This window comes from Klebsiella sp. GG_Kp146, from assembly GCF_040061975.1.
Lineage (GTDB): Bacteria > Pseudomonadota > Gammaproteobacteria > Enterobacterales > Enterobacteriaceae > Klebsiella > Klebsiella quasipneumoniae.
The window spans coordinates 111,175-222,762 of record NZ_JBEAHA010000014.1; the positions used below are offsets into that span (position 1 = coordinate 111,175).

Sequence of the window (111,588 nt, forward strand, 5' to 3'; positions counted from 1 at the left end):
AAGCCTATTCTTAATTATTGTCTTAAGGCGAATTTAATCTTCCTTATGCTGATAGATTAAACATGATGCATTCCACGGCGCGCGCGCTTTAATTATCACGCCCACCGATGACGACGCGACGCGATGCGCCACACCGCTGGCCGCGCGGCTTAGCGGACGACATCTCCCCGCAGGCAGGGCGCCCCCGGCGAAGAATTCGGTTTTTTCTGCTAGTAACGCGGATGATTAGCGTGAAAATGATATACATGATGAATATATTAAAAGGGCCGCAAGATTTAAGTTTACATTTAGTAACATTTGTGCCGCAATTATGTTTTTTTGTCAGCACGCAGTTTTTTACTTGCCGGAAGGAATTTCGCCGGATTAGTATTGTCGAACTTGCTGTACGTACCGCCTAATGATGATAAATGGACTCTGTTTTCCTTAAGCGTTACCACATAATTAATGTTTACAGGAAAAATCATGGCCTGCGTATTTCATAAACAACTTTTACACCCGCGCAACTGGCTGACCTGGTTCGGGCTCGGCATTCTCTGGTTGATCGTGCAACTGCCTTATCCGCTGCTGCATTTTATCGGCACCAGCGCGGGTCGTCTTTCCCGACGCTTTCTCAAACGCCGCGAACATATCGCCCGGCGCAATATTGAGCTCTGCTTCCCGGAGATGTCGCCGGCGGCGCGCGAGACCCTGATCGATCAAAACTTTATGTCGCTGGGAATGGGGCTTATCGAAACCGGCATGGCCTGGTTCTGGAGCGACGAGCGGGTTAAAAAATGGTTTGATGTCGAGGGCTTTGCCAACCTTAATCATGCGCTTAGCGGCGGGAAAGGGGTGATGGTCGTCGGCGTACACTTTATGTCGCTGGAGCTGGGCGGGCGCGCCATGGGGCTGTGTCGTCCAATGATGGCCACCTATCGTCCGCACAACAGTCCGCTGATGGAGTGGGTGCAAACCCGCGGTCGCCTGCGCTCGAACAAAGCGATGATCGATCGCAACAACCTGACCGGCCTGGTACATGCCTTAAAATCAGGCGAAGCGGTATGGTTTGCTCCGGACCAGGATTACGGCCCCAAGGGCAGCGTGTTTGCGCCGTTTTTCTCCGTCCCGCAGGCGGCTACCACCAACGGCACCTATGTGCTTTCCCGTTTATCGGGGGCGAAAATGCTGAGCATCAGCATGGTGCGCAAGCTGGATCGCCAGGGCTACAGCCTGCACATTAGCGAAGTGATGAATGACTATCCGGGTGAGGATAAGCAGATTGCCGCCGGCTATATCAACAAGGTGATTGAGCGCGAGATCCTGCGCGCCCCCGAGCAGTATCTGTGGGTGCATCGCCGTTTTAAAACCCGCCCGCTGGGTGAACCCTCCGTCTATTAACCTTCCCGCACAGGCTGCGCTTTCAAAATCACGACAGTTGGGGTAACGTGAGCCGGATCATGTTTTAGTCGTGCGCGAAGGAGTGCAGAGTGTTCGCTGAGTTTGGTGTTCTGAATTATTTGACCTACCTGGTCGGGGCGGTGTTTATCATCCTCGTCCCTGGCCCTAATACGTTTTTTGTGCTGAAGACGGGCATTGCCCACGGCGTAAAGAAAGGCTATCTGGCGGCGGCGGGCGTCTTTATTGGTGACGCGGTGCTGATGTTTCTGGCCTTTGCCGGCGTGGCAACGTTGATTAAGACCACGCCGGTGCTGTTTAACGTCGTCCGTTACCTCGGGGCGATTTACCTGCTGTGGCTGGGGGGCAAAATGCTCTATGCGGTGCTGACCCAGCGTGACGGCCAGGCCGACGCCAGCGCAGAGCCGGCGAGCGCAATCCTTAAGCGCTCCCTGACCCTGAGTCTGACCAACCCGAAAGCGATTCTGTTTTATGTGTCGTTTTTCGTGCAGTTTATCGACGTCAACGCCAAAGCACCCGGGGTGGCGTTCTTTATTCTGGCGCTGACCCTCGAGGTGATAAGCTTCTGCTATATGAGCTTTTTGATCCTCTCCGGCTCGTTTGTCACCCGCTACGTCAAAACCCGCAAGAAGCTGGCCAAACTTGGCAACAGCCTGATTGGCCTGGTTTTCGTTGGATTCGCCGCGCGCCTGGCTACCCTGCAGTCCTGATCCCCACGGGCCGGTTACCCACAGACCGGCCCGCCGCCTCTTATTCTGCTCTGTAACAAAAACCCTTCATTTTTTATTGCATTGGTGTTACATATACAGCCGTTTATCGCTCAGCAAAAAGGAAGCCCGGATGATTCTGCAAAAACTCCTCAGCAATAAAAACTGCAAAAAATACTGTCTGTCGCTCGCGGCGGTGTTTGCTATCGCGCTGGCGGTGGTGGGACGGGCGACCTTTGGCGGCGTGGTGAGCGAGTACAATATGCCGTACTCGGAGTGGACGACGTCCATGTTCTTCCTGCAGGGGGCGATGGTGACGGTTTACAGCATCGTCTTTACCGCGCTCTTCGCTATTCCGCTCGGCTTTATTTTCCTCGGCGACGAGCGTCAGGATTAAGCGTCAATGGGCGAACCAAAGTTCGCCCTGTTTTATCGGCTCATCAACAGCGTGAAGCATTAATCATCGTCATGATAGTGATGATGGTGGTGATGGCGATGGTGGTGATAGCCATCGTCAACAATGCATCCCGATAACAGCGTGCACAGCGCAATAATCAACGGTAACACGATCGGTTTTTTCATCCTTACTTCTCCCGCTATTTTTCTTTCCCCGGGGCCGAGAATGCCGCGGCGGATAACGTGAGTGTAAAGCGTTAACTTATTGATGGGATAGGACAACTCCGCAATATCGCCGCGGCGATCACCACCAGCCGAACTGGGCGCCGGCCACCGCCACGATGGCGACAACCAGCATAATAATGGTGCTTTTTTTCATTATGCTCCGCCCGGCGCCGCATAGCCGCCGACAAAAAACCAGCCGAGAAAGACGACGGCGATGATAAAGATCGCCACCGGGAAAAGAATACCCAATTTCATGATAGTGTCCCTGTACCCACGAATGATGCCCAGCATGATACTGGATATCGCGTGACTTTAGTCAATATGAATAAAATTCTCCTGCCGGCGAGACTTCTTATCCTGATACATCGCCTCATCGGCAGCGCGTAAGGCCGCTTCAACATCGATACTCTGCGGATCGCAGATGACCACCCCGAAGCTGGCGCCCTCATAGTTGATACGCTGTTCGCCGAGGAAGTAGACGCCGCACAGGGCCTGGCGCAGGGTGGTGACATACGCCTGCTGCGCCGCGGGCGGCTGGGCGCTACCGACGATCAAAAACTCATCGCCGCCAAGGCGGCCAACGATATCTTCCCGGCGCGCGACGGCGGTGAGTCGTTCGCCGACCTGCACCAGAAAGCTGTCGCCGCACGGATGGCCGAACCGATCGTTAATGGCTTTGAAACCGTCGAGATCGATAAAAATGAGCGCGACCTGTTGCTGCTGAGCGCGGGCGGAGGCAAAGCGTAGCGCCAGCTGCTTAAACAGCGCGCGGCGATTAGGGAGCTGGGTGAGCTCATCGGTCGACGAGTGCAGCTCCAGCGCGACGTTTGCCGCCTGCAGCTGTTGCACCAGGGTGTCTTTTTCCACGTAGTGGGAAATGAGCTTCGCGAACAGGCCCATGACCTGTTCACCTTCAAGATTATAAGGCTGTTGTTGCCGGCTGGTGGCGCAGAGGGTGCCGAACAGAGAGCCGTCGGCCAGGCGCACAGGAATGCTTAAAAAGGTGGCGATCCCCAGCTCCTGGGCGGCGATGCAGGAGTGCCAGCGACGGGCGACGTCATTGCTAAACGTACACTGATCCTCAAGGGCGCGTTTGCACAGAGATTCATCCCAGGGGACGGAAAATCCTTCCGGGATCTGCATTTCGCTGCTGTTGTGGGCGAACATGATCTGCTGCCGCTGGGCGTTGATATCGATGCGGGTAAGGTAGGTGGACTCCATTCGCGTCACCGCCTCCAGCATCTCCAGCAGCTGGCGCACCAGGGTTTCCAGGGACTGTTCCGTAGCGAGGGTTTGCGACACCCGCGCAAGAATAAAATCTGACATGAATAATACAGCTCCAGCACGCCAAACGTCACCCCAGCATATTGGGCTGCAAACGGACATCAGCGTCGAGTAAACAGTGATATTTTTAAATTTATCACATCTGTCTGGGGAATACTTGTCGACACGGCGGGAAAAAAAGCCCCATCGGGGGCGTTAGCCACCCCAGATACTGCGGCTTTCAACGGTGCAATGCGGGGTTGCGCGGCACGCAAGACCATTGAAAGCCATATTTACCTACCTAAGTGTGGACATAATGTGGACATTTTACGCATCAGCACCACCTCTCAGCGGGTTAAGTGAGATTGCGTCCTGGAGGTATTCGGGCGCAAAGTGAGCGTAGGCCATAGTTTGCTCAATTCGCGCATGTCCTAGGATCCTCTGTAATGTAATGATGCTTCCCCCATTAATCATAAAGTGCGTCGCGAAACTGTGGCGTAGTGCATGCGTTGCCTGGCCGGTCGGAAGATCAGGTTTTACCTCCCTAAGTATCTGCCTGAAGTCAGAATACGACGCCTTACCAAATAACAACCCTCGCTTACCATCTGCTATGAGTTTTGCCACTTCCGCTGATACTGGAACAGTCCGCTGCTTGTTACTCTTGGTTTTAACGAACGTCACACGGTTCTGTATGATGTTTTCTGCCTTGAGTCGAGCCGCTTCACCCCAACGAGCACCTGTACTTAAACAGAGAACAGCTATCTTCTTGTTGTCGCCATCCAGTCTAAAGAGCAAGTGTTTGATTTCGTCTTGTGTCAGATAGCCTGTTTCGGGGACTTCTTCTTTCAACTTCTTCCGGCCTCTGATCGGATGTTCACCCGAGAACAACTCGGCCTCGATAAGTGCTGTGAACATGCCACTGATGCTGTTGAGGTCACGGTTAATAGTAGAAGCTTTAATGCCCTGACTTCTTCGCGCCGCGTAATACTGACTAATCAGCGCTTTCGTAATCTGAAAAGCACAAGGATCGTCGGTAATCCTGCAAAAAATATCTAACTTGTTGCGGTTTATCCGACCGTGCTCCTCATGCTTTCCTTTCAAATTCCACCAAAGCTGTATCAGTTCAGACAGATGCCGCTTATCCGTCGGTTTTGATAACCATTCTTTGGTGTGGTGGTTGAACTGGGTATGCTTCTCGAAAGCTACCGCTTCACTTTTCTTAGCAAACTTCCTGCGGATACGCTTTCCATTGCGACCAGCAGGCCTGATGTCCACTTCATATCGACCATCATCGAGTTTCTTAATAGTCATAAGAAAACCCTCCGATGGGTGCGTTTGCCTTTCGGCCTCAACGCGTTGCAATTATGTGATGAATACTTTTCGACCAATAATAGACATTTGAAATGTATGTAGGACTGGTTGATTGTTAACCAGTCTTTTGGTCTGAGTGCTGCGAGGTTGTTAAGTCTTGCCCAAAGTGTGCGAGGGCCGGTGCGATTTGACCGGCTTCAGGCGAAACCTGATCGGTCATAAACCACAGCGTGTATTTAGTAAATTGAGGTATTTGCAGAATCTTCATCATTACGTCGGTTGGTGGGGTTGAGCGTCCGCTTTCGTAATAACTTAAAGTCCCATAAGGAATTCCTGTTAGATCAGCGAGTTGCTGTCTACTTAGATACTCAGATTTTCTTATTAAGACGATTTTCTCGTTTAACGCGTTTGACATGGTGTTTAGATCTCAATAGTATTGTGTTTAGATGTAAACTGTTTAGTGTTTAGTATTGAACACTAAAGCCAACTATAAGCCATTAAGAGCAATCCATGAACCGAATAACGAGGAAATGTTAATGGTAAAGCAAATCACAAGCACGACCGATGCGGTTCCTTATCAGGAATTTGCCAGACTCATCGGGAAAACGCCGGCTGCGGTAAGAGGAATGATCGAGAAAGGGAAGCTTCCTGTAATCGAGATGACCGATCCCCAGTCTACTTCTGGTCGTGCCGGCGAATACTGGGTTTACCTTCCAGCTTGGAACAACGGCATGAAACTGGCCTACGAAAGTCGCCCAAAGGAGATCAGGGAAGGGTGGTTGATGTGGCTTGGTCTCGGTGAGCCAGGTCGATAGCCGTTTTCAGGAGAGGAAACATGAAGAACGGTAGCCGCGGATCAGTATCACAGCTCAATAGCAAAACCAGCCTCTACTGTGGTTTTACTATTCTGAAACTCCCACGCAAAAAACCGTACAGCCGCCAGCGCTATCAAATTACGCACACAGGCCATTATTACGGCATCGACTTTGCTTTATCAGAAGCATGTCGAACGATTGACAGAATCATGAGTAAAAAGCACTTCATTGCTTTTTAATCTCTGGGGGCGAAAATGAAACTCGAATATGCAGAAAAAATTAACTCGCTTTTACAATGCTTCCATTTCAATAAAGAGTTTCTGGAATGGAATCATGATTACTCTCTCCAGCTTTTACGCCACGGCGTATCCCACCTCTATCATTTCGCGATGCTTCAAGGCGAGAATGATGAATGCACTCTTGAAGTACTCCGCAACATCATTATTTCCGTCACTGATGGTGATATCCCTAAACCATACGACCTGCTATCTCTGGACGCTGAGCAACTGAAGAAGGCTATGAAGTTTGTTCAGCCGCAGGAGGTAACCGTAGAGGTTACACCGGAGATCCTGGAACACCTGAAACTGGGAGCTAGAGCCTCCTGGCGGCTGGAGCCCCCTCGCTTTAACTGATCATCGGAGTACGCCATGTTCACCGAAGAAAAAACATCCTTTGAACAGGAAATGCTGATTCGAGAAGCAGTGGAAAGTGCCGAGCAGGGGTTCACTGTACATCTAAAAAATGGTGCTCGTATCACCATTAGTTCAAAAAGCCCGTCTAAAGATTTAATAATTTACGGGCTCGAAAAAGCAATTCGCGGTAATCACGATCGCGCGCGAATGACCTTTATTGATTTCATGTATTACTGGCATGAAAGGATATTCAAGCAGATTAAAAGAAAATCGCGCTAAAACAATTGATTAACCCGCTTCAAAAATAACGGCATTTACTTTGCCGGGGATACGTTTTGCCTTTTTCAGGAGGTTGCATGTCGGTTACGTCAATAAAGCCGGAAGGCGGAATAAGCGATCCAGAGTTTATGGGAATCAGCACCAATGCGCGCAAAGGCGAGCGCGCCCACTTACTCGGATTGCTGCGCATCCGTATGGGCCTGCTGAAAGAGCAAGGCCTTACCCCCGAAGAGATTTATTCAGCACTTGAGCAGTGGATAGCCAACCACGAAACAATCACCAGCGAGGGCAGTAGACCATGAATCACGTAATGATCGATTTGATTAACGTTAGTAAGAAACCGTCATCACCTCTGTGTGCCATTGAAGCTGTGTTTTTTGAACCCTCAACAGGGCAGATCGGAAAGGTTTTTTATTCTTCGATAGACATTCGTAAATCTGAAAGCTTGAAGGGCCGTATCAGCATTAGTACGGCATTCGATTGGATGAAAAAAGACTCTCACTGGCGCGCCGAAGTAATGAGCGCAACCGAAGCTGAAGAAGATGCACTTTGCAGCCTTGCTGCTTTCATCGCCGACAATACCTGTCCCCGGAACGCGGCGTTATTCGTATGGTTCAAAGATGCCCCGGAAAAACTGGTTTCACTTCGTTATGCCGTGGATCGCTTAGAGGTGTCAGGCATTTTCCCTGAAGGCACAAAATACCGCTGCATTCGTTCACTTCTCGACCTTGCTGCTGCCACAGACTATGCACCTCATGCGAGAAGCGCCCTGGCACGTTACACGCTCACTGACGCGCGATATCAAGCGGAGCAAGTCTGCGAAATCTGGCAGCGCTTGACCTCTCCACACATTGGATCGCTATGAGGGCCGCCATGCATTCGCATCTGTCTGTTGTTTGTAACGCGCCGTTGCCGGTTTGTAAGAGGGCGCTTGCCGCCCTGAATTGCTTTGCTCGTGGACAGCGTAATTACACCCGCGTCAAGCCACACGCCTATCTCGTGATCCGCATTGGCCTCCGTTGGCGTTTGCTCAGCAAAAACGGTGGTAAGCAGTGGCGACTGATGACCCATGAAACCTATAACCAGGAATGCCGCAAATGATTAAGTCACCTCTTAAGTGGGCTGGCGGTAAAACCCGCGTGTTGCCGGAGCTGCTGAAGCACTTACCTAAAGCCGATTGCTTGATTGAGCCCTTTGTAGGTAGTGGCACAGTCTTTATGAATACGGAATACCGCCGCTATGTGCTTTGTGACAGCAATCGCGCATTGATCAATTTCTTCCGCGCGCTCAGGGAAGACCCTGAAAGATTGATACTGATCGCCAAAAATGTATTCAGAAATGGCAATAACGAAGATAGCTATTACGAAGAGCGCAAGTTGTTCAACCACCAGTCGTGGGATGACGAGTGTGCAGATGATTACGTTGTACGGTGGGCGGCATCATTTTTATACCTGAACCGCCACTGCTTTAACGGGCTTTATCGCACCAACAGGGATGGCGGTTTCAATGTTCCATTTGGCAGCTATAAGGCGCCTTATTTCCCAGAAGACGAAATGCGCTTGTTTGCCGAAAAGGCGCGGGATACTCACGCGCTCTTTCTTTGTAATGATTTTCGTACTTCCATTCCGTACGTCGCCAGGAATCGCCTGGACTCCGTGATTTACTGCGATCCACCGTACATCCCGACTAGCAAAACAGCCAATTTTACCGCTTACGGCAAGCCATTTACCCTGGATGATCACCGCGCTTTGGTTACGGCGTTGCTGGACGTTAATCGCCAGCATGGAACGCGATCGGCCATCTCGAATAGCGACACACTAGAAACACGCCAGATCTACTCCGCTTTCAATCTCCACGCCTTCAGAGTTCGACGTTCCGTTAGCGCCAAAACCCGCGATATGGCCGGTGAAGTGATTGGCGTTCTTCGCGTGTGTGGTGGTTGCGGTCGTTCTGGTGGTGGAGGTTGCCCGGACTGTGGGGCGGTGATGGGTGATGCGACATATGCCGAAATGTTTGGCGCACCGGCTTGTTAAAGCGTTGGCTTTGCAAAATAAGATTCGAAGGTGAGTTATGCCTGACTCCACATCCCTGGCATGGAGCTGGAATGCCAGAAAGCAGCCAGTAAACCCTTATGCTGTTGATGTGCCTGCACGGAAACCATCTGCGCTGGCCGTCTGGATTGCTCTTTATGAGCAGGATAAAAGCGATCAACGCGAGCAGGCTGAAGCAATGAGTCGTGCAGCAGAAGAGTACCTCTTTTCTGTGGCACATTGCGATCCCTGGCACTATGACGAATTGAATGATGCGCTGATTGAGAAAGCTAAGCGACATGCAGAACTCCATCGTGTTGATCCTCTTACCCTGATTCGTGATAACGTCGCCAGCTTTCCTGGTTTCCTGCGCAAGCCGCTGGAAACAAGGATTAAGTATTTGGAAAAATCAGAGGATCCGCGCCATTTGCCCACCTATCTGAATGAGGTCATTACTCCCTCATTAGTGAGGATTGACAAGGTCCGTGCTAACCAGGCGTCGCTGTCATTCCAGGCCATGGCTGGTAGGGATAGCCTTGATCAACTCCTTCGACTTGCTGAACTGAATCAGCGGGAGGTTAAGCGGCTTTCAACGCTGGTCGCAGCGCACATTGATATGATTTTTATCCAGCTTTGCGGTGAGATGCTGACCGATGAATTAGCTTCTCCCATCGTAATACTGGAGCTCTATCGTCGTGTGGCGGCCGAAGTGTCACGCCTCGATGTTATCCCGCCGGGTTATGAGGCGCTCCGCAGCAAACATAATCGCCGCAACCCGATTAACTACGAGCTGATACCGGGCGCGCTTGCCCGTATGCGTTGTGCTGACTGGTGGCAACGTAAGCTGTGGCAACTCCGCAACGAATGGCGGGAAGAGTTGCTCCGGGCAGCGTGCCTTGTTCATCGGCACGCATCACCTTATGTCAGCCATGACATTCTGTTGCAGAAGCGGGAACAACGCCGTAAGGCGATGGATTTTTTCCGCAACCATGATCTGATTAACGAAGATGGCGACACGCTCAGCATGGAGGATGTGGTGCTTGCAAGTGCCAGCAATCCAGCGCACCGTCGTAATGAGATGATGGCCTGTGTCAAAGGCCTGGAATTGATAGCTGAAATGCGTGGCGACTGCGCCATGTTCTATACCATCACCTGTCCTTCTAAGTACCACGCCACACTGATGAACGGGAAGCCAAACCCTACATGGGATCATTCGACAGTTAGGAAAAGCAGCGACTATCTGGTTGATACGTTTGCGGCATTCCGTAAGGCAATGCACAAAAAGGAGCTGCGCTGGTACGGCGTCCGCGTAGCCGAACCACATCACGATGGCACTGTGCACTGGCATTTATTGTGTTTTATGCGCAAAAAACATCGACGTGCAATCACAGAGCTGCTGCGTCGTTTCGCTATCCGAGAAGATCGCGCCGAACTTGGCAATAACACTGGCGCTCGTTTCAAGTCAAAGCTGATAGACCCGCGAAAGGGGACTCCGGCCAGTTATATTGCAAAGTACGTTAGTAAAAACATCGATGGGCGTGGGCTGGGTGACACCGTCAGCAAGGAGACGGGTAAATCACTACGTGATAGTGCCGAGCACGTCACTGCGTGGGCATCGTTGCACCGTGTTCAACAATTTCGTTTTTTTGGGATTCCAGGCCGCCAGGCGTACCGCGAGTTACGATTGTTCGCATCGCAGGCAACTCGTGCAATGAAAACCAGCAAACCGGGTGCTCCGGTACTTATGGATCCAAAACTGGACGCTGTGCTTGCTGCTGCTGATGTTGGCTGTTTTGCCACTTACATTATGAAGCAGGGCGGTGTACTTGTTCCCCGCAAAAATTACCTCATTCATACCGCCTACGAGCCGACAGTCGAACCAGGAACCTATGGCGATCACGGGATTCGTATTTATGGCATTTGGTCGCCAATCACCGGTAAAGAAAACAAAATATGCACGCATGTCCATACCTGGAAGATGGTGAAGAAGGCTTCCGCTAACCCAGGCGCTGAAAGCGCCGCCCAGGGCGACCCCGTCGCCCCTTGGACTCGTGGCAATAACTATCCCCAGCCCCCCAAAAAGGGAGGCAAAAGAGTATTGAATAATCCTCAACGATTGGAGTCGCAGGATCTAGAAGAAGAATCGGGACAGCTGGATATAAATAAATTATCGCTTAAAGAAAGAAAAGCCATTACTAGGCGTCTTCATGAAGCATGTAGAGCCAAGGGAATGCCATTGAGTCACTCAAAGCGGTTTGATAAATGACCTATGACGTGTTGATTAAGCGACCTTTACCTCCTTGGGAGATTAAGTTCAGATGAAACTGATGCTGAACATTTTTTGTACGCCGGAGGTCACTTTCTCAATCTCTACTGAGCTGTTATGACGGAAATTACGAACTACTTTCTATAACAGGTGAAAAAACATCGTTTCCATGCAACGTATTGAAATTCTTTGTTTTTTATTTGTTCTAAAAAGCTAATTAAAATTCTGGATTTTTGACCCTATTCATTGAAATTAATAGTTTCTCGAAAATGAGTAATTACACGATTTACATAATGCCATCAGTTTGATAACTTAATCTTGCACATAGGGGCAGATTTGTAGGTTGTGGTATCGCAGCCTGTGATCTAAATGTGAGAGGGACTCGCCTTCTGACATCCTTGTTTCATCGTTTCGTATAACTCTATGCTTTGCGTAAGAGTGCCCCTATGTGTAATTCTATCACAGCAGGGAATGTAAATATGGTTGCTCCAACTACTATTGAGCGGTTAAGGCTTATCACCACCCGGCAAGAATTAGCTGCTTTATTAAATTTAAAAGCTCATTTCTTAACCAACATCCTGTATAGAAATGGAGTTAACACACAATACAGCCAGTTTCGAATACCAAAAAAAGATGGAAGCTTTAGGCTAATATCATCTCCTTCATCTAAACTCAAAGATATTCAAAAGCGTTTAGCAGAACTTCTTTACGAATGTCAGGCGAATATACATTTTGAAAGGAAAATAAATCCTGTATTATCACATGGTTTTGAAAAAAATAAAACCATTGTTACAAATGCAACCAGACATCGAAATAAAAGGATATTGTTGAATATTGATTTGGAAAATTTTTTCGAGTCAATAAACTTTGGCCGAGTTCGTGGTTTTTTTATTGCGAACAATGATTTTAAATTATCACCATTAATTGCCACAACTATAGCGCAAATTGCATGTTTTAATAACAGCCTTCCACAAGGAAGCCCTTGCTCTCCAATAATCAGCAATTTGATATGCACTATTCTTGATATAAGATTAAGCAAGTTAGCTCAGAAAAATGGATGTCAATATTCTCGATATGCTGATGATATTACCTTTTCCACAAATAAAAAAGAGTTTCCCCAAGAACTGGTAATTGATAATGATGTTGTGAATGTCGGGGCTGTGTTACTTAAAGAAATTGAACGTGCAGGTTTTAGAATAAATCATAGAAAAACAAGGTTGCTTTATTCAACTTCCCGGCAAGAAGTTACTGGGCTAACTGTTAATAAAAAAGTTAATGTCGACAATAGATATTACAAAAAAGTAAGAGCTATGGCTCATACCTTATACAAGGATCAATCATTTGCTATTATAAAGGAAAATGCAAAACCGCAAAAAGGGACTTTAAACCAATTAGAAGGCATGATGTCCTTTATCGATAGCATAGATAAGTACAACAATAAATTAAAACTAGCTAACAAACAACCTCAAAAGTATCAATCTTTTAATTATGGTTTGAACTATGAAGGAAAACTTAATCGTAGAGAAAAAACACTGAGTAAGTTTTTATATTATAAATATTTTCATGGATTACATGTGCCTACCATACTTGTCGAAGGTAAAACAGATAGAGTCTATCTTAAATGTGCTTTAAGATCACTTTTTTTAACTTATCCTACATTAGTGAAAAAAAACAATGCTACAGGCAATATAAATTATTCGCTTAATTTTTTTAGGGAAAGTACAAGAACAAGTTATTTTCTCGATATATCAGGGGGGGCGGCTGAATTTGAGAAATTTATCACTCGTTATCCAGAACAATATAAGCGATTTAATCATACCCCTTTGTATCCAGTCATTATGATTTTGGATAACGACAGTGGAACTAGAACCATTGTTCGAAAAATAGCTAAATCCTTAGGTGTAACTGAGGACTCTATTAAAAAAAATAGCTTCACCCATATTATACATAATTTATATATTGTACTGACGCCGCTCCTTCCTGGAGATAGGGACTCATGTATGGAGGATCTTTTTGATAGTTCTGTATTAAGTACTGTTATTGATGGTCGGTCATTTGATAAGTCTAATAATTATAATAAAAGCACGCACTATGGAAAAAATGACTTCTCATTGAAGGTTATTAAAGTTAATGAAAAAAATATTAATTTTTCAGGTTTCTTACCAGTACTAAATGCTGTGCGAGATTGTTTAGTGCATTATAATAACATCTCTAAATGAAAGTAATACGCTAGCAGACTAATGCTAGCGTATGTATTGATAAATTTAAAATCACACGCAGGCATCTTAAAGCTAAACGTAACTTATTAGCTTTTAAAGAACAGCCATTCTATTACTCTGAAGTTAAGTACCTGGGAGTTCTGTCAATAACTGTACGGTGAGCGCAGAAATGAAAGAAAAAACATCGTCAGAAAGGACAGAACTTCCGCGGAATATCGAAGATTTAAGACGATATTCACGCGAGCAAAGGCAGGAGATCACCGACAGGTTGAGGAAAGCGCCCCGCGAAAGTTCAGATCAAGCATTTGCGTGCGCCGTTCGAGTGTTGCGCACGTCGATTTATGACAGCTCCGCGTTATCCTGGGGGCCAAAGGTCGCCGCTTGTAAAGACATGAGTATGACACAGGAAGAAGCAGATCAGCGCTGGCGTGAGCAGCTTCAGCTTGAAGCGAAACAGCGGGCTGAAAACTATGCCGCCGCAGTTGCTGAATATCAGAATAAAACGGTCAAGGTGGTATTGCGGCACGTACAGCAGAAAAAAGCGACAAATAAAGAAGGCATCACTGAAGAAGGCCTTGCCAGCATTGGTGCGCAGTTGTGTAGCTGCCGGTTCTTTGTTAGTGAATGCGTAGTGCGATCAATCGCTAGCGGTGCCCGCCTTCGTCATAGTGATGGTATGCTTGCTGTGGAAAATGGCATATTGAGAGAGGTGACCGTGTGGCGTGCAGGCGATAAAGACAAACCAACTAGTGAGTACGTAGCTGTATGGGGATTACTCAGTCATTGGCAGAATACGATAAAACGTAAAGGATGAGAGGGTAATTTAAGTGCATTTATCCATGTGTTATTGTTGACGTTTATTGGCAACCTTCTTAAAGTAATGTGATGAGAGATCAGTATTTCTATTTGCGTCTGGGGATATGGCATAATGGAAGTGAATAGTAAGAAAAAAATCACCTTTGCATGGTGGAACACAAGCCTTTCCCCACATTCAAAGGAAAATAAAGCTAGTGAGGAACACAAGGCTTATGTGTGCCTAACTTTAATCAAGTTGATTAATCAGCGATCTGTAGATGTAATTTGTTTATGTGAAGTGTCGCAGGGAGATATTGATTTCTTGACAAGTTTTTTTCCTGCTTCTGACTATTCCTTGTATGATGGAACCGTTCAGCAAGGTAAAAAGAAATTTGATCTTTGCATTATATATAAAACAAATGTATTGAAGTTTATAAGCTCAAATGTCATTAGTAAAAATCAAGTGTCAAAAACTTTATATGCCGGACAGGAAGTTAACTTTCTAATAAGTGATACCCTAGAGCCATTAACTTTATACTTGGTTCATTGGTCTAGTAGGCTTTATGAACATGCAGACTCTCCCCAAAAAATCCTGTTAGGATCATTATTGCGGGATGCTATTATGTCAAGTATTGAAGTTCGTGAGGTTAGTAATGTCATAGTACTAGGGGACTTCAATGATGAGCCATTCAATGAATGTTTGACCGATGCATTATTTGCATCAAGGGATATAAATCTTGTTAAGAAAACACCAGGTCTTCTATATAATCCATTTTGGAGACATATGATACATAGCTACCTACACCCTAATGCTTTGGATTACCAGGGATGTGGTACTTATTATTATAAAGGAGATCAGTCTAATAAATGGAAAACGGTTGATCAAATACTATTTTCATCCAGTTTTGTTAATGGAGGTGGCTGGTATTTAAATGAATCAATGACACAAGTTTTTTATGATGAAGAGTTTATTAGGTTTATTTATAGTTCTAAGTCAAAATTTGATCACTTACCAATTATTTCTATGATTGAAAGGGGGTAACATGAAAGATTATAAAGAATCAATACTATCAGGTATTGCAGCCGCTAAACAAGCAGCTATTAATAAAATGGAAATATCTTCAGTATTGGAAGCTTTAAGTAATCAAGTTCAGGAGATTAGCCAGAGTAAGGCAAGTTTTGGCATTGGGGATTTTCAAAAGGAACCTATCAATCTTATTGAACGAGCCACTATGTCAGTAGCTGAAATGATGATGGCCTCCCAAGGTAAGAAGGCAACCTATGAAGCATTGGCTATATTTAATCATAAAGGAAGAAACGGCATTGAAGTCGCTCAATGGGAAAAAGGTGCAAATGGATACCCATGCATAATTAAATATAACGGAAGTAAGTTTGTGTGCTCGAATAAATCTGAACTCGAGAATTCCCTTGCTGAGCTTATTAAGGAGATAAAAGTTGGCGAAGCGATTTTAGAACAGATGAAAATACATGATGAACAGTTAGATGAAGGTGAAGAGCCAGCATGAAACTATATTAGTCGGCTTAGGGTGTTATTGTGTGGCTGTTAGGTTTTCGGTTAAAGTTAAATCTAGTGATTTATGGCTGTATGGATTTTAAACGATGATTTGAAAATAAATAATATAATGAATCATCTTTAAATAGCAACAGCCAAATATAAACCTCACAGTATTTTCTGCGAGGTTTATAGCTTTATCTTCCAATATGAAAGTTTTCTATAATCTGATTCATATCAGCAAAAACATCTCTTTTCTTAGTTCCAAACCTGAACAGTTCAATGTCAGAGTATATTTTATTTACTCTTGCCTCCTCCAGTTCCTTATCTGAGGCGTAATGATAGTTCAGTAGGTGAATTATAGGGTATAAATTAAATGAGAATTTCTCGGCGTCTATATTTTTGGGGTTTAATGTCTTTAAGATATCCTCTTTAGACTTTCTTTTATGTGTGATATCAAGTAGTAAGTCAGGGTTTACAACTTTCAGAAATGCAATGAAGGCAATGAGAGAATGATAGGTGCTACTGCTGAAATTATTCAATGCCTCTTTGTTGTCAATGGCGCATAATAATGTATAGCATCTTTCTGCTTCTCTTAATGAATATTCATTTATGTCGATTAGAAATGACAGTGTATTTATGATTTCTCCATTGCGTGATAGAAATTTAATATTTTTGTCAAGATTTAATATGTGAGTCATTGTCGTTGAAGATAAGTATCCGGAGCCGACATCTCCAGATAGTGAGTTTATTTTTGGGAGGTTGAACCAATAGTTAACAAATTTGTTGAGATATGTTCTTGAATCGATGTTGCCATATCGTTGTACTATGCTTTTTTCAAACTGTTCTCTATTGACGGATAATACAAATACAAAACCTTCAACTGAGAATAGATGTTTTATTTTTTCAAGTAAATCCAATGAATAATCAGGTCGAGCTCTGTCGAGTTCATCTATAATAAATACTGTTTTCATATTGTTTTCATTGTAAATAGATTCTAATGTTTTTTTAAAGTTAATTATATCTGTTTTTTCTTTTTTACCTGATATTATTTTATCTTCAATATACTTCTCAATGGGATCATTGACTGCATTTGAAATGGCTTCCTTCGCAGGCTCAAGGATACTTCCATTTAACAATCCTCCAGTAAAAGAATTGATGGCATAATTCACTCCGCCCTTTAATAAGCTCGCGCCAACTTTTTTACCCGTTTCAACTAGAGAGTTTTGTATATTCTCAAGTTTGCTTTTTTTCTCATTCAGACTCTGATAAATCTCAGCTGTTAACGAAACGAAAGGGTCTGTGTGATAATCATTTTCAAATGCATCATAGTAAATCACATTAACATTATAATCATCGCAGTTTTTTATTTCAGAAGTCATCATTTTAAGGAATGATGTTTTTCCATTACCCCATTTATCATCTAGAGCTAAAACTAACCCCCTTTCAGGGGAGTTATTGATAAAATTCATAATTAAATCAAAAAGAGGCTTTCTTTTGAATATATCAGACTCCGGATGGAAACCATTTTCAAATTGTTCTTTAGTTTCTGCGTAATACATCTGACCCCCTAAGAGTTATTGGTTTTTTAAGGTGAAGATATTGTAAGTGTGCACAATTTTGCGCAATTTTGCACAATTTTATTAATGTACTTTTTCCCTTTAGAGCTAGATTTGCGAGTCCAATAGTTGACTTTATACATGCACGAAAAATGAGAGGATTGCTGCGCGCAGGTGACGGGGGGCAAGCCCCCGCAAATGGGTCAGGGCAGGGAAGGCGGCAGAATACGCAATTTCACGGTTTCTGCGTCACGGTGAGCGGTCGTTTTGGTTGGAGGCATGCCTTGTGCAGGGAAAAAGCAGCGACGCGCAGAGGGGCGCTGATGCGGGATTTTTTTCAGTAGAAAAGATGAGGCCAGCGAAAACACTGGCCTGTTATAAATGGCTGATATTGTTTAAAGAAACTGAATTTTCTGGCGGTTATTTCTCAGGGGTAAGCAACGCGTAAGGGTTAAAGCGGATCACTTCTTCTCCGATCCACTCGTTCACCACCTTCAGCGCCTCCATTACGGGCGTCAGCTCGTTGATAGCGTAGACCCGGGCGGCTTTCTCGATATCCCCAAATGATCCGTTTCCCTCTGGCATGGCGCCCATCAGCTGCGGCGGGATACGGTGCGCTGCGAGTATGTCGTCCCGGGTGGCGTTCTTAATGTTGATAAACTCATCTTTCGCCGTGATCTGCTGGAAGGGGAGGATTTGCACGCCGTCTTTGCCGCCGCCTGGCGCATGCAGCAGCAGGTTTTTAAATGCGCCTTTCCCACGCGCACCGGTCAACGTCTCTTTGACTGCCTTCATGCTTTTATCATCAACCTGTCCAGCGCCAATATAGACAATACATCCAGCATGCGATCCGTTGTCGTAGTACAACTTACGGAACATGTCAGCGGAGTGGGCCAGGCTGGCGGCCAGCAGTGCTGCCATATATTCCGGCATACCGTAGACCTCCTGATTAATATCAGGGTTCAGAACGTGACAAACCGTTCCTGATTTGAACGTGTGCTCTTCTTTCCAGCGCCGGATAAACCAGTACTGATCGAGATCTGTGCTCCCACGCCGGGTGTACTTCGCCAGAGAGTGTTTGAAGGGTAGCGGGCCGCCCAGGCGATTACGCGGCAATTCGAGATAGGCATTGCCAAACGTGAACCAGTCCAGCGCAAACGCGGAAAAGGTCTGGCGATTGAGCAGCTTGTGCGGGATAAAGCAGCCGGTGAGCACATTTCGTTTGAAATACAACGCCGACTCATGCCAGGCGCTCTGACGTGGAGCTTTAGCCAGCCCGTAAAAATCCACTGGCGTCTCATAGTATCGCCCGTTGTCCAGGCAATAGAGATTGTCCAGCAAATCGGCCATATCACGCACGGGATAAGGGCCATCAAAGCTGAACGCTGTCAACGCGGGATCGGCCTTCAGTGACTCCGCAATGTCAGAACCGGCTGTGCTGGCTATCGGCTTTTTACCGTATTTCTTTTTCACAGTTACCATCCCATTGCGAAACCACCGCCGCCACTTTCCTGGCCCAACGGTTCATTGATAATCGAAAGCATGGTTGCCCACGCCATATCGCCATGGCTTACGCCGCGCGATCGGTCAGTTTCGTAAGTGATGAAACCGCCGGGCGTAACAACTTTGCGAACAGCGTTGAAGGCTCTGACCAGACCCTGCTCGCTGCGGTCATATTCCCAGCGGCCGGCGCGTATAACCTGCAACATTTTGAGGACTAGGGCGCGCTTGGAAGAGAGGCTCATCTGGTAGCAAATAGCCGCCGGGAACCAGTTTTTAACAATCTGCCAGACCGCCTCCCCGACGCCTTGCCCGTCAATGGCGATGTGAGTGACGTTGTAGCGCTCGGCTGCCTCTTTGATGACCGCCGCCTGCTGCTCAAACTCAAGTCCTCGCAGTTGCTTCAATTCAACCGTGCGAAACCGGCCGCCGGCCACAAGGGGAGGGACCGTCACGGATAGAGCACCGGCATCACCATTGCCGCTGCCGCCGTTGGCGTCGTAGCCCAGCCACACCTCACGTTGCCCCATAGGGCGACTGGCGAACGGTTTCCAGTCGGGCCAATCGTCATACCCGTCAGCGCCGCACCCCAGTAACTGGCTAAGATTGAACGCGCTTTCGCCGTCTTTGACGAACTCGCACATGTACAGGTTTTCAAATTCATCAGGGCTGTTTTCGTCCCGGATTTCATCAATGTCGGTGTAGTCCCAGCCATTGTTGATAGCGTCCTGAATAGTGACGATCTGCCGCCACGTTTTGTCCGGGTAAAGCACGCCGCTACGCGTTTTCTTCCAGGACACATCGAAATCAACGCGCTGCGCTTTAGGCCGTTTCGCATTCCACCGATCGCCGGTCCAGAACTGATAGGCTTCATGGCTTTCGCTGGATGGCGTGGAGAAGTACGTACGCGTTAAGCCTTTGAGCGTTGCCATAGCGCCGGCAACCTTACGCAGATTGATAAAGTTACCGGTCCAGAAAAACTCATCAAATCGCAGGTGCCCCGTGTAGGACTGCGCGGTCGCAGCTGATGTCCCGAGAAAATGCAGCTCCGCGCCGTTTGACAGCGTGATTTGCTCGCCGCCTTTAAGTTCGACGTCCACCTCTTCAGCCGCTTTGCGGATGAAGTTGCGGAACTGTAGCGCTTGCTTTCGTGATGCTGACAGAAAGATTTGGTTGCGCTGGTAGTCGTGCTTAACGTCCGTTCTCAGTGCGCCCAGCAACGCCTCGCGTGCAAAGTACCAGGTAGCGCCAATCTGCCGCGATTTGAGGATCATCCGGTTACGCTGATCGCGCTGTTCGTACCAGCCGCGCTGGTGCCATGCGAGAGAGTCGAGAATTTTTAAGCGCAACGCCTCGATCTGCTCCTCGGAGAAGTGATTTTTCTTCTTGCGTCGACTGGTTTTTTTAGCGCCTGTGGTAGTGGAGGCCTGCCCGGTATCCAGCTTTTTCAACTGCCGGGTTAACAGATCAATCTCTTTGAAATCGCCACTGGTTTTATTGTCTTTCGCGCTCAGCTGGCAGAGACGGGTATCAATGGATTGCGTCACCCGTTTGATGGGCGTTGTGTCATCCCATGCGTCGCGCTTTTTCCACGAATAAACCGTGTTTGAGTTGATGCCCATGAGTCGCGAAATTTCGGCGGGCGGGTAACCCTGCCAGTAGAGCTGTTTTGCCCTTAATCGAATAAACGCATCCTGAATCATCACTTCCCCCTTTTGAGCAGGGAGATTACCTGCGCGCGATCCCCGCGGCTCGGGCTTTCAGGTCTGGCCGTTCTCCGACAACAAAACCGCGTGGCGCCGGGCTTTCAGGCTCTGCGATGATGCAGCGACTGACATAAATCAACAGGATAAAACGACATGGCCAGCACGACTAAACCCGCCCGCAAAAAGTTTCGCGTTGCGGTTTCCGGCGCCACCGTTGACGGGCGCGAGATCCAGCCGCAGCACCTCCGCGATGCGGCGGCGAGCTACAACCCGGCCGTTTACGGCGCCCGCGTGAACGTGGAGCACTATCTCTCCATGCTTCCTGACAGCAATTTTGGCGCCATGGGTGATGTTGTTGCTTTAAGCGCGGAGGATATCACCGAAGGGCCGCTGGCCGGTCGTACGGCGCTCTATGCCGAGATCGACGCTTCGGCACGAATGAAGCAGCTCACCGATGAAGGAAAAAAAATCTATTCCAGTATTGAGCTGCATCCGCAGTTTGCCCTTAACGGTAAGGCGTATGTGGTCGGCCTGGCGATGACGGACACCCCGGCAAGTCTGGGGACTGAGCGCCTTAAATTTGCCGCGCAGCAGCGCGCGCAGGTGATGGCCTTCAATAACCAGCAGATCGAGGCGCCGCTGTTCTCTGATGCGCTTGAAGCTGAAGTGATCGAACTGGCCGCTCATCGCAGCGAGGAGGGCGTCAACTGGTTCAACCGCGTGATGGGCATCCTTGGTAAAGGCCAGAAAACCGACGATCAGCGGTTCAGTCAGTTGCATCAGGTTGTTGAAGCCGTTGCTCAATCTCAGGCAGACCAGATTGACCGGTTCAGTGTCCTGGAACAGGACCGCCAACAGGATAAAGCCACCATTCAGCAACTGACCAGCGAACTTAACGAGCTGCGCGGTCAGCTTCAGCTCCAGCCCGCAGAAAATTACAGCGCACGACCGGCGGCAACTGGCAACAGCAGCGCGCAGCTTGCAGACTTCTAAGAGGTAACTATGGAAAACCAGACCCGCGAACTATTTGATAAGTACATTGTGCGCCAGGCACATCTGAACGGTGTCTCACCCTCAGCCGTTGCCAATCGTTTCAGCGTCGATCCGACTATCCAGCAAAAACTGGAACAGGCCGCCATGGAGTCGGATGACTTCATGAAGCTGGTTAACCACTTTGGGGTTAAAGAGCAGGAAGGGCAGAAAGTAAAAATTGGCAGTAAGGGACCGATGGCGAGCACCAATAACAGCTCGGACGGCACCAACCGCCGTAACCCTGCACCGAACCATAACAAAGAGCCGCAGAACTACCACTGCCGCAAAACCAACTATGACTATGCGCTTTCGTATGCGGAGCTGGACGCGTGGGCCGGTCACCCTGAATTTCAGTCATTAATCAGTAATGCGATGGCCCGTCAGCTGGGGCTGGATCGCCAGATGATTGGCTTTAATGGCACGCATTACTCTGAAAACTCCGACCGCACGACCTATCCGTTATTGCAGGATTGCGGCGTTGGCTGGCTGCAAAAGATCCGCAATGAGGCGCCGCAGCGCATTATGCCAGGTATCACGCTGACTTCCCGTGATGAGAATAACGCGGTAATTGCGTCAGGCACCTACGGCAATATTGATGCCGCCGTGCTCGATGCACGCCACAGCCTTATGGATCCCTGGTTCCGCCGCGCTCCCGGTCTGGTGACTGTGCTCTCGTCCGATCTGCTGCTGAAAGTGAACCTGCCGAAAGTGAACGCGCTCAGCCAGACCAATCCGAATACCGAACTACTGGCCGCGCAGCTCATTGTCAGCCAGGAAAAGATCGGCGGCCTGCCGACGGTCTTTGTCCCGGGCATTCCTGAAGATGTCGTGCTCATCACCAACCTGAAAAACCTCTCTGTGTACTACCAGAAAGGCTCCCTGCGTCGCTCTATCCGGGAAGAGCCGCAATACAACCGCGTGGCGACTTACCAGTCCAGCAATGATGACTATGTCATTGAAGAGTACGGCATGATTGCCATGATCGACGGCGTGACATTCGCCTGATAATCCCCATCACATGGCGGGCAGCAAGCCCGCCCAGGAGAATGAACCCATGCTGACACCGGCACAAAGACACTTTCAGAAGGTCATGGCAGAGAGGCGGGGCATCAGTGATGAGCGTGACGCGGAGACGCGCACCGCGCATGAGCAGATCCTCTTTCGCCTGCATATGCATAAATCTTCGCTAAGCCAAATCCAGTCCCGCCAGGCGAAGGCCGCTGTAAAGGCCAGCATCCTTCCTGAGTTTCAGGGATGGATTGACGGCACGATCGAGGGCGACAGCGGGCGCGCGGATCCGGTCATCACCACGCTGATGGTGTGGGCGGTGGACTGCTCCGACTATGCGCTGGCGCTGCGTATCGGGCGCTATGTCGTTAAGCATGGCCTGAGCATGCCGGATGACAACTATCGCCGCCCGGCACCCACGGTACTGGCCGAGGAAATCTGCAATCCCATTCTGAACCTCGCCACCACGGACGCCGGAGCCGATTTGTCAGGCTATATCCCCATGCTGGACGAGCTGGCCGAAATTGTGGCTGACAGTGATATGCCGGATGAGGTCCGCGCGAAGCTGTGCAAGGTGAGGGCGTTTTGCCGTCGCGACACGGAAGACGCGGAAACCAAAGGCGAAGCGCTGAAACTCTTCCGGGAAGCCATGAGCCTGAACCCGGGTGCCGGTGTGAAACGGGAGATCGCTTCTCTGGTCAGCGCTTTGAAAAAGGCGCCGCAGACCAGCGCGGCAAGTGGTGATGCGGAAGATGAGACTTCATCCAGCGATACAGCAGCAACCGAAACACCCGCAACAGAAAAAGCAACACGAACGCGCAAGCAGACGAAAACGGCGGCCGGCACTCAAAAAGCCACCCGCAAAACGGCGGCAAAAAAGACAACGAAAACCGCCACAAAGTAAACGCCTGAGCGTAATGAACTGGCCCCGCGCCACAGGCGGCGCGCCCGGCGATCTGCCCGTAATGCGGTCTTTTTACCGGACGCCCACCGCCTGACCTACCGGAGAAACGACGATGAGTTTTATCGCACAGCGCCCCGTCAGACCTGCTGAAAGTGATGTGACAGACGTGGACGACGGCGGCGCACAGATTGCCATCGGCACTTTCTGGCCGACGGTAAAACTCCACGATCTGCGCCTGGCTGCCCGCATCGCCGGTGACATTACAACATCCCGATTAATGCATATGGCAACGGAGGCCGCGCTGCATGTCGCGGATCAATTGAAGGACTGGCGCAAGCAAAGGGAAGCGGAAGGTGCGGAATCTCTGGCCTCTGTGCTGCTGACTTCTGTCGGTGAACCTGTCGAGCAGATTAACGGCGAAAGCGCAAAAGTTTACCGCTTCCGGCGTGCGGTCTACTCCTTCACGCGCGCCAGTGTTCTGGAGGGTTACAGGGATGTTGGCACCACGCCAAAAGGTGACAAAGACGCCGAAGCCCTGGACAGGCAAATAGATGATCTCTGGCGGGACGGACGCTGGAGTATCGCTGACATTCGGGAAGAAGCCCGTATCTATGCGGAGCTGTTCTGATGAAAGTCAGGGCGTTGCAAAACGACACGGTTGATCAGCTCTGCTGGCGTCATTACGGCAAAACCGCAGGTGTCACGGAGAAGGTGCTCGAAGCCAATCCGGGACTGAGCAACCAGATATTTTTGAATGCCGGGCAGGAGATCGAAATGCCCGTGATAACCAGCGAGGTGGAACGGGTAACCGTCCAGTTATGGGAATGACTCTGGATCGTATTAACGAATATTTTGCGTTTGCAACATCCGCCCTGGTGACCGGCGTGGGCGTGATGACCGTCAGCGAAAAGCTGGCGCTGGCTGGACTTCTTCTGGGGATTGTTTCCGCCGTCCGGCTGGCGATTCACCGCCGCCGCATTGAGCAGGCCAGCCAGCGCCGTAACGATTTGATCGAGCTGATTCTCCGCCAGGCGGAAACTCGCAATCTGTCGGACCGCGAGCGGCAGTTGCTGGAGCAACTGCACGGAGACAAACCTGCATGAAGAACATCATCAAAAAATGTTCGATTGCGGTGATTGTGGCTCTGGGCATTTCGCTGGCGCCCGGGAGCGTCAGAACGTCGAAAGAAGGGCAGCAGAAAATTGCAGGTTGGGAAGACTGCCGCAGCACGCCTTATTACTGCACGGCGGGTGCTCTGACCATTGGTATCGGCTCCACGGGCGGCGTGGAAAACCGCGAATACAGCAACCAGGAAATAGCGCGACGCTGGATCAATGATCTGCAACGGGCAGAAAACTGTATTAATAACAATTTTCACGGCGCCGACATGCCTCAGCTCACCTTTGAGGCCATGACTGATGCCGCCCTGAATCTGGGCTGCACCGGGCTGATGTGGTTCACCGATAAAAACGGACGCAAGCAGAGGACCACGATCTGGAAGCATGCCCAGGCCAGACAATGGCCGCAGATGTGCAACAGGCTGACTGATTTCGTCAATGTGGGCGGTAAGCGCTCCGCCGGCCTGGTTAACCGGCGCAATGATTTTAAAGCCTGGTGCCTGCTGGGCCTGAGTACGCCGTCATGAGGGCGGGCAGTGTGATTGTGATGCTTGTCCTTCTGGCTGCTGTCTGGTGGCAGACCGACCAGCTGAGCGAGGCCAGGACCCGCAACAAGTTGCTGACCGAAACGGCGACCGGTTACGACCAGGTTATTCAGGAAGTGAAGGCGACCGCCATACAAACCCATAAGTTACTGGCAGAGGTAAAAGTCCGTGAGCAACAGCGTAATGCAGAAGGGGAGCGACGACGTGAAGCAATGCAGACCGCGTTCAATGGTGACACGTGCGCTGTTACTCCTGTGCCTGACGCTGTTAGCCGCAGCCTGCAAAAACGCACCGCCCGCGCCGATCATTCAACTGGTCCGTGAACCCGTCCCGGAGAGCCTGACCGAAGAGACGCCACGCCCGGCGCTGGATAAGCCAGTGACTTGGGGCGCGGTGGCGATATTCAGCGACAGGCTGATGGATGCGCTTGATGCCTGCAATGCTGACAAAGCGGCGATCCGCCAGTGGGACAGTCTGCGCCAGAACACCCGAAAGGAGCCATAAATGCTGAAGATAAACACACTCCGCGCCGCCATAGAGAAAGCAAATACCTGGTGCCGGGCGAACCCGGAAGCCTGGACGGTGTTTGTTGAAGAGGGTGGCATTGAAACTACCGGTGAAACGCCGTCGTTCATGTATCGCTATTCTCTGGTGCTGTTCGTCATGAACTACGCAGGGAGCATTGACGACTTCACTCTGCCGCTGATGGCCTGGCTCTGGTTTAATCAGCCCGATCTGCTGCTGAACCCCGATAAAAACCAGCAGATTAAATTCACCACACTGATTAACAACGATGACACCGCCGATCTGATGTTTGAGTTGCCGGTGCGTCAGCGGGTACTGGTACAACTGGATGAAAACGGTGTGCCGTATGCCGAGCATTTGCCAGAGCCGCGCCCGCGCGTGCTGGCACCCCACGCCGCAGGCTGGGGGCTGGTATTTGAAGGCATGCTTCAGGAGGCCGGAACGTGAGCGATCGCATGTTCAGAGAGCTGGATCAGGTCTTTCAGGACATTCTCGACGGCGTCAGCCCGGCGGGACGCACCCGTACCGCGCGCAAAATTGGCCTGGCAGTGCGCCGTAGTCAGCAGCGTCGCATCGCGTCACAGAAAAACCCGGACGGCAGCGGCTATGCCGTGCGCCGCCGTAAGGTTTACCGCACCCAGCAGGGGATCAAGTTCTTCTGGAATAACGAGGTGCGGGCGCTGAAAAACTGGCGCGGCGGGCGCGGTAAATATGGCCGGACAATCACGGGTTTTGACGAGAAGCGCCGGGATATCCGCACCTTCTACCGGGCCGATATCGAGCGGTATCTGGAAATCAAAACGCAATCAGCTACGCATTCAGAGACAAAAAAAGCACCGATGTTTACCCGCCTGCGCACCCTGCGTTTTATGAAGCTCAGGCCGGACGCGGGCGGCGTCACCGTAGGATTTGACGGCATCGCTGCGCGCATTGCCCGTATTCACCAGTACGGCCTCAAAGACGAGGTTGGTCCGGGCGCTTACGCGCAGTACCCGGCGCGTGAACTACTGGGCATAACTCCGGCAGACCTGAGCGCTACGGAAAACGCCGTTATCAGCAGTCTGGGCGGTGCGTCATGAATGCTGAGCTGATGCGCCTGCTGGAAAACATTCTGCGCCTGGGCGTCGTGGAACAAATCAGCGCCGACAAGAAAGCGGTGCGCGTTCGCTCCGGCAGGTTGCTGACCACCTGGATCCGCTGGAACGTCACCCGCGCAGGGGCATTCAGCATCTGGCTGCCGCCCTCGATAGGGGAGCAAGTCTGGATCGGTTGTCCGGGCGGCAACCCTGAAAACGCGTTTGTGATTGGCTCTGCATACAGCGCAGATAATCCGCCAACGGGCAGCAACCTGCTGGAAATCAGCATCACCGCACCGGATGGCGCGCGCCTGCATTACGACGCCGCCGATGCTGGAGCACTGTCCGTGACCGGTATTAAAACCGCGCATATCAAGGCAGAGACCCGCGTCACGCTGGACACACCGGAGGTGGAATGCACAAACCACCTCAAAACACGCACTTTCGAACTGACCCACGGCGGCACGATGGCCGGTGATGTGACTCACAGCAACGGTGCGTTAACGTCCAACGGTGTCCAGGTTGACAGCCACGGTCATGGCAGGGTTCAGACCGGCGGAAGCTGGACGGAGGGCACGCGATGACAGCCAGTTACACCGGGATGAACCCGGAAGGCACCGGCGCGCTGACCGATCACGATCAGCTCTGGCAGTCCGTGACAAAAATCCTCACCACGCCAACAGGCTCGCGTGTGATGCGCCGGGAGTTTGGCAGCGCGATCCCTGATTTGCTCGATGCGCCGCAGAACGCCGTCACCCGCATGCAGCTGATGGGCGCCGCCGCTATCGCGCTGGCGCAGTGGGAGCCGCGGATCAGCCTGACCACCGTCAACGTGGTGTTTTCAGAAACAGGCGAAGTGACCGCCGAGCTGAGCGGGACCATCACGGAAACCATGACAGAAACCAGCAACACCATCAGGTTAAGGAGCTAGTGTGCAAACGTCCGTCGATTTATCTCAGATCCCGCAGCCTGATATCGTCGAGGTGCCCGATTTTGAAACGGTGCTGGCTGATATCCGGGCGCTTATCGTGGCGGCCATGCCTGCGGAACTTCAGGCTTCTGTGTCTGCTGCGCTGTTGCTGGAATCTGAACCGATGGCGGCACTGGCTCAGGCCTTCACCTATCGCGAGATCCATCTGCTGCAACGCATCAATGAAGCCGTGCGCGCAGTGCTGCTTTCCAGCGCCTTGGGGGCGGATCTCGATCAGGTCTCGGGTAATTTTGACACTGAACGTCTGCTGATTACTGAAGCCACCGACGAGGCGGACGCCGTATACGAAAGCGACGAAGAGCTGCGCGCCCGCACGCTGCTCTCATGGGCGCGCCTGAGCACGGCGGGCGCCCGTAATGCCTATCACTATTTTGCGCGAGGCGCAGATGCGGATGTGCTCGACGTGCGCGCCTATGGTCCTGAAACTCATAATCAGGAAGGCCGCGTTTTCCTCTACGTGCTGTCACGCACCGGGGATGGATCCGCCCAGCAGGCGCTGCTCGATAAAGTCCTAGCGGCGGTAAACCCGGAAGACGTGCGCCCGATTACGGATTATGTGGCTGATTACGTCCGTTCCGCTGTGATAGTGAATTATCAGGTGGTTGCTGACATTTACGTCCCTTACGGCGTGGACACCGCCACGGTGCTGGAAAAAGCCACCGCAGCACTGAACGAATACACCGCCTCAGTGCATCTTATCAACGCCACCGCTGCACGGTCGGGCATAGACGGGGCTTTGCATCAGGACGGCGTTGTCACCGTCGATTTGCATTCACCGGCCGCCGACGTCGTTGCGACGATGGGCGAAGCGCCTCATTGCACCTCTGTGAAAATCAATCTTGTGGTGATGGACTATGACCGCTAATTATCCCGCCAGCATTCTGCCACCCAACGCAACCGCCGTGGAGCGGGCCATCGACAGGGCCAGCGCCGCCGCACTGGAGAGGTTGCCGGTATATCTGATCCGTTGGGTGAAGGATCCTGACAGCTGCCCGCTGGCGCTTCTGCCGTGGTTGGCGTGGGAATACCAGGTTGATACCTGGAATATTAACTGGTCAGAACAAAAGAAACGCGATGCGATTAAGCGCGCCCACTATATCCACCGCCATCGCGGGACGGTCGCCGCCGTCCGTCATGCCCTGGTGGACAGTCCTTTTGGGACGGATATTGTTGAATGGTTCAATCAGAATCCGAAAGGGGATCCGTATACCTTTCGCCTGAACGTTTATCAGAACGATTTGCCGGTGACGGAATACGACCAGCAGGATCTGAAACTGGCGGTGCTGCGCGCCAGGAACCTGCGCAGCTGGTTTTCCGTTCATGTATTTGGCCGACTTCAGGGAACCTCATATGCGGCCGGTTACATGTACGCCACGGAGAAAATCACGCCACGCTTTGTCCCGTTGCAGGTGATTTTATCCCGCTACGAGCTGAATCTGGCCCCTGGTGACGCGGAAACGGTCACGGTGACAATTCTCCCCGAATACGCGGAAGATAAAACCTTTACGGTAACTACATCGGATCAAACAATCGCGACCGCCCGGATAGTAAACGGCGATATTCTGGTTACGGGCATGAAGCGAGGTACCTGTTCGGTCACCGTTACGACGACTAATGGCGTCAGTGCGGTGATAAGCATAAAAGTGGTCGCGGTAATGAAGTTCATTACCCGCATCGACAGTGCAACCAGGCCAATATTCTTTGCTCATATGGACGAGGGTTTCACGGTTGACTATGGCGACGGCATTGACAGCCGGGATTACCGTTTCGATCCCGCCAGTGAAGCTTCAGGTTGGGTTATTCCTACACGTGAATTAGTACAGGGAAAGGAATACACCATCACGGTTAAGAACACGGAAACTGCCTGTCTGCGCAGCCGTTTATCTAACTATTCTTCGAAACTGAACCCTGTTGTGGAATTGATTAGTGTTACAGGGGAAAGAGGTCATCTTTCAGGGTTCGCTTTGGATACCACCGGATTAATGGCTATTCGTCCCGGAGCATTTGACGATTTGCCAAACGTGAATAACTGCAAAAATATTTTTACCAACTGCTCGTCGCTTACAGGTATTCCGGCATCGTTGTTTTCTCGCATGAAGATAGAGGATTTTTCAGACGCATTCAGAGGGTGTACATCGCTTACTGAGGTTCCATCGGGGCTATTTGCAAACCAGCCCGATGTGATCGACTTCTCATCGGTATTTGCAGGCTGCACCGGCCTGATCAGTATCGGCAATAATCTGTTCCACAGCTGTGTATCTGCGGTGAATTTCAGTTACGCGTTTGATGGTTGCTCAATGCTTGCAAATATCGGCACGGGAATATTTACAGGATGCGGTTCAGCAGGGACATTCTCTTATAGCTTCAGGGCGTGTAAAAATCTTCTTGTCTTGCCTGCTGATATGTTTGCGGATGTTCCGGGCGGCGCATTCACCGGCGTATTCCAGAATTGCACGGCACTGACGGCAATTCCCGCCAACCTGTTTAAAACATGTTCTGAAGCGAATCATTTTGGCGGTGCATTCACTGGCTGTTCGCAGCTTCTTTCTGTTCCTGCCGGTCTGTTTGCTGGTCTGTCGAAAGTGACCTATTTCGGCACGGTCTTTTCTGATTGCAGTTCGCTGAAAACGGTCGGCGCGGGTTTATTTGCCGGGTGCAGCCAGGCGCAGACATTCGCCTCTGCATTTTACAGCTGCCGCTCTCTTGAAACTGTAGCGAAAGATATTTTCAGCGGCTGCGTAGAGGTGACGACCTTTGCCAGTACGTTTTATGGGTGCAGTAGCCTGACGGCGCTCCCGTCTTTTACTGACTGCGCGAAAGTCACCACTTTCTCATACGCTTTTGCTAACTGTGGATCGCTCACGAAAATTGATGCTGATGCTTTTGCTGAGAAAGCGCTGGTAACGACATTCACATACGCTTTTGTAAACTGTACTTCGCTGGTATCTGTGGGGGACGGCGCATTTCGGGGATGTAGCGCGTTAACCAGCCTGGGCTATACGTTTTCAGGTTGCCGCTCTCTGGTTTCTCTCGCGGGAGATATGTTTGCCGGTTGCGCCAAAGTGACAGCCGTCGATTTCTTGTTCGAAAAGTGCTCCGCGCTGGCTGGACTGCCAAAACAACTATTCAGCGACATGGTGTCCCTGAAAGGCATGGGATCGACATTCCGGGATTGCACTGCACTGATCGCGCTACCATCCGGCCTGCTTGATGGTTGCATCAATCTCACTTCGTTAACGCTGACATTCTCGGGTTGTACCTCACTGGCGGTATTGCCCGGCGATTTGCTGAAAAACAACATTCTGCTGTCCGGTGCCGGATCGACGTTCTACGGTTGCACCTCACTGGTAAATATTCCGCCGACGCTGTTCGCGTCCTGCTCGCTTATTACCTCGTTTGGCGCCACGTTCCAGAATACCGGCGTGGAGGAAATACCGGAAAACCTGTTCAGCGGCAACCCGCTGGTGACCTCTTACGGCCAGACTTTCAGGGGCTGTAAAAACCTGCGCTCAGTGCCAGCCGGTCTTTTTGCCGCCAGCATAAGTGCCACGGTATTCACGAATGTCTTTTCGGAATGTAGTGCGCTGGAAGTCGTCGGGGCGGGATTACTCAACACCACGGCGGTAACGACGGTGGGTTATCTGTTTGACGGCTGCGCGTCATTACGCAGCGACGTTAACACGATATTTAATCTTGCGAGTTACCCGCAGATTGTCACCACTACGGCAATATTCAGAAGCTGCGCATTACTGGCCGGCAAAGGCCTGGTATTTATGGGCAAGGTGCCGAACGTCACCGCGCACTATTACGCGTTTTATGCCTGTGCAGGTCTGGACGATTACGACGATTTACCCGGCAACTGGATAACGAATAAATTATGAAAACATTTAATCAATTAAAAAGCCTGATCGACTTTTGCCAGACAGATGCGTTTTTCCTTGAGCACCTGAACCGGCTTCAGAGCGCTGGCGTGATTTATCTTGATGAAGGCGATATCGATGCTGACCGCAAGACCGTGAGTGATGATTTTTATGATCGCCTTGCCAGTGTGTACGGCATTGAGCCAGAAACAAAAAATGAGGAGGCATAATGGCCACGGGACTGACACTAACAACGGCGGGCGCCGCCGAAATCGAGGCCGCGTATCAGGCGGGGGAGGTTGTGCATATTACCTCCGCGCTGATCGGCGATGGTGGCGGCGTGACATTGCCGACTGATCCCGATGAGCTGGCGGCGGTCACGGCGCTTTTTGGTCAGTTTGGCCGTGAAACCTTTGATTCTGATTCAAGCTATGAAGGGTTTATCAGCGGTCAGATCGTTATCAACTGCCAGGATTATCCGGGTAAAACGCTCAGAGAAGCGGGGCTGGTCAGTGCTAAGGGTACACTCATTGCTTACGGCACATACCCGGCGACATACCTCCCGGCGCAATCGGATTCCATTATCAAAGAGATCATTCTGACGCTGGTGTTGACGCTGACGCACAGCTCAAACGTGCAGCTTGTTATCGATCCGGCGCTTGCCACACTCACGCAGGAAACGGGCGATAAACGTTATCTGCAGCGAGCACAAAATCTTGCTGATTTAAACGATACCGGAGAGGCCCGGGATAATCTGGAGCTGGGAAACTCAGCCACGCGGAACGTGGGCACCACGGCGGAAACGGTGGCTGCGGGGGATGACTTACGCATCACCGGCGCACTTCAGAAAGAAAATAATCTTTCCGATCTGAGCGATACATCCGAAGCCCTGAAGGCGCTGGGACTCAACAGCGACGGAGCGGCCTATAGGGCTATTGTTAACGCCATTTTTTATGTCGGAATCGTTGTCGCAGGTGAGAAAAGCCCAGCGGAGCGCTTCCCATGGCAGAAATGGGCTGATTTAAGCGAAACCTTTGCTGACAGGGTGGTGCGGATTGGTTCGCAGTTTGGTGCGACCGGCGGCAGTAACAAGGTGAAGCTTGAAGCTGATAATTTGCCTCCGCACTGGCACCGCTCTGGCGACCGCTCGCCGGGGGCTACGTGGGATCCTACCACAACGCATGGCACAGATAATCAAAAAAGTGGGCCGCTGGCGCTTACTGAGGGAACCTATATTGATGCGTTAGGCCAGGAGGAGTCCGCAAACAAAGAGATAGATGTGACTAACGAATATGTCTCGCTGTGCATGTGGAAACGCACGATATAGAAAAATTATCTATGTTTAAAATGTCAAATTTAAGAGGGAATTTTAGAATCTAACTATGTCGATTTTGTTAAAAGGTGTAGATAGTATTTAAATGCAATACTCGGAGGTTGAATATTGCATTTAAAGTGAAGGGTTTATTTTAGGATGCAATTAACTTTATTTGATTAGAATGGATGGAACTACAGGTAGTCCACACCATTCGGCTAATTTATTATACCGGCTTGCTAAATCGGAAAATATTTCCCATCCTTTATCAGCTTTTTCGATTGCTTGGTTGAGATTGCTTCCAGCTTCAGTTACTTTATCGATTAATCTTCTGAACTTGCTCATGGCTGGAGATCTTCGTACAGATTCTTGATCGTTATTAGTCTCGATTGTTATTAATGATCCTTCAAGCTCTTTTAGCACAAAATATGCTTCATTGGATTCTGGTATTTCTTCGATCAACTCATTGACACTCCCTAATGCTTCGGCAACGATTTGATTAATGCTGATATTATTTGAGACAGTAACTGTAGGTTTAAAATCAACCATTACATTGTTCTTTTGCGATATGCTTTTTCCAATGAGAGAGAAAAGTTGTTCGATCCTATGATTCTGAATGCCAATCATGTCTTGTTGAGATTCTATACGGAATTTAGCTATGCGGAGTTCATTTCTTAATTCAAGGACTAGTTTGTCGTTTTTAGAGAATTTTTCAGGCGGTTCAGCTCCTGTAATGATTAATTCATATTCATGTAATGCTTTCTCAATTACTTCGGATTTTCCATCTGATGTTTCAATTATTAATCTTACATTTAGTCCTTTTTGCTCAATTTTTACGGAAGCATTTTCATCAGGATATTGTTCTCTAAGATACGTGCCGAAATAGTTAAGGATATCTAAACCTGCTTGATGGTATTCTGGGGGGAATTCAATACATCTATCAATAACTGGTTTATCATCCTTGACATAAGAGTCGTGTAATAGTTCAATTATTTCCGGTCCATTTTTAGGCTTCTTATTAGAATATCCGATTATTAAAAATGGGTGTGGGTGGCTCAGTGGTGTTAACATTTCGAGTTGAGCTAAATTGGTTTCAAAAGTTTCCCTGCGTAACCACATAATATCTGCCTGTCTTGAAAATTCACGAATAGGGATTATCATTACTGGGATTTCAATAAGGCCATATTTTATTGCGACAGTACTTTGCTGGAAAAGCCATCTACTGAAAGTGTCGAAGACCCCAAAAGGATTTGTAACACTAACACCATTTTTTATTGGGCCGAGTCTGTTAATGTTTATTCGTGTTCCTTCTGGAGAGTAAACAACATTAGATGATAATTGCCAGTCTTTTGCATACATTATTCCATCCCATACTTCCCTTGGGGTTATCCTATCTGGCATATTTGGTGATGGAGTATTTTTAGGGAATAGATCATTTAGCCCGGTTAGAATTTCGTTTAATTCTGGGGTGTATTTTTCATTTATTCTTTCCCAAGCATTTTTATAGCTCATTACTTTGGCTATATACATGTTTATAATCCTCTCTTGCGTGTGTTTTGATTATCTAGTGTCGCTTTATTAAGCTAACATTTAATTGTTTAGCGATAAAAATTGTTTTAGTTTAATATGTTTTCTACTTGCCTGTCTAGTAAGGATGGTTGATTGTACAAATTTTTGGTAGGTAAAGGCACTGGGCTTGTAATAATCCAATATGCTGTATGTGATGTGGTTCTAGTCATCAGTGCAATGAAATTAGAACTAACTGAATTTACACTCTAAAAGCAAGTGTTATCTAACAAGGTTTAAGATTTAAAACCACTAATATTAACTTGAACTGCATTCAATGCAGCTTCTGTTCTATTCTTTAGCGTTGCCATGAGTTTACTTACAGAGACGCTTTGCAGCTGCTCACGGATATCTTCATCAACTCTCTGTAATGAAAGCGTAAACTCAATCTTTTTCGCTTTTCCATAGCGATCGAACTCCTGATGCGTTTCCTGCAACCCCGTGATGACGTACATCCCATAAATGGACCCGACACCGTCGATCAGCGGCCAGGCTAGCCCGGCGTAGGCCATCGTCGAGACGGCACCCAGCGACAGGTTGCCGCCGGTAATTTCAGGGTACAGCAACCCACCCAGCGTCAGTTGGTTCTCGCCTGCACCAACGTACTGCCATTTTGCACTACGGCCCACACGATCATTTTTAACGTGCCGCCAGTTACGGGACAGCTGCAATTGCTGATAGGGCAGTGTCCTGAGTTCAAATACAAAGAGCCCGAATACCATCATCATAGCTATAACTCCTGTTAATCATGGTCCCGGAACGAACCCCGGGCAGCGCGTTGCTGTTTGTCAATTTCTGCGCGTATCGCTTCGCCAACAAGTCGCGCCAGTTCGCGCGGATTGCTGTTCTGAATGCCGTGCAGATGGATGTGAATATCACCGGAAAAACTATTACCTTGAGCCGCAGCCGCCGTGTGGGTGCTTTGATTTCGGCGTACCGGTTGCCATGCCTGCGTCTGTTTTATCAATGGTTCGCCAGCGGCAATAACCGGGCGAGCGCTGACAGACTGGCGGACAAGCTTCGACTCCTGCCATTCACCACGCACCGCAAAGGCTGGAGGGAGATTTTTAAATACAATGTCACCCGGCCCGATACGTTTGCGCTTTTCCTCATCTAAAAGGCCTTTGGTGTTATCCGCGATTTGGCCCAGCCGCCGCTCTGTTCCAGAGTTGCCCCCGAGCACATTGGGCGGCGGGGCGCTGCCTTTGCTTGCAGGCTTTTCAGATGACCATTGCCACTCCCTTTTAACCATGCGCCCGGATTTTTCATCCCATTCCCACATAACCGGAATAGCCCTGAGTCTGGCCGCTTCCAGCCTGGCTCTTTCAATGCCATCGGGGATGAGATCGAGCTTCTCCAGTAACCAGCCGACGCCTTCCATTAACTTCTGAAGCGGCCAAAGCAGAACGCTAAGTGCGGTCCCCAGGACTTCGCCAAAAGTCTGCCCGGCGCTGGCGCATTTGTTTAGCGCTTCACGACTCTCCTCAACGGGGGTTAATACTTTTTTAAACCAGTCCCAGACGTTTTTGACGCTATCCCCAATGGCACCGAAAACGGGCGCCAGCCGGGAAAATGCGTTATGAACTGGTGGCAGTCTCTGGATTACGCCTGTAAAAAAACCGCTAAAGTAGGCCTTAATTGGTCCCCAGTATTTCCAGATCAGTACCCCAGCCGCTACAAACGCAGCACCCACTAAGCCGATTGGGCTCAAGAGCATTGATAATCCGCCGCCCAGTGCCGTAATACCGCCTTTTACAATGCCGAAGAGAGCCGGGATCCCGGTTAGCCGCAGTGCCAGCCCGCCAATGCTTTTTGACAGGGCGCTGATAGCCGTCCCCGGAGAGGCAAAGGCGCCAAGTAACGCACCGCGCAGGGGTACCATCATTCTGGTTAATACGCCGATGCGTCCGGCCAGGCCGCTGAGTAAAGCACCCCATCCGCTAATTTTTGCCAGTGAGCTGCTGCCCACAGCACTCAACATGCGGAACGCTGATACCGTACCTCCGATTCCGCTCCCGCCGGACAGAAGCGCAAACCCCAGTCTGAGCTTCGCCAGCGGACCTATCAGCAGGCCAGCAGCTAATGACAGACCGCCAACTACTGCGGTCAGTGCCAGTACAGTCCCGCCGGCGAGTAACAACGTTTGTGAAAGTCTGGGGTTTTCTTCTACCCAGCTTTGAACAGTGCCAATAACCCGGCTAAGCCCCTGTGTCAGTCTGCGTAATGGGCCGTCTACTGTCTCAGCCACAGAAATGCGGAACGCCTCCCACGCGCTGTCAAGCTCCTTCAAATCACCGCCAAGGTTGTCTTTCTTCTTGTTAGCGACAGCGAACGCCTCCTGATTTTTATGCGCTTCAGCGATTTGTTCATAGAGTGACTGGAGGTAGCCATCACCTGCGCCGTTGACCAAAGACTGGAGGCTCGTAAAACCCTCTTCTCCGGCGATATCTTTGAAAAATGAAACCTGATCCACCTCGCCAAAGCGGGAAACGCGTTTTTGTAGATCGAGAAGAATATCGAACGGACGTCGCATTTTTCCGCTCGCGTCGGCAGTTTCCACTCCCAGCTCTTTGAGTGCCTTTTTGGCTGCCGTAGTAGGGGAGGCCAGGCGGGAGAGTGAGCGACGCATTGCCGTACCGGCCTCACTACCGCGAATACCCACGCGCGCCAGCGTGCCGGTCATGGCTGCGGCTTCTTCCAGGCTAATCCCAAGTCCCGCTGCTACCGGCCCGACAACTTTCATTGTCTCGCCTAGGCTGCTTAGCGTGGTGTTGGTACGGGTAAATGTACCTGTCAGCACATCGCTGACTCGGTCCATTTCTCCGGCGTCGAGGGCGAACTGTGAAAGAATATTTGAGCCGATGTCTGCCGTTTCACCCAGTTCCATACTGCCTGCCAGCGCCATATTGAGCACGCCGGGCAGTGCGGCACGGATAGCATCTGGGGTAAAGCCCGCCATTGCCAGAAAGGCCTGGCCGCTGGCGGCGTCACGTGTGGTAAAGGCGGTTTCAGCACCGAGTTTTTTTGCCTGAGTACGCAGGGCGGCCAGCTGCGAATCGCTTTTATCGAGCCGCGTCAACGCCTGGACGTTTGACATTTCCTCATCAAAACCAACCGCAGGCGACAGGAAGCGTCCGGCGCCGTACCCGGCAGCGGTTGCTGTACCTAATGCTATGGCACCGCCAGAGCGCAACTTCCCGGCTATCTGCTGCGCACCCTCGTAACGTTTACGAGCTTGAGTGACCGCAGCAAGTTGCCGTTTTTCCCGTTCAAGGGATTGGTTGTATTGTTCTGTGCGGCGTATCGCGTTACCGATGGTGGCACTACTACCGGAAAGCATGACGCCATGCTGGCGCAGGGCTGATGCACTCTCACGAAGGCGGGCCACTTCAGTCACACGTTTTGCGGTCAACCGATCAAGCCGCTCACCCAGTCGCGACATCAGTATTTGCTGTTTTTCCGTCAGCGTCCCGTTTTTACGTTGCGCTTCTGACAAGCCATCAAAGCGGGCGCGGGCACGTGAGATGGAACGATTGGTTTTGCCGACGGCCGCGGTCATTCGCTGAAAAGTGGCACTGCTCTTATCGAGCCCTTTCAGGGTGGATTGTGTTTTTCTGAGGGAGTCGGAAAGGCCACCCGCACTCTGGCGGGCAGCATTAACGGGGCGGGTAAATCTGTCGATAGCGCTGAAAGCAACGCGTATATCAAGACTCTTCATCACTGGCACCACTTCGAAGCGCCGCCCGCTTGCGCCAGGCTATCACCTCGCCAAGAGCCATGCCGAAAACTTCAGAGGGCGGCCAGTTAAAAATAACGGCAATATCAGCAACCAGATCATCGATCTGGTCAAACGCAACGGTGATTACTCGCTCTCCGTCTCCGCCACGTTCGACGCTCCAGGCTCCGGCGGATTCAAGAAAGGGACCAGAAGCTCTGCCAGGCCGATAAAGTCCAGAGTGTGCATTTCGTTGACTTCTTTTTGTGTCAGCGCAGGTGCGGTGACTCGCGTCAACAGCGTGGCAATTGAGTCTGCATCCATATTGGCAACGCGGATAAGATTCAGGCCGCGCAACGATCCGGCCTGACTGATGGCGCCGGTGATTTCCACCTGACCGATCTCACTGTCTTTACGAACTACCGGCTGCATCAGTGTGAACAGGTTTTTAGTTTTTTTAGCCATGTTTAAAATCTCCGGGCGGCATCTTTGCCACCCTATGAAAGGTTATCAATTGCCCATACCAAGGGCGGAGGTGATGCGGTCCGGGAACATGTTCTGACCGTTCTTTTTGTAGATGAAATTCAGCAGATCGATTTCGATAATGGGCTGATCATCAATGGAAAATTTGTAATAGGTGGATTTAAAGGTGTAGCTTTCCTCCGTGTCTTCCCCCTGTTTTGAGTCTCCACCGTCGAGTTCAGTAAATCGCCCGCGCAGCTCCACCTCGACAAGCTGGCTTTCGCCATCAGTGAAATATTCACCAGCAAAGCGCAGCCGCGTGCCGTCAATTTCTGCTCCGTATTCGAGAAACAGAGCCTTAATGACGCCGCCAAAAACAACGGTGGAATCCAGCGCGCCAGCCTCAAGGCCGAGATCAACCCCGACCGCACCCAGCATGCCACCGCCTTGATAGTCCTCTACCTTTCGTGACAGTTTGGGGCGAGTGAAAGAGGTCACTTTTCCCAGATAGTTGTCGCCGTTAACAAAGCAGCTAAAAAGCCGCAGTTTGTGAGGAATAGCCATTATTCACCCCCGAGCGACGCGAACGCCGGTTCGTAAAAATCATCAGTAAAGGTCTGGTATAGCGTCAGATCTTCAAGCGGCGGGACCGGGCTGTAGCTATAGCGCACAATCAGTTTTCCCTGGCGCAAATCCGTGGTGCCGTTGTCCAGCGTGTCATACCAGCAGTCAGCGCCGATAAGCTGACCGGCAGTGACTTTTTTGCTGAGAGCAGAGCGGATGCCGCTTACCACATCTTTCACGTTGGCCGGAGTGAGCGGGCTGTCAACAGAGGTAAATTGTGCCTCCGCGATACTGTCCGCCAGGATCTGTGCGGTACGGGTGAACACCTCGAAAGTGTAGGTTTCGGTGTCCGTGGTGCGGTTACCCCAGAAGCGGAAACCGTCACGCTTGATAAGCGTTGTGATTTCGTTGTTGTTAAGCTCGTTCGCGTCGCTGTCTTCTGCCTGTAATGCCCAGAAAACATCCTTCGAAATACCGAGAACGTTATTCACCACAACATTCGACAGCGATTTGTGCCAGCCCTGGCTGTTATCGATAGCGGCGCGCAGGCCGCAGGCGTAAGCCGGGGCAGGAAACGTTTCGTTATTATCCGTCAGGGGGTTGTAAGCGATAAAGTCCGGCCAGATCAGCATAAGCTCGCGGTAAGCGAAGGTTTTGCGATAAGCGATAGCCTCCGCCATGGTCGCGCAGCCGTTGCAACCGGCATAAACAAAAGCCCGCAGATTCTGGGCAATCACGCAAAGCTGTGACGTTACCTCCTCGGTGTCGTAGTCCGGCACCGCCAGGATGCGCGGGCGATAGCCGGTTTTGGCCTCCGCCGTCAGCAGGGCATACATTCCCGTGTAGCTGTCGCCATCTGTTCCGCCAATAACGGCCTGAGATTGACTGGCGCCGTTATCGGAAGCCTCTTCCACCCGGACAATCACAACACGCGGGCTGCACTGATCGGAAATGGCTTTGAGAGCTTTGTAAAGTGACCCGGTTTTACCTGCCTTGCCGAGGACGTTACGCACCCGAGTCAGCAGAACCGGCGTATTGAGCGGGAAGGTTTCCGGATCGGCGTCATCAGCAACCGCGACAATACCGATCACGCTGGAATCAATGTCATTGATTGCCTGCTGTAGGTCGGTATTTTCGCGAGAGCGGACGCCGTGAAAACGAGTTTCAGACATAAGTTCACCATCATGTTGCTCTTTGAGTTCAGGGCCATATTCAACGTTAAGTCTGCTGGCGTCGCCTGGTTGCCGGTCTGCCCGTTCGCTGACAACAAAAAGGGATTCAGCCCCGCGCGCGGGCATGGAATCATCAGCAAAAAACGGGGGAGTTATGTCGATAGCAGACACGCTAACAACAGCAGCCGAAGGGTATTTAGAAAAATTAAGTGAGGTCGTAAAGACACCGGATTTTAGTATCACGTTGGGTGGGGTCGCCCTGACTGAACTGGCCGACCGCATCACCTCGCTATCTGTTACAGATAACAACGGTTTTGATGCTGATCAGCTAACTCTGTCAGTAGATGACTCTGACGGAGTAACGGATTTACCCCCACGCGGTGCGGAGCTGGCGGTGTCCATCGGCTGGCTGGGTGAGGCGTTGATCTACAAAGGTCTCTACACCGTTGACGAGGTGGGGCATAGCGGGCCGCCGGATGTAATCGACATCACCGCGCACAGCGCTGATTTTCGCGAAGAGATGAACGTCAGGCGGGAGGTGTCCTGGCATGATGTGACGGTAGAGCGGGTGGTATCGGCCATAGCCCGGCGTTATGACCTGAAGCCGATGATTAGCGAGGCCCTGATCGACATTGAGATCGACCATGCGGATCAGACCGAAGAGAGCGACATGTCGTTTTTAACGCGCATGGCGGAGATGTTGGGGGCCATTGCCACCGTGAAAAATGGCTGTCTGCTGTTTATCCTGCCTGGGGGGCGGCGTCAGTGCATCCGGTAGGGCGCTACCATCGGCTGAGATAACCCGTGCCAGCGGAGATCGTCACAGGTTCCGCATTGCCGATCGTGATGCTTACACTGGTGTGCGGGCGTACTGGCTGGATCTTAATTTCGGCAAGAAAAAACCGATCAAGGTCACTAAGCGCAAAACAAATACTGCCAGAAAAAAGGCTGAGGAGAAAAGCAGCCGGCCGGAGGGGGATTACATGGAAGGCGCTGAAGGTAACGTGTATGTTTTGCGTAAAACCTATCAGAACGAAACGGCGGCCAGGCGCGCAGCTGCGGCAAAATGGATACAACTCCAGAAAGGCGCAGCACAGTTTTCGATAACCCTGGCGCGCGGCCGCGCCGATTTATACCCGGGTATGCATCTGACCGTGTCGGGCTTTAAGCCTGAAATCGATACTCAGGATTGGATCATTGCCAGAGCGGTACATGTAATCGGTGATAACGGATTTACCACGAAAATGGAGCTTGAAGCGAAAATAAGCGACTGGATTGCAGAAACTGAACAGTAGCGGCCATAATAGCCGTGAGTTCAACTCCCTATGGGAGATCATCATGTTTGTTTGTCCCTACTGCGGCGCAAACGCCCGCACCCGCACCAGCCGCCGGTTAAGCGAGTTCACCATCCGGCAATACCATCAATGCCAGAATCTTGAATGCAGCGAGTCATTCACGACACTTAACACCGTAGAGCGCAGAGTAACAAAGCGCTCAACCAGCGCAGATCCTTTACCGCCAGGATTTATCCCCGGCGACGCTTTCCCTGCTTCTCATTACGGGAACAGTCAACTTAGTCTTGCGGTATAAAAATAGCCCCCTGGAAAGGGGGCTATTCTTGTCAATGTGGTCGATATGTGGACACTTTTGAAATAAATCCTTTTATTTCAATTTATTAAATTCCAAAAAAAAGCCCCGTCGGGGGCGACGGGGAAAAACTCATTGATTATGGAATGATCTGTTCTCTGGTCAGTTCGAGAACAAGGGTTAATCTACGGGGGAAAAGTGCAGGCAAGATGGAGAAAACGTGGAGATTCAGGCTAAAATCCCCGGGAATTGAAGAAAGGAGAAAAGATGAAAAAGTTACTGGCTATTTTGCCCCTGGCGCTGGCCGGCTGCGCCCAGCCGCAGCCCACCGCGCCGACGAAAACCATCGGCATGGCCAATCCCGCGTCGGTCTACTGCCAGCAATCCGGCGGCACCCGGGTGCCGGTGCAAACGCCACAGGGCGTCAGCACCCAGTGCAAGCTGCCCAGCGGCGAAACCCTCGATGAGTGGGCGCTATGGCGCCGGGACCATCCGGCTAAATCGTAACCGGCAGGGCCGCCAGCCAGGCGGCCAGCACCCGGGCATGATTCTGCTCGGTGTTCTTCGCGGCGTACAGCAGCGTCAGCGGCTGGCGCTGCGCCAGCGCCGCCAGCCGCAGGCCCGTTTCGCGATGGGCGTCGAGCTCCTGACGATAGCGCTGGCTGAAGTGGTCGAAATCGATCGCCTCGCCGTGAAAGGCTTTCCGCAGCTCAGCGGACGGCGTTAACTCTTTACACCACTCATCGCAGGCCAGCGCCTCTTTTTTAATCCCCCGCGGCCAGAGACGGTCGACCAGCACCCGATAGCCGTCGCTGCTTTCCTGTGGATCGTACACCCGTTTACATTGAATCATCATCCTGCTCCCTCTGTGCCATCCAGGCGAGCAACTGCGGGATCTGCCCGTCGGAAAATACCGTGATGCCGTGAGCGCGCAGCAGGTCGGTGGCCACGCCGGCGCCCGCTTTGCGCCGCCCGCGAAAGGAACCGTCATAGATAAACTGACTGCCGCAGGTGGGGCTGCCGTCGGTGAGTAATGCCGCCTGACATCCCGCTTCCCGGGCGGCGCTGAGGGCCAGCCAGGCGGCCAGCTGATAATGTCCCGTGACGTCGCGGCCGTCGCTTTCCACGATCCGCGCCCGTCCGGCAAGCACATCGCCGCCGGCGCCGCCGAGGATTTCCGCCGGCAGGCGGGGCGTCGGCAGACCGGCCGCCAGCTCCGGGCAGTGGATCACCAGACGATCCGCCTGCTGCCAGCGGGACAGGGTCGCCGCCAGCTGCGCTTTCTCGCTACCGTTATATCGCACCTGGAATCCCATCAGGCAGGCGCTGACCAAAAGCTTACTTTTCATCCTCTCTCCCTTTTGCGCTTGCTCCAGTATACCTCACCCACCGGCCACGGCGGTGGGGTGAAAATAAGGATTGTGTTCCGCGGAGGGGATCGCTATCCTGACGTGCCTTGTGCTGCTCGTCTCGTCCAGACATAAGGAACCTGCTATGAAAACCCCTTTACGCCTCGCCCTCGTCGGCGATTATCACCCCGATATTGTTGCCCATCAGGCCATTCCCCTGGCGATAGACGATGCTGCCGCCGTGCTGGAGCAGCCGGTGAAATATGACTGGCTCGCCACCCCGTCGATCGCCTCCGGCGACGCGCTGGCGGAGTACGATGCCGTCTGGGTCGTTCCCGGCAGCCCGTATCATCACCCGGAAGGCGCGTTTGCCGCTATCCGCTATGCCCGTGAAAACAGCATTCCTTTCCTCGGCACCTGCGGCGGCTTTCAGCATGCGGTGATTGAATACGCCCGTAACGTGCTCGGCTGGCAGGACGCGGGTCATGCGGAAACCGACAGCGAAGGGCGGATGGTGATCGCTCCCCTCAGCTGCTCGCTGGTGGAGACTTCTGCCGTCGTCGAGCTGCGGGCGAATACGCTGATTGCCCGCGCCTATGGTCGGGAGAGCATTGAAGAGGGCTACCACTGCCGCTACGGGGTGGATAGCGCGTTTGCCGCGGAGCTGGAGCAGGGCGATCTGCGCGTCACCGGCTGGGATGAAGAGGGCGAGATCCGCGCCGTCGAGCTGGTGACGCACCCGTTTTTTGTCGCCACCTTGTTTCAACATGAACGTCATGCGCTGGACGGGCGTCCTGCGCCGCTGGTGCAGGCGTTGCTGCGCGCCGCGGCACAATAACCCTACCGGCAGCGGGCGCTGCCGGTCATTTTCAGGGATGAATCTCCCGGTCGCGCCCGGCGAGGGCGCCGCAGACCGCCATCACCAGCGAAATCAGCGCCACCGCCAGCAGCGGAATATGCCAGTCGCCATTGGCATCGTGGATCCTACCCATCAGCGGCGGTCCGCAGGCGGCCAGCAGATAGCCGACGCTCTGCGCCATCCCCGACAGCGCCGCGGCCTGGTGCGCCGAGCTGGCGCGCAGGCCGATAAACGTCAGGCCGAGGATCATCGTGGCCCCGGAGCCAAAGCCGAACAGCAGCGTCCAGCCGATGGCCAGCCCTGGCAGCAGCCACAGCCCGGCGGCGCTGATGGCGCACATCAGGGCGACCAGCACCGCGATCCCACGCTGGTCGCGCAGCCGATGCAGGATCAACGGTATCGCCAAACCGGGCGCGGCGGTCGCCAGCTGCAGCAGGCCATGCAGCGAGCCGGCCTGCGCTTCGCTATAGCCCATACTCTGCAGAATCGACGGCAGCCAGCCGATAATCACGTAATAGACCAGCGAGTTGATGCCGAGGAACAGCGTCACCTGCCAGGCCAGCGCCGACCGCCAGATCCCCCGGTTATGCATGGCGCCTGAGCCGGTCAGCGGCGCCTCCGCTTGACGCCGGGACTGCGGCAGCCAGCTGACGAGCGCCAGCAGCGGGAAGATCATCAGCAGCAGCAGCGCCCCGCGCCAGCCGAATCCGGCCATCGCCACGGGGACCACCAGCGCCGAGCCAAGCGCCGCCGCGCCGCCCATCGTCAGGGAATAGGCGCCGGTCATCCGGGCGACATGCTGCGAGAAATCCCGTTTAATCAGCCCGGGCAGCAGCACGTTACCCAGCGCAATGCCGCAGCCGATCACCGCCGTGCCGATAAACAGCCATGCAGCGGAGGGCAGGGAGCGCAGGGCAATGCCGGCGCAGATCAGCAGCATCGCCAGCAGCAGGCTGCGCTCCATGCCGAACCGGCGGGCAACCCCAGCCGCCAGCGGCGAGACAAGGCCAAAGGCCAGCAGCGGCAGGGTGGTGAGCAGCCCGGTCTGCGCGGTGGTCAGGCCATAGTCGCTACGAATCGCGTCCAGCAGCGGCGCCGCGCCGGTAAAGACCACGCGCAGGGTGGTGGCGATGAGCAGGATACCGGCAATCAGCAGCGCGGGGCGGCGGCCGGTGGAGGAGATCACAGAAGACATATCATTCTCAAGGTAACTAACGAGGGGGTTACGATAGCGACTTTGTCCCCTGTTTAAATCAAGCTAAAATGACAGATTATCGCTAATATCGGACAACATGATGATCGGACTGGGTCTGGATGGTTATGAACCGGACAGTGGCCACGAATCGGCTATTGCCTTTCGTATTCGGGTGGTGGAGGCGGAGCAGTATATTCCGGCGCATTCCCACCGTAAGGGGCAACTGATCCTCGCCCTGCACGGCGCCTTGACCTGCGAGGTGGAGAACGCGATGTGGATGGTGCCGCCGCAGTATGCGGTGTGGGTCCCGGGGCAGCTTTCCCACAGTAACCGCGCCACCCCCGGCGCCCAGGTGTGCTTCCTGTTCATCGAGCCGGGCGCCGCGCCGATGCCGGACCGCTGCTGTACGTTAAAGATTTCCCCACTGGTGCGTGAGCTGATCCTCACCCTTGCGGAACGCGGCGGCGAGTCGCTGGCCGCCCCCGCTATGGCCCGGCTGGTGCAGGTGCTGTTTGATGAGCTTCCCCGGCAGCCGCAGGAGCACCTGCAGCTGCCGGTATCGAACCACCCGAAAATTCGCCAGATGGTGACGATGATGGCCGAGGATCCGGCGCGCTGGCAGACCCTGAGCCAGTGGGCGGCGGAGTTCGCGATGAGCGAGCGCAATCTGGCGCGGCTGGTGGTGCGTGAAACGGGGCTGAGCTTTCGCCGCTGGCGCCATCAGCTGCAGCTGATCCTTGCGCTGCAGCAGCTGATCCGCGGGCAGACGGTGCAGCAGACGGCCCAGGCGCTGGGCTACGATTCCACCACCGCCTTCATCACCATGTTTAAGAAAGGGCTCGGACAGACGCCGGGCCGCTATCACGGCAGCCTGGCTACGACTTCCCAATAAACAACGAGATGATCCCGGCGGCAATCAGCGGCCCGACCGGGACGCCGCGAAACAGGGCGACGCCGAGCACCGTACCGACCAGCAGTCCGGCCACCAGATGCGGCTGCGAGCCCATCAGCGAGACGCCGCGCCCGCCGAGCCACGAAACAAACACCCCGACCGCAATCGCCAGCAGTGATTTCCAGTTCATAAAGGAGTGGATCAGGGTCGACGGCGGCAGCGTGCCGCTGGCGATGGGCGCCATCACGCCGATAGTCAGAATGATGATCCCGACGGTCAGTCCCTGTTTCTCAATCCAGGGAAAGAAGGCGTTCAGCGGCGTGACGCGCACGATAATCAGCACGAGGATGGAGATCGCTACGGTGGTGTTATGGCTGATAAAGCCGAGCGCCGCCAGACCCAGCAGGATCAACAGGGTGGTATCAAACATGTACAGAGGTCCTTGCCAAAAAAAGAATGCCAAAAAATATCCCGCTTACTCTACGCATCGTGGCGTGAATAAACAGGATTTTTGCGCCATACGGCGGAAATCAGGGCCGATGCCCGGTTAGCTAAGACGGCGAAAGGTCGCGATCTCCGGTCGGGCGATATGTAAATAGTCTTCGGTATCGAGAATGATCGACCGGTCCAGGCGCCCGGCGTTAAAGGCGATTTGTGGAAAGCGCTCAAACAGCAGCGGGTCGGCCACCAGGCGCAGCGCCGGATGGAAGCTGAAGGGGGGAATGGCGCCGAACACGCAGGCGGTGAGCGCCTCCACTTCCGCCGGGCTGGCCAGCGAGGCTTTGCTGCCGCCGATATGCCGGGCCAGGCTGGCCAGATCGGCCTGCTGATCGGCGGCGAGGATCGCCAGCACATGCTGGTTGACGCCGTTTCCTTTTACTTTACAGACTAACGCTTTCGCGCCCTGGCCAAGCGCGGTGCCGCGGATCGCCGAGACGGCTTCGCACTGGCCGACCGCGTCGTGTGCCATCACCCGGTAGCGCGCCTGGTGTTCGTCGAGCAGCGCGCGCAGCCGCTGGTGGATATTACCTTCTACTGCTTCAAGCATAGCGTCCTCCTGACATCATCAAGCAGCCAGCTTAGCGCTGTTGCGCCGGCCTGCCAACGGTGGGCCGGGAAATTCACTATTCACTCATTATTGCTTCACAGTGCTGTGTTGCAATCCCGCAGGGCTGGATGAGTTTTGTAAATAAAAAAAAGAATGATTTTCATTTTCAATCGAACTTTTTTTATTTCGCTCAGTCTTTATCGGACGACACAGAATATTAATGATTGCCGTAATGAGGTTAGGATGATGCACGATGCAACCATGCAGGGTTCCCCACGCAAGAAGTTTAATAAAATAAGGGAGCTCAACAGACGGCGGAATTACTTTACTAAGAAAGTACGTAATGCCCTGCGGGTGGGAGTGGCGAAAGCGCTCTGGGATCGCCGACGCCGTCAGCCGGTGGATTTGTCGTCCGCGAAAACCGTCTTACTGATGCGTAATGAGGGGGCGGTCGGCGATGTGGTAGTGGATTCCGCGCTGGTGAAATGCCTGCATCAGTCAGGCTATATCGTTGATTTCCTGCTGACGACCTCTAATAGCCAGGTGATGCGTTATAACCCGCGGATCCGCCATATTTATGAAGCTGACCCGGTCACGTCCGCCAATTTTTTGCGAAAATTTAATCATAACGTTCCCCGCGACGTTATTACTGAACTGGCTAATAATAAGTACGATATTATTATTGACCCTTCGCTGTTCGATATTCCCGTGCATCGTCTACGGCTTTTCCGACAAATAAAAGCGAAATCGGTGCTCGGGTTTAATAAATGGCCGTCGATTAAGCACTACTCCCACTCTTTTGATTTTGACTGCCAGCGCTGGCACGTGACGAAAACGTTCGAGTTGATCGCCGATTATCTCAAACTGGACACCTGCGGGCTGGATGCTTACGACCTGGCGATCCCCGGGCCGATTATGCAGGAGGTGGCGCAGTATCTGGCGTCGCTGAGCGGAAAAGCGGTAGTGATTAATATTTTTGCCGGCCATGCCGACCGCAGTCTCTCGCAGACGCAGCTGGCCGAACTCCTCGACAAGCTGCTGGCTCGCCATCCGGGGATCGCGGTGATTCTGCTCGATCACCGGCGCGAGATCCGCATCCCGCTGCCGCCGGAGGTGGTGGTTAATCCATTTAACACGTTGCACCATGCGATGGCGCTGATTGCCCAGGCGGAGCTGATTATCTCCCCGGACACCTCGGTGGTGCACATGGCGGCGGCGTGGAACAAACCGCTGATCGCGGTCTACAAGGACGTTCTGCTCAACAACCGTCTGTGGGCGCCGGGCTATGACAACGCCAGGCAGGTTATCGTTAAATGCGGGAAGGTGCATCAGCATCGCGAGCTGGTGGATCGGATAATGGCGGCGCTGCCGGAGACGCTGTGAGGCGATGAGGGGAGGCTCACCTGCTGGCCGTATGCAAGAGCCAGCAGGTGAGCGAAGGTTGCATTGCCAGTCTGCAACCGCCGCTATTGTACTGTTGCCCGTGGCTCTGCCACATCCGGGAAAGCTCTTAAAGAGGGGGGGCCGCGAGGGACGGGCGGGATTACTCTTCAGTGAGCCACATGTCCGCCTCTTCAAACATCTCCTGCACCGTGCGGCTGATCAGCTCTTTTTCATGCTTGCTGGCGTCGGTGTTGATCGCCGGGAGCGTCATCATCGGCTTCACGCGCACTTCCGCCTCCGGAAAAATGCGCTGCATGCGTTTGGTCAGCTCGTTAAGAATGGTCTCTCTGGCGCCCGGCAGTCCGGCAAAATTGCGCTTGTCATAAATCAGTTCCACAAACATCTTCTGTCCTCTGTATGCTGATCGCGGGCGATAGTTTTACTGTATTAATGTACAGTGTCAAGCGATTGCCGCGGCGCTGCGTATCCGCCACCTCGCGCGGCGGGCGGGCTGCGCGCAAAAGCAGCAAACGGTTCGCCACCGACGACGGTGACCTTCAGTGACATCAAGGAGTTATTTCAGTGCTGGCGATTGATAGCTGGAGCCGATATTGACCGGCAAAACCGGCAAAACTACTGTATATATATTCAGTATTATATGGTGGGTTGAAAAATGAACTTTTACACGCCGGTTGAGCTACGTCAGATTGTCTCCTTTCCCTTTTTTGCCGATCTGGTGCAGTGCGGCTTTCCCAGCCCGGCTCAGGACTATGTCGAGAAGCGAATCGACCTCAACGAGCTGCTGGTGCAGCATCCCAGCGCGACCTATTTTGTCAAAGCCGCTGGCGACAGCATGATCGACGCCGGCATTGACGAAGGCGATCTGCTGGTGGTGGACAGCGCGCGCAAAGCGGAGCATGGCGATATCGTGATTGCCGCCGTCGGCGGCGAGTTTACCGTAAAAAAGCTGCAGCTTTTGCCGCGGGTGCAGCTTAACCCGATGAACCCGGCCTATTCGCCCATCGTGGTCGGCCGCGAGGAGACGCTCGATATTTTCGGCGTGGTGACCTACATCATCAAGGCGGCGGGCTGATCATGTTCGCGCACTGTGATGTGAACGCCTTCTATGCGAGCTGCCAGACCGCCTTCCGGCCAGACCTGAAGGGGCGGCCGGTGGTGGTGCTGTCGAACAACGATGGCTGCGTGATCGCCCGCTCGGCGGAGGCGAAGCCGTTTGTGAAAATGGGCGAACCCTACTTTAAGCAGAAGGCGGCGTTTCTTCGCCACGGCGTCGTGGCGTTCAGCAGCAACTATGAGCTGTACGCCGACATGTCCAGCCGGGTGATGTCCACCCTGGAAGAGCTCGCCCCGCGCTGCGAAATTTACAGTATCGATGAAGCCTTTTGCGATGTCAGCGGCGTGCGCCACTGCAGAGATCTGACTGACTTTGGCCGGGAAATCCGCGCCACGGTGCAGCAGCGCACCCATCTGACGCTGGGCGTCGGGATCGCCCCGACCAAAACCCTGGCGAAGCTGGCCAACCACGCGGCGAAGCAGTGGCAGCGGCAGACGGGCGGGGTAGTGGATTTATCTTGCCCGCAGCGGCAGCGAAAGCTGATGGCGCTGCTGCCGGTGAGTGAGGTCTGGGGCATCGGGCGGCGGATCGGCAAAAAGCTCGAGGCGATGGGGATCGGCACGGTACTCCAGCTGGCGGAGAGCGATATCCGCTTTATCCGCAAGCACTTCACGGTGGTGCTCGAGCGAACGGTACGGGAGCTGCGCGGCGAGCCTTGCCTGGCGCTGGAGGAGTTTGCCCCCGCGAAGCAGGAAATTATCTGCAGCCGCTCGTTCGGGGATCGCATTACGGCCTATGAGGATATGCGCCAGGCGATCTGCAGCTATGCCGCGCGGGCAGCAGAAAAGCTGCGCGGTGAGCATCAGTACTGCCGGTTTGTCTCCACCTTTGTCAAAACCAGCCCCTTCGCGCTGAATGAACCCTATTACGGCAACAGCGCCTCGCTGAAGCTGCTGACGCCGACGCAGGATTCCCGGGATATTATCGTCGCGGCGACAAGCTGCCTGGACGCCATCTGGAAAGCGGGGCACCGCTATCAGAAGGCCGGGGTGATGCTCGGCGATTTCTACAGCCAGGGCGTCGCCCAGCTGAACCTGTTCGACGAGCTTGCCCCGCGGCAGAACAGCGCCAGGCTGATGCAGGTGCTCGACCAGCTGAATGCGAAAAACGGCAGGGGGGCGCTCTATTTTGCCGGCCAGGGGATCCAGCAGCAGTGGCAGATGAAGCGAGAGATGCTATCGCCGCGCTACACCACGCGATACGACGACCTGCTCCGCGTCAGATAACGCGCGCTATCCCTGCACCGCGTCCGGAAAAACCGCCGCCAGCCAGTCAATAAAGACGCGGAGCCGGGGCGGGACGTGCCGGTGCCGGGCATAGACGACGTGAAAGGGATAGGGGGCCGGGCGCCAGGCGCTGAGGATCTCCACCAGTTTGCCGCTTGCCAGCGCCGGTCTTAGCGAATAGGTAAAGGTCTGCACAATGCCTAAGCCCGCCTCGACGGCGGCAATATGCGCGTTGCTCTCATTGATGCCGAGATGGGGCTCTGTCTTGAGCTCGGTACTGACGCCGTGACGCGTAAAGCGAAACGGAAACGCTCTGCCGCTGGCCGGCGACAGGTAGCTGATGAGCCGGTGGCCATGGTTCAGTTCATCCGGCGAGGCGGGCGTACCGTAGCGCTGAAGATAGCCCGGGGTGGCGCAGGTGACCAGCGTCGCCTCGCCGATTTTACGGGCGATCAGCGTCGAGTCTTCCATCGGCCCGCCGCGGATGGCGCAGTCAATATTGCCGCTGATGAGGTCCGCGGGTTTATCGGCCACCTGCAAATCAATATGGATATCCGGCCAGGAGGTCATAAAGTCCGCCAGCAGCGGGATCAGCACATCGCGCGCGGTCGACCCGCCGATGGCGATCCGCAGATGGCCCTTCGGCTTATTGTGGGCGGTATTGAAGGAGGCGTCGATCTCTTCCAGGTCTTCCAGCAGGCAGCGAGCTTTTTCATAGTACTCCCGTCCTTCCGGCGTTACGGTAATACGCCGGGTGGTGCGCTGCAGGAGGGAAACCCCCAGGTGCGCTTCCAACTGCTTGATGGTTTTGCTGAGCGTGGCGTTGGGCATATCCAGCGAGTCCGCGGCGCGGGTAAAGCTGCCGGCTTCGACAACGCGGATGAAGGCTTTGAGGGCTGAAAACCGGTCCATTATGGGCGTGATCCTGGTTATTGGACGTCATTATCCACGGAGGGGAAAAGTGTTTTTCAGATTAGGCCATTTTTCCGCCTCTCTGAGGCGATTACAGTGCTTTCCATACCCGGCGGGGCGCTTTCGCGAGCCTGGCCTGTTTATACTCTAACCAAGGAAATGCACCATGAGCAAAAAACTTGCGGATAAAGTGGCGTTAGTGACCGGCGGCAGCACCGGGATTGGCCTGGCGTCGGCGAAAGCGCTGGCGGAGCAGGGCGCGAAGGTGTATATCACCGGCCGCCGACAGGAGGAGCTGGATGCGGCGGTAAGATTCATCGGGCCCGCCGCCCGCGGGATCCGCGCCGACGCCGCCGTGTTAAGCGACCTTGACGCGGTATTTGCGACCATTGCCGACGATTCCGGCCGCCTGGATGTGCTGTTCGCCAATGCTGGCGGCGGGGATATGCTGCCGCTCAGCGCCATCACCGAAGCGCACGTCGAGCGGATTTTCGCCACCAACGTGCGCGGGGTGGTGTTCACCGTGCAGAAAGCGCTGCCGCTGCTCACCGACGGCGCCTCGGTGATTTTGACCGGCTCTACGGCGGCGGTCAAAGGGACGGCTAACTTCAGCATCTATAGCGCCAGTAAAGCTGCGGTACGCAGCCTGGCGCGCTCCTGGGCGCTGGAGGTGAACGATCGCGGGATCCGCATCAATGTCGTCAGCCCGGGGCCGGTACGTACCCCGGGTCTGGGCGGGCTGGTGGCGGAGGCGGACCGTCAGGGCCTGTTCGATGCTCTGGCCGCCAGCGTACCGCTCGGACGGCTGGGCGAGCCGGAGGAGATTGGTCGGACGGTGGTGTTTTTAGCGTCGGATGAGTCGAGCTTTATTAACGCCGCAGAGATCTATGTCGACGGTGGAATGGCGCAAATCTAAGCACAGTCTGTCGCCAGGCGAGCCGCCCCGGCGGAGACCGGGGCGGCTCGTGGTTTTGCCGATCGCTTACTCATCATCCGGGTGGGCAGCTTATTGCGCGCCCAGCTGTTTCATCAGCGTCAGGTTATCTTCAATATGCCAGTTGGCGGCAATTTTACCGCCGCTGATCTGATAGATATCGGTGGCGATAAAATCGATATTTTGTCCTTTACCCTGCCGGGTGCCGAAGGTCCCGGTAAAGTGGCCATGAAAATGTAAGTGTGAGACCACCCGGTCACCGGCCACGATCATTTGTTCGACATCACAGCGTAAATCCGGCACCGCCTGGCGAAACGCTCTGGAGGCGAGGATCGCTCCTTCCGGCCCCTGTTGGCGCCCTTCCGGGGGCGTTTTATCGATAAAGTTCTCCGCCAGTGCCGCCCGGGCCAGCGCGTCATCGCCGGTATTCCAGAACGTGGCGTATTGCCTGGCGACATATTCATTGGCTGCGCGTGTGGCAGCGGGAAGGCTGCCGTCAGCGATGAGTTGTGCCGGCTTCAGCAGATCCTGTTGGGCTGCGTACGCGGAGCCGGACATTCCGGCAAGCAGCAGCGCGGTGGCGCAGCGACGGCGCGTGAGGCCGCGCCTGGCCAGCGTGCGGGCAACAGCGACACCACGCCCGGCAGGTAACATGATGTGGGTCATTTTCACTCTTTATGCTCCGTATAGAAGGGATAGTCGGTATAGCCCGCCGCCGTTCCGCCAAACAGCGTGCCGGGATCGCTGACGGTCGCCAGCGGCCAGCGGTGCTGAAGCCGCTGCGGCAGGTCGGGATTGGCAATAAACGGCCGGCCAAAAGCCACCAGGTCGGCGAGACCGGCGCCAAGAATGCGCTCCGCCTTCTGCTGATCGTAATTCCCGGCCACGATCAGCGTGCCGCTGAAGGTTGCGCGCAGCGTGTCGCGGAAGTGCCGGGGAACGGCTGGCGCATCGTCCCAGTCCGCCTCCGCCAGGTGGATAAAGGCGATACCCTGCTGTTCGCACCAGGCCGCCAGGGCAAGGATGGCGTCGATCACCTGCGGATCGTTCATCCCGCGCTGGGTAATGAAGGGGGAAAGGCGGATGCCCGTCCGCTCGCGGCCGATAGCGTCGCCGATGGCGATCAGCACCTCCTGGGCAAAACGGATCCGGTTGTTCAGGCTACCGCCGTACTCATCGGTGCGCTGGTTGGCGGTACGCCGCAGGAACTGGTCGATCAGATAGCCATTGCCGCCGTGCACCTCCACGCCGTCAAACCCCGCCGCGATCGCATTGCGCGCCGCCTGGCGGTAATCGGCGACAATTCGCTGGATATCCGACCGGGAGAGCGCCCGCGGCGGTGGACAGTCCACCATCTGGCCCCGGCCCTGCTCATCCACCACCCAGACCTGGGCGTCCGGCGCCAGCGCCGAGGGGGCCACGGGTTGACCATCCGCATGAAAACGGGCGTGCGACATGCGTCCCACGTGCCAGAGCTGAGAAAAAATAACGCCGCCGGCCTGGTGTACGGCCCGGGTCGTCAGCTGCCAGCCGGCAATCTGGTCTGCGGAATGCAGGCCGGGCGTCCAGGAGTACCCCTGTCCCTCGGGAGAGATTTGCGTCGCTTCCGTGACGATCAACCCCGCGCTGGCGCGCTGGTGGTAATACTCCGCCATCAGCGCGGAGGGGATATTTCCCGGCTGCAGGGCGCGCGCCCGGGTCATGGGGGCCATGACGATGCGGTTTTTCAGCGGCAGCGTACCGATGCGATGACGATCAAAAAGTGAGAGCGTGTTCATAAGGGTGTCCCTTGCGAGTGGAATGGAAATCACTTTACAGTCGGGATCTGATTTTGATAATTAGACGAAAAATAGATTCACTTTTCGGGAAATACGAAAAATGGGCAAACTGGAAGATATGGCGCTGCTGGTGGCCGTCGCCGAGGCGGGGGGGCTCTCCGCCGCCGGCAGACGGTTGTCGCTCTCGCCGGCCACCATGACGGCCCGCCTGAAGGCGATGGAAGAGCGTTATCAGACCCGCCTGTTCCATCGTTCCACGCGGGCTATCACTCTGACCAACGCGGGGGAAGATTTTTATCATGCCGCGCGGCGCGTGCTGGAGGAGGCGCGCCACGCCGAGTCGTTGCTGACGCAAAAAGAGGGGGTCCTGAGCGGCGATATTCGTCTTTCCGCCCCCTCCGACTTTGGCCGACAATACCTTAGCCCGGCCATCGTCGACTTTACCCGCCGTCACCCGGAAGTGACCTTTTCCGTCTACTTAGGCGAGCGCGTGGAGGATCTGGTCGCCAACCGGCTGGATATGAGCATCCGCGTCGGTAACCTGCCGGACAGCAGCCTGGCCATCCGCCACATTCGTCCTAACCACCGAGTGCTGGTGGCCTCGACGGCTTACCTTGCCGCCCGTGGAACGCCTGCTTCGCCCGAGGCGCTGCATCATCATCGCTGCCTGGCGCTGGAGCGGCACGGCGTGGTGATGAACGAGTGGCGCTTTGAGGACGCGGGAAAAGAGCAGGTCATCCGGGTGACGCCGGCGATGGTCTGCGACGATGGGGCACTGCTGCGGCAGTGGGCGCTCAGCGGGGCGGGGATCGCCGGTAAATCATGGTGGGATGTGAAGAGGGATGTCGAGGAGGGGCGGCTTCAGGTGCTGTTTGCCGACCGCTTCACCGGTTTCAGCCGGTTAGACCGCAAGGAGGTTGGGCTGCAGTTTGTCTTTCCCCAGCGAAAGCTGCAGCCCCCTCAGGTATCGGCGTTTATGGCGTTTTTTATCGACTGGCTGGAGAGGTGACGGGCACGGCGGTTAGTCATGCTCAGAACCGCAAAGGATGGCCCCCGGGTGTTATGCCAGCCTATAGAGTCTTGATCTCAAATATGATTAGATAGCTTTCACTTAAAACCAGTCAGTGGCTGCCATGAATCTCAGGGAAAAAATTATTAATGAATTCGGCGGGTTGTCGCCCGAGCTGCAACGCGCCGCCGAGTTCTCACTGCAAAATGCCAGTCAGCTGGTGGTGTTATCCATGCGCGCCTTCGCGGCGGAAGCCGGGGTAAAACCGGCGACGCTGCTGCGTCTGGCGCAGCGGCTGGGCTACCGCGGCTGGAGCGAGCTAAAAAGCGATTTCATTGACGACCTGGGGCTGCGCAATGATACATACGTATCAAAAGCGGAAAAAATGATGGCCCGCGGCACGCAAACGCAGCTGTATAAAGAGGTATTTCAGGCGCATCAGGCGAACCTGACCTTTACGCAAAACGAAAATGCCCAGCAGATGGAGCAGGCGGTGACCTTGCTCGATAGCGCGGAGAATGTCTATATCTGCGGATTCCGCGCCAGCTTTCCGATCGCGTGGTCGCTGTTCTATGTCTATCGACTGTTCAACCGCCAGGTGTCATTGATCGATGGCCTGGCCAGCAATATCGAAGTTTTCACCCGCGAACTGACCGCCCGGGACTGCGTCTTACTCACCAGCTTTGCGCCCTATTCACGCGAATCACTGGATGTTTTACGGGCAGCCCGGCAGGCTGGGGCGAAGATCCTCGCCATTACCGACTCGCCGGTTTCCCCCTTAGCGCAGGCGGCAGACTGCACGCTGCTGTTCTCCATCGACAGTCCGTCATTTTTTCCTTCCGTGGTCTCCGGCATGGGGCTGGCGGAGTGTCTGCTGGCGATGCTGGTGGTGCGCCACGGCCGGGAGGCGGTGAGTAAAATTGAAAGTGCCGAACGCTATCTCATTGAGTCTGGCGCCTACGTGATCCCCGGTAAGTCCTGATAAATGATTCAAATGTATCAGTTATAAGTATAATGGATGCATTTATATCTTTAATTCGTTGACGTGATCCAAATGGATCCTGCAAGATACGCTCAATTAATGTAGCGGATTCAGGAGCAGAACCCAGTATGAGTCATGTCATTCACCGCAGCCTGCGTAGCACGCCGATGGTGGCCTCACGTGCGCAAGGGGCCTATATCTTTGATGCCCAGGGAAAACCGTATCTTGATGCCTGTGGCGGGGCGGCGGTTTCCTGCCTCGGACACGCGCATCCTGATGTGCTGGCGGCGATGCACCGCCAGATCGATCGGCTGGCCTATGCGCATACCAGCTTTTTCACCAGCGATGCCGTCGAGCAGCTTGCCGAACATCTCACCCGCACGGCGCCCGGCGAGCTTAACTACGCCTACTTTGTCTCGGGCGGTTCTGAGGCGGTAGAGACGGCGCTGAAGATGGCGCGGCAGTACTTTGTGGAGATCGGCCAGCCATCACGCACCCGCTTTATCGCCCGTAAACAGAGCTATCATGGCAATACGCTGGGCGCGCTGGCGGTGGGCGGTAACGAATGGCGCCGTCGCCAGTTTGCCCCCTTATTAATGGATGTTATCCGCGTCTCCGCCTGCAATGAGTACCGCGATCGCCGGGCTGACGAGACCCAGCAACAGTATACCGAACGTTTGCTCAATGAGCTGGAGCAAGCCATCCTTGAGGCCGGCCCGGAAACGATCATCGGTTTCTGTGCGGAAACGGTGGTGGGAGCGACGACGGGAGCCACGCCGCCGACGCCGGGCTATCTGCAAGGGGTCCGCCGCCTGTGCGACAAATACGGCATCCTGTACATCGCGGATGAGGTGATGTGCGGTATGGGGCGGACCGGGACGCTGCATGCGTTTGAACAGGACGACGTGGTGCCCGATTTAGTGACCATCGCCAAGGGGCTCGGCGGAGGCTATCAGCCGATTGGGGCGGTGCTGGCGAGTGAGACCATCGTCTCCGCGCTGAAGGCGGGCAGCGGGTTGTTCCAGCACGGTCACACTTACATTTGTCATGCCACCGCCGCGTCGGCAGCCCTGGCGGTGCAGCAGGTGATCGCGCGCGATAATTTACTGGACGCCGTCAAACAGCAGGGCGCCTATCTGCACAAGGCGCTGCGCGAGGTGCTGGGGGAGTTACCGCATGTCGGTGATACGCGCGGACGCGGCCTGTTTGCGGGGGTCGAACTGGTGCGCGATAAAGACGCCAAAACGCCATTCGATCCTGCCCTGAAGCTGCACGCTGCGATCAAAGCAAACTGTATGGCGCGTGGACTGATGGTCTATCCCATGGGCGGCACGATCGATGGCCAGTCTGGCGACCACATCCTGATTGCACCGCCGTTTATCATCACCCCGGCGCAGCTCGATTTTGTGGTCGATACCCTGGACTGTGTGATCCGCGAAGAGACGGGGAGATTATGATCAATCGTTTACCGCCCCTGGCGGAACAGGAATGGGACGATCGGCAGCGTCAGTTAGCGGAAGAGATCATCAACGGACCGCGCGGCGCCTTACTGCCGCCTTTTGAGCCGCTGCTGCGTAGTCCCGAGCTGATGGCCCATGCCCAGCGTATGGGGGAGTACCTGCGCTATCGCAGCGCGCTGGGCCAGCGTCTTTCTGAACTGGCGATTTTGCTGACCGCGCGGCACTGGTCGCAGCCGGTAGAGTGGGCGATCCATGCGCCGATAGCCCGCGAGAAAGGGATCTCTGCCGCGGCGGTGCAGGCGATTAAGGAAAGGCGCCGGCCCGCGGATCTGCGGCCCGATGAGCAGGCGATCTATGACTTCTGTCAGCAGCTGCATCAACAGCAAAAGGTCAGCGATGAGACCTGGCAACAAGCCATTGAGTTATGGGGCGAGAAGGGCGTGGTGGATCTGATTGGAATAAACGGTTATTACAGTTTTCTCTCCATGGTGATGAACAGCGCGCAAACGCCAGTACCGGATACCTCTGACTCTCTGTTTTCTGAATAAGTTATCGATTTTATTCGGGCGCATAAAACTGCGCCCGGCATATCAGCTCTTATTATTAATTCTTCCGGCGAGATATTTCGCAGAATGACGTTCGTTGTAGGCTATTTCACTGACGCTGAGGGTAATTATGAGTGGATTATTTAAGAAATTAAAGCTGACGCTGGCATTAGTTATTTGTTCAGTCAGTTTTGTGACAGCAGCAGAAGATAAAATAACGGTGGGTGTCGATACTGCCTTTGTTCCATTTGAATTTAAACAAGGCGATAAATATGTCGGCTTTGATATCGATCTGTGGGACGCGATTGCGAAGAAAATGCATATCAGCTACGAATTAAGGCCGATGGATTTCGGCGGCCTGATCCCCGGTCTGCAGTCGCGTAATCTGGATGTGGCGATGGCGGGAATAACGATTACCGATGCGCGCAAGCAGGTCGTAGACTTCAGCGAAGGATATTATAATGCCGACCTGCTCATGGCCGTGAAAAGTACCGACAACTCCATTGTTAAATTCAGCGATTTGACCGGGAAAAAAGTCGGCCTTAAGCAGGGGACGGCGGCAGCCAGCTTTATGAAAAGCAAATATAAAGCGAATTATATCGAGTTCCCGAATATCGATAACACCTACCTTGACCTGCAGGCCGGTAATCTCGATGCCGTGGTTCATGATTCACCGAATGTCCTTTACTACGTGAAGACGGCGGGTAACGGCAAGGTCAAATCCACCGGTGAGACGGACAGCATTCTGCCACAGCAGTATGGCTTTGCGATGCAGAAAAACAGCAGCCTGACGCCAAAAGTCAACCAGGCCCTGCAGGCCCTGCGCGCCGATGGCACCTACGACAAGATTTACGTAAAGTGGTTTGCTAAACAGCCGAAATAACCCTGCCAGGTCGGAGCGATCCGACCTTATATTTTCTTTACGGGTAGAAGCATGAATTTTGACAGTCGCTATATTTGGGATGCATTACCGCTGCTGATGCAAGGTTTGCAGCTGACGCTGATTATTTCGTTATCAGGTTTATTAGGTGGATTAATCATTGGCTTGCTGGCCGGGACCTGCCGCGCATTAGGCGGAACAATATCCAAAACGGTATCGCTGGTGTTTGTGGAAGTCATCCGCGGGACGCCAATTATGGTGCAGGTGATGTTTATCTACTTCGCCCTGCCGATGGTGTTGCCAGTGCGTATTGACCCGGTTCCCGCCGCCATTATCACCATTGTGATTAACTCCGGGGCTTATATAGCGGAGATCACCCGGGGCGCGATTCTGTCGATTAATAAAGGATTTAAAGAAGCCAGCCTGGCGATGGGATTATCGCCGCGCAGCACCCTGTGGCATGTCATTATGCCGCTGGCTTTTCGGCGGATGATCCCGGCATTAGGCAATCAGTGGATTATCAGTATAAAAGATACCTCGCTGTTTATTGTCATTGGCGTGGCAGAATTAACCCGTCAGGGACAAGAGATTATTGCCGGCAATTTTCGGGCGCTGGAGGTGTGGACGGCGGTGGCGATGATTTATCTGTTTTTGACATTGTGCCTGAGCTTCCTGCTGAAACAACTTGAGAAAAGGATCCATATTTTATGAGCATGGTTGAATTTAGCGCGGTGGCGAAAAACTTCGGCGCCACTCAGGTGCTGCACGATATCAATTTAAAGATTGAAGCGGGCGAGGTGGTGGTGATCATTGGCCCGTCCGGCTCGGGAAAATCGACCCTGCTGCGCTGTATCAACAAGCTGGAGGCGATCTCTTCGGGAACGCTGCTGGTGGCGGGCATGCACATTACGGATCCGCATGCGAATGAGTGTGATATTCGCCGCGAAGCCGGTATGGTGTTTCAACAGTTTCATTTGTTTCCGCATCTGACCGCCCTGGAGAATGTCATGTTTGGTCCGCTTCGCGTGCGCAAGCAGAGCAAGGCCGCGGCGCGGGAGCAGGCGCTGGCGTTGCTGGACCGCGTGGGGCTGCGTGAACGCGCCAACCACTATCCGGCAGAGCTCTCGGGCGGTCAGCAGCAGCGCGTGGCGATAGCGCGCGCCCTGGCGGTGAAACCCAAAATGATGTTATTTGATGAGCCAACATCCGCCCTCGATCCTGAACTGCGGCATGAGGTGTTAAAGGTCATGCGATCCCTGGCCGAAGAGGGCATGACGATGGTGATTGTGACCCATGAGATTGGCTTTGCCAGAGAGGTGGCTTCCCGGTTGATCTTTATTGATGGCGGCACTATCGCCGAAGATGGTTCACCTGAGGCGCTGCTCACGGCCAGCAGCAATCCGCGACTGCAAGAGTTTTTGCAACACGTATCCTGAACATAAGTGAATGATGACAATATGAAAACAATCGCAATCCGTGGTTCCGCCTATGCGGTCGGTCAGCAGCTTGGCGCGTTTGGTCGTGAGGCCTGGCATACTAAAATCAGGCAAACGGCGCTGTGGCAAACCGTAACCGCCCTGAAAACGGCGGAACAGACCCAGCGCATGCGTGCAGCCGTGCAGGCGCAGTTCCCGCTGATTTGGCAGGAGCTGGAGGGCATGGCGGAGGGGCTGCAGGCGCCGGTGGATGAGGTGTTCGCCTGGAACTGTCGCGGCGATCTGGTACGTTCGACGTCAGATGGCTGCACCACCCTGGCGGGGAGAAGCCCGGAGGGCGCGTTGATCATTGCGCACAATGAAGACGGCTTCCCGCAGCTGCGTGAAGAGTGCGCCATCGTCAGCGTAACCCCGGAGGTGGGCCTCGCCTTCACCAGCTTTGCCTATCCCGGCTCCCTGTGCGGGCACACCTTCGCGGTGAATGAGAAGGGGATAGTCAATACGGTCAACAATATTCGCGCCGTGCATCGTCCGGACGGCATGCCGCGCCAGATTGTGGCCCGCGCATCGCTGAACGCCGCCACCTTAGAGGAAGCCGTCACTTTGCTGAGCGCCACGCTGCGCGCGGGCGCATTTCACCACACCCTGGGCCAGATGGGTGATAGCCGTCTGTTTAGCGTGGAAGCCACCGGCTCCGGCAGCTCGGTGCTCGAGTTGTCCACCACCGGCGGGCATGCCAACCATCTGATCCATCCCCAGCTTGCGGCCATTGAACAGATCGTGACCGGGAGCTCCGCTTCGCGCCAGCGGCGCCTGGACGCGTGGCTGGCGACGAACCCGCCGCTGGATGGCGTGACAGCGAAAGCGATGCTCTCCGACCAGCAGGATCCGCTGTTACCGATTTACCGGCTGTCTCCCGACGATCCGGATGAGGAAAATACGCTGGCGACGGCCATTTTTACCTTGAGCGCGACCCGCGTCGTGTGGCAGATCTTCACTCTGGACCGTGAAAACGCGGTTTTACAGGGCAGCGTTTAGCGGGCCGAGGGCGCTTTCAGCAGGGCGATCAGCAGCGTACTGCCCACCATGATCCCCGCCGCCAGCCACACCATTCCCGACAGGCCAGCTGAGGCGATCAGCTGGCCGCCGACAAGCGCCCCGGTGCCGATGGCGGCATTAAAAATGGCCACGTAAATGGCTGACGCCGGCTGGGCGACCGCGCCCGCGCTGCGCAGCAGCCAGGTCTGTAAGCCGACGAACACAATCGCGATGCCGGCGCCCCACAGGGCTAACAGTAGCCCGCTAAAACAGAACGGCAGTGGCGCAAGACGGGCGGCGCCAAGGATCGCCAGCGCGCCCCCGCTCAGCAGCAGCGCAGCGAAAATCAGCCCCTTCAGATGACGATCGATAAGCTTACCGGCGATAACGTTACCCAGCAGCCCGGAAACCCCTGACAGCAGCAGCAGGCCGGAGAGGGCGGTCGCCGGGACTCCCTGCAGATTTATCAGCAGCGGTTCAATGTAGGTGAAGGCGGCAAAGTGTGCGGTAATGATGCAGGCCGTGGCGCCATACAGGCCACCGAGCAGCGGATTGCGGAAAATATCGCGATAAACACGCAGCCTGACGGAGGCAGGGGCGGCCAGCGGGGGCAGCGTTGAGCACAGCGCCGCAGCGGCGGCCAGTGACAGCAAGGCCATCGCCATAAACGCGTGTCGCCAGCCCGCCAGGGTGGCGATAAAGCTCGCCAGGGGTACCCCCACTACGCTTGCCGCCGACACGCCGCCAAAAATGATCGCCGTGGCCAGCCCCAGCCGGTGCGGCGGTACCAGCTGCGCGGCGACGATGCCAATTAAGGCCCAGAAGGCGCCATGCGCCAGGGCGCCAATCATGCGGGCGCTCATCAGGGCGAACATCGAATAAGACCGGGTTGCGGCGAGGCAGGAAAGCGCCAGGATCAGCATCAGCCCGACCAGCAGCGCCTTGCGGGAAATACGCGCCGGCATCGCGCCGGAAAGCAGAGCCGCCAGGGCGCCCACCCAGCCATAGGCGGTGACGGCGAGGCCCATGCCGGATTCCGTCTGGTGAAAATCCGCCGCCAGGGCGCTGAGCATGCCCACCGGCGCCAGTTCGTTGGTGACGATCGAAAAGGCGCAGAGCCCGAGCGCAACGACGGCTATCCAGACGCGCGCCGGCGCCGGGTGGAGGGGTAAAGCAATCTCTTTCATATCAGGCGTATCCTTAGGAAAGGAGCGTTCCGCGCGGTGCGCGGACGTTCAGGTGAGGAGAGCGCAGGCGACCGGATGGCCTGGTTGTCTCCGCGAGTGGTGTGCAGTATCATCCCTGCAAAACTGATAAAAAAGAGCGGAAAACGGAGAGTTGTTTTCCGTAAATGGAAAATAGATGACCGCAGAATTTAACTGGGATGATGCGCGCATATTCCTCGCCATCGCCCGGGCGGGAACGCTGAGCGGCGCCGCCGACAAGATGAACATGGGGATTGCCACGGTCTCCCGCCGGCTGGATCGGCTGGAGCAGGCGTTGAACGTTCCGCTCTTCAGCCGCCATCAGAGCGGCTATCGCCTGACCGACGATGGCGAATCCCTGCTCGCGCGGGCTGAGGCGCTGGAATACGCAGGCCTGGCGTTCGGCGAAGCGGCGCAACTGCAGGGGCATGTCGCCGGGGTTGTCCGCCTGGCCACCGCGGACAACCTGGCCACGCATTTTATTCTGCCCTCCCTGAAAGGGCTCCTGGACCAATATCCCGAGCTGCGGGTGGAGGTGCTGAGCGGCGTGCAGCCGGTGAACCTGCACCGTCGGGATGCCGATCTGGCGATCCGCATGGTCAAGCCTGAGGCCGGGCATCTGACGTTAAAGCGTCTGGGGACGGTGGGGTTTGGCGTCTATGGCGCCGCCGGCTATCTGGCCGGCGCGGACAGCCTGTCGCTGAGCGAGGCGGACTTAGTGGGGTGGCCGGAAACTCACCAGCACCTGCCGGCCGCCCAATGGATCACGCGCACCCTGCGCGGCCGGCCGTGTAAAGTCGAAGCCAATACGCTCGTGGCCCAGGTTTCCGCGGTATCCGCGGGCCTCGGCCTGGGCGTCCTGCCGCACTTTATGGCGCGGGCCAGCGGCCTGCAATGCCTGCAGCCGGAGATCGGCGCGGATCAGACCCTCTGGCTGGTGATGCATTCCGACCTGGCCGGGTCAAGACGCGTGCGGGTTCTCGCCGACCATCTCATCGCTCTCTTTGCGGATCATCAAGAGCGGCTGGCGATGCCCTGAAGGGACGCGGCTTGGGCGTGTATCGATAAGACCCCCCGGGGCTGACGAGCCACGATTTTTTCCGCGCCCGCTAACAGTCATACTCACCGCGCAATATTCGGCCCAATGCTGCGCCGCAGTCGAAAATACTGCAGAGTGAGGGGATATCCCTGTCCGGCAAAATAATTTTGTGTTGTTGCCAGCGCCGCCTTGTTGCGCTCCCCCAAAAATGCCTGTCGATGTTAGGGTGAGAGGTTGATTACCACAGGAGAACGCAAATGATTGTCAGGACCTGGCACGGCTGTGTGCCATTGCAACATGCCGAGGGGTTTGCAAAGCACCTTGAGCGGACCGGCGTGGAACACGCCCGGGGTATCTCCGGCAACAGGGGCGCGCTGGTGCGCCGGGAAAACCAGGGCGAATGGGCGCATTTCTTTCTCGCCACCTACTGGCAGGATCTCGCGGCGGTCAAAGCCTTCGCAGGCGAAGACTATCACGTCGCGGTCACCTATCCGGACGACGAAGTATTCGAACTGCTCTCCGACCCCTACGTGTTTCAGCATGAGGTTGAGGCCGTGTCGCCGCTGTAGGCTGCGTGTCGGGCAGGCGGAAGTTAGGCCAACCACAGACGGTTGCTGGCCGCGTGAGATCGACCTCTACCTTGCATGGGCAGCCAGCCACCGTTGGGTGAGCGTGGAATGACAGGAACACTTAGCGTTTGAGTGCGGCAACAATGGCGGCTTCCATTTTCTCCGGCGTCGTGAACGGCGCAAAACGCGTGAGGGGAGTGCCGTCGCGACCGATGAGGAACTTGGTGAAATTCCACTTGATCCGTTTGCCGAGCACGCCGGGCAACGCTTGTTTCAAATAACGAAACAGCGGGTGCGCGGCGGGGCCGTTAACGTCCACTTTCTCAAACATCGGGAAGCTCACGCCGTAGTTAACGTGACAGGTCTGCTCGATTTCATCCGCACCGCCGGGTTCCTGCTTGCCAAACTGGTTGCAGGGGAACCCAAGCACAACCAGCCCCTGAGCCGCGTACTTTTTGTAGAGCGCTTCAAGGCCAGCATATTGCGGCGTGAAGCCACAATGGCTGGCCGTATTCACCACCAGAACCACCTTGCCAGCATAGTCAACCATGGAGAGGGGCTGTCCGCGCAGGCGGTTAGCCGTCAATTGATAAAAAGGGGTCATAGCAGGCTCCTGAGAGTAGAAACAGTTCAACGCTGACGATCGCGCGAATGTTTGAAGCAGATTAGGCAGTTATGATACACAGGGTTAGGGATTTGTACCTGGAGTGTTAAAAAAACGCCAGATGTCATAGAAAAAATCGCGAACAGGAACGGCTGAAAATGGTGAAATATATCTTATCGCTGGTCGTAGTGGCGATGCTCGCAGGCTGTACCAGCGCGCCAAACTTGCCGCCTCGGGATACCATTGTGGCGATGAAACCCACAGAGTCCGGTATTGTCGCCAGCTCAGCGAAATACAGTTACCGCTTTGTCCGTGACGGTGTGCCTGAGGAATATCAGCGTTATAAGACCTTTTATGAGCGCTTTCACCAACAGGCTTCCGGCGTGCGGGTTAACTTTGTCGTGGAACAACATGAGGTAACGGCGGAATATCTGGTGGTGATGGATCAGCGCAAACTGGATGCCGGGCAGCATAGCGAGCTGGAAAATCAGTATCATGCGGTGCAGATTGATAACGATCGCCTCGGGGTGTTGTTTAAAGCGACAGGGTTTTGGACGGCATCGGACGCGTCAGATCTGGCCGCCGCCTACCAGTTAGCGCACCCCGTTGTGGTATCAATCAATGATAAGACCAAAACGATTAGCTCGCTTGGCGCCGTCGCCATGGCCCCGTTGTTTCCGTTTTACATGATGTATGGCTGTGCCATCGGGCCTTGTGTCTGAGGAAAATAGCCAGCAAGTCACCCGACTCACTGGCTGAGTATTTCACTACGCTTCACTTTTAGACGATTGTTTGTGAAACAGTTCGCGGAATACCGGGTAGATATCCTCCTGGTCGCGGATATGCTGCATGGCGAAATTATCAAAGGTCGCCTGCAGGTGTTCATACTCGCGCCACAGGGTCTGATGCGCCCGGCGGGTAATTTCGATATAGCTGTAATAACGCACCACCGGCAGAATTTTCTTCGCCAGCAGTTCGTGGCACAGCGGGGAGTCGTCGGCCCAGTTGTCGCCATCCGACGCCTGGGCGGCGTAGATGTTCCACTGCGCCGGGTCATAACGCGCCTGCACCACTTCATCCATCAGCTTCAGGGCGCTGGAGACGATGGTGCCGCCGGTCTCCTGAGAGTAGAAGAACTCGTGTTCATCCACCTCTTTCGCCTGAGTATGGTGGCGGATGTAGACCACATCGACGTTTTTATAGGTCCGGCTGAGGAACAAATACAGCAGGATATAAAAGCGCTTGGCCATGTCTTTGGTGGCCTGGTCCATCGAGCCTGAGACGTCCATCAGGCAGAACATTACCGCCTGGCTGGAGGGCTCCGGCCGTTTTTCGTAATTTTTGTAGCGCAAGTCAAAGGTGTCGATAAACGGCACCCGTTCAATTTTAGCCCGCAGTTCGGCAATCTCTTTGCGCAGGCGCTCCTCCTCCAGCAGCTGCACCGGTTCGCTGCGGCTGATGGTCTCCAGATCCTCCTCCAGGGCGCGCAGTTCACGGCGCTTGCCGGCGGTCATCGCCGTCCGGCGGGCCAACGAGTTCTGCAGCGAACGCACCACGCTGATGTTGGCCGGCACCCCATTAGAGGTAAAGCCCGCGCGATGGGTTTTAAACTCGTTCAGCTGCCGGTGCTGATTTTTCTTCAGGTTCGGCAGGGCGAGATCTTCAAACAGCAGGTCCAGGTACTCATCTTTCGAAATCTGGAAGACAAATTCATCCTTCCCTTCGCCATCGGCGCTGGCTTGCCCCTGACCGCCGCCCCCGCCGCCGCCGCCCCCTTGCGGGCGTTCGATGCGGTCGTTTTGCACGAAATGGTCGTTGCCCGGGTGGACGCGGTTGCGCAGCCCGCCGCGACCCTGATGAAACATCGGCTCGTTGATATCGTCCGTCGGGATCGAGACGGATTCTCCGCTCTCAATATCGGTCACCGAGCGCTTGTTGATGGCCTCGGAGATCGACTGTTTAATTTGCGCCTTATAACGGCGCAAAAAGCGCTGACGATTGACGGCGCTTTTGTTTTTCCCGTTCAGGCGTCGGTCTATGAACCAGGTCATATGCCCTCCTGTACTGCATTAGCCAACTTTACTTATCATCATTCAGCTGCAGTTGGCCCGGCGGCGCACCGCCGGGCTGGACGCATCAGGACGATTTACGAACCCGCAGGTACCACTCGCACAGCAGGCGAACCTGTTTGCGGGTGTAGCCTTTCTCCATCATGCGGTCGACAAAGTCGTCGTGTTTTTTCTGCTCATCGGTTGAGGTTTTGGCGTTAAACGAAATGACCGGCAACAGCTCTTCGGTATTGGAGAACATTTTCTTCTCAATAACCGTGCGCAGTTTCTCATAGCTGGTCCAGTTCGGATTACGTCCGCTGTTGTTGGCTCTGGCGCGCAGCACAAAGTTGACGATTTCATTACGGAAGTCTTTCGGGTTGCTGATCCCGGCCGGCTTCTCAATTTTCTCCAGCTCGGCATTCAACGATTCACGGTCAAACAGCTGCCCGGTGTCCGGATCGCGATATTCCTGATCCTGGATCCAGAAGTCAGCGTAGGTGACATAGCGATCGAAAATGTTCTGCCCATACTCGGAGTAGGATTCCAGATAAGCGGTCTGGATCTCTTTGCCGATAAACTCGGCGTATTTCGGGATCAGATAGCCTTTGAGGAACTCCAGATAGCGCTCGGCCTGCTCCTGCGGGAACTGTTCGCGCTCAATCTGCTGCTCCAGCACATAGAACAGATGCACCGGGTTGGCCGCCACTTCAACATGGTCGAAGTTAAACACCCTTGAGAGGATCTTAAAGGCAAAGCGGGTGGAGAGCCCGTTCATCCCTTCATCCACCCCGGCATAGTCGCGATACTCCTGATAGGATTTCGCTTTCGGGTCGGTATCTTTCAGGCTCTCGCCGTCATAGACCCGCATTTTCGAGTAGATGCTCGAGTTTTCCGGCTCTTTCAGGCGCGACAGAATCGAGAAGCGCGCCAGCGTTTCCAGCGTGCCCGGGGCGCATGGCGCATGCGTCAGTTCGCTGCTGTTGAGCAGTTTTTCATAGATACGGATCTCTTCGGAGATCCGCAGGCAATAAGGCACTTTGACGATATAGACGCGGTCGAGGAAGGCCTCATTGTTTTTGTTATTACGGAAGGTCACCCATTCCGATTCGTTGGAGTGGGCAAGGATGATCCCGTTAAACGGCAGGGCGGAGATCCCTTCGGTCCCGTTATAGTTACCCTCTTGGGTCGCGGTCAGCAGCGGATGCAGCACCTTGATCGGCGCTTTAAACATCTCGACGAACTCCATGATCCCCTGGTTGGCGCGGCACAACGCACCGGAGTAGCCGTAGGCGTCCGGGTCGTTCTGCGCATAGTGCTCCAGCTTACGGATATCCACTTTACCCACCAGCGCCGAAATATCCTGGTTGTTCTCATCGCCCGGTTCGGTTTTGGCGATGGCGACCTGCTCGAGAATCGATGGCCAGACTTTGACCACGCGGAATTTCGTGATATCGCCGCCAAACTCATGCAGGCGTTTGGCCGCCCACGGCGACATAATGGTGCCGAGATAGCGGGTAGGGACGCCATACTCTTTCTGAAGGATCTGCGCATCCTCCTGCGGATTGAACAGGCACAGCGGGTGATCGTTAACCGGGCTGCGCTCGCCGTTGGCGCTCAGCACATAGATAGGCACGCGCTGCATCAGGGCTTTCAGCCGTTCAGCCAGCGATGATTTACCACCGCCCACCGGTCCCAGCAAATAGAGGATCTGTTTCTTCTCTTCCAGCCCCTGGGCGGCATGCTTGAGGTAGGAAACGATCTGCTCAATGGCGTCTTCCATACCGTAAAACTCTTCAAACGCCGGATAGCGTGCGATGACCCGGTTTGAAAAGAGACGGGATAGCCGCGGCTCGAGAGCCGTATCAACCATGACGGGTTCACCAATGGCCATCAACAGACGTTCTGCCGCATTGGCATAGGCACTGCGATCTTGCCGGCAGATGGTAAGAAACTCCTGCAGTGTGAACTCTTCGTCCTTGGCAGCTTCATAGCGCTGGCGATAGTGATCGAATATATTCATGGCATGCCGTCCTTTCGTTTTTTAGCACAGGTTGAGAGCCGTTCATATGAATAGTGGGGGCCCCCGGAAGACATAAGCTGAACATCGCTCTCCTGGTATCCAGCAACCCTTATGCCAGGTTGCGGGTGGGGTAGCGTGAATGTGCCCTGCAATTACACCTTCTAAATTTAAGCGTAGATGCATTTAGAAATCTTGCATGCCGCAGAAAATCAATTTCAATGACATATCAATAACTCATCCTGAAAAAGACGCTTTTTGATTCGCCGGGACGTGAAGCTGTCATCGGGCTGTCACCAGATGGTAAGAGAAGGGTGGGAAAGTGAACGATTTGTGTCATATCGGGTAAAGAATTTGAGGCATGAGACCTACGACGGTAAACTGCACGGGCTGATTATTTGACAACGGGAATATGGATTGTGACTAAAATCAAACTTCTGGCACTCGGCGTGCTGATTGCGACCTCCGCCAGCGCGGCGCATGCCGATGGGAAGTTCACGCTTGGGGCTGGCGTCGGCATCGTTGAGCATCCGTACAAGCAGTATGATGCGGATGTTTATCCGGTGCCGGTCATTAGTTATGAGAGCGATAACTTCTGGTTCCACGGTCTGGGCGGGGGTTACTACCTGTGGAATGACACCAACGATAAGCTGTCGATAACGGCCTACTGGTCGCCGATGTACTTCAAGCCGGGCGACAGCGATAGCGAACAAATGCGTCGCCTGGATAAGCGTAAATCGACCGTGATGGCCGGTCTTTCTTATGTCCACAACACGCCCTATGGCTTCCTGCGCACGACGATTGCCGGCGATACGCTGGATAACAGCAACGGCATCAACTGGGATCTCGCCTGGCTGTACCGCTACACCAACGGGAACCTGACGCTGACGCCGGGCATTGGCGTCGAGTGGAACAGCGACAATCAGAACGAATACTACTATGGCGTCTCGCAGCATGAGTCCCGTCGCAGCGGGATGCGCAGCTACGATCCGGACAGCAGCTGGAACCCGTATCTGGAGCTGGCGGCCAACTATCGCTTCCTCGGCGACTGGAGCGTATACGGTATTGCGCGCTACACGCGTCTGTCGGATGAAATCACCGATAGCCCGATGGTGGACAAATCCTGGAGCGGTCTGATCTCAACCGGGATCACCTACACCTTCTGATTGTGCATTATTACAGTGCGCTTTATGCATCAAAACAGGGCTTCGTGCCCTGTTTTGCTTTATGGTGGTGCAGGGCGCGAAGAAGGAGACGATGGTGAAAAAAACAGTATGCTTTGGCGAGCAGGCGGCAGTTCCGGCCATCGGGCTGGGAACCTGGTATATGGGCGAGAACGCGGCGCTGCGTCAGCAGGAGGTGGCTGCACTGCGCGCGGGCATCGACCATGGCCTGACGGTAATCGATACCGCGGAGATGTATGCCGACGGCGGGGCGGAGGAGGTAGTGGGCCAGGCGATCCGCGGCCTGCGCGACCGGGTGACGCTGGTCTCTAAAGTCTATCCCTGGCACGCCGGCGGAGCGGCGATCCGCCGCGCCTGTGAAAACAGTCTGCGCCGGCTGCAGACCGACTATCTGGATATGTATCTCCTGCACTGGCGGGGCGATATCCCCCTGCAGGAGACGGTCGAGGCGATGGAAAGGCTGGTGGCCGAGGGCAAAATCCGCCGTTGGGGCGTCTCCAATCTGGACACCGACGATATGCAGGCGCTGTGGCGCACGGCGGGCGGCGAACGCTGCGCCACCAACCAGGTGCTCTATCATCTCGCGTCGCGGGGCATTGAATACGATCTTCTGCCCTGGTGTCAGCAGCACACCCTGCCGGTGATGGCCTATTGCCCGCTGGCGCAGGCGGGGCGCTTACGCGATGGACTTTTTCAGCATACCGATATCATCAATATGGCTAACGCGCGGGGCGTGACGGTGGCGCAGCTGCTGCTGGCCTGGGTGATTCGTCATCCGGGAATGCTGGCGATCCCGAAAGCGGCGACTATCGAGCATGTGGTGCAGAATGCCGCCGCGCTTGATATCGTTCTCAGCCCGCAAGAGCTTGCGCAGCTGGATCGCCTCTATCCGCCGCCGCCGCGGAAAACCCGGTTGGATATGGTTTAACCCACAGCGCATCCAGGTGGAGAAGAGAAAAAGCCCCGTGATAAACGGGGCTTTTTGCGGTTAGCGTTTTTTCACGCTGATGGTTTGCGCCAGGCGAGACGGGGTCTCTTCACTGGCTTTCTGCGGCTGGGTCACGCAGCAGGTTTCGACGCAAACGAAGGTTTTATAGCCATCGTCCGGCATGTCGCCCATGCTGACGGACAGCGCCGGGCCCGGGTTCCAGGCCACCACGTTGTGCTGATGATGATGCACCACGTCGATCGTGCGGCTGAGCGCGTCGTCGTGGATCACGCTGCAGCCTTCGGCGTCGAGATAGACGCGGTCGGTACGATCCGGGAAGGTCTGCACGCCGTTGTTCAGAACGCCTTCTTCGGCGTTCTTCACTTTATCGATATAGCGCTCGCCAAGACCGCTCACTTTCACCGCCGCGATATCGCCAACGTTGAAGTAGCTGTGCAGGGCAGAGGTGGTCTCGAATTCGCCGTGGGCTTCCAGCTCGATTTCGCAGGTCTTACCCAGCTTGAAGCGGGCATAGAGGGTGAACTCATGCGGCCACAGCTTCATGGTTTCAGCGCTGTTCTGCAGCGCAAAGGTCAACATCACGCCGCTGTCGTCTTCATCATGCCCTTCCAGGGTCCACGGCAGGTTGCGGGCAAAGCCGTGCGACGGCAGGCCCTGCTGCGCCGATGGGCCAAACCACGGCCAGCAAATCGGCACGCCGCCGCGCAGGGCGACGCCCTGTTTAAATGGGGTGTTGTTGCTCAGCCACAGGACTTCTACTTCACCGGCGGGTTTCCAGGAGAGCAGGTGCGCCCCTTGCAGCGCCACAGAGGCTTTCACCTGCGGATGGTCGATGACAATCAGCTCCAGGTCGTCCAGCTGGCGACGGGAGATAACGGGTGAAATGGTTTCATTCACCGGGAGAGCAAAAATTTTATTTATCATTGTGCAATCCTATCTCTGCAGACAAAAAAAAGAGCGACCGAAGTCGCTCTTACAGATTACTTTTTCATCTCAACTTATTTGGAGATGTGGGCAATCAGGTCCAGAACTTTGTTGGAGTAGCCAGTTTCGTTGTCGTACCAGGAAACCAGTTTAACGAAGTTGTCGTTCAGTGCGATACCTGCTTTAGCATCGAACACGGAAGTGCAAACTTCGCCGTTGAAGTCGGTAGAAACAACGTCGTCTTCGGTGTAACCCAGAACGCCTTTCATTGCGCCTTCAGAAGCGGCTTTGATAGCTTTCTTGATTTCTTCGTAGGACGCTGCTTTTTCCAGACGAACGGTCAGGTCAACAACGGATACGTTCGGAGTCGGAACGCGGAACGCCATACCGGTCAGTTTGCCGTTCAGTTCTGGCAGTACTTTACCTACAGCTTTAGCAGCGCCGGTAGAGGACGGGATGATGTTCTGAGCTGCGCCGCGGCCGCCGCGCCAGTCTTTGTGAGACGGGCCATCAACGGTTTTCTGAGTAGCGGTGGTTGCGTGGACGGTGGTCATCAGGCCTTCAACGATACCGAAGTTGTCGTTGATGACTTTAGCCAGCGGTGCCAGGCAGTTGGTGGTGCAGGATGCGTTGGAAACGATGTCCTGGCCAGCGTAAGTGTCGAAGTTAGCGCCGCGAACGAACATCGGGGTGTTGTCTTTGGACGGGCCAGTCAGAACGACTTTTTTCGCGCCAGCGGTGATGTGTTTACGAGCGGTTTCGTCGGTCAGGAAGATACCGGTTGCTTCAGCAACAACGTCAACACCAACTTCGTCCCACTTCAGGTTAGCCGGGTCACGTTCAGCGGTAACACGGATTTTTTTACCGTTAACGACCAGATGACCGTCTTTCACTTCAACGGTGCCGTCGAAACGACCGTGAGTGGAGTCATACTTCAGCATGTAAGCCATGTACTCTGCGTCTAACAGGTCGTTGATTGCAACGATCTCGATGTCAGAACGTTTCTGAGCAGCACGGAAAACAATGCGACCGATACGGCCAAAACCGTTGATACCTACTTTGATAGTCATATATTCCACCAGCTATTTGTTAGTGAATAAAAGGTTGCCTGTAAAATTACAAAAACCTTACGCAGCGTCAAGCGGAATCGTGTCAATCATTGCGACAAATCAATCCTGAGCACACCTTGCGCGATTGATTTGCCTCACTCTCCCTTTGAGCCCAATTCCATATGGGGGCTGCGCGCGGAATTTTAAAGGGCGTTTAAGATAAAAACGTGATTTAAGTCACAATTATCTGGCTGCCTGTGGGCACCGGATAAGTTTAGAACAAAAGTGTACGCTTCATTGTTAATGTTTTGTTAGAATTGGGGCGAAAGTTGTCCATTGCAAAGCGAGATGTAAGCCCATGGCGAATAAACCCTCCCCGGAAGAGCTGAAAAACGGCTTGAGCGAAATGCAGTTTTACGTGACCCAACATCATGGCACCGAACCGCCTTTCACCGGACGGCTGCTGCACAACAAGAAAAATGGCGTGTATCACTGCCTGGTGTGCGATGCGCCGCTGTTCAACTCCCAGACCAAATACGACTCCGGCTGCGGCTGGCCGAGCTTCTACGAGCCGGTAAGCGAAGAGGCCATTCGCTATCTGGACGACAGCTCCCACGGCATGCAGCGCATTGAGATCCGCTGCGGAAATTGTGATGCCCATCTCGGTCACGTGTTTCCGGATGGCCCGCAGCCGACCGGCGAGCGCTATTGTGTCAATTCGGCGTCGCTCAGCTTCACCGATGAGCAGAACGGCGAGCAGATTAAGGGCTGAAGAAACGATTCAGCAAATTATTCCAGGTGGAGGTGAGCGGAAGATGGATATTGAGCAAATTATCGACAGCATGACCCCGGAAGTGTATCAGCGTCTGGCGACGGCGGTAGAGCTGGGAAAATGGCCGGATGGCGTGGCGCTGACGCCGGAGCAGAAGGAAAATAGCCTGCAGCTGGTGATGCTGTGGCAGGCCCGGTATAACACCGACGCCCAGCATATGACCATCGACACCCGTGGGCAGATGGTGATGAAGAGCAAACAGCAGCTGAAGGAAGATTTCGGCATCGTGCCGAAGCCGATCGCTACCGTGAAGTTGCAATAAACCGCCGCCCGGCGGGGAGACGTTCCGGCGTCGGGTGATCCGGCGCCGGACAAGGGTAGCGTCAACGACCGCGCCCGGCGGTCAGTCGCTTCGCTTACTTTTTATTCATCATCGCTTTCAGGTCGGCAAACGGGTTGTAGGTGGCCTCGCCGACGCTCTTTTGCGCATCTTCGCCCGCTACCACCGTGGAGCCATACTGATCGGCTTCGGTGTACTTGGAATGTTCGTGATCGTGACAGTAAAGGCACAACATCTCCCAGTTGCTGCCATCTTCCGGGTTATTGGAGTGGTCGTGATCGATATGGTGCACCGTCAGCTCGCGCAGATTGGAGTAGACAAACTCCCGTGAGCAGCGTCCGCATACCCAGGGAAAGAGCTTGAGCGCCTTTTCGCGGTAACCCACTTCCAGACGTGCGTAATTTTTGGGGATATAGGCCATGGCCCCCTGCCTCCTGTCAAACGGTTAAGCTGCGCCAGCCCCTGGCGCAGCGGATAACAGGCATCATAACCTATCCCGGGCGGCGCGATATACCTGCATTGCCGGCGATGCTGCCTGCGTCACGCCGCCCGGCGGCGGCGATGCGGCGGAACAGCCGCGATTAGTGTTTGATCCCCAGCGATTCCGCCAGCTGGCGGGCCAGCTGGTTCTGGTCATCGGCGCCATACTCCCAGAACATCGCTCCGGCGAGGCCTTTCGCCTTGATGTAGTCCGCTTTAATGGCCACCGAGCGCGGGTTCTCGTAGGAGAGGGCGAACAGCGGCTTGCCCTCCGCGGACTGCACCGACAGCCACGGGACTTTCGCCTCATCGTCCCAGTGCTCGGTAAAGCGTTTCTGCGGATCGTTGAGCAATTTGCCCACGATATCATTGTATTTCACGTAGGTGTCTTTGCTCAGGTCATAGCCCAGCGAGGCAAACAGCGCGATCTGCTGTGGACCAAAATAGGGCTGGGTGACCGGGTTCTTTTGCGCATCCGCTTTACTCCAGTCAATCCCCGGCTCGACCGCCCGTTTCGGCACCCGGCCATAAAAACCAATTCCGAGGTTCATCTGGCTGGGTTTAAGCCCGGCGGCCAGGTAATTGTTGACCACAAAATCGGCGCTGTATTTATCCGCCGCGGCGACCGTCGGCCAGTGGCTGGAGTCATACAGGTTCGAGTTGAAGTACTGCGTGCCGTAGGCCATGTCGTAGGTCATCAGGTTGATGTAGTCGAGCGATGACGCAATCGCTTTAACGTCCACCCAGCTTTTCGGGCTTTCGGCGTTGGCGCCCACGGCGATAGTGACCAGTTTCCTGGTACCAAACGCTGCGCGCAGCTCTTTTAACAGCGCGGTAAAGTTATCGCGATCGGCCGGTTGACTGGCAACCAGCCCCCAGGCGCCGTTGACCGGAAACTCCCAGTCGAGGTCAATCCCATCCAGACCATATTTTTCAACAATTTCCTGCGCAGACTGAATAAACACCTTCCGGGTTTCTTTGCTTGCCGCCGCGCCGGAGAAACCGCGCGCCCCCCAGCCGCCGACCGACAGCAGGACTTTGAGGTCCGGGTTCTGTTTACGCAGGGCCGGGAGCTTTTGCAGATCCGCCTGCACCTTCGGCGACAGCCAGATCTCGTGCAGATGAGCAGGATCCTTCAGGGCTGCGTTGGTCTCGTCTTTTTCATCGTTATAGATAAGGCCAAACGAGTAGTTGAGATGGGTGATCTGCCGGACGTCCAGCTTGTCGATATCCCCGCCCGGCCCGGCAGTGACATCGCCGCCGCCGTTGAAATAGCCGACGGACATCAGCGGTTGGGCAGAGAGCGCGGAAGCGCAAAGCAGGGGCAAGGCTGCCAGCAAGGGCAAACGTTTCATAGTGGTTCCTCTTTGACTTAAAAAAATAACCGCGCCACGGAAATGGCGTGGCGAAAAAACAGCCTTGCCAGACTACCAGCAATAACCTGTTGAAACTGCGAGAGAGTTCAATTTATGGACGATAGCGAAGCGGCACAAGAAGCCCCGGCGCGGGCGCGCCGGGGAAGGGATCAGGCGTGGGTTTCCCGCCAGTCGTCGAGGGTATAGAGCGTGGCGCCTGCGGCGGCCATCTCCATAAACGCCTGGCTGCTGTCCTGCGGCTGAAGATTCACCCCGCGGCAGCCGTCGGTGATGACGTTGACCGCGTAGCCCAGCGCCAGGGCATCCAGCACGGTGAACTTAACGCAGTAATCGGTGGCGAGGCCGAGCACGGTCAGCTCCACGATCCCCTGACCACGCAGCCAGCCGTCCAGTTCAGTTTTCTGCCGGTGACCGTTGTCAAAAAAAGCGCTGTAGCTGTCAATGACCCGGTTTTGCCCTTTGTGGAACACGGCGGCGATGACCTGCTTCTTGAGCAGGGGATGCAGCGCCGCGCCTTCGCTGTGCTGAACGCAGTGATCCGGCCAGAAAGTTTGCGCCAGGCCATCCAGGTCGCCCACGGTGTAGGGCTCCACCTGGTGCTGGCTGGCGAAGCTGCCGTGATCCGCCGGGTGCCAGTCCTGGCTGGCGACGATGGGCTCGCCGCGCGCCAGGCTCCAGTCGATAAGCGCATTGGCCACCTCGACGGTACTATCGCCTTCAGGAACCGCCAGCGCGCCGCCGGCGCAGAAGTCGTTCTGCAAATCAACCAGTAACAGCGCTCGATGCGCCATACGTCCTCCTTAAGCTTCGTCAGGGGTCAGTTCGCCACGCAGATTCTGCTGCATCGCCGCGCGAATGGCGTCAACGTCCAGCTGCTGGCTCAGCAGATAGTGTAGCTTGGTCAGCGTCGCTTCCACCGTCATATCGAAACCACTGATGACTCCCGCCTGGGCGAGGGCATTGCCGGTGGCATAGCCGCCCATGTTCACTTTCCCGGACATACACTGCGTCAAGTTGACCACCACAATGCCGCGCTGGCTGGCTTCCGCCAGCACCTGAATAAACTCGCCATTCTGCGGCGCATTGCCGACGCCGTAGGAGCGGAGGATCAGCGCTTTCACCGGCTGGCGCAGGAAATTACGCACCACGTCGGCGGAGATGCCGGGGTAAATCGTCACCACGCCAATCGGCTGCGGGGTGATGGGGTGCACGATAAGCTCACCGCGGCCCTGCGGCGCCGGCGGGGTACCGAGACGGCGGATATGGATCCCGGCCTCCAGCAGCGGCGCGAGGTTTGGCGAGGCGAAGGCGTCAAAGCCGTCGGCATGGGCTTTAGTGGTACGGTTGCCGCGGAACAGCCGATTGTTGAAGAACAGCGCCACTTCGTTAATCGGATAGTTGGCGGCGACGTACAGGGCATTGAGCAGGTTGATCTGGCCGTCGGAGCGCAGCTCGGCCAGCGGGATTTGTGACCCTGTCACAATCACCGGTTTGCCGAGGTTTTCCAGCATGAATGACAGCGCAGAGGCGGTAAACGCCATGGTGTCGGTACCGTGGAGGATCACAAAGCCATCATACTCCTCGTAATGGCTGCGGATATCGTCGGCGATGTGCTGCCAGTCCTCAGGGGTCATATCGGATGAATCCATCAGCGGATGGTATTCATGGATCGTGAAGTCCGGCATCTCCGGGCGATGGAACTCAGGCATCAGCGCCAGCTGACGCTGGAGATGGCCGGAAACGGGTACATAGCCGTGTTCAGAGCGCTGCATACCGATGGTCCCACCGGTGTAGGCAACGTAAATCGATTTTTTTTGCATAGCATCGCTTAGGTTGGTCGTAGACAGGCGCAGTATAAAGAGACGGAGGAAAAAATACAGTGTTGGCCGCTCGCTTTGTGGCGGCGCTGGCAGGTGCGGAAAAAAGGCTGCCCCGGGAGACGGGGCAGCCGCTGCGTATTAACGGATGTTGGCGCAGGTCAGGCAGAAGGCATAGCGGTTCTGCGGGTCGTTAAACGCCGCCAGCTTGTCGCTTTCGGCTTTCACCGTCTCGGCTGCCGCGGCCACCGGCGCAGGCAGCCAGGCCTGAATGGCGGCCGGCAGCGAGGCGCGTACCGAACCGGTCAGGCTGTCCAGCACCATCGAGAAGAAGGTGGGCTCTTCCTGATAGTAGTTGAGGTGCCAGGTTTTCAGCTTCGCCAGCTCGGCGGCCTTGGCCACCGCGTCGTCGAAGTCGCCGAGGCTGTCGACAAGACCGTTGGCTTTGGCATCTTCCCCGGTCCAGACGTGGCCCTGGGCAATCTGGTCGATTTTCTCCGGCGTGCTCTTACGCGCGTTAGCTACCAGGGTGATAAAGCGTTGATAGCCGTTCTCAATGCTCAACTGCATCAGCTGCTGCACTTCCGGCGGCAGCGCTTTGGTGCTGGAGATATCCGCCAGCGGCGACGTGGCGACGCCGTCGGTATGGACGCCAATCGACCCGAGGGTGTTTTCCACGGTGTTGATCACCCCAAAGATGCCGATGGAGCCGGTGAGGGTGCTTGGGTTCGCGACAATGTAGTCCGCCGGCGTGGAGATCCAGTAGCCGCCGGAGGCCGCCATGCCGCCCATTGAAACGACCACCGGTTTACCCGCGGCTTTGGCCGCCGCCAGCTCTTCGCGAATGATTTCCGAGGCGGTCACGCTGCCGCCCGGGCTGTTGACGCGCAGGACGATGGCCTTAATTTTCGGGTCGAGGCGCGCATCGCGAATTTGCGCAGCGGTGGTGTCGCCGCCGACGTTGCCCGGGGTCTCCTCGCCGTCCATGATGGCGCCGTTGGCGAAGATCACCGCGATGGCGGAACCCTGGTCAGACGGTGTCTTCACGTTGTAGTCGTAATAGCTGATCGCCCGGTAATTGTTATCCGCTTTGCTCCAGCCAAACTGTTTGGTCAGCGCCTTTTCCACTTCCGTGGAGGTCGCCAGCTCATCCACCAGCTTATTGTCCAGCGCATATTTCGCCGTATCGCCGCCCACCTTACGCAGGCCATCGATAATGCCCTGGGCGCCCGGGAAGAGCTGCTGGGCGGTGATCTGCCGGTTGGCGGCGATGGTGTTGAGGTAGTTCTGCCACAGTTCGCCAATCCAGCGGCTGTCCGCTTCGCGGGCGGCAGGGGACATGTCATCGCGAATGAAAGGCTCGACGGCGGATTTATAGGTGCCGACGCGGAAGACATGGGTGGAGACTTTCAGCTTATCCAGCAGCGACTTGTAGTACAGCCCGTTGGTGGCGAAGCCGTGCAGGTCCACCTCGCCCTGCGGAGAGAGCCAGATTTTGTTGGCAAAGCTCGCCAGGTAGTACTGGCCCTGGCTGTAGCTGCTGCCGACGGCATACACCGGTTTGCCGCTGTCGCGGAATTCGCGCAGCGCTTTACCGATGTACTGCATGGAGGGCTGATCGCCGCCGACGAAGTTTTTCAGATCCAGCACAATACCGGTGATATTACGGTCATCCTTCGCCTGACGGATGGTCTGCACGATATCGAACAGAGAATTCTCCTGCAGACGGTCCGAGCTGGCGCCAAACAGTTGGCGGCCAATTACGCCGAGCTTGCTGCTGGCGGACGGTTTATCCACCACCACGCCGGTAATATCCAGCAGCAGCGCGCCGCGCGCGGCATGTTCGCTGGTGGTACTGCTGAACTGGCTCCAGATGCCGATACACACCAGCACCAGCACCAGGAAGATCGCATTGAGGGCCAGTTTGCGAATAAAGTTGAGTATCCGCCACGTCCATTTAAAAAAGCTGGCAATCAGTCGCCAAAGGGTTCGCATGTATTCTCCCTAACGTTATCTAAAAATGGGCAGGCCGCAGGGGCCGCCGCGTCTGGCTATCCTAAAGAGTGAGCCGTCGGTTGTCAGCAGGAATCACCGACCGCGCTGTAACAAAATCCTTGTGCATGTTAATTTTATGAAAAATGACATCACAGGAGTTATACAGATGGATGCTCTCGACCTACTGCTTAATCGCCGCAGCGCTTCCCGCCTGGCGGAACCGGCCCCGGCCGGCGAACAGCTGGAAAACATTCTGCGCGCCGGGCTGCGCGCCCCGGATCATGGCACCCTGCAGCCGTGGCGCTTTTTCATTATCGCCGATGACGGCCGCGAACGCTTTAGTCAGCTGCTGGAAAAGGGGGCCCGGGAGGCCGGCCAGGATGAGAAGGGCATAGAGAAAGCCCGCAATGCGCCGTTTCGCGCGCCGCTGATCATTACCGTAGTGGCGCGCTGTGAAGACCACCCGAAGGTGCCGCGCTGGGAGCAGGAGATGTCCGCTGGCTGCGCGGTGATGGCGATGCAGATGGCGGCCCTGGCCCAGGGATTCAACGGCATCTGGCGCAGCGGAGCATTGACCGAGAGCCCGGTGGTGCGGGCCGGCTTCGAGTGCCGCGAGCAGGATAAAATCGTCGGCTTCCTCTATCTGGGCACGCCGCAGCTGAAAGCCTCAACCACCATTGCCCTGCCGGATACCGCGCCGTTTGTGACGCGATTCTGAGTCAGCGCGTGTTACGCCGGGTGGCGGCTGCGCCTTACCCGGCCTGGAGGGTCCGTGCAGCCAGCCGTTAATTTACCCACTTGTGCGACTGAAACTGCCGGTGCTGGCGGCCTCAAAATCGCTGAGACGTTCCCGGAAGGCCGGGGCAGCCCGCATGGATGCGGGCTGAGGGCCGTGTTTTGCACGGACGCTGCCTCGGCCCGACCCGAAGCCTGCAGGGATAAGTCGAAGGGACCACGCAGTGGCGATTTTGCTGGCCGGAGCCCGGGGGTACAGGGGGCGGCGGCGACTGGCCGCCCCCTGTGCGCTCCCTGCGCCATGCCAGACATAACGCAGAAGACATATCGGGAGCGCCATCTGCCCGGACATAACACAGGAGTGGTAGCCCTGCTAAGCGCAGCGCGAGCAGGGAAATTTACGATTGCGCCGTTATTTCGCCGGGTGGCGGCTCGCGCCTGACCCGGCCTGCAGCCCCAAAGGTAGCCCGGACAAGGCGCGCCAGGCGCCGCCTCCGGGAATGCAACGGCGCTGACGTTACTTCTGCGTTTTGGCGAATTCGTCTTTGGCTTTCTGCAACTGCTGCTGGAAGGCCGGGTTGGTGTGCAGCGTGGCGACCACCGCGGAGCCGACGATGCGCGCCGCATCGACATCGCTCTGCCAGTGATAGCCGCAGATCACCCTGCTCTCGCCGAGCTCATAGCCGCGCTTCAAAATTTCGTTCTGCCGCTGCGGGTTGATCTCCGCCAGCACCAGGGCGGTGGCCCAGCCGATGGAGGTATGCCCGGATGGGTAAGAGCCGTTTTTCGCCAGCTTGTCCTGCTCGGTGGTGTTGCAGGTGGAGACACCGTAGAAGGCAAACGGGCGAATGCGCATATACTTCTCTTTCGCGCCGCGGGTCGCCAGATCGCCGGCGTCTTCAATCATATTGGTCAACAGCTTATGGAGCTGCGGCGCGTCCTTTTCGGTGATCGGCGAGCCAAAGGCGCTGGAGAAGGCGTTAGCCACGCCGCCCGCGCTGAGGTTGGCATCCTCTGCCGCCAGCTTCCCGCGCTCGGTGTTGCGCAGCAGGCGCCCCTGCTCATACATCGCCTGATCGTTTAAGAACGCGATACTGCCCACCGCCGGCGGCGGCGGCAACAGCGCCAGGCTGTCGATGGCCTGGGCATTGGTCAGATAGTAGAGATCGGGCTTGGTGGTGACATCGTTACCGGGGGGAACCAGCGCGAAGGCGTTAACGGAGAAGAAACTGGCCAGGCAAAGGGCAAGAACACGCTTTTTCATTAGAATTTCCTTACGTCATAATCATTCCAGAGAAGACAGTCCTGGGTTGTCACATTTCTGTCATCTTTAAGTAAAAGTGAAAATGGTCGGGAAAAAATTGCCGCGTCTCGCAAAAACGGCTTTTTGTCTGCTTAATGAGCAACCATACGCGATTTCAGACTGTCGTACTTACCACCCTGACGTTTGGGCGCTAACATAGCGGGATTGCAATGACAGGAGATGTCCATGAGCGAGCAAGCCATTCGTTTAACGCAATACAGCCACGGAGCCGGTTGTGGTTGTAAAATTTCCCCGAAAGTGCTGGAAACCATCCTGCATAGCGAGCAGGCGAAGTTTGTCGACCCGAACCTGCTTGTCGGCAACGAAACCAGCGATGATGCCGCCGTTTACGATCTTGGTAATGGCACGTCAATCGTCAGCACCACCGACTTCTTTATGCCGATTGTCGATAATCCGTTCGACTTTGGCCGCATTGCCGCCACCAACGCCATCAGCGATATTTTCGCCATGGGCGGGAAACCGATTATGGCGATTGCCATTCTCGGCTGGCCGATCAACACCCTGGCGCCGGAAATCGCCCGCGACGTGGTGGAGGGCGGGCGCTTTGCCTGCCAGCAGGCCGGGATCGCGCTGGCGGGCGGCCACTCCATTGACGCTCCGGAGCCAATCTTTGGTCTGGCGGTCACCGGCGTGGTGCCCACCGAGCGCATCAAGAAAAACAGCACCGCGCAGGCGGGCTGCAAACTGTATCTCACCAAACCGCTGGGGATCGGCGTGCTGACCACCGCGGAGAAAAAATCGCTGCTCAAGCCAGAGCATCAGGGGCTGGCGACGGAGACCATGTGCCAGATGAACCTCGCCGGCGCCGCGTTTGCCGCTATCGACGGGGTGAAGGCGATGACCGACGTCACCGGCTTTGGCCTGCTCGGCCACCTCAGCGAGGTGTGCCGCGGGGCCGGCGTGCAGGCGCAACTGCGCTATGCCGATATCCCGAAACTGCCGGGGGTGGAGGAGTATATCGCCGCCGGCGCGGTGCCGGGCGGCACCGGGCGCAACTTTGCCAGCTACGGCCATTTGATGGGCGAGATGCCGACGGCGTGGCGCGATCTGCTGTGCGACCCACAGACCTCAGGCGGTCTGCTGCTGGCGGTGACCCCGGAGGCGGAGGCGGAAGTCCAGGCCGCCGCGGCGGAGTTCGGTATTAAGCTGGCCGCCATCGGCGAGCTGGTGACCGCCCGTGGCGGGCGATCGATGATCGAGATCCGTTGATTCGATGCGGTTGTTTATTGCAGAAAAACCGAGTCTCGGTCGGGCTATCGCCGATGTGTTGCCTAAACCGCACCGCAAAGGCGATGGCTATATTGAGTGCGGCAACGGGCAGGTGGTGACCTGGTGTATCGGTCACCTGCTGGAGCAGGCGCAGCCGGACGTCTATGACAGTCGCTATGCCCGCTGGAATCTCACCGACCTGCCGATTGTGCCGGAGAAATGGCAGCTGCAGCCCAAACCTTCGGTCACCAAACAGCTGAATGTGATCAAGCGCCTGCTCGGCGACGCCGAGGAGGTTATCCACGCTGGCGACCCCGACCGTGAGGGCCAACTGCTGGTGGACGAGGTCCTCGACTACCTGCAGCTGGCGCCGGAGAAGCGCCAGCAGGTGCAGCGCTGTCTGATAAACGATCTCAACCCGCAGGCGGTGGAGCGGGCGATCAACCGCCTGCGCGCCAACAGCGAGTTTGTGCCGCTTTGCGTGTCGGCGCTGGCGCGGGCGCGCGCCGACTGGCTGTACGGCATCAATATGACCCGGGCCTATACTCTGCTGGGGCGCAACGCCGGCTATCAGGGGGTGCTCTCCGTGGGGCGGGTGCAGACCCCGGTGCTCGGCCTGGTGGTGCGCCGCGATGAAGAGATTGAAAACTTCGTCGCCAAAGATTTCTTCGACGTCAAAGCGCATATCGTCACGCCGCAGGAGGAGCGCTTTGTCGCGACCTGGGTGCCGAGCGAAGCCTGCGAACCTTACCAGGATGAAGAAGGGCGCCTGCTGCATCGTCCGCTGGCCGAGCACGTGGTTAAGCGTATCGAAGGCCAGCCGGCGCTGGTGACCGGCTATAACGATAAGCGCGATTCCGAACCCGCGCCGCTGCCGTTTTCGCTGTCGGCGCTGCAGATTGAGGCGGCCAAACGTTTCGGCTTCAGCGCGCAAAATGTGCTGGATATCTGCCAGAAGCTGTATGAAACCCACAAGCTCATCACCTATCCGCGTTCGGACAGCCGCTACCTGCCGGAAGAGCATTTCGCCGGCCGCCATGCGGTGCTGAATGCGATTGCCGTCCATGCGGCGGATCTGCTGCCGCAGCCGGTGGTGGATCCGGAGATCCGCAACCGCTGCTGGGATGATAAAAAGGTCGACGCGCACCATGCGATTATCCCGACCGCCCGCAGCAGCCAGGTCAAACTCACCGATAACGAAGCGAAGGTCTACACCCTGATCGCCCGGCAGTATCTGATGCAGTTCTGCCCTGACGCGGTATTCCGTAAATGCCAGATTGACCTTGAGATCGCCAACGGCAAATTTGTCGCTAAAGCGCGTTTTCTGGCCGAGGCGGGCTGGCGGACGCTGCTTGGCAGCAAAGAGCGCGATGAAGAGAACGACGGCACGCCGCTGCCGGTGGTGGCCAAAGGCGATGAACTGCTGTGCGAGAGGGGCGAGGTGGTGGAGCGCCAGACGCAGCCGCCGCGCCACTTTACCGACGCCACGCTGCTGTCGGCGATGACCGGGATTGCCCGCTTCGTGCAGGATAAAGATCTGAAGAAGATCCTCCGCGCCACCGACGGCCTCGGCACCGAAGCAACCCGCGCCGGGATTATCGAACTGCTGTTTAAGCGCGGTTTCCTGAGCAAAAAGGGGCGCTATATTCACTCCTCGGAGGCCGGAAGGGCGCTGATTCATTCCCTGCCGGAGATGGCCGGGCGACCGGACATGACCGCCCACTGGGAGTCGGTATTGACGCAAATCAGCGAGAAACAGTGCCGCTATCAGGACTTTATGCAGCCGCTGGTGGGGACGCTGTATCAGCTGATCGAGCAGGCGCGCAGCACGCCGGTGCGCCAGTTCCGCGGTCTGGTGGCGCCTGGCGGGGCGAAAAAATCCTTCAGTAAGGGCAAAGGCAAAGCGAAAGGCAAAAAAGCGGCAGACGATGCCGCGCCGTCGCCGCAATAACCCGCCCGGCGGCCGCGAGGATGTGCTTCCCCGCGGCCGCCGTTTCTCCCCTCGCCAGGTCAATGGTCTACACTAAACAGCCGGGAAGGGGTTGACGACCCCCTCAGAACAGGGATGCCCATTGCCCTTCCCGATGCCGTTGCTCATTTCTCTCCCAGGCGATAAGGAGGACCCGTGAAATATATCGCTATCAGCCAACCGGGTGGCCCGGAAGTATTGCAGATCCGCGAAGGTGAGATCCCCACCGTCGGGGAGCATGAGGTGCTTATCGAAGTGAAAGCGTCGGGCGTCAACCGGCCGGATATTCTGCAGCGCCAGGGGCTGTATCCCATGCCTGAGGGCGTCACCCCCGTGCCCGGCCTCGAGGTGGCGGGCGTGGTCGTGAAGGTCGGCGCGCAGGTCACGACCTTTGCCCCCGGGGATCGCGTCTGTGCGCTCACCAACGGCGGCGGGTATGCCGAATACTGCGCCGTCCCGGCAGGCCAGACGCTGCCGATCCCGGCGGGCCTCAGCTTTAGCGAAGCGGCCGCCATTCCGGAAACCTTCTTCACCGTGTGGGCGAACGTTTTCCAGCTCGGTAAGCTGCAGTCCGGCGAGAGCATTCTGATCCACGGCGGCGCCAGCGGGATTGGCACCACCGCGGTCCTGCTGTGTCACGCGCTGGGGATGAGCGTCTATGCCACCGTCGGCCAGGACGAAAAAATTGCCGCGCTGCGACCCTACGCCACGGCGATCAACTACAAAACCGAAGATTTCGCAGAGAAAATTCACCAACTGACCAACGATGAAGGGGTGGATGTCATTCTGGATATCGTGGGCGGCCCTTACTTTAACCGCAACCTGGGGCTACTGAAAAAGGATGGACGGCTGGTGATCATCGGCTTTATGGGCGGGCGAATCGCTCATGAGGTGGATATTCAGACCCTGATGCTCAAGCGGGCCACCGTCACCGGCTCCACCATGCGCGGCCGGACGGCGGCGGAGAAACAGGAGATTGCCGAGGCGCTGCGGCGCCACGTCTGGCCGCTGCTTGAGGCAGGGAAATGCAAGCCGATGATCTACGCCAGCTACCCGATGGCGGAGATTGCCGAGGCGCATGCCTGTCTGGACAGTGGTCAACATCTGGGGAAAGTGGTGATCACGATGACGTCGTGAGACGCCTCCCGGCGGGCAGCCGCCGGGAGGGCGTCAGGGGAGGTTAAATCACGCCCTGGGCCAGCATGGCATCCGCCACCTTGACGAAACCGGCGATATTGGCGCCGCGCACGTAGTTGGTCTGCTTCGCTTCACCGCCGTACTGCACGCAGGCATGGTGGATATCCAGCATGATGTGATGCAGACGGGCATCCACTTTTTCCGCTTTCCAGCCCATGCGCGCGGCGTTCTGCGCCATCTCCAGACCGGACGTCGCCACGCCGCCGGCGTTGGCCGCTTTGCCCGGGGCAAACAGCACGCCAGCTTCAAGGAACAGATCGGTCGCGGCGATGGTGGTCGGCATGTTGGCGCCTTCCGCCACGGCCTTCACGCCGTTGGCAATCAGCTGGCGGGCGGCATCGACGTCCAGTTCGTTCTGAGTGGCGCAAGGCAAGGCGATATCCACTGGCACTGACCATGGCTGCTGGCCTTCGAGATAGTTGAGGCCAAACTCGCGGGCGTAGTCGGCCACCCGGCCGTGGGCACGCTCTTTGATGTCGATCAGGCGGGCCAGTTTTTCTTTGGTGAAGCCCGCCTCGTCAACGACGGTGCCGTTGGAGTCGGAGGCGGTGACCACCCGCGCGCCAAGCTCCATCGCTTTCTCAATGGCGTATTGCGCGACGTTGCCGGAGCCGGAGACCGCCACGCGAGCGCCTTCGAAGCCCAGACCGTGACGTTTGAGCATCGCTTCGGTGAAGTAGATCAGGCCGTAACCGGTAGCTTCCGGACGGATCAGGCTGCCGCCGAAGGAGAGGCCTTTACCGGTGAAGACGCAGGCGCTGTTGTTAGAGAGTTTGCGCATCATGCCGGCCATAAAGCCGACCTCGCGGCCGCCGACGCCGATATCGCCCGCCGGTACGTCGGTATCCGGGCCAAGATGGCGATAGAGCTCGGTCATCAGCGCCTGGCAGAAGCGCATCACTTCGCCATCGCTCTTGCCCTTAGGATCGAAATCGCTGCCGCCTTTCCCGCCGCCCATCGGCAGGGTGGTCAGGGCGTTTTTGAAGGTCTGCTCGAAGCCAAGGAATTTGAGAATCGACAGATTCACCGACGGATGGAAGCGCATCCCGCCCTTATACGGGCCGATGGCCGAGTTGAACTGCACGCGCCACGCGCGGTTGACCTGGACCTGATTGCGGTCGTCCACCCACACCACGCGGAACTGGATCACGCGCTCCGGTTCCACCAGACGTTCCAGCAAAGCAAGCTGACGATAGCGCGGATTTTCCTCAAGGAAAGGCCACAGGGTGGTCATGACCTCCCGGACGGCTTGAGCAAATTCGGTTTGATGAGGATCGCGCTGTTGAACGCGGGTGAGAAAGCCTTCCAGAGTGCACGTCTGATCCATAGATATAAGTTCCTCTTATGGTTGTGGTTGCGTGTATTTATTATGATTCGGTCCTTGAAAAAACCGATTTTCCGACTATAACACCGCTAATCCTTAGGCAAGCAAGGAAAAATTAAGCCGTCAGCAAAATTTATAATTGCCCGCCCGTCATAACTAAAAACGATGACGAGGCGGCGAGCGGATCAGCGGGGAGAAAGGGACGGGCGCTGGGCGATAAAGGCGTGCAGGAGGGGGATATCGGCCGGGGCGAGATCGAGGGTTAAGGCGTCGGCAGGAAGGCACCAGCGCAGCTGGCTGTGATAGTGGGCCAGCGGCACGCCCTGAAAGTTCGGTACCCACCAGGCGTGCAGATGGATCTGGCGACCGGAGACTTCCCGCTGATGGCTGGCGATATAGCATGCCGGGTGGGCGATGATGCCCATCTCCTCCCGCAGCTCCCGGGCCAGCGCCTGCGGCTGGCTTTCACCCGACTCCACTTTGCCGCCGGCGAATTCCCACATTCCCGGCTGGTCGGCGTGGGGCGGGCGCTGCGCCAGCAGAATTTTGCCATCCTGTTCAATAATGGCGGCGACAACTTCAATCATTTTTAGCATAAGCATCAACGTTAATAAGACCAAACTGGCCTATTATCACCGCCATAGACCTTCACTGACAACCGCCAACTCTGCTGGAGACCCCCGTGCTTGATAGCCACTTGCATCCTCGCCTCAAACCTCTGCTTAACGCTGCCGCCGGCGCGCTTGACCGCCCGGGCATTTCGCCAGACGGGCTGACGCTGCTCGGTTTTGCCATCGGCGCGCTGGCTCTGCCATTTCTGGCATTAGGGTGGTATGGCGCGGCGCTGGCGGCCATTCTTCTCAACCGCCTGCTGGACGGCCTGGACGGCGCCCTGGCGCGGCGGCGCGGGCTTAGCGACGCCGGCGGTTTTCTCGATATCTCACTGGATTTTCTCTTCTATGCCCTGGTGCCGTTCGGTTTTATCCTGGCGGATCCGCAAAATAACGCCCTGGCGGGGGGCTGGCTGCTGTTTGCCTTTATCGGCACCGGCAGCAGCTTTCTCGCCTTTGCCGCGCTGGCGGCAAAGCACCAGATCGCCAATCCCGGCTATGCCCATAAATCGCTGCACTATCTCGGGGGGCTGACGGAGGGGACGGAGACTATCCTGCTGTTTGTCCTCAGCTGCCTGTTTCCGGCGCATTTCGCCTGGCTGGCGTGGCTGTTTGGCGCGCTATGCTGGCTGACGACGGCGACGCGTATCGCCAGCGGCTACAGGACCTTAAAGCGGGTGGCGTGAGCAGAAAATCGCGCGTCGCCGGCAGGGGGCGACGCGCGCGGGTGGGACGCGTTACTGACTGCTTTCCGGGCCGCGTTCTCCGCGGGCGACCGGATTGTGCGGGTTGCTGCTCCATTCGTACCAGCCGCCGTCATAGACGGCGACGTGCGGCCAGCCCATGGCCCGGGCATACATGAAGGTTTCCGAGGCCCGCCAGCCGGTCCCGCAATAGAACGCCACCTGCTGGTCAGGCAGGATGTTCCACTGGCGCCACAGGGCGGCGATATCGTCGGCGCTGCGCATGGTGCCGTCCGGGTTATGGAAGTCTTCCATGTGCGTGGAGTCGCTTCCGGCATGGCCCCAGCGGGCGCCGGCGATGTCGCCCTTCGGTTTGATATAGCTGTAGCCGCTGGTGGTGCCGATAAACTCCGGCCACGAGCGGACGCTGACCAGCGAGGCGTCCTGGCGATGCAGCAGACCGCGGGCCTGCCCGGTATCCAGCATCAGCTGCGGCTGGCCGGGGATCGGCGCGCCAAAATCCGGCGCCGGCTGCGGCGTCGGCGGCATGCCGCGCGCCACCGGCAGACCGGCGTCGGACCAGGTCTGCCAGCCGCCGTCCAGCAGGCGCACGTCTTTGACGCCGGCGTACAGCATGATCTGCGCCACCCGCGCCGCGGCGTAGACGTCGCGACCGTAGAGGATCACCGTGGTGTCATGGCGGATGCCGTGCTTCGCCAGCATCGCCTTCAGCTGCGCATCGGAGACTTTATTCCACAGCGGTTCGCTCTCCACCTCATTGGTGTCGATATAGCCCGCGCCCGGGATATGGCTCAGCAGATAGAGCTTCGGCGCTCCCCAGGCGGCCTCAAACACTTTCCAGTCGCCGGCCGGGGCGGCAGCCACGCTCTTCCCTTGCTGCAGATCGTGTAGCCACTGCGGGTAGACCAGCTGTTCAAAGTGCGGCAGCTTTTGCAGACGGTCGCCCTGGCTCAGAGCGTCGCTCAGGACGTTGAGCCGGGTGAAGCCCGCTTGTTTCAGTCGCGCCGCGACGCTGGCGTTATCCTCAGGACTGCCGTACAGCGCGATGGGGGTATCGGGCTGGAGCTGGTGTTGTTTAGCCCAGCTGTGGAGCTGCTCGTCGCTCATGGCGCCGAGCCAGCGGGCGGAAAGGTTCAGCGCCTGCGGCTCATGCCCTTCCGGGCCGTTGACGTGCTGCGGCCAGCCGTTGTAATAAGCGCTCAGGCGGGTGTCGATGGCCACGCCGTGCTGCTGTTGCAGATGGGAGAGGGTGAGCGCTGGCATGGTTTCAGCGGCGCAGGTGGTGGTGGCAGCAAGCCCCATGAGCAGGGCGAGTGCGGTCAATTGAGAAACACGTTTCATCGAAATGCCCGACGGTAAAAAGTGGAGGGCGTATTCTCCGCTTGCCAGGCGTTGATTTCTTTGCGGTAACGCAGGTTTGCACGCTATTGCGCTTCATTGCCAGCGCTCCATCGCCAGGCACCGCCCCGTCGGCGGACAGTCCTCGCGATCGTGGGTCACCAGGATCGCCGGAATGGCCTGGCGGGCCAGTTCCTCAAATACCCAGCGACGGAACGCGGCGCGCAGGGTCGCATCCAGGCGGCTGAAGGGCTCATCCAGCAGCAGCGCCTCGGGGCGCGCCAGCAGGGCGCGCAGCAGACTCACCCGCGCCCGCTGTCCGCCGGAGAGCGTGGCCGGGTCGCGCGCGGCGAAGCCATGCAGCCCGGCGCGACTGAGCGCCTGCTCCACCGCGGCTTTTCGCGCCTCGCCGCGCACGCTTTCCGGTAGCGCCAGCTGTAAATTTTGCCCGACGCTGAAATGGTCGAACAGCAACGGGTCCTGAAACAGGATGCCGATGCGCCGGCGCTCCGTTGGCAGCGTATCGCAGCGCCGCTCGTTGAGCCACAGCTCGCCCTCGGCGCGGAAGTCGCCGGCCAGAGCGCCAATCATCCATGCAAACAGCGTCGATTTTCCGCTGCCGGAAGGGCCCATCAGCGTCAGCACTTCACCCGGGGCCACCGAGAAGGCGACCTCCCGCAGCAGCGGCTGACGTTTCACGCTCAGGGTCAGATGGTTTACGGTTAGCACTAGCGAAGTCCTCGTCGATAGCGGCCCGCCAGCCAGGCCAGCAGGGACGTCAGGGTAAAGCATACCGCCGGCAGCAGTAATTGCCACAGCGCCTGGGCGGCGAGCGTCTGCGCCTCGCCGCCGCTGCTGAGCGCCACCGCCTGGCTGGTAAGCGTCGGGATACGGCCTGCCCCCAGCCATAGCGTTGGCAGATACTGCGCAATGCTCACCGAGAAACCCACCGCCAGGGCGGTCAGCAGCGGGCGGGTCAGCGAGGGCAGGGTCAGCAGCCAGAAAATACGCGTGGGATCCCAGCCGAGCGTGCGGGCGATCACCGCCATCCGCGGATCGCGCTGGCGCCAGGCCGGGCGCAAAATAAACAGCATCCACGGCACCACCCACAGCAGATGGCCCCACAGGACGGTCCACCATTCGCCGTCTAGCCAGGCGTACAGCGCCAGCCGGTACTGGCCGTCGGCCAGCGGCAGGGCCGGCAGCACCAGCGGCAGCCAGACCCAGCCATCTCCCCGCGCCGGGCCGCAGGCCAGCCACAGCAGGCAGACGGCCGCGCCGAGGGCGCAGGCCGCCAGCGCCAGACCAAGGCTGTTAATCAATGCCTCGGTCTGCGGCGGCGCCGAGCGCGCCAGCCCCGCCAGCAATAGCGCGCACAGCAGGCCGCTCAGCGGCAGGGCTCTCGCCAGCAGGCGGCCGGGCAGGGCGTGGGGATGGGGATGCCGAACGCCGCGCAGATCGGGCAGGCGTCGACGCTGTAGCCGCCATCCGCCCCAGGCGACCAGCGCCAGCCCGCCGAGGATCGCCAGCAGCAGCAGGCTGGCCAGCGCCCCTTTCGCCTGCTGCAGGTCATCGCCCTGGCTTAACCACTGCCACGCCAGCACGGCGAGGGTGGGCGGATTGCCGGGCCCCAGCACCAGGGCGACGTCTACCGTCGACAGGCTCCAGGCCGCGGCGGCCAGCAGCACCATGCCGAGGGCGGGCAGCAGCCCAGGCAGCACCAGCCAGCGCAGGCACTGCCAGCGGCCGTAGCCGAGGCTCTTTAGCGCTGTCGCCTGGTCGGCGAGGCGCGCCTCCCCCAGCAGGCCGTAGATCACCCACAGCACAAAGGCGCTCTCTTTCAGGGCCATCGTCAGGCCAAGCCCGATGCCGTACCGGTCGACCGGCGGCGTCAAAAACGGCAGCCGCTGCCAGATCCAGCCGCCTTCGGCGAACAGCAGCAGCGCCGCCGTCGCCAGGGCTAGATGGGGCACCGCCAGCAGCAAGGGCAGGCGGGAAGCCAGTCGCCGCCAGCGGGCCGAAGGCCAGAGGGCGGCGACGATGGTCAGGGCGATCAGTAACGCGCCGCCGACGGACAGCAGCGTGGAAACAAGGGTGGCGGCCAGCGCCTGGCCCAGCTGCGGGTCGGCGAACAGCGCCCGCCAGTGGACCGGGGAGAGCGCCGGCCACACCAGCCCTGCGGCGGCGGGGAATAAGGGCAGATAGATTGCCGCCATCGTCCCCCAGGCCAGCAGAATCAGTGGGTACCGTAGCGGCGCAGCCATTCCTGCTCCAGTGCGTCAACCCACGCCGCGTGCGGCTCGGCAAGCACCGGCGGCAGATCCTGCGGCAGGGTGGCCGCCAGCGCCTGGCGCTGCTTGTCAGGTAGACGCTGCGGGTCCAGGACGCTTGGATCGCCCCAGACGGCGGCATCCGCCTTGCGCAATTGCGCCTCAGGGGAGAGCAGGAAATTGGCCACCACTTTGGCGGCGGCGACGGCGCGCGCGTTGGCCGGAATAGTCACGAAATGAACGTTGCCAAGGGTCCCTCCGGTAAAGCCGAAGCTGTAGCTGTCCGCCGGTAACTCCCCGCTGTCGGCCTTCTGCCAGGCATGGAGCGGATTAAACGTCAGCGACAGGCGGAGGATGCCCTGGTTGAGCATGGCGTCCATCCGCGCCGGCGACGCCGGGAAATCCTTGCCCGCCCGCCACAGCGTCGGGTGCAGCGCATCGAGATAGCGCCACAGCGGGGCGGTGACCGCCGCGAAAGTCGCCGTCTGCGGCGGCTGGCGCAGGGCGGCAGGCTGGTCGGTGAGGGCGATCAGCAGCTGCTCCAGCAGGGCGGTACCGGTGAAGTCCGGTGGCCGCGGGTAGGTTACGCTGCCCGGATGGGCTCTGGCGAAGGCCAGCAGCGCCTGCGGACTGGTGGGAGGCTGCGGGGTTTGTTCGCGGCGGGCGATAAACGTCAGCTGGGCGCTGCCCCACGGCGACTCGGCGCCCTCGGTGGCGACAGAAAAATCTTCCTGAACCGGCTTTTGCCGATCGACATAGCGCCAGTTGGGCAGCGATTCGGCCCAGCCGGAGAGCAGCAGGTTGGCCTGTTTTAGGGTGTGAAAGTTTTCGCCGTTGATCCACAGCAAATCCACCGAACCGCCGCGGCGACGGCCAGCCTGCGCCTCAGTCTGGATGCGTTTCACCGCGTCGGCGGCGTCGGCGATGGGGACAATACGCAGGTCGATCGCGTAGTGGCGTTTGACCTCCTCGCTGACCCACGCCAGATAGCGGTTAACGGCCGGGTCGCCACCCCAGGCGTTAAACCAGACGGTCTGGCCACGGGCTTCCGTCTGGGTCTGCCGCCAGCTGTCGTCGGCATTCACCACCAGCGGCCAGAGCAGCAGCAGGTACAGACAGAGGCTGAAATCACGCAAACGGCGCATCATTACTCCTTATTGTGCGGGGAAGAGGGGGGGATCTTGCACAGCCCCTGGGCCGGGATCGCCATCGCGGCGTTGAACCGCGCTGATAAATTTTGCAGACCAATCAGGGCGGTCAGCTCGGTGAGCGCCCGGGCGTCAAAATGCGCCGCCATCGCGCTGCGCAGGGCATCATCCACCTCCGGCGGCGTCTGGCTGGCGGCTTCGGCATAGGTCAGCGCCAGACGCTCTTGCTCGCTAAATAGCGTACTGTTGCGCCAGTCGGCGACCGCCAGCAGTTTGTCGCGACCTCCGCTCCGCGCCGCGAGGGTCATGCTGGTGATATCGATGCAGAATTCGCAGTGGCACAGCTGGGCGATGCGGGCGCTGACCAGCGAGCGCAGCACCGGATCCAGCGGCGAGCGGCGGCGTTCAATATAGCCCACGAACAGCGAGACCAGGTAAAACAGCCACGGGATCCGCCCCCACCAGCGAATGGGGCTCAGCACCTGGCCGTAATGACGACGGTGCAGCCAGGCCTGCGGACGAAGGATCAGGGGGACAGTATCCAGCGGGGGTAAGCTCATGGCGACGATCTCTTATGACGTTCACGGTAAATATTTTTGGCGATGGAGATGACCACCGCCAGGGCAAAAAGCAGCGAAAGGCCAGTGGCCAGCCAGAAGGCGCCTCCGGTCAGCAGGCTCCCGGCCCAGGAATAGACGATGGTCGCCGGCAGCTGTCCCACGCCGGTGGCCAGCATAAAGGGCCAGAAGCGCAGCGAAGTCAGTCCGGCGGCATAGCTGACCGGATCAAAAGGGACAAACGGCAGCAGGCGACAGACCAGGATCGTCTGCGGGCCAAAGCGGGCAAAATAGCCGTCGACGCTGCGCAGCACCGTGCGGCCGGTGAGTTTCTCCACCACCTCGCGCCCCAGCGCTCTGGCGATGCAGAAACAGAGCCCGGCGCCGACCATGGCGCTGAACCACGACAGCGCGCCGCCCCAGAAGGCGCCGAACAGCGCGGCGTTCGCCAGGGTGATCAGGAAGGCCGGCAGCGGGGCGACGATCGCCTGGAGGATCATCAGCGCAAAAGAGACCAGCGCCGCCTGCGCCCCCCAGGCGGCGATAAAGTCTTTAACATGCTGGGGATCCAGCGACGCTAGCGCCGTCAGGCTGTGCTGCAGAAAGGCTCGCCCGCCAGGGAACCACAGCCAGGCGGCCAGAGCGGCAACGGCCACCACGGCGAGGGCCAGCCGGGCGCGGCGCAGGTGACGGCGATCAGGTCGGGTCATGGCGCACCTCCTCGCCGGGCGTTGCCACACGGCGGGCGCGGGCAAACCGTTTGCCCATCTGCACCAGGGCAAACAGCAGCCCGCCAGCGAGGCTCAGCTTGAGCGCGAAGGCGAAGGTCGCTCCCTCGCGAGCCAGTTCGCTGGCCATCACCGAATAGATCACCAGGCCCGGCAGGGTGGTCACGGCGGAGATCAAGGTAAAAGGCCAGAAGGGGATCGCCGTCAGGCCGTAGGCGTAATTCTGAATGTTGTAGGGAAAGAGCGGCACCAGGCGGGTGAGGATCAGAAAATCGCTGCCGCTGCGGGCGATACCGCGCTCAATGGCCTGGTAGACGGCGGTATGGCCCACATAGCGCTGCAGCAGATCGCGCCCAAGCCAGCGGGCGATCAAAAACGACAGCGAAGAGGCGACAGTGGCGGCGGCAAACGAGAGCAGAGAGCCGGTCAGCGGGCCGAAGAGTATTCCGCCGGCGATCACCAGCAGGCTGCCGGGGATCAGGCACAGGGTGGCAATGATAAATAGCGCTGCATAGACCAGATAGCCCCAGGCGCCCTGATGGCGCAGGGTCTCCTGCAGCAGATGCAGGTGAGTCAGCAGATCGTGGAGACCGACGCGGTGGCTGATAACGGCCAGCGTGGCCGCCAGCGCGATGAGTCCCAGCCCTTTACCAATGGCCGGATGATGGCTTCTTTTTCATGAAGGGGTCTCCTGTACAGCCTGGACGCGGTGGACATTAAAAAGTGCGCGCGACAGTATCCTGTTCAGACGACGGCCACAATGGTTTACCGTCGCTTTGTTGATTTTGCTCAGGAAATTCTGCCCCCCGCGCGGCGGGAGGCAGGTCAGGACGTGGCTTACGGCCGGAAGGTGGCCCATACCGGCGCGTGGTCGGATGGTTTTTCCATCCCGCGGATCTCATAATCGATTCCGGTCTCCACGCAGCGCTGGGCCAGAGGCTGGCTGGCCAGCAGCAGGTCGATGCGCAGCCCGCGGTTATCGTCGAATCCTTTGGAGCGGTAATCAAACCACGAGAAGTGCTCCTGATTGTCCGGGTTAGCCTGACGCCAGGTATCCACCAGGCCCCAGCCCAGCAGACGGTCCATCCATTCCCGCTCTTCCGGCAGGAAGGAACATTTGCCGGTGCGCAGCCAGCGTTTGCGGTTCTCTTCACCGATACCGATGTCGAGATCGGTAGGGCTGATGTTCATATCGCCCATGATCAGCACCGGATTCTCTTTATTGAGCTCGGTCTCCAGATAGTTCTGCAGATTCTGATAGAACGCCGCTTTGGCCGGGAATTTGGTCTCATGATCGCGGCTTTCACCTTGCGGGAAATAACCATTAATCACCGTAACGTTACCGAACGGCGACGGGATCTCGGCCATGATGATGCGGCGCTGAGCCTCTTCGCCATCGTCCGGGAAACCGCGGCGGACGGCAATCGGCGTCTCTTTGGTCAGCAGAGCGACGCCATAATGGCCTTTCTGGCCGTGATAAAAGACGTTATAGCCGAGTCTGGCGACCTCTTCGAGAGGGAACATATCGTCGTGAACTTTGGTTTCCTGCAGGCCAATCACGTCCGGCTGGTGCTTTTCGACGATGGCGGCCAGTTGGTGTGGGCGGGCGCGCAGGCCGTTGATATTAAAAGAGACGAATTTCATAGTCGCTGCCACTGTGCAAGGTGAATAGTGCAGGGATGGTAGCAGAAATTCGCCAGGCTGGCTGCCATCCGATGCGTCATTCTGCCAATCGCTGCGCATGAGCGTGCCGTGGGTGCCCCTTTTGCGGGCACGCCGCGCCAAAAAAGGGCAAATAGCTACGATAAATTTCGCAGAAGATCACAATTACAGAATTATATCTTACCTTTGCATAACTTATCTTCTTTAATCACTGTTCATCCCCCTTTATCGGATACTTATTCACTAAGTATGCATTTTATGTGAATAGCGCCAGGTTGTAACTCATTGATATTGCGTTATCTCATCCGGTTTATGCATTTTTATCGCTGGCTGGCACGAACCGTGCAATCTACATTTACAGCGTAATAACTCACATTTATTAACATTATTGCTACTTTTAATTTACCGGAAGAGGTCGATATGTCTCAGTCAATTACGCGTAACCACTTTGATGAATGGATGATGCCGGTCTACGCGCCAGCGGCTTTTATTCCGGTGCGGGGCGCCGGGTCGCGGCTGTGGGATCAGCAGGGCAAAGAGTATATCGATTTTGCCGGAGGCATCGCCGTGAACGCGCTGGGGCATGCGCATCCGCGTCTGGTGCAGGCCCTCACCGATCAGGCTGGCAAGTTCTGGCATACCGGCAATGGCTATACCAATGAGCCGATCCTGCGTCTGGCCAAAATGCTTATCGATGCCACCTTCGCCGACCGGGTCTTCTTCTGTAACTCCGGGGCCGAGGCCAATGAGACGGCGCTCAAGCTGGCGCGTAAATATGCCCACGATCGCTTTGGCAGCGAGAAAAGCGGCATTGTCGCCTTCCAGAACGCCTTCCACGGGCGGACGCTGTTCACCGTTTCGGCAGGCGGTCAGCCGGCCTACTCCCGGGATTTTGCCCCGCTGCCGCCGCAGATCCAGCATGCGGTGTTTAACGATCTCGCGTCGGCAAAGGCCTTAATCAATGACCAAACCTGCGCGGTGATCGTCGAGCCGGTGCAGGGCGAAGGCGGCGTGGTGCCGGCCAGCGTCGAGTTTTTACGCGGCCTGCGCCAGCTTTGCGACCAGCACAACGCCCTGCTGATTTTCGATGAAGTGCAGACCGGGGTCGGGCGCACCGGCGAACTGTATGCCTATATGCACTACGGCGTGACCCCCGATGTGCTGACCACCGCCAAAGCGCTGGGCGGCGGCTTCCCCATCGGCGCGCTGCTGGCGACAGAGGCCTGCGCCAGCGTGATGACCGTCGGCACCCACGGCACCACCTACGGCGGTAACCCGCTGGCGGGGGCGGTGGCCGGCGAGCTGCTGTCGATCGTCAATACCCCGGAAGTGCTCTCCGGCGTCAGACAGCGCCATCAGTGGTTTTGCGAACGCCTGCAGGCGATCAACGCCCGCTATGGTCTGTTCAAGGAGATCCGCGGCCTGGGGCTGCTGATCGGCTGCGTGCTGAACGACGCCTGGGCCGGGAAGGCGAAAACCCTCAGCAACCTGGCGGCGGAAGAGGGCGTGATGATCCTGATCGCCGGCGCCAACGTGGTGCGTTTCGCGCCGGCGCTGAACGTCAGTGAAGAAGAGGTGAACAGCGGGCTGGATCGCGTCGAGCGGGCCTGCGCGCGATTCCTGGCGGGAGTTTCATCATGATGGTTATTCGACCGGTGGAGCCGGGCGATCTGCCCGGGCTGCTGAAGCTGGCGGCGGAGACCGGCGGCGGGCTGACCTCGCTGCCGGTGGATGAAGCCACCCTCGCGGCGCGGATCGCCCGCTCACAGCAAACCTGGCGCGGCGAGCTGCCGAAAAGCGAGCAGGGCTATGTCTTTGTGCTGGAAGAGAGCGAGAGCGGCGCAGTGGTGGGCATCTGCGCGATAGAGGTGGCGGTGGGGCTCAACGATCCCTGGTACAACTACCGGGTCGGCACCCAGGTCCATGCCTCGAAGGAGCTTAACGTCTATCAGGCGCTGCCGACGCTGTTTCTCAGTAACGACCACACCGGCAGCAGCGAGCTGTGTACCCTGTTCCTCGACCCACAGTGGCGCAAAGAGGGCAATGGCTATCTGCTGTCGAAGTCGCGCTTCTTATTTATGGCCGCCTTTCGCGAGCGCTTTAATGAGAAGGTGGTTGCCGAGATGCGCGGGGTGATTGACGAGCACGGCTATTCCCCATTCTGGGAGAGCCTGGGCAAACGCTTTTTCGCCATGGAGTTTTCCCGCGCCGACTACCTGTGCGGCACCGGACAGAAGGCTTTCATTGCCGCCCTGATGCCCAAGCACCCGCTGTATATCGATTTCCTCACCCCCGAGGCGCAGGCGGTGATCGGCAAGGTCCACCCGCAGACCGCCCCGGCCCGGACGGTGCTGGAGAAAGAGGGATTCCGCTACCTGAACTACATCGATATTTTCGACGGCGGCCCGACCCTGGAGTGCGATATCGACCGGGTGCGGGCGATCCGTAAAAGCCGTCTGGTGACCACCGAGGCCGGCGAAACGCCGCCCTGCGACGGGCCGCTGTGCCTGGTGGCGAACGAACAGTACCACCAGTTCCGCGCCCTGCTGGTGCATGCCGACCCGGATGGCGACACCCTGACCCTCAGCGCCCGCGAGCTGGATATGCTGAAGTGTCATGCCGGCGACCAGGTGCGCATGGTGCGCCTGATCCCTGAGGAGAAAACCGCATGAGTCTATGGATTAACGGCGAGTGGCGGCCCGGCGATGGGCCGCGCTTCAGCAAACAAGATCCGGTTAACCTGAAGGTTGTCTGGCAGGGAGAGGCGGCGGACGCCGGGCAGGTCGCCGAGGCGGTGGCGGCTGCCCGCCAGGCGTTCCCGGCCTGGGCGCGGCTGCCGTTTGCCGACCGCCAGGCCCTCGTCGAAAAGTTTGCCGCGCTGCTTGAGGCCAGCAAGGCGGAGCTGACGGCGATTATCGGAGCCGAGACCGGAAAGCCGCGCTGGGAGGCGGCCGGGGAAGTGACGGCGATGATCAACAAGGTGGCGATCTCGGTGAAGGCGTACCACACCCGCACTGGCGAACAGCACAGCGAGCTGCCCGATGGCGCCGCGACGCTGCGTCACCGGCCGCATGGCGTGCTGGCGGTCTTTGGCCCCTATAACTTTCCCGGCCATCTGCCGAACGGGCATATCGTGCCAGCGCTGCTGGCGGGCAATACCGTGGTGTTCAAACCCAGCGAACTCACCCCGCACAGTGGCGAAGCGGTGGTGAAGCTGTGGGAGCAGGCCGGCCTGCCCGCCGGGGTGCTCAACCTGCTGCAGGGCGGTCGGGAAACCGGCGAGGCGCTCAGCGGCCAGGCGGATATCGACGGGCTGCTGTTTACCGGCAGCTCGACCACCGGTTTTCATCTGCATCGCCAGCTGGCCGGACAGCCGCAGAAGATCCTCGCGCTGGAGATGGGCGGCAATAACCCGCTGATCGTCGACGATCCGCGGGACGTCGATGCCGCGGTGCATCTGACCATCCAGTCCGCCTTTATTACCGCCGGCCAGCGCTGCACCTGCGCCCGGCGTCTGCTGGTCCGGCGCGGAGAGGCGGGAGATGCTTTCCTCTCCAGGCTGGTGACGGTGAGCCAACGGCTGATCCCCGCGGCGTGGGACGCCGAGGCGCAGCCGTTTCTCGGCGGGCTTATCTCTGAACAGGCCGCGCAGAAAGTGCATCAGGCCTGGCTGCAGCGGATCGCCGCTGGCGCAGCCACCCTACTGGAGCCGCGCTTATTGCAGGCCGGGACGTCGCTGCTGACGCCGGGGATTGTCGACATGAGCGACGTGGCCCAGGTCGAGGATGAAGAGGTGTTCGGCCCGCTGCTTGGCGTCTGGCGCTACGACACTTTCGAGGAGGCGATTGCCCTGGCCAATGCCACCCGCTTCGGGCTCTCCTGCGGGTTAATCTCCCCGGAACGGGAGAAGTTCGATCGGCTGCTGCTTGAGGCGCGGGCCGGGATAGTCAACTGGAACAAACCGCTGACCGGGGCGGCGAGTACCGCGCCGTTCGGCGGCACCGGGGCCTCTGGCAATCATCGCCCCGGGGCCTGGTATGCCGCCGATTATTGCGCCTGGCCGATGGCCAGTCTCGAATCGCCGACCTTGACGCTGCCCGCCAGTCTCAATCCAGGGCTCGACTTTCGGGCCGGGGAGGCGTCATGACCGCCCGCGAAGTCAACTTTGACGGTCTGCCCGGACTGACCCATCACTACGCCGGGCTCTCCTTTGGCAATGAGGCCTCCACCCGGCACCGCTTTCGGGTGTCGAACCCGCAGCTGGCGGCAAAGCAGGGGCTAAAAAAAATGAAAGCCCTCGCCGACGCCGGCTATCCGCAGGCGGTGATCCCCCCTCAGGAGCGGCCCAACGTGCCGCTCCTGCGTCAGCTGGGCTTTAGCGGCAGCGATGAACAGGTGGTGGCTCGCGCGGCTCAGCAGGATCCGGATCTGCTGTCGGCGGTGAGTTCGGCCTCGGCGATGTGGGTGGCCAACGCCGCGACGGTCTGTCCCTCCGCCGATTCGCTGGATGGCCTGGTACACCTGACGGTGGCGAATCTGCAGGATAAATTCCACCGCGCCAGCGAAGCCCCCACCACCCGGGCGTTGCTGCAGGCGATCTTCCCGGACCGCACGCGATTTGCCATCCACCCGGCGCTGCCTGCCTCGGCATGGTTTGGCGACGAAGGGGCGGCGAACCATAACCGTCTCGGCGGGGAATATGGCGCCCCCGGCGTTCAGCTCTTTGTCTATGGCCGCCGCCGGGGAAGCGAAGAGGCGCCGCGTCGCTATCCGGCGCGGCAAACTCTTGAGGCCAGCCAGGCGGTGGCGCGCCTTAATCAGGTCAATCCCCGCCAGCTGATCTTCGCCCGCCAGCATCCGGCGGCGATCGACATGGGGGTTTTTCATAACGATGTCATCGCGGTGAGCAATCGTCAGGTCCTGTTCTGCCATGAGCAGGCCTTTGCCGACCAGAACGCGGTTTTGCAGCAGCTGGCGCAGCAGGTGCCGGGCTTCACCCCGCTGGTGGTTCCCGCCAGCCGGGTCACGGTGGAAGAGGCGGTTGCCACCTATCTGTTCAATAGCCAGCTGTTGAGCCGGGCGGACGGCAGCATGGCGCTGATCCTGCCCCAGGAAGCCCAGGCGCATCCGGGCGTGTGGAACTATCTCAATGAGCTGCTGGCCGGGGATAACCCCATCGCCGCGCTGCAGGTGTTTGATCTGCGCGAGAGTATGGCCAACGGCGGCGGTCCGGCGTGCCTGCGTCTGCGGGTAGTGTTGACGGCCGAGGAGTATCAGGCGGTCAATCCGCACGTCCTGATGAACGATACGCTGTTTGCCACCCTCAATGATTGGGTGGATCGCTACTATCGCGATCGTCTCACCCAGGCCGACCTCGCCGACCCCCAGCTGCTGCGGGAAGGGCGCGACGCGCTGGATCGGTTGACCCAGATCCTGCAGCTCGGTTCGGTTTATCCATTTCAGCAATAAGGGGGCGCGGTGGAACACTTTCTGGCATTAACCCTGGCGGGGCGTTTGCCCCATCACTTTCACGGCGAGACGGCCCATTTCCGCTGGCACTGGCTTGGGGAGGGGATCCTTGAGCTGACGCCGCATGCGCGCTGCGAGCGCGGGCTGGTGCTCTCCTGCGCCATCCATGGCAACGAAACGGCGCCGGTGGAGATTGTCGACCGGCTGGTGCAGCGGCTGGTTCGGGAGGAACTCCCCCTGCGCTGGCGGCTGCTGGTGATCGTCGGTAACCCGCCGGCGCTGCGGGCGAATAAACGCTATCTGCACAGCGATATGAACCGGATGTTTGGCGAGCGCTGGCGGCAATTCCCGACCAGCGAGGAGACACAGCGGGCGCAGCGGCTGGAGCAGGCGGTGGGCCGCTTCTATCGCGACCACGGTGGTCCGCGCTGGCACCTCGATCTGCATACCGCGATCCGCGGGTCGCTGCATCCGCGCTTCGGGGTGCTCCCGGCTCGCGATACGCCCTGGGAGGAGGATTTTCTTCACTGGCTGGGCGGCGCCGGGCTGGAGGCGTTGGTGTTTCATCGCCAGCCAGGCGGGACCTTCACCCACTTCAGCTGCGAGCGGTTCGCGGCGCTGGCCTGCACCCTTGAGCTGGGCAAAGCGCTGCCGTTGGGGGAAAACGATCTGTCGCAGTTTGCCGCCGCCGAGGGGGCTATCTCCCGGCTGCTGGTGGGGGATCTGGCCATTGCCGACGCCCCGGCGCCGTTGCGCTACCGGGTGGTGCAGCAGATCACCCGCCATAGCGATGATTTCCGTCTGCATATGGCGGATCGGACGCTGAACTTCACCCCCTTCGCCCCAGGCACGCTGCTGGCGGAGGAGGGGGAGATGCGGTATGTGGTGGGGGCAAAGCCAGAGTATGTTCTGTTTCCCAATCCGGCGGTGGCCAGGGGGCTGCGCGCTGGCCTGATGCTGGAAAAATTATCCTGACGGCAAGCCGTCCGCCGGGCGGCCTGCTTAATTTCGCACGTCGTTTTACATCTTCTTATTTTTTCGTGCGCCAGTGTAAATTTGCGGATTATTCCTGGTAAAATGCTTTGTTTTTAATCTCCCCTCCATTATACTCTCCATAATTTCTCTGCAAAACAGTAGGTTATTTATTTTTTATTGCAATTCCTCGTTCAAATTCCTTATTTTCTCCATAATTGGTGAGAAACTGTTTTTTACACTTTCATTGTTTTACTCTTGCTCTGACTAATTGACGATTAACGTCGTAAAGTTAATCTCGTCAACACGGCAACGCGCCGTAAGAATAACGTAAAGTAAGGATTGAATGATGAAGAAACTCACTGCACTGTTTGTTGCCTCTACTCTGGCTCTGGGCGCGGCTAACCTGGCACACGCCGCCGATACCACCACCGCGCCGAGCGACAGCAAGCCGATGATGATGCATCATAAAGGCGGCCCGGGTCAGCATGACATGATGTTTAAAGGCCTCAACCTGACCGATGCGCAGAAGCAGCAGATCCGCGACATCATGAAGAGCCAGCGCGAAAATATGAAGCGTCCGTCCCTCGACGAACGCCGCGCGATGCACGAGCTGATCGCCAGCGATACCTTCGACAAGGCGAAAGCGGAAGCGCAGATCGATAAGATGGAGGCGCAGCATAAAGCGATGGCGCTGTCCCGCCTGGAAACGCAGAACAAGATCTACAACATTCTGACCCCAGAGCAGAAAAAACAGTTCAATGCCAATTTTGAGAAGCATCTGACAGAACGCAACGCGCCGGCAGGTAAAATGCCTGCACCCGCTGAATAATGTAGCGTACTGAATCAAGACCGCCGGTCTTGCCCAATAATGCCATCAGGCGTTGGGCAGGGCCGGCGGTTTTTTTTTCTGGCTTCTCAGCTAAGCGGGTGCAGCGGGTAGTTGCCGCTGAGCAGAGGCTTACAGAGAATTTTGTAACCATCCTGGTCGAATCCGGCGGGCAGGCGGGTGAGCTCAGCGGCCTGGTCGAGCGAGTCGACGGCCCCCAGCCACAGCCAGTTATGAATGACATGATACTGCGTCATATCAGGGCCGCGCTCCTCCAGCGCCACCGGTCCTGCCCAAGGCCAGCACACCAGCTGCAGCTTGCTCATCTGCGCCAGCAGACGCTGGCGGTGCGCCTCCACGCTCTCCTTTCCACAGCAGGCGCCGGCGCAGCGGCCCAGCGCGGATCGAAAGCAGGCGCGGCCGCGGCTGAGCGGCTCCAGACCGAGCAGGCCATAACAGAGGCGCTGTTCGTCAGCGAGGCTCTGCAGCATCTGCAGCGCCGCCCTCCGGTTGGCGAACAGACCATAGAGATGCTGCTGATGAGAAAAATCAACCTCGCGGGCATAGACAATCTGCGGCCGGTCGTCCGCAAGCAGCCAGGCGCAGAGTTGCTTGTTACGCCGTAGCCGCTTGTTAAACAGCGGCTGCTGCTCTTTAATTAACCGCGCCTCCAGCAGCAGCGCCCCCAGCTCGCCAGCGGTGCGCTGCCAGGTAATACGCCGGGACTGACGCAGCATCGCGGCCTCTTCAGGCGTGCGCAGGTGGGAGAGCACCCGGCTGCGCAGGTTAACGCTCTTGCCGATATAGAGCGGCATCGTGTCGCTGTCGCCGTGAAATTGATAGACGCCCGGCAGCTTCGGCAGCGCCTCCAGCCACGGGCGAAGGTGTTCGGGATATTCATAGATCGCCGCCGCCTCAAACTCCAGACGCGGGGCAGATTGCTTTCTGGCCACAATAACTCCTGACACTGTCTATCTATCCAGTATAGCAGGCGGTTTTTGCGGCGAAAAGCGCAAAAAATAACCCCGGCGCGTGCCGGGGCGGGGGAGGGACTATTTTTTCCAGAAATCGTCAAAGACGGTGATGGGCGGCCGACGCTTGTGTTCGGTTTTCAGATACCAGCCTTCGATTGTTTTGGCGATGCTGGGGTCCAGCGTTTTGCCTTCCAGATAGTCGTCGATATTCTCATAGGTGACCCCCAGCGCCACTTCATCCGGCAGGGAGGGGCGATCGTCTTCCAGATCGGCGGTCGGCAGCTTCTTATACAGATGTTCCGGGCAGCCGAGATGGGCCAGCAGCTGTTTGCCCTGACGTTTGTTCAGGCGGAAGATCGGGTTGATGTCGGTGCCGCCGTCGCCATATTTAGTGAAGAAGCCGGTAATCGCTTCCGCCGCATGGTCGGTGCCGACCACCACCCCTTTGGTCATCCCGGCGATGCTGTACTGGGCTTTCATGCGCTCACGGGCTTTTTCGTTGCCGCGAACGAAGTCGCTCAGTTCGATCCCCGCTTCGCGCAGGGCCTGTTCGCTTGCCAGTACCGAGGCTTTGATATTCACCGTCAACACGCGGTCAGGCTGAATAAAGGCGATGGCATCCTGGCAGTCCTGCTCATCCGCCTGCACGCCGTAGGGTAAACGGACGGCGATAAACTGCAGGCTGCTGTCGCCAGTTTCGGCGCGCAGTTCATTGATCGCCATCTGGCACAGTTTCCCCGTCAGGGTCGAGTCCTGGCCGCCGCTGATACCCAGCACCAGCGATTTAATAAAAGGGTAAGTCTGCAGATAGGATTTCAGGAAATCGACGCTGCGGCGGATCTCGCCTGCGGCATCAATCTGCGGCTTCGCGCCCAGCGCCTGAATAATCTCTTGTTGTAGCGTCATCGCGCCCTCCGAAAGTGAATCTGTTTGGCAACCTGTTGGCTTAAAGCTACCTCTTTGCCGCTGAAACGACAAGGACCGGGGTTTTGACTGCCGGAAAAGAAGGCAATCAATGACATAGGATTTCATTATAGATGCCCGCGCGCAGGAGAAAGCGCCGGTCGTCGGCGGAGCGTCAATCCTGTTTACGCAATAACACAATCAGACATGATTTCGCTGTTCGGCTTGAAAAATAACACTATTTATTCCAGGCTTATCGTTACACAGTGGAAGAGAGGAACCAAAATGAACAAAAGCTTAGCAGGAATACTGGGCGTCACCGTCGCGTTAACCTTACTCGCGGGCTGTACCGCTTACGATCGTACCAAAGACCAGTTTACCCAGCCGGTGGTGAAAGATGTGAAGAAAGGAATGTCGCGTGAGCAGGTGATGCAGATCGCTGGCAAACCTTCAACGGAAGTGACGATGGTCCATGCCCGCGGCACCTGCCAGACCTATATCCTCGGTCAACGAGATGGTAAAGTGGAGACCTACTTTGTGGCCCTCGACGAAACGGGGCACGTGATGAACTCCGGCTACCAGACCTGCGCTGAGTATGATACGGATCCGCGCAACGCTAAGTAAGCGCCCTACTGTTGACTGAGTTGTACGTAAGCCCGACCACTGGTCGGGCTTTTTTGTGAGTCCTGATGCTTATTTAATTGCGCGAATTATTTGGATGAAAATGTGAGGGTAGTCAAAACCGGAGGTCAATGAGAGACAATTCTGTTCAACAGGGAATTATCACGACGGCTCAGGTTGCCGTATACTCAACCCATAAACAGAATTAACCGGATGTTACCAGTCTTACCGGCTCTCAGCGGTTACTGAAGGCCCTGGTCTCACACATTGAGGAAGCGTTCATGGAAAAGAAACACATTTATCTGTTCTGCTCGGCAGGCATGTCCACGTCACTGCTGGTCTCCAAAATGCGGGCGCAGGCGGAAAAATACGAAGTCCCGGTCATTATTGAAGCCTATCCTGAGACTCTCGCGGGTGAAAAGGGACCGGAAGCCGACGTTGTATTATTAGGGCCACAAATTGCGTATATGTTACCGGAAATTCAGCGCCTGCTGCCGAATAAACCGGTAGAAGTCATCGATTCTCTTCTGTATGGCAAGGTGGATGGTTTAGGTGTATTGAAAGCCGCCGTCGCGGCCATTAAGAAAGCTGCAGCACAATAATTTTTAAATTTTAAAACTCGATATATTTTGACGCCTGGCGGCATCCCGTTGCCGGACGTCAAAGAATAAAGAGTTTATTTTCCCGTCAAAGAGTAATTTCATACATCATCGCCGTAATAGTTTATTGCGGCTTTTAAGGGTATTGACTATGAGTAAAGTGATCGACTCGCTTGAAAAGGTACTCCTTCCTTTTGCAGTGAAAATAGGAAAGCAGCCGCATATTAATGCGATTAAAAATGGATTCATTAAATTAATGCCGTTGACCCTCGCCGGGGCCATGTTTGTATTAATTAACAACGTTTTTCTGAGCTTCGGCGAAGGCTCTTTCTTTTATTCCATGGGCATTCGCCTGGATGCCTCCACCATTGAAACCTTAAACGGTTTTAAGGCTATCGGCGGTAACGTCTATAACGGCACCCTCGGCATTATGTCGCTGATGGCGCCATTCTTTATTGGCTCTGCGCTGGCGGAAGAGCGCAAAGTCGACCCGATGGCCGCAGGCCTGTTGGCGGTCGCGGCCTTTATGACCGTGACCCCGTATAGCGTGGGCGAAGCCTATGCCGTCGGCGCCAACTGGCTGGGCGGGCAGAACATCATCTCCGGCATGATTATCGGTCTGGTCGTCGCGGAGCTGTTCACCTTCGTGATCCGTCGCAACTGGGTGATCAGACTCCCGGACAGCGTGCCGGGGTCGGTATCGCGCTCTTTCTCCGCGCTGATCCCTGGCTTCTTGATCCTCTCCATCTTCGGCATTATCTCGTGGGCCCTGTCGAGCTACGGCAGCAACTTCCACCAGATCATCATGGACTCCATCTCTACGCCGCTGGCGGCGATGGGCAGCGTGGTCGGCTGGGCATACGTCATCTTTAACTCCCTGCTGTGGTTCTTCGGGGTGCATGGTTCGCTGGCGCTGACCGCGCTGGATAACGGCATCATGACGCCGTGGGCGCTGGAAAACATCGCGCTGTACAACCAGTACGGATCGGTTGATGCGGCGATCGAAGCGGGTAAACAGTTCCACTTCTGGGCCAAGCCGATGCTCGACTCCTACATCCTGCTGGGGGGTTCCGGGGCGACGCTGGGTCTGATCATCGCCATCTTTATCGCTTCCCGCCGCGCTGACCATCGTCAGGTTGCGAAGCTGGCGCTGCCGTCAGGCATCTTCCAGATTAACGAACCGATTCTGTTTGGCCTGCCGATCATCATGAACCCGGTGATGTTCATCCCGTTCGTGCTGGTCCAGCCGATTCTGGCGGCCATTACTCTCGCGGCCTACAGCCTGGGGATTATCCCACCGGTGACCAACCTGGCGCCGTGGACCATGCCAACTGGCCTGGGGGCGTTCTTCAACAGTAACGGCAGCGTCGCCGCTCTGCTGGTCGCCCTGTTCAACCTTGGCGTCTCCACCCTGGTCTACCTGCCGTTTGTGGTGCTGTCGAATAAAGCGCAGACCGTCATCGAGCAGGAAGAGAGCGAAGAAGACATCGCCAACGCACTGAAATTCTGATACCGCGCGGTACGGGCAGCGTCCCGTACCGCCTGAGAAATGAGGGAAATATTATGTTTGATCTGGACAACATCGACGCGGTAGAGACCCCGGAAAACGACCTCGAAGAGGTGGTGATGGGGCTGATTATCAACTCCGGACAAGCCCGTAGCCTGGCCTATGCCGCGCTAAAACAGGCCAAGCAGGGGGATTTTGCCGCGGCGAAATCGATGATGGAGCAGTCGCGTCAGGCGCTGAGCGAGGCGCATCGCGTGCAGACCCAGCTTATAGAAAGCGACGAGGGCGAAGGGAAAATGAAGGTCAGCCTGGTGCTGGTGCATGCTCAGGATCACCTGATGACCTCCATGCTGGCCCGCGAGCTGGTTGCGGAATTGATTGAGCTGCACGAGAAGGTACAATAGGCCATCACGACGATGAGGCAGCCCAGGATGATGACCACCGAGATCAGTACCGCCAGAGAACAGCAGTTGTTCAACGGGAAGAACTTTCATGTGGTCATCTATAACAAAACGGAAAGCGTGAGCGGGCTCCACCAGCATGATTACTACGAATTTACCGTCGTATTAACCGGGCGCTATTACCAGGAGATCAATGGCAAACGGGTGCTGCTGGAGCGCGGGGATTTTGTCTTTATCCCGATGGGCTCGCACCACCAGAGCTTCTACGAATTTGGTGCGACGCGCATCCTTAACGTCGGCATCAGCAGGCGCTTCTTTGAGAAACACTATCTGCCGTTGCTGCCGTTTGGCCTGGTGGCGTCGCAGGTCTATGCCGTGCAGAGCGCTTTTCTCGGCTATATTGAGTCGGTCATCGCCTCACTCAATTTTCGCGAAACGGAATTTGACGAATTTATCGAGCTGGTCTCCTTTTATGTCATTAACCGTTTACGTCACTATCGCGAAGAGCCGGTTGCAGACGTCGTCCCACAATGGTTAAAAAATACCGTTGAGGCCATGCACGATAAACTGGAGTTTGGCGAGAGCGCCCTCGAGAATATGGTTCGGCTATCGGGCAAAACGCAGGAATATTTAACCCGAGCGACCCAGCGCTATTATGGTAAAACGCCGATGCAGATAATTAACGATATCCGTATTAACTTTGCCAAAAAGCAGCTGGAAATTACCAATTATTCGGTGACGGATATTGCCTATGAATCAGGGTACAGCAGCCCGAGCCTGTTTATTAAAACCTTTAAAAAGCTGACCTCGTTTACGCCGAGCAGTTATCGCAAACATTTGACCAGTATTAATTAAACCCGCGCGGTATTAGCCGCCCGGCTTACACCGTAACTAATTTAAGTTAACTGTCCGCATTTATGCGGAGAGCGGCCTGCGCCCAGGCGCAGCGCCTAAGGGAGAAAAAAATGAGCCAGAAATTAAAAGTCGTCACCATTGGCGGCGGTAGCAGCTATACCCCGGAATTACTGGAAGGTTTTCTGAAACGTTATCATGAACTGCCGGTGACAGAGCTGTGGCTGGTGGATGTGGAAGAGGGCCAGGAGAAGCTCGATATTATCCATGCGCTGTGCGAGCGGATGGTGGAAAAAGCCGGCGTGCCGATGAAGGTTTATAAAACGCTGGACCGCCGCGAGGCGCTGCAGGGCGCGGATTTCGTTACCACCCAGCTGCGGGTGGGCCAGCTGAAGGCGCGTGAAAAAGATGAGCGCATCCCGCTGAGCCACGGCTATCTTGGCCAGGAGACCAACGGGGCGGGCGGGCTGTTTAAAGGGCTGCGTACCATCCCGGTGATTTTCGACATCGTGAAAGATGTGCAGGAGATCTGCCCGGACGCATGGATCATTAACTTCACCAACCCGGCGGGCATGGTCACCGAGGCGGTCTATCGCCACACCAGTTTCAAACGCTTTATCGGCGTGTGCAACATTCCCATCGGCATGAAGATGTTCATCACCGACGTGCTGCAGCTCAGCCCGAGCGATGAGCTGAACATCGACCTGTTCGGTCTGAACCACCTGGTGTTCGTCCGCGACGTGCTGGTTAACGGCGTCTCGCGCTTCGATGAACTGCTGGACGGCGTTGCCTCCGGCCGCCTGACCGCGAACTCGGTAAAAAATATCTTCGACCTGCCGTTTAGCGAGGGGCTGATCCGCTCCCTGCGCCTGATCCCATGCTCCTATCTGCTCTATTACTTTAAGCCAAAAGAGATGCTGGCGATTGAGATGGGCGAGTACTATAAGGGCGGCGCGCGCGCCCAGGTGGTGCAGAAGGTGGAGAAGCAGCTGTTCGAGCTGTATAAAAATCCGGATCTCAAGGTCAAGCCGAAGGAGCTGGAGCAGCGCGGCGGCGCCTATTACTCCGATGCCGCTTGCGAAGTGATCAACGCTATCTATAACGACAAGCAGACTGAGCACTATGTAAATATCCCGCATCATGGCCATATCGATAATATCCCGGCGGACTGGGCGGTCGAGATGAGCTGCACCTTAGGTCGCGAT

The 111,588-nt window shown here is 56.4% G+C and carries 122 protein-coding genes and 2 pseudogenes (1 of these 124 only partly in view); 74 read left to right on the forward strand and 50 right to left on the reverse strand.

Annotated elements, in window-relative coordinates; genetic code table 11:
• Positions 1-462 precede the first annotated feature (462 nt).
• The 3 genes from lpxP to ABLU95_RS16790 all read left to right on the forward strand — a co-directional run bounded on the left by lpxP (position 463) and on the right by ABLU95_RS16790 (position 2,499).
• Positions 463-1,377 (forward strand): kdo(2)-lipid IV(A) palmitoleoyltransferase, encoded by a 915-nt coding sequence (gene lpxP / locus ABLU95_RS16780; protein ID WP_023289231.1) that lies wholly within the window; start codon positions 463-465, stop codon positions 1,375-1,377.
• Between the two features lie 89 nt (positions 1,378-1,466).
• Positions 1,467-2,105: a leucine efflux protein LeuE gene (gene leuE, locus ABLU95_RS16785; RefSeq protein ID WP_004203730.1), complete on the forward strand. Its 639-nt coding sequence runs from the start codon at positions 1,467-1,469 to the stop codon at positions 2,103-2,105.
• A gap of 130 nt (positions 2,106-2,235) precedes the next feature.
• On the forward strand, positions 2,236-2,499 hold the full coding sequence (locus tag ABLU95_RS16790) for a DUF2534 family protein (protein WP_004203731.1): 264 nt from the start codon (positions 2,236-2,238) through the stop codon (positions 2,497-2,499).
• A 59-nt stretch (positions 2,500-2,558) separates the two neighbouring features.
• Here ABLU95_RS16790 and ABLU95_RS16795 read toward each other — a convergent pair whose 3' ends face one another.
• The 5 genes from ABLU95_RS16795 to ABLU95_RS16815 form a co-directional block, all read right to left on the reverse strand.
• Complete coding sequence (locus ABLU95_RS16795; RefSeq protein ID WP_004203733.1) at positions 2,559-2,684, reverse strand: hypothetical protein; 126 nt, start codon at positions 2,682-2,684, stop codon at positions 2,559-2,561.
• 192 nt (positions 2,685-2,876) lie between these two features.
• The gene (locus ABLU95_RS16800) at positions 2,877-2,978 is read right to left on the reverse strand and encodes a YoaK family small membrane protein (protein WP_004150782.1); all 102 of its coding nucleotides are present in this window, start codon (positions 2,976-2,978) and stop codon (positions 2,877-2,879) included.
• Positions 2,979-3,035: 57 nt separating this feature from the next.
• Complete coding sequence (locus tag ABLU95_RS16805) at positions 3,036-4,049, reverse strand: sensor domain-containing diguanylate cyclase (protein WP_017898645.1); 1,014 nt, start codon at positions 4,047-4,049, stop codon at positions 3,036-3,038.
• 264 nt (positions 4,050-4,313) lie between these two features.
• Entirely contained in the window at positions 4,314-5,297 is a 984-nt protein-coding gene (locus ABLU95_RS16810) for a tyrosine-type recombinase/integrase (RefSeq protein ID WP_065907439.1), read from the reverse strand.
• A 115-nt stretch (positions 5,298-5,412) separates the two neighbouring features.
• On the reverse strand, positions 5,413-5,712 hold the full coding sequence (locus tag ABLU95_RS16815) for a helix-turn-helix transcriptional regulator (RefSeq protein ID WP_048024533.1): 300 nt from the start codon (positions 5,710-5,712) through the stop codon (positions 5,413-5,415).
• A gap of 121 nt (positions 5,713-5,833) precedes the next feature.
• Between ABLU95_RS16815 and ABLU95_RS16820 the strand changes: the two genes are divergently transcribed.
• The 12 genes from ABLU95_RS16820 to ABLU95_RS16875 all read left to right on the forward strand — a co-directional run bounded on the left by ABLU95_RS16820 (position 5,834) and on the right by ABLU95_RS16875 (position 15,859).
• Positions 5,834-6,112 (forward strand): regulatory phage cox family protein, encoded by a 279-nt coding sequence (locus ABLU95_RS16820; protein WP_023339925.1) that lies wholly within the window; start codon positions 5,834-5,836, stop codon positions 6,110-6,112.
• Between the two features lie 20 nt (positions 6,113-6,132).
• Entirely contained in the window at positions 6,133-6,351 is a 219-nt protein-coding gene (locus ABLU95_RS16825) for a hypothetical protein (RefSeq protein ID WP_023328080.1), read from the forward strand.
• Between the two features lie 15 nt (positions 6,352-6,366).
• Positions 6,367-6,744, forward strand: coding sequence for a hypothetical protein (locus ABLU95_RS16830; RefSeq protein ID WP_348880022.1), 378 nt, complete (start codon positions 6,367-6,369; stop codon positions 6,742-6,744).
• Positions 6,745-6,759: 15 nt separating this feature from the next.
• Positions 6,760-7,023, forward strand: a complete 264-nt coding sequence (locus ABLU95_RS16835; protein ID WP_065810863.1) for a hypothetical protein — start codon at positions 6,760-6,762, stop codon at positions 7,021-7,023.
• Between the two features lie 77 nt (positions 7,024-7,100).
• Positions 7,101-7,325 carry a hypothetical protein gene (locus ABLU95_RS16840; protein ID WP_004213098.1) on the forward strand — a complete coding sequence of 75 codons (225 nt, stop codon included), beginning with the start codon at positions 7,101-7,103 and terminating at the stop codon, positions 7,323-7,325.
• Positions 7,326-7,333: 8 nt separating this feature from the next.
• Entirely contained in the window at positions 7,334-7,888 is a 555-nt protein-coding gene (locus tag ABLU95_RS16845) for a 3'-5' exonuclease (protein ID WP_223226880.1), read from the forward strand.
• Between the two features lie 232 nt (positions 7,889-8,120).
• Positions 8,121-9,056: a Dam family site-specific DNA-(adenine-N6)-methyltransferase gene (locus ABLU95_RS16850; protein WP_348880025.1), complete on the forward strand. Its 936-nt coding sequence runs from the start codon at positions 8,121-8,123 to the stop codon at positions 9,054-9,056.
• Between the two features lie 37 nt (positions 9,057-9,093).
• A complete protein-coding gene (locus tag ABLU95_RS16855) occupies positions 9,094-11,319 on the forward strand; it encodes a replication endonuclease (protein ID WP_348880026.1) in 2,226 nt (741 codons plus the stop codon).
• A 479-nt stretch (positions 11,320-11,798) separates the two neighbouring features.
• Positions 11,799-13,538, forward strand: a complete 1,740-nt coding sequence (locus ABLU95_RS16860) for a retron Ec67 family RNA-directed DNA polymerase/endonuclease (protein ID WP_348880027.1) — start codon at positions 11,799-11,801, stop codon at positions 13,536-13,538.
• Positions 13,539-13,707: 169 nt separating this feature from the next.
• Entirely contained in the window at positions 13,708-14,352 is a 645-nt protein-coding gene (locus ABLU95_RS16865; protein ID WP_348880028.1) for a hypothetical protein, read from the forward strand.
• A 114-nt stretch (positions 14,353-14,466) separates the two neighbouring features.
• The gene (locus ABLU95_RS16870) at positions 14,467-15,375 is read left to right on the forward strand and encodes an endonuclease/exonuclease/phosphatase family protein (protein ID WP_285292544.1); all 909 of its coding nucleotides are present in this window, start codon (positions 14,467-14,469) and stop codon (positions 15,373-15,375) included.
• A gap of 1 nt (position 15,376) precedes the next feature.
• Positions 15,377-15,859: a hypothetical protein gene (locus tag ABLU95_RS16875; protein ID WP_285292546.1), complete on the forward strand. Its 483-nt coding sequence runs from the start codon at positions 15,377-15,379 to the stop codon at positions 15,857-15,859.
• A 184-nt stretch (positions 15,860-16,043) separates the two neighbouring features.
• Here the strand turns inward: ABLU95_RS16875 and ABLU95_RS16880 are convergent, their stop codons facing one another.
• From ABLU95_RS16880 to ABLU95_RS16890, 3 genes are all read right to left on the reverse strand, one after another.
• A complete protein-coding gene (locus ABLU95_RS16880) occupies positions 16,044-17,408 on the reverse strand; it encodes a P-loop NTPase fold protein (RefSeq protein WP_285292548.1) in 1,365 nt (454 codons plus the stop codon).
• A 417-nt stretch (positions 17,409-17,825) separates the two neighbouring features.
• Positions 17,826-18,887 (reverse strand): phage portal protein, encoded by a 1,062-nt coding sequence (locus tag ABLU95_RS16885; RefSeq protein WP_048299347.1) that lies wholly within the window; start codon positions 18,885-18,887, stop codon positions 17,826-17,828.
• Complete coding sequence (locus tag ABLU95_RS16890; RefSeq protein ID WP_023329534.1) at positions 18,881-20,608, reverse strand: terminase family protein; 1,728 nt, start codon at positions 20,606-20,608, stop codon at positions 18,881-18,883. Before ABLU95_RS16890 ends, ABLU95_RS16885 begins: the two co-directional genes overlap by 7 nt.
• Positions 20,609-20,764: 156 nt before the next feature.
• Here ABLU95_RS16890 and ABLU95_RS16895 point away from each other — a divergent pair, with 156 nt between their 5' ends.
• From ABLU95_RS16895 to ABLU95_RS16970, 16 genes are all read left to right on the forward strand, one after another.
• Positions 20,765-21,604, forward strand: coding sequence for a GPO family capsid scaffolding protein (locus ABLU95_RS16895; RefSeq protein ID WP_130573739.1), 840 nt, complete (start codon positions 20,765-20,767; stop codon positions 21,602-21,604).
• Positions 21,605-21,613: 9 nt separating this feature from the next.
• Complete coding sequence (locus ABLU95_RS16900) at positions 21,614-22,648, forward strand: phage major capsid protein, P2 family (RefSeq protein WP_023328071.1); 1,035 nt, start codon at positions 21,614-21,616, stop codon at positions 22,646-22,648.
• 49 nt (positions 22,649-22,697) lie between these two features.
• Positions 22,698-23,555 (forward strand): phage terminase small subunit, encoded by an 858-nt coding sequence (gene gpM, locus ABLU95_RS16905; protein WP_023287465.1) that lies wholly within the window; start codon positions 22,698-22,700, stop codon positions 23,553-23,555.
• A gap of 112 nt (positions 23,556-23,667) precedes the next feature.
• On the forward strand, positions 23,668-24,183 hold the full coding sequence (locus tag ABLU95_RS16910) for a head completion/stabilization protein (protein ID WP_004213109.1): 516 nt from the start codon (positions 23,668-23,670) through the stop codon (positions 24,181-24,183).
• Positions 24,183-24,383 (forward strand): tail protein X, encoded by a 201-nt coding sequence (locus ABLU95_RS16915; protein WP_004131559.1) that lies wholly within the window; start codon positions 24,183-24,185, stop codon positions 24,381-24,383. The genes ABLU95_RS16910 and ABLU95_RS16915 overlap by 1 nt, the downstream gene beginning before the upstream one ends.
• Positions 24,374-24,658: a phage tail protein gene (locus tag ABLU95_RS16920; protein ID WP_130573736.1), complete on the forward strand. Its 285-nt coding sequence runs from the start codon at positions 24,374-24,376 to the stop codon at positions 24,656-24,658. Before ABLU95_RS16915 ends, ABLU95_RS16920 begins: the two co-directional genes overlap by 10 nt.
• Positions 24,655-25,200: a lysozyme gene (locus ABLU95_RS16925; protein WP_023339943.1), complete on the forward strand. Its 546-nt coding sequence runs from the start codon at positions 24,655-24,657 to the stop codon at positions 25,198-25,200. The genes ABLU95_RS16920 and ABLU95_RS16925 overlap by 4 nt, the downstream gene beginning before the upstream one ends.
• A gap of 186 nt (positions 25,201-25,386) precedes the next feature.
• Positions 25,387-25,722: a peptidase gene (locus ABLU95_RS16930; RefSeq protein WP_165395154.1), complete on the forward strand. Its 336-nt coding sequence runs from the start codon at positions 25,387-25,389 to the stop codon at positions 25,720-25,722.
• Positions 25,723-26,190: a phage tail protein gene (locus tag ABLU95_RS16935; protein WP_023328065.1), complete on the forward strand. Its 468-nt coding sequence runs from the start codon at positions 25,723-25,725 to the stop codon at positions 26,188-26,190.
• On the forward strand, positions 26,187-26,822 hold the full coding sequence (locus ABLU95_RS16940) for a phage virion morphogenesis protein (RefSeq protein ID WP_031593577.1): 636 nt from the start codon (positions 26,187-26,189) through the stop codon (positions 26,820-26,822). Before ABLU95_RS16935 ends, ABLU95_RS16940 begins: the two co-directional genes overlap by 4 nt.
• Entirely contained in the window at positions 26,819-27,403 is a 585-nt protein-coding gene (locus tag ABLU95_RS16945) for a phage baseplate assembly protein V (RefSeq protein WP_130573734.1), read from the forward strand. Before ABLU95_RS16940 ends, ABLU95_RS16945 begins: the two co-directional genes overlap by 4 nt.
• Complete coding sequence (locus tag ABLU95_RS16950; RefSeq protein ID WP_130573733.1) at positions 27,400-27,750, forward strand: GPW/gp25 family protein; 351 nt, start codon at positions 27,400-27,402, stop codon at positions 27,748-27,750. Before ABLU95_RS16945 ends, ABLU95_RS16950 begins: the two co-directional genes overlap by 4 nt.
• Position 27,751: 1 nt before the next feature.
• Positions 27,752-28,675, forward strand: coding sequence for a baseplate J/gp47 family protein (locus ABLU95_RS16955; RefSeq protein ID WP_348880033.1), 924 nt, complete (start codon positions 27,752-27,754; stop codon positions 28,673-28,675).
• Positions 28,665-31,691 carry a phage tail protein I gene (locus ABLU95_RS16960; RefSeq protein ID WP_348880034.1) on the forward strand — a complete coding sequence of 1,009 codons (3,027 nt, stop codon included), beginning with the start codon at positions 28,665-28,667 and terminating at the stop codon, positions 31,689-31,691. Before ABLU95_RS16955 ends, ABLU95_RS16960 begins: the two co-directional genes overlap by 11 nt.
• Positions 31,688-31,900 (forward strand): hypothetical protein, encoded by a 213-nt coding sequence (locus tag ABLU95_RS16965; RefSeq protein WP_040229555.1) that lies wholly within the window; start codon positions 31,688-31,690, stop codon positions 31,898-31,900. The genes ABLU95_RS16960 and ABLU95_RS16965 overlap by 4 nt, the downstream gene beginning before the upstream one ends.
• Complete coding sequence (locus tag ABLU95_RS16970) at positions 31,900-32,997, forward strand: phage tail protein (protein ID WP_130573730.1); 1,098 nt, start codon at positions 31,900-31,902, stop codon at positions 32,995-32,997. The genes ABLU95_RS16965 and ABLU95_RS16970 overlap by 1 nt, the downstream gene beginning before the upstream one ends.
• A 156-nt stretch (positions 32,998-33,153) precedes the next feature.
• Here ABLU95_RS16970 and ABLU95_RS16975 read toward each other — a convergent pair whose 3' ends face one another.
• The 7 genes from ABLU95_RS16975 to ABLU95_RS17005 all read right to left on the reverse strand — a co-directional run bounded on the left by ABLU95_RS16975 (position 33,154) and on the right by ABLU95_RS17005 (position 40,461).
• Positions 33,154-34,512 carry a hypothetical protein gene (locus tag ABLU95_RS16975; RefSeq protein WP_086556020.1) on the reverse strand — a complete coding sequence of 453 codons (1,359 nt, stop codon included), beginning with the start codon at positions 34,510-34,512 and terminating at the stop codon, positions 33,154-33,156.
• A 272-nt stretch (positions 34,513-34,784) separates the two neighbouring features.
• Entirely contained in the window at positions 34,785-35,276 is a 492-nt protein-coding gene (locus ABLU95_RS16980; RefSeq protein WP_086556021.1) for a phage tail protein, read from the reverse strand.
• A gap of 14 nt (positions 35,277-35,290) precedes the next feature.
• Positions 35,291-38,266: a phage tail tape measure protein gene (locus ABLU95_RS16985; protein ID WP_325925746.1), complete on the reverse strand. Its 2,976-nt coding sequence runs from the start codon at positions 38,264-38,266 to the stop codon at positions 35,291-35,293.
• Positions 38,253-38,411 carry a GpE family phage tail protein gene (locus ABLU95_RS16990; RefSeq protein WP_071839164.1) on the reverse strand — a complete coding sequence of 53 codons (159 nt, stop codon included), beginning with the start codon at positions 38,409-38,411 and terminating at the stop codon, positions 38,253-38,255. Before ABLU95_RS16990 ends, ABLU95_RS16985 begins: the two co-directional genes overlap by 14 nt.
• Positions 38,411-38,728, reverse strand: a complete 318-nt coding sequence (locus ABLU95_RS16995) for a phage tail assembly protein (RefSeq protein ID WP_130573728.1) — start codon at positions 38,726-38,728, stop codon at positions 38,411-38,413. Before ABLU95_RS16995 ends, ABLU95_RS16990 begins: the two co-directional genes overlap by 1 nt.
• 45 nt (positions 38,729-38,773) lie before the next feature.
• Complete coding sequence (locus ABLU95_RS17000; protein WP_023287479.1) at positions 38,774-39,289, reverse strand: phage major tail tube protein; 516 nt, start codon at positions 39,287-39,289, stop codon at positions 38,774-38,776.
• Positions 39,289-40,461 carry a phage tail sheath family protein gene (locus tag ABLU95_RS17005; RefSeq protein ID WP_023287480.1) on the reverse strand — a complete coding sequence of 391 codons (1,173 nt, stop codon included), beginning with the start codon at positions 40,459-40,461 and terminating at the stop codon, positions 39,289-39,291. Before ABLU95_RS17005 ends, ABLU95_RS17000 begins: the two co-directional genes overlap by 1 nt.
• A gap of 154 nt (positions 40,462-40,615) precedes the next feature.
• Between ABLU95_RS17005 and ABLU95_RS17010 the strand changes: the two are divergent.
• The 3 genes and pseudogenes from ABLU95_RS17010 (at position 40,616) to ABLU95_RS17020 (ending at position 42,555) form a co-directional block, all read left to right on the forward strand.
• A pseudogene (locus ABLU95_RS17010) lies at positions 40,616-41,756 on the forward strand (phage late control D family protein).
• A 43-nt stretch (positions 41,757-41,799) separates the two neighbouring features.
• Entirely contained in the window at positions 41,800-42,051 is a 252-nt protein-coding gene (locus ABLU95_RS17015) for an ogr/Delta-like zinc finger family protein (RefSeq protein WP_004213128.1), read from the forward strand.
• A 264-nt stretch (positions 42,052-42,315) separates the two neighbouring features.
• Entirely contained in the window at positions 42,316-42,555 is a 240-nt protein-coding gene (locus ABLU95_RS17020; RefSeq protein ID WP_023289245.1) for a DUF333 domain-containing protein, read from the forward strand.
• Here ABLU95_RS17020 and ABLU95_RS17025 read toward each other — a convergent pair.
• Positions 42,545-42,883, reverse strand: a complete 339-nt coding sequence (locus ABLU95_RS17025; RefSeq protein WP_072096655.1) for a DUF488 family protein — start codon at positions 42,881-42,883, stop codon at positions 42,545-42,547. The two genes, ABLU95_RS17020 and ABLU95_RS17025, sit on opposite strands and share 11 nt — an antisense overlap.
• 4 nt (positions 42,884-42,887) lie before the next feature.
• The gene (locus ABLU95_RS17030) at positions 42,888-43,397 is read right to left on the reverse strand and encodes a DUF523 domain-containing protein (protein ID WP_348880037.1); all 510 of its coding nucleotides are present in this window, start codon (positions 43,395-43,397) and stop codon (positions 42,888-42,890) included.
• A gap of 145 nt (positions 43,398-43,542) precedes the next feature.
• Here ABLU95_RS17030 and ABLU95_RS17035 point away from each other — a divergent pair, with 145 nt between their 5' ends.
• Positions 43,543-44,235 (forward strand): CTP synthase, encoded by a 693-nt coding sequence (locus ABLU95_RS17035; RefSeq protein ID WP_023289248.1) that lies wholly within the window; start codon positions 43,543-43,545, stop codon positions 44,233-44,235.
• 31 nt (positions 44,236-44,266) lie between these two features.
• On the opposite strand, the gene ABLU95_RS17040 is transcribed toward ABLU95_RS17035, so the two are convergent.
• Positions 44,267-45,442, reverse strand: a complete 1,176-nt coding sequence (locus ABLU95_RS17040; protein WP_072096660.1) for a CynX/NimT family MFS transporter — start codon at positions 45,440-45,442, stop codon at positions 44,267-44,269.
• 106 nt (positions 45,443-45,548) lie between these two features.
• Between ABLU95_RS17040 and ABLU95_RS17045 the strand changes: the two genes are divergently transcribed.
• On the forward strand, positions 45,549-46,343 hold the full coding sequence (locus tag ABLU95_RS17045; protein ID WP_179207822.1) for a helix-turn-helix transcriptional regulator: 795 nt from the start codon (positions 45,549-45,551) through the stop codon (positions 46,341-46,343).
• On the opposite strand, the gene ABLU95_RS17050 is transcribed toward ABLU95_RS17045, so the two are convergent.
• The 3 genes and pseudogenes from ABLU95_RS17050 to ABLU95_RS17060 form a co-directional block, all read right to left on the reverse strand.
• On the reverse strand, positions 46,327-46,773 hold the full coding sequence (locus ABLU95_RS17050) for a DUF441 domain-containing protein (RefSeq protein ID WP_004203746.1): 447 nt from the start codon (positions 46,771-46,773) through the stop codon (positions 46,327-46,329). The two genes, ABLU95_RS17045 and ABLU95_RS17050, sit on opposite strands and share 17 nt — an antisense overlap.
• A 117-nt stretch (positions 46,774-46,890) precedes the next feature.
• Entirely contained in the window at positions 46,891-47,391 is a 501-nt protein-coding gene (locus ABLU95_RS17055) for a YbaK/prolyl-tRNA synthetase associated domain-containing protein (protein ID WP_102003894.1), read from the reverse strand.
• Between the two features lie 95 nt (positions 47,392-47,486).
• Positions 47,487-47,643, reverse strand: a pseudogene (locus tag ABLU95_RS17060) (hypothetical protein).
• On the opposite strand from ABLU95_RS17060, the gene ABLU95_RS17065 reads away from it, so the two are divergent.
• Complete coding sequence (locus tag ABLU95_RS17065) at positions 47,638-48,774, forward strand: glycosyltransferase family 9 protein (RefSeq protein WP_348880117.1); 1,137 nt, start codon at positions 47,638-47,640, stop codon at positions 48,772-48,774. The pseudogene ABLU95_RS17060 and the gene ABLU95_RS17065 overlap by 6 nt on opposite strands.
• A gap of 160 nt (positions 48,775-48,934) precedes the next feature.
• Here ABLU95_RS17065 and ABLU95_RS17070 read toward each other — a convergent pair whose 3' ends face one another.
• The gene (locus ABLU95_RS17070) at positions 48,935-49,177 is read right to left on the reverse strand and encodes a DinI family protein (RefSeq protein WP_004203750.1); all 243 of its coding nucleotides are present in this window, start codon (positions 49,175-49,177) and stop codon (positions 48,935-48,937) included.
• Between the two features lie 270 nt (positions 49,178-49,447).
• On the opposite strand from ABLU95_RS17070, the gene ABLU95_RS17075 reads away from it, so the two are divergent.
• Both ABLU95_RS17075 and ABLU95_RS17080 read left to right on the forward strand, forming a co-directional pair.
• Positions 49,448-49,867, forward strand: coding sequence for a translesion error-prone DNA polymerase V autoproteolytic subunit (locus ABLU95_RS17075; RefSeq protein WP_032452491.1), 420 nt, complete (start codon positions 49,448-49,450; stop codon positions 49,865-49,867).
• A 2-nt stretch (positions 49,868-49,869) separates the two neighbouring features.
• Positions 49,870-51,135, forward strand: a complete 1,266-nt coding sequence (locus ABLU95_RS17080) for a Y-family DNA polymerase (protein WP_348880039.1) — start codon at positions 49,870-49,872, stop codon at positions 51,133-51,135.
• A 6-nt stretch (positions 51,136-51,141) separates the two neighbouring features.
• Here ABLU95_RS17080 and ABLU95_RS17085 read toward each other — a convergent pair whose 3' ends face one another.
• The gene (locus ABLU95_RS17085) at positions 51,142-52,047 is read right to left on the reverse strand and encodes a LysR family transcriptional regulator (protein ID WP_101992745.1); all 906 of its coding nucleotides are present in this window, start codon (positions 52,045-52,047) and stop codon (positions 51,142-51,144) included.
• 166 nt (positions 52,048-52,213) lie between these two features.
• Here ABLU95_RS17085 and ABLU95_RS17090 point away from each other — a divergent pair, with 166 nt between their 5' ends.
• Entirely contained in the window at positions 52,214-52,963 is a 750-nt protein-coding gene (locus ABLU95_RS17090) for an SDR family oxidoreductase (protein WP_277475841.1), read from the forward strand.
• 90 nt (positions 52,964-53,053) lie between these two features.
• On the opposite strand, the gene ABLU95_RS17095 is transcribed toward ABLU95_RS17090, so the two are convergent.
• Complete coding sequence (locus ABLU95_RS17095; protein WP_348880041.1) at positions 53,054-53,647, reverse strand: ester cyclase; 594 nt, start codon at positions 53,645-53,647, stop codon at positions 53,054-53,056.
• Positions 53,648-53,649: 2 nt separating this feature from the next.
• Positions 53,650-54,759 carry an alkene reductase gene (locus tag ABLU95_RS17100; protein ID WP_348880042.1) on the reverse strand — a complete coding sequence of 370 codons (1,110 nt, stop codon included), beginning with the start codon at positions 54,757-54,759 and terminating at the stop codon, positions 53,650-53,652.
• 100 nt (positions 54,760-54,859) lie between these two features.
• On the opposite strand from ABLU95_RS17100, the gene ABLU95_RS17105 reads away from it, so the two are divergent.
• The 8 genes from ABLU95_RS17105 (at position 54,860) to ABLU95_RS17140 (ending at position 62,109) form a co-directional block, all read left to right on the forward strand.
• Positions 54,860-55,768, forward strand: coding sequence for a LysR family transcriptional regulator (locus tag ABLU95_RS17105; protein WP_065882971.1), 909 nt, complete (start codon positions 54,860-54,862; stop codon positions 55,766-55,768).
• A 124-nt stretch (positions 55,769-55,892) separates the two neighbouring features.
• Entirely contained in the window at positions 55,893-56,750 is an 858-nt protein-coding gene (locus ABLU95_RS17110; RefSeq protein WP_064154862.1) for a MurR/RpiR family transcriptional regulator, read from the forward strand.
• Positions 56,751-56,878: 128 nt separating this feature from the next.
• Positions 56,879-58,207, forward strand: a complete 1,329-nt coding sequence (locus ABLU95_RS17115; RefSeq protein ID WP_348880043.1) for an aspartate aminotransferase family protein — start codon at positions 56,879-56,881, stop codon at positions 58,205-58,207.
• Complete coding sequence (locus ABLU95_RS17120) at positions 58,204-58,758, forward strand: 4-carboxymuconolactone decarboxylase (RefSeq protein WP_023289262.1); 555 nt, start codon at positions 58,204-58,206, stop codon at positions 58,756-58,758. Before ABLU95_RS17115 ends, ABLU95_RS17120 begins: the two co-directional genes overlap by 4 nt.
• 127 nt (positions 58,759-58,885) lie before the next feature.
• Positions 58,886-59,638, forward strand: a complete 753-nt coding sequence (gene glnH, locus ABLU95_RS17125) for a glutamine ABC transporter substrate-binding protein GlnH (protein WP_348880045.1) — start codon at positions 58,886-58,888, stop codon at positions 59,636-59,638.
• 51 nt (positions 59,639-59,689) lie between these two features.
• On the forward strand, positions 59,690-60,346 hold the full coding sequence (glnP, locus tag ABLU95_RS17130) for a glutamine ABC transporter permease GlnP (protein ID WP_023289264.1): 657 nt from the start codon (positions 59,690-59,692) through the stop codon (positions 60,344-60,346).
• Between the two features lie 2 nt (positions 60,347-60,348).
• Complete coding sequence (gene glnQ / locus ABLU95_RS17135; RefSeq protein ID WP_032429131.1) at positions 60,349-61,071, forward strand: glutamine ABC transporter ATP-binding protein GlnQ; 723 nt, start codon at positions 60,349-60,351, stop codon at positions 61,069-61,071.
• A gap of 21 nt (positions 61,072-61,092) precedes the next feature.
• Positions 61,093-62,109, forward strand: coding sequence for a C45 family peptidase (locus ABLU95_RS17140; protein ID WP_261901556.1), 1,017 nt, complete (start codon positions 61,093-61,095; stop codon positions 62,107-62,109).
• Here ABLU95_RS17140 and ABLU95_RS17145 read toward each other — a convergent pair.
• The gene (locus tag ABLU95_RS17145; RefSeq protein WP_087848717.1) at positions 62,106-63,296 is read right to left on the reverse strand and encodes an MFS transporter; all 1,191 of its coding nucleotides are present in this window, start codon (positions 63,294-63,296) and stop codon (positions 62,106-62,108) included. The genes ABLU95_RS17140 and ABLU95_RS17145 overlap by 4 nt on opposite strands.
• Positions 63,297-63,471: 175 nt before the next feature.
• Here ABLU95_RS17145 and ABLU95_RS17150 point away from each other — a divergent pair, with 175 nt between their 5' ends.
• Complete coding sequence (locus ABLU95_RS17150; protein WP_261901554.1) at positions 63,472-64,353, forward strand: LysR family transcriptional regulator; 882 nt, start codon at positions 63,472-63,474, stop codon at positions 64,351-64,353.
• A gap of 70 nt (positions 64,354-64,423) precedes the next feature.
• Here ABLU95_RS17150 and ABLU95_RS17155 read toward each other — a convergent pair whose 3' ends face one another.
• Complete coding sequence (locus ABLU95_RS17155) at positions 64,424-64,519, reverse strand: hypothetical protein (protein ID WP_261902483.1); 96 nt, start codon at positions 64,517-64,519, stop codon at positions 64,424-64,426.
• A 91-nt stretch (positions 64,520-64,610) separates the two neighbouring features.
• Here ABLU95_RS17155 and ABLU95_RS17160 point away from each other — a divergent pair, with 91 nt between their 5' ends.
• A complete protein-coding gene (locus ABLU95_RS17160; RefSeq protein WP_044522295.1) occupies positions 64,611-64,922 on the forward strand; it encodes a hypothetical protein in 312 nt (103 codons plus the stop codon).
• A 121-nt stretch (positions 64,923-65,043) separates the two neighbouring features.
• Here the strand turns inward: ABLU95_RS17160 and ABLU95_RS17165 are convergent, their stop codons facing one another.
• On the reverse strand, positions 65,044-65,526 hold the full coding sequence (locus ABLU95_RS17165) for a glutathione peroxidase (protein WP_086076164.1): 483 nt from the start codon (positions 65,524-65,526) through the stop codon (positions 65,044-65,046).
• A gap of 158 nt (positions 65,527-65,684) precedes the next feature.
• On the opposite strand from ABLU95_RS17165, the gene ABLU95_RS17170 reads away from it, so the two are divergent.
• Entirely contained in the window at positions 65,685-66,248 is a 564-nt protein-coding gene (locus ABLU95_RS17170) for a hypothetical protein (protein WP_348880048.1), read from the forward strand.
• Between the two features lie 45 nt (positions 66,249-66,293).
• Here ABLU95_RS17170 and ABLU95_RS17175 read toward each other — a convergent pair whose 3' ends face one another.
• Together ABLU95_RS17175 and yeaG are read right to left on the reverse strand one after the other, a co-directional pair.
• On the reverse strand, positions 66,294-67,577 hold the full coding sequence (locus ABLU95_RS17175) for a YeaH/YhbH family protein (protein WP_012968476.1): 1,284 nt from the start codon (positions 67,575-67,577) through the stop codon (positions 66,294-66,296).
• Between the two features lie 85 nt (positions 67,578-67,662).
• On the reverse strand, positions 67,663-69,597 hold the full coding sequence (gene yeaG / locus ABLU95_RS17180; RefSeq protein ID WP_004203779.1) for a protein kinase YeaG: 1,935 nt from the start codon (positions 69,595-69,597) through the stop codon (positions 67,663-67,665).
• A gap of 416 nt (positions 69,598-70,013) precedes the next feature.
• Here yeaG and ABLU95_RS17185 point away from each other — a divergent pair, with 416 nt between their 5' ends.
• Together ABLU95_RS17185 and ABLU95_RS17190 are read left to right on the forward strand one after the other, a co-directional pair.
• Positions 70,014-70,760 (forward strand): MipA/OmpV family protein, encoded by a 747-nt coding sequence (locus tag ABLU95_RS17185; protein ID WP_023289272.1) that lies wholly within the window; start codon positions 70,014-70,016, stop codon positions 70,758-70,760.
• 91 nt (positions 70,761-70,851) lie between these two features.
• Positions 70,852-71,706, forward strand: coding sequence for an aldo/keto reductase (locus tag ABLU95_RS17190; protein ID WP_065882979.1), 855 nt, complete (start codon positions 70,852-70,854; stop codon positions 71,704-71,706).
• A 60-nt stretch (positions 71,707-71,766) separates the two neighbouring features.
• Here the strand turns inward: ABLU95_RS17190 and ABLU95_RS17195 are convergent, their stop codons facing one another.
• Both ABLU95_RS17195 and gapA read right to left on the reverse strand, forming a co-directional pair.
• The gene (locus tag ABLU95_RS17195; protein WP_065882980.1) at positions 71,767-72,651 is read right to left on the reverse strand and encodes a D-hexose-6-phosphate mutarotase; all 885 of its coding nucleotides are present in this window, start codon (positions 72,649-72,651) and stop codon (positions 71,767-71,769) included.
• 74 nt (positions 72,652-72,725) lie between these two features.
• Positions 72,726-73,721 (reverse strand): glyceraldehyde-3-phosphate dehydrogenase, encoded by a 996-nt coding sequence (gapA, locus tag ABLU95_RS17200; protein WP_004203784.1) that lies wholly within the window; start codon positions 73,719-73,721, stop codon positions 72,726-72,728.
• Between the two features lie 337 nt (positions 73,722-74,058).
• Between gapA and msrB the strand changes: the two genes are divergently transcribed.
• Positions 74,059-74,472, forward strand: coding sequence for a peptide-methionine (R)-S-oxide reductase MsrB (gene msrB / locus ABLU95_RS17205; protein ID WP_004203786.1), 414 nt, complete (start codon positions 74,059-74,061; stop codon positions 74,470-74,472).
• 43 nt (positions 74,473-74,515) lie between these two features.
• The gene (locus tag ABLU95_RS17210; protein ID WP_004203787.1) at positions 74,516-74,794 is read left to right on the forward strand and encodes a YeaC family protein; all 279 of its coding nucleotides are present in this window, start codon (positions 74,516-74,518) and stop codon (positions 74,792-74,794) included.
• Between the two features lie 94 nt (positions 74,795-74,888).
• On the opposite strand, the gene yajD is transcribed toward ABLU95_RS17210, so the two are convergent.
• From yajD to sppA, 5 genes are all read right to left on the reverse strand, one after another.
• A complete protein-coding gene (gene yajD, locus ABLU95_RS17215; protein ID WP_002901254.1) occupies positions 74,889-75,233 on the reverse strand; it encodes an HNH nuclease YajD in 345 nt (114 codons plus the stop codon).
• A gap of 160 nt (positions 75,234-75,393) precedes the next feature.
• A complete protein-coding gene (locus tag ABLU95_RS17220; RefSeq protein WP_032452507.1) occupies positions 75,394-76,647 on the reverse strand; it encodes a glycoside hydrolase family 18 protein in 1,254 nt (417 codons plus the stop codon).
• 170 nt (positions 76,648-76,817) lie between these two features.
• Positions 76,818-77,459 (reverse strand): bifunctional nicotinamidase/pyrazinamidase, encoded by a 642-nt coding sequence (gene pncA / locus ABLU95_RS17225; RefSeq protein ID WP_348880051.1) that lies wholly within the window; start codon positions 77,457-77,459, stop codon positions 76,818-76,820.
• Positions 77,460-77,468: 9 nt separating this feature from the next.
• Positions 77,469-78,488, reverse strand: coding sequence for an asparaginase (gene ansA, locus ABLU95_RS17230; protein WP_023289277.1), 1,020 nt, complete (start codon positions 78,486-78,488; stop codon positions 77,469-77,471).
• Positions 78,489-78,626: 138 nt separating this feature from the next.
• A complete protein-coding gene (sppA, locus tag ABLU95_RS17235; protein ID WP_004203792.1) occupies positions 78,627-80,480 on the reverse strand; it encodes a signal peptide peptidase SppA in 1,854 nt (617 codons plus the stop codon).
• Between the two features lie 166 nt (positions 80,481-80,646).
• Here sppA and ABLU95_RS17240 point away from each other — a divergent pair, with 166 nt between their 5' ends.
• Positions 80,647-81,198, forward strand: coding sequence for an NAD(P)H nitroreductase (locus tag ABLU95_RS17240; RefSeq protein ID WP_004176531.1), 552 nt, complete (start codon positions 80,647-80,649; stop codon positions 81,196-81,198).
• Positions 81,199-81,732: 534 nt separating this feature from the next.
• Here ABLU95_RS17240 and phoC read toward each other — a convergent pair.
• Positions 81,733-82,479, reverse strand: coding sequence for an acid phosphatase PhoC (gene phoC, locus ABLU95_RS17245; protein ID WP_004203793.1), 747 nt, complete (start codon positions 82,477-82,479; stop codon positions 81,733-81,735).
• Positions 82,480-82,704: 225 nt separating this feature from the next.
• Here phoC and selD point away from each other — a divergent pair, with 225 nt between their 5' ends.
• The 3 genes from selD to ABLU95_RS17260 all read left to right on the forward strand — a co-directional run bounded on the left by selD (position 82,705) and on the right by ABLU95_RS17260 (position 86,854).
• Positions 82,705-83,748 (forward strand): selenide, water dikinase SelD, encoded by a 1,044-nt coding sequence (gene selD / locus ABLU95_RS17250; protein WP_348880054.1) that lies wholly within the window; start codon positions 82,705-82,707, stop codon positions 83,746-83,748.
• A 4-nt stretch (positions 83,749-83,752) separates the two neighbouring features.
• Positions 83,753-85,699, forward strand: coding sequence for a DNA topoisomerase III (locus ABLU95_RS17255; RefSeq protein WP_348880055.1), 1,947 nt, complete (start codon positions 83,753-83,755; stop codon positions 85,697-85,699).
• 174 nt (positions 85,700-85,873) lie between these two features.
• A complete protein-coding gene (locus ABLU95_RS17260) occupies positions 85,874-86,854 on the forward strand; it encodes an NAD(P)H-quinone oxidoreductase (RefSeq protein ID WP_348880057.1) in 981 nt (326 codons plus the stop codon).
• A 43-nt stretch (positions 86,855-86,897) separates the two neighbouring features.
• Here ABLU95_RS17260 and gdhA read toward each other — a convergent pair whose 3' ends face one another.
• Both gdhA and ABLU95_RS17270 read right to left on the reverse strand, forming a co-directional pair.
• Positions 86,898-88,241, reverse strand: coding sequence for an NADP-specific glutamate dehydrogenase (gene gdhA / locus ABLU95_RS17265; RefSeq protein WP_348880058.1), 1,344 nt, complete (start codon positions 88,239-88,241; stop codon positions 86,898-86,900).
• Positions 88,242-88,423: 182 nt separating this feature from the next.
• A complete protein-coding gene (locus tag ABLU95_RS17270; RefSeq protein WP_101992733.1) occupies positions 88,424-88,834 on the reverse strand; it encodes a pyrimidine (deoxy)nucleoside triphosphate diphosphatase in 411 nt (136 codons plus the stop codon).
• Between the two features lie 86 nt (positions 88,835-88,920).
• On the opposite strand from ABLU95_RS17270, the gene ABLU95_RS17275 reads away from it, so the two are divergent.
• Positions 88,921-89,535 carry a CDP-alcohol phosphatidyltransferase family protein gene (locus tag ABLU95_RS17275; RefSeq protein WP_032452514.1) on the forward strand — a complete coding sequence of 205 codons (615 nt, stop codon included), beginning with the start codon at positions 88,921-88,923 and terminating at the stop codon, positions 89,533-89,535.
• Between the two features lie 51 nt (positions 89,536-89,586).
• Here the strand turns inward: ABLU95_RS17275 and ABLU95_RS17280 are convergent, their stop codons facing one another.
• From ABLU95_RS17280 to ABLU95_RS17310, 7 genes are all read right to left on the reverse strand, one after another.
• Positions 89,587-90,894, reverse strand: a complete 1,308-nt coding sequence (locus ABLU95_RS17280; RefSeq protein ID WP_044522400.1) for a sulfurtransferase — start codon at positions 90,892-90,894, stop codon at positions 89,587-89,589.
• A gap of 93 nt (positions 90,895-90,987) precedes the next feature.
• Positions 90,988-91,620, reverse strand: coding sequence for an ATP-binding cassette domain-containing protein (locus tag ABLU95_RS17285; RefSeq protein WP_065882984.1), 633 nt, complete (start codon positions 91,618-91,620; stop codon positions 90,988-90,990).
• Positions 91,620-93,155, reverse strand: coding sequence for an ABC transporter permease subunit (locus tag ABLU95_RS17290; protein WP_065882985.1), 1,536 nt, complete (start codon positions 93,153-93,155; stop codon positions 91,620-91,622). The genes ABLU95_RS17285 and ABLU95_RS17290 overlap by 1 nt, the downstream gene beginning before the upstream one ends.
• Positions 93,128-94,306, reverse strand: coding sequence for an ABC transporter substrate-binding protein (locus ABLU95_RS17295; RefSeq protein WP_348880119.1), 1,179 nt, complete (start codon positions 94,304-94,306; stop codon positions 93,128-93,130). The genes ABLU95_RS17290 and ABLU95_RS17295 overlap by 28 nt, the downstream gene beginning before the upstream one ends.
• A gap of 2 nt (positions 94,307-94,308) precedes the next feature.
• On the reverse strand, positions 94,309-94,869 hold the full coding sequence (locus tag ABLU95_RS17300; protein ID WP_032452523.1) for a carboxymuconolactone decarboxylase family protein: 561 nt from the start codon (positions 94,867-94,869) through the stop codon (positions 94,309-94,311).
• Entirely contained in the window at positions 94,866-95,576 is a 711-nt protein-coding gene (locus ABLU95_RS17305) for a TVP38/TMEM64 family protein (protein WP_023289290.1), read from the reverse strand. Before ABLU95_RS17305 ends, ABLU95_RS17300 begins: the two co-directional genes overlap by 4 nt.
• Positions 95,563-96,201 (reverse strand): TVP38/TMEM64 family protein, encoded by a 639-nt coding sequence (locus ABLU95_RS17310; RefSeq protein WP_348880120.1) that lies wholly within the window; start codon positions 96,199-96,201, stop codon positions 95,563-95,565. Before ABLU95_RS17310 ends, ABLU95_RS17305 begins: the two co-directional genes overlap by 14 nt.
• Here ABLU95_RS17310 and ABLU95_RS17315 point away from each other — a divergent pair.
• Positions 96,133-96,276: a hypothetical protein gene (locus ABLU95_RS17315; protein WP_023289292.1), complete on the forward strand. Its 144-nt coding sequence runs from the start codon at positions 96,133-96,135 to the stop codon at positions 96,274-96,276. The two genes, ABLU95_RS17310 and ABLU95_RS17315, sit on opposite strands and share 69 nt — an antisense overlap.
• A 155-nt stretch (positions 96,277-96,431) precedes the next feature.
• On the opposite strand, the gene xthA is transcribed toward ABLU95_RS17315, so the two are convergent.
• Positions 96,432-97,238: an exodeoxyribonuclease III gene (xthA, locus tag ABLU95_RS17320; RefSeq protein ID WP_023289293.1), complete on the reverse strand. Its 807-nt coding sequence runs from the start codon at positions 97,236-97,238 to the stop codon at positions 96,432-96,434.
• Between the two features lie 438 nt (positions 97,239-97,676).
• Between xthA and ABLU95_RS17325 the strand changes: the two genes are divergently transcribed.
• From ABLU95_RS17325 to spy, 6 genes are all read left to right on the forward strand, one after another.
• The gene (locus ABLU95_RS17325; RefSeq protein ID WP_348880061.1) at positions 97,677-98,897 is read left to right on the forward strand and encodes an aspartate aminotransferase family protein; all 1,221 of its coding nucleotides are present in this window, start codon (positions 97,677-97,679) and stop codon (positions 98,895-98,897) included.
• Positions 98,894-99,928 carry an arginine N-succinyltransferase gene (gene astA, locus ABLU95_RS17330; RefSeq protein ID WP_101992726.1) on the forward strand — a complete coding sequence of 345 codons (1,035 nt, stop codon included), beginning with the start codon at positions 98,894-98,896 and terminating at the stop codon, positions 99,926-99,928. The genes ABLU95_RS17325 and astA overlap by 4 nt, the downstream gene beginning before the upstream one ends.
• Complete coding sequence (astD, locus tag ABLU95_RS17335) at positions 99,925-101,403, forward strand: succinylglutamate-semialdehyde dehydrogenase (RefSeq protein WP_241516209.1); 1,479 nt, start codon at positions 99,925-99,927, stop codon at positions 101,401-101,403. The genes astA and astD overlap by 4 nt, the downstream gene beginning before the upstream one ends.
• Positions 101,400-102,725 (forward strand): N-succinylarginine dihydrolase, encoded by a 1,326-nt coding sequence (gene astB, locus ABLU95_RS17340; RefSeq protein ID WP_065882991.1) that lies wholly within the window; start codon positions 101,400-101,402, stop codon positions 102,723-102,725. The genes astD and astB overlap by 4 nt, the downstream gene beginning before the upstream one ends.
• Positions 102,726-102,734: 9 nt before the next feature.
• On the forward strand, positions 102,735-103,700 hold the full coding sequence (astE, locus tag ABLU95_RS17345) for a succinylglutamate desuccinylase (RefSeq protein ID WP_086075825.1): 966 nt from the start codon (positions 102,735-102,737) through the stop codon (positions 103,698-103,700).
• A 343-nt stretch (positions 103,701-104,043) separates the two neighbouring features.
• Complete coding sequence (spy, locus tag ABLU95_RS17350; protein ID WP_072096650.1) at positions 104,044-104,529, forward strand: ATP-independent periplasmic protein-refolding chaperone Spy; 486 nt, start codon at positions 104,044-104,046, stop codon at positions 104,527-104,529.
• 86 nt (positions 104,530-104,615) lie between these two features.
• Here spy and cho read toward each other — a convergent pair whose 3' ends face one another.
• Entirely contained in the window at positions 104,616-105,479 is an 864-nt protein-coding gene (cho, locus tag ABLU95_RS17355; RefSeq protein WP_023289300.1) for an excinuclease Cho, read from the reverse strand.
• Positions 105,480-105,578: 99 nt separating this feature from the next.
• Positions 105,579-106,406: an ammonia-dependent NAD(+) synthetase gene (gene nadE, locus ABLU95_RS17360; protein ID WP_023289301.1), complete on the reverse strand. Its 828-nt coding sequence runs from the start codon at positions 106,404-106,406 to the stop codon at positions 105,579-105,581.
• Between the two features lie 282 nt (positions 106,407-106,688).
• Here nadE and osmE point away from each other — a divergent pair, with 282 nt between their 5' ends.
• From osmE to ABLU95_RS17395, 7 genes are all read left to right on the forward strand, one after another.
• On the forward strand, positions 106,689-107,027 hold the full coding sequence (gene osmE, locus ABLU95_RS17365) for an osmotically-inducible lipoprotein OsmE (protein WP_023289302.1): 339 nt from the start codon (positions 106,689-106,691) through the stop codon (positions 107,025-107,027).
• Positions 107,028-107,305: 278 nt separating this feature from the next.
• Complete coding sequence (gene chbB, locus ABLU95_RS17370; protein WP_002901547.1) at positions 107,306-107,626, forward strand: PTS N,N'-diacetylchitobiose transporter subunit IIB; 321 nt, start codon at positions 107,306-107,308, stop codon at positions 107,624-107,626.
• Positions 107,627-107,646: 20 nt separating this feature from the next.
• Positions 107,647-107,763, forward strand: a complete 117-nt coding sequence (locus tag ABLU95_RS17375; RefSeq protein ID WP_032429133.1) for a hypothetical protein — start codon at positions 107,647-107,649, stop codon at positions 107,761-107,763.
• A gap of 11 nt (positions 107,764-107,774) precedes the next feature.
• Complete coding sequence (gene chbC, locus ABLU95_RS17380; RefSeq protein ID WP_004203823.1) at positions 107,775-109,133, forward strand: PTS N,N'-diacetylchitobiose transporter subunit IIC; 1,359 nt, start codon at positions 107,775-107,777, stop codon at positions 109,131-109,133.
• A 53-nt stretch (positions 109,134-109,186) separates the two neighbouring features.
• A complete protein-coding gene (gene chbA / locus ABLU95_RS17385) occupies positions 109,187-109,534 on the forward strand; it encodes a PTS N,N'-diacetylchitobiose transporter subunit IIA (RefSeq protein ID WP_023289303.1) in 348 nt (115 codons plus the stop codon).
• A 27-nt stretch (positions 109,535-109,561) separates the two neighbouring features.
• Positions 109,562-110,386 carry a transcriptional regulator ChbR gene (gene chbR, locus ABLU95_RS17390; protein ID WP_004203825.1) on the forward strand — a complete coding sequence of 275 codons (825 nt, stop codon included), beginning with the start codon at positions 109,562-109,564 and terminating at the stop codon, positions 110,384-110,386.
• 110 nt (positions 110,387-110,496) lie between these two features.
• Positions 110,497-111,588: the 5' portion of a 6-phospho-beta-glucosidase gene (locus ABLU95_RS17395; RefSeq protein ID WP_023289304.1), read on the forward strand. 255 nt of this gene lie beyond the right edge of the window; 1,092 of the gene's 1,347 nt are visible here — the first part of the coding sequence; the start codon lies at positions 110,497-110,499; its stop codon lies off the right edge, out of view.

Coding starts and splice junctions, on each gene's coding strand:
- chbR (WP_004203825.1), top strand. CDS start 109,562: ATGATGACCACCGAGATCAGTACCGCCAGAGAACAGCAGTTGTTCAAC.
- ABLU95_RS16960 (WP_348880034.1), top strand. CDS start 28,665: ATGACCGCTAATTATCCCGCCAGCATTCTGCCACCCAACGCAACCGCC.
- glnQ (WP_032429131.1), top strand. CDS start 60,349: ATGGTTGAATTTAGCGCGGTGGCGAAAAACTTCGGCGCCACTCAGGTG.
- ABLU95_RS16870 (WP_285292544.1), top strand. CDS start 14,467: ATGGAAGTGAATAGTAAGAAAAAAATCACCTTTGCATGGTGGAACACA.
- ABLU95_RS16900 (WP_023328071.1), top strand. CDS start 21,614: ATGGAAAACCAGACCCGCGAACTATTTGATAAGTACATTGTGCGCCAG.
- glnH (WP_348880045.1), top strand. CDS start 58,886: ATGAGTGGATTATTTAAGAAATTAAAGCTGACGCTGGCATTAGTTATT.
- ABLU95_RS16840 (WP_004213098.1), top strand. CDS start 7,101: ATGTCGGTTACGTCAATAAAGCCGGAAGGCGGAATAAGCGATCCAGAG.
- ABLU95_RS16815 (WP_048024533.1), bottom strand. CDS start 5,712: ATGTCAAACGCGTTAAACGAGAAAATCGTCTTAATAAGAAAATCTGAG.
- chbC (WP_004203823.1), top strand. CDS start 107,775: ATGAGTAAAGTGATCGACTCGCTTGAAAAGGTACTCCTTCCTTTTGCA.
- phoC (WP_004203793.1), bottom strand. CDS start 82,479: ATGAAAAAGCGTGTTCTTGCCCTTTGCCTGGCCAGTTTCTTCTCCGTT.
- ABLU95_RS17145 (WP_087848717.1), bottom strand. CDS start 63,296: ATGAAAGAGATTGCTTTACCCCTCCACCCGGCGCCGGCGCGCGTCTGG.
- ABLU95_RS16935 (WP_023328065.1), top strand. CDS start 25,723: ATGCTGAAGATAAACACACTCCGCGCCGCCATAGAGAAAGCAAATACC.
- astD (WP_241516209.1), top strand. CDS start 99,925: ATGAGTCTATGGATTAACGGCGAGTGGCGGCCCGGCGATGGGCCGCGC.
- ABLU95_RS16850 (WP_348880025.1), top strand. CDS start 8,121: ATGATTAAGTCACCTCTTAAGTGGGCTGGCGGTAAAACCCGCGTGTTG.
- ABLU95_RS16910 (WP_004213109.1), top strand. CDS start 23,668: ATGAGTTTTATCGCACAGCGCCCCGTCAGACCTGCTGAAAGTGATGTG.
- ABLU95_RS17170 (WP_348880048.1), top strand. CDS start 65,685: ATGGTGAAATATATCTTATCGCTGGTCGTAGTGGCGATGCTCGCAGGC.
- ABLU95_RS17035 (WP_023289248.1), top strand. CDS start 43,543: ATGAAAACCCCTTTACGCCTCGCCCTCGTCGGCGATTATCACCCCGAT.
- ABLU95_RS17165 (WP_086076164.1), bottom strand. CDS start 65,526: ATGACCCCTTTTTATCAATTGACGGCTAACCGCCTGCGCGGACAGCCC.
- ABLU95_RS16830 (WP_348880022.1), top strand. CDS start 6,367: ATGAAACTCGAATATGCAGAAAAAATTAACTCGCTTTTACAATGCTTC.
- ansA (WP_023289277.1), bottom strand. CDS start 78,488: ATGCAAAAAAAATCGATTTACGTTGCCTACACCGGTGGGACCATCGGT.
- yajD (WP_002901254.1), bottom strand. CDS start 75,233: ATGGCCTATATCCCCAAAAATTACGCACGTCTGGAAGTGGGTTACCGC.
- ABLU95_RS16845 (WP_223226880.1), top strand. CDS start 7,334: ATGATCGATTTGATTAACGTTAGTAAGAAACCGTCATCACCTCTGTGT.
- ABLU95_RS16885 (WP_048299347.1), bottom strand. CDS start 18,887: ATGGTAACTGTGAAAAAGAAATACGGTAAAAAGCCGATAGCCAGCACA.
- ABLU95_RS17240 (WP_004176531.1), top strand. CDS start 80,647: ATGGATGCTCTCGACCTACTGCTTAATCGCCGCAGCGCTTCCCGCCTG.
- ABLU95_RS17300 (WP_032452523.1), bottom strand. CDS start 94,869: ATGAGCTTACCCCCGCTGGATACTGTCCCCCTGATCCTTCGTCCGCAG.
- ABLU95_RS16980 (WP_086556021.1), bottom strand. CDS start 35,276: ATGATGATGGTATTCGGGCTCTTTGTATTTGAACTCAGGACACTGCCC.
- ABLU95_RS17005 (WP_023287480.1), bottom strand. CDS start 40,461: ATGTCTGAAACTCGTTTTCACGGCGTCCGCTCTCGCGAAAATACCGAC.
- ABLU95_RS17090 (WP_277475841.1), top strand. CDS start 52,214: ATGAGCAAAAAACTTGCGGATAAAGTGGCGTTAGTGACCGGCGGCAGC.
- ABLU95_RS17055 (WP_102003894.1), bottom strand. CDS start 47,391: ATGCTTGAAGCAGTAGAAGGTAATATCCACCAGCGGCTGCGCGCGCTG.
- ABLU95_RS17085 (WP_101992745.1), bottom strand. CDS start 52,047: ATGGACCGGTTTTCAGCCCTCAAAGCCTTCATCCGCGTTGTCGAAGCC.
- ABLU95_RS16800 (WP_004150782.1), bottom strand. CDS start 2,978: ATGAAATTGGGTATTCTTTTCCCGGTGGCGATCTTTATCATCGCCGTC.
- pncA (WP_348880051.1), bottom strand. CDS start 77,459: ATGGCGCATCGAGCGCTGTTACTGGTTGATTTGCAGAACGACTTCTGC.
- ABLU95_RS16880 (WP_285292548.1), bottom strand. CDS start 17,408: ATGTATTACGCAGAAACTAAAGAACAATTTGAAAATGGTTTCCATCCG.
- ABLU95_RS17120 (WP_023289262.1), top strand. CDS start 58,204: ATGATCAATCGTTTACCGCCCCTGGCGGAACAGGAATGGGACGATCGG.
- chbB (WP_002901547.1), top strand. CDS start 107,306: ATGGAAAAGAAACACATTTATCTGTTCTGCTCGGCAGGCATGTCCACG.
- ABLU95_RS17210 (WP_004203787.1), top strand. CDS start 74,516: ATGGATATTGAGCAAATTATCGACAGCATGACCCCGGAAGTGTATCAG.
- ABLU95_RS16950 (WP_130573733.1), top strand. CDS start 27,400: ATGACAGCCAGTTACACCGGGATGAACCCGGAAGGCACCGGCGCGCTG.
- ABLU95_RS16795 (WP_004203733.1), bottom strand. CDS start 2,684: ATGAAAAAACCGATCGTGTTACCGTTGATTATTGCGCTGTGCACGCTG.
- xthA (WP_023289293.1), bottom strand. CDS start 97,238: ATGAAATTCGTCTCTTTTAATATCAACGGCCTGCGCGCCCGCCCACAC.
- ABLU95_RS16790 (WP_004203731.1), top strand. CDS start 2,236: ATGATTCTGCAAAAACTCCTCAGCAATAAAAACTGCAAAAAATACTGT.
- nadE (WP_023289301.1), bottom strand. CDS start 106,406: ATGACGCTACAACAAGAGATTATTCAGGCGCTGGGCGCGAAGCCGCAG.
- lpxP (WP_023289231.1), top strand. CDS start 463: ATGGCCTGCGTATTTCATAAACAACTTTTACACCCGCGCAACTGGCTG.
- ABLU95_RS16985 (WP_325925746.1), bottom strand. CDS start 38,266: ATGAAGAGTCTTGATATACGCGTTGCTTTCAGCGCTATCGACAGATTT.
- ABLU95_RS17305 (WP_023289290.1), bottom strand. CDS start 95,576: ATGACCCGACCTGATCGCCGTCACCTGCGCCGCGCCCGGCTGGCCCTC.
- ABLU95_RS16965 (WP_040229555.1), top strand. CDS start 31,688: ATGAAAACATTTAATCAATTAAAAAGCCTGATCGACTTTTGCCAGACA.
- ABLU95_RS17065 (WP_348880117.1), top strand. CDS start 47,638: ATGCACGATGCAACCATGCAGGGTTCCCCACGCAAGAAGTTTAATAAA.
- ABLU95_RS17075 (WP_032452491.1), top strand. CDS start 49,448: ATGAACTTTTACACGCCGGTTGAGCTACGTCAGATTGTCTCCTTTCCC.
- ABLU95_RS17050 (WP_004203746.1), bottom strand. CDS start 46,773: ATGTTTGATACCACCCTGTTGATCCTGCTGGGTCTGGCGGCGCTCGGC.
- osmE (WP_023289302.1), top strand. CDS start 106,689: ATGAACAAAAGCTTAGCAGGAATACTGGGCGTCACCGTCGCGTTAACC.
- ABLU95_RS16995 (WP_130573728.1), bottom strand. CDS start 38,728: ATGGCTAAAAAAACTAAAAACCTGTTCACACTGATGCAGCCGGTAGTT.
- ABLU95_RS16835 (WP_065810863.1), top strand. CDS start 6,760: ATGTTCACCGAAGAAAAAACATCCTTTGAACAGGAAATGCTGATTCGA.
- ABLU95_RS16975 (WP_086556020.1), bottom strand. CDS start 34,512: ATGTATATAGCCAAAGTAATGAGCTATAAAAATGCTTGGGAAAGAATA.
- ABLU95_RS17070 (WP_004203750.1), bottom strand. CDS start 49,177: ATGTTTGTGGAACTGATTTATGACAAGCGCAATTTTGCCGGACTGCCG.
- ABLU95_RS17255 (WP_348880055.1), top strand. CDS start 83,753: ATGCGGTTGTTTATTGCAGAAAAACCGAGTCTCGGTCGGGCTATCGCC.
- ABLU95_RS17045 (WP_179207822.1), top strand. CDS start 45,549: ATGATGATCGGACTGGGTCTGGATGGTTATGAACCGGACAGTGGCCAC.
- ABLU95_RS16860 (WP_348880027.1), top strand. CDS start 11,799: ATGGTTGCTCCAACTACTATTGAGCGGTTAAGGCTTATCACCACCCGG.
- selD (WP_348880054.1), top strand. CDS start 82,705: ATGAGCGAGCAAGCCATTCGTTTAACGCAATACAGCCACGGAGCCGGT.
- ABLU95_RS16875 (WP_285292546.1), top strand. CDS start 15,377: ATGAAAGATTATAAAGAATCAATACTATCAGGTATTGCAGCCGCTAAA.
- ABLU95_RS17095 (WP_348880041.1), bottom strand. CDS start 53,647: ATGACCCACATCATGTTACCTGCCGGGCGTGGTGTCGCTGTTGCCCGC.
- msrB (WP_004203786.1), top strand. CDS start 74,059: ATGGCGAATAAACCCTCCCCGGAAGAGCTGAAAAACGGCTTGAGCGAA.
- gpM (WP_023287465.1), top strand. CDS start 22,698: ATGCTGACACCGGCACAAAGACACTTTCAGAAGGTCATGGCAGAGAGG.
- ABLU95_RS17315 (WP_023289292.1), top strand. CDS start 96,133: ATGGCGCAGGGTCTCCTGCAGCAGATGCAGGTGAGTCAGCAGATCGTG.
- ABLU95_RS16920 (WP_130573736.1), top strand. CDS start 24,374: ATGGGAATGACTCTGGATCGTATTAACGAATATTTTGCGTTTGCAACA.
- ABLU95_RS17195 (WP_065882980.1), bottom strand. CDS start 72,651: ATGATAAATAAAATTTTTGCTCTCCCGGTGAATGAAACCATTTCACCC.
- ABLU95_RS16820 (WP_023339925.1), top strand. CDS start 5,834: ATGGTAAAGCAAATCACAAGCACGACCGATGCGGTTCCTTATCAGGAA.
- yeaG (WP_004203779.1), bottom strand. CDS start 69,597: ATGAATATATTCGATCACTATCGCCAGCGCTATGAAGCTGCCAAGGAC.
- ABLU95_RS17000 (WP_023287479.1), bottom strand. CDS start 39,289: ATGGCTATTCCTCACAAACTGCGGCTTTTTAGCTGCTTTGTTAACGGC.
- ABLU95_RS16915 (WP_004131559.1), top strand. CDS start 24,183: ATGAAAGTCAGGGCGTTGCAAAACGACACGGTTGATCAGCTCTGCTGG.
- chbA (WP_023289303.1), top strand. CDS start 109,187: ATGTTTGATCTGGACAACATCGACGCGGTAGAGACCCCGGAAAACGAC.
- ABLU95_RS16925 (WP_023339943.1), top strand. CDS start 24,655: ATGAAGAACATCATCAAAAAATGTTCGATTGCGGTGATTGTGGCTCTG.
- ABLU95_RS17105 (WP_065882971.1), top strand. CDS start 54,860: ATGGGCAAACTGGAAGATATGGCGCTGCTGGTGGCCGTCGCCGAGGCG.
- glnP (WP_023289264.1), top strand. CDS start 59,690: ATGAATTTTGACAGTCGCTATATTTGGGATGCATTACCGCTGCTGATG.
- ABLU95_RS17030 (WP_348880037.1), bottom strand. CDS start 43,397: ATGAAAAGTAAGCTTTTGGTCAGCGCCTGCCTGATGGGATTCCAGGTG.
- ABLU95_RS17110 (WP_064154862.1), top strand. CDS start 55,893: ATGAATCTCAGGGAAAAAATTATTAATGAATTCGGCGGGTTGTCGCCC.
- ABLU95_RS17270 (WP_101992733.1), bottom strand. CDS start 88,834: ATGCTAAAAATGATTGAAGTTGTCGCCGCCATTATTGAACAGGATGGC.
- ABLU95_RS17160 (WP_044522295.1), top strand. CDS start 64,611: ATGATTGTCAGGACCTGGCACGGCTGTGTGCCATTGCAACATGCCGAG.
- astA (WP_101992726.1), top strand. CDS start 98,894: ATGATGGTTATTCGACCGGTGGAGCCGGGCGATCTGCCCGGGCTGCTG.
- gapA (WP_004203784.1), bottom strand. CDS start 73,721: ATGACTATCAAAGTAGGTATCAACGGTTTTGGCCGTATCGGTCGCATT.
- ABLU95_RS17220 (WP_032452507.1), bottom strand. CDS start 76,647: ATGAAACGTTTGCCCTTGCTGGCAGCCTTGCCCCTGCTTTGCGCTTCC.
- ABLU95_RS17140 (WP_261901556.1), top strand. CDS start 61,093: ATGAAAACAATCGCAATCCGTGGTTCCGCCTATGCGGTCGGTCAGCAG.
- ABLU95_RS16855 (WP_348880026.1), top strand. CDS start 9,094: ATGCCTGACTCCACATCCCTGGCATGGAGCTGGAATGCCAGAAAGCAG.
- ABLU95_RS17150 (WP_261901554.1), top strand. CDS start 63,472: ATGACCGCAGAATTTAACTGGGATGATGCGCGCATATTCCTCGCCATC.
- ABLU95_RS17325 (WP_348880061.1), top strand. CDS start 97,677: ATGTCTCAGTCAATTACGCGTAACCACTTTGATGAATGGATGATGCCG.
- gdhA (WP_348880058.1), bottom strand. CDS start 88,241: ATGGATCAGACGTGCACTCTGGAAGGCTTTCTCACCCGCGTTCAACAG.
- ABLU95_RS17280 (WP_044522400.1), bottom strand. CDS start 90,894: ATGAAACGTGTTTCTCAATTGACCGCACTCGCCCTGCTCATGGGGCTT.
- ABLU95_RS17290 (WP_065882985.1), bottom strand. CDS start 93,155: ATGGCTGCGCCGCTACGGTACCCACTGATTCTGCTGGCCTGGGGGACG.
- ABLU95_RS16945 (WP_130573734.1), top strand. CDS start 26,819: ATGAATGCTGAGCTGATGCGCCTGCTGGAAAACATTCTGCGCCTGGGC.
- astB (WP_065882991.1), top strand. CDS start 101,400: ATGACCGCCCGCGAAGTCAACTTTGACGGTCTGCCCGGACTGACCCAT.
- ABLU95_RS16865 (WP_348880028.1), top strand. CDS start 13,708: ATGAAAGAAAAAACATCGTCAGAAAGGACAGAACTTCCGCGGAATATC.
- ABLU95_RS17295 (WP_348880119.1), bottom strand. CDS start 94,306: ATGCGCCGTTTGCGTGATTTCAGCCTCTGTCTGTACCTGCTGCTGCTC.
- ABLU95_RS17020 (WP_023289245.1), top strand. CDS start 42,316: ATGAAAAAGTTACTGGCTATTTTGCCCCTGGCGCTGGCCGGCTGCGCC.
- sppA (WP_004203792.1), bottom strand. CDS start 80,480: ATGCGAACCCTTTGGCGACTGATTGCCAGCTTTTTTAAATGGACGTGG.
- ABLU95_RS17115 (WP_348880043.1), top strand. CDS start 56,879: ATGAGTCATGTCATTCACCGCAGCCTGCGTAGCACGCCGATGGTGGCC.
- ABLU95_RS16805 (WP_017898645.1), bottom strand. CDS start 4,049: ATGTCAGATTTTATTCTTGCGCGGGTGTCGCAAACCCTCGCTACGGAA.
- ABLU95_RS16970 (WP_130573730.1), top strand. CDS start 31,900: ATGGCCACGGGACTGACACTAACAACGGCGGGCGCCGCCGAAATCGAG.
- ABLU95_RS17190 (WP_065882979.1), top strand. CDS start 70,852: ATGGTGAAAAAAACAGTATGCTTTGGCGAGCAGGCGGCAGTTCCGGCC.
- ABLU95_RS17100 (WP_348880042.1), bottom strand. CDS start 54,759: ATGAACACGCTCTCACTTTTTGATCGTCATCGCATCGGTACGCTGCCG.
- spy (WP_072096650.1), top strand. CDS start 104,044: ATGATGAAGAAACTCACTGCACTGTTTGTTGCCTCTACTCTGGCTCTG.
- ABLU95_RS16890 (WP_023329534.1), bottom strand. CDS start 20,608: ATGATTCAGGATGCGTTTATTCGATTAAGGGCAAAACAGCTCTACTGG.
- ABLU95_RS17015 (WP_004213128.1), top strand. CDS start 41,800: ATGTTTGTTTGTCCCTACTGCGGCGCAAACGCCCGCACCCGCACCAGC.
- ABLU95_RS17175 (WP_012968476.1), bottom strand. CDS start 67,577: ATGACCTGGTTCATAGACCGACGCCTGAACGGGAAAAACAAAAGCGCC.
- ABLU95_RS16810 (WP_065907439.1), bottom strand. CDS start 5,297: ATGACTATTAAGAAACTCGATGATGGTCGATATGAAGTGGACATCAGG.
- ABLU95_RS16895 (WP_130573739.1), top strand. CDS start 20,765: ATGGCCAGCACGACTAAACCCGCCCGCAAAAAGTTTCGCGTTGCGGTT.
- ABLU95_RS16825 (WP_023328080.1), top strand. CDS start 6,133: ATGAAGAACGGTAGCCGCGGATCAGTATCACAGCTCAATAGCAAAACC.
- ABLU95_RS17080 (WP_348880039.1), top strand. CDS start 49,870: ATGTTCGCGCACTGTGATGTGAACGCCTTCTATGCGAGCTGCCAGACC.